General features: G+C 71.6%; 97 protein-coding genes, 3 tRNA genes and 6 pseudogenes (2 of these 106 cut by a window edge). 68 read left to right on the top strand and 38 right to left on the bottom strand.

Going from position 1 to position 115,343, the window contains the following annotated elements:
- On the top strand, nt 1-207 hold the 3' end of the coding sequence (locus tag AB0G52_RS09745; protein WP_361335383.1) for a winged helix-turn-helix transcriptional regulator. It extends 684 nt beyond the left edge of the window; the window shows 207 of its 891 coding nt (coding positions 685-891); its start codon lies off the left edge, out of view; the stop codon is at nt 205-207.
- A 280-nt stretch (nt 208-487) separates the two neighbouring features.
- Here AB0G52_RS09745 and AB0G52_RS09740 read toward each other — a convergent pair.
- A tRNA-Trp gene (locus tag AB0G52_RS09740) sits at nt 488-562 on the bottom strand.
- Nucleotides 563-878: 316 nt separating this feature from the next.
- Here AB0G52_RS09740 and AB0G52_RS09735 point away from each other — a divergent pair.
- The 3 genes from AB0G52_RS09735 (at nt 879) to AB0G52_RS09725 (ending at nt 3,917) form a co-directional block, all read left to right on the top strand.
- Nucleotides 879-1,415, top strand: a complete 537-nt coding sequence (locus AB0G52_RS09735; RefSeq protein ID WP_361335380.1) for a hypothetical protein — start codon at nt 879-881, stop codon at nt 1,413-1,415.
- A 381-nt stretch (nt 1,416-1,796) separates the two neighbouring features.
- A complete protein-coding gene (locus tag AB0G52_RS09730; protein ID WP_132891684.1) occupies nt 1,797-2,006 on the top strand; it encodes a hypothetical protein in 210 nt (69 codons plus the stop codon).
- Between the two features lie 684 nt (nt 2,007-2,690).
- Nucleotides 2,691-3,917 (top strand): helix-turn-helix domain-containing protein, encoded by a 1,227-nt coding sequence (locus AB0G52_RS09725; protein WP_361335377.1) that lies wholly within the window; start codon nt 2,691-2,693, stop codon nt 3,915-3,917.
- Nucleotides 3,918-4,023: 106 nt separating this feature from the next.
- On the opposite strand, the gene AB0G52_RS09720 is transcribed toward AB0G52_RS09725, so the two are convergent.
- Nucleotides 4,024-4,575, bottom strand: a complete 552-nt coding sequence (locus tag AB0G52_RS09720) for a DUF308 domain-containing protein (RefSeq protein WP_132891540.1) — start codon at nt 4,573-4,575, stop codon at nt 4,024-4,026.
- 265 nt (nt 4,576-4,840) lie between these two features.
- Between AB0G52_RS09720 and AB0G52_RS09715 the strand changes: the two genes are divergently transcribed.
- The 5 genes from AB0G52_RS09715 to AB0G52_RS09695 all read left to right on the top strand — a co-directional run bounded on the left by AB0G52_RS09715 (nt 4,841) and on the right by AB0G52_RS09695 (nt 10,698).
- The gene (locus AB0G52_RS09715) at nt 4,841-5,341 is read left to right on the top strand and encodes a hypothetical protein (RefSeq protein ID WP_132891539.1); all 501 of its coding nucleotides are present in this window, start codon (nt 4,841-4,843) and stop codon (nt 5,339-5,341) included.
- Between the two features lie 239 nt (nt 5,342-5,580).
- A complete protein-coding gene (locus AB0G52_RS09710) occupies nt 5,581-6,774 on the top strand; it encodes a helix-turn-helix domain-containing protein (protein ID WP_361335374.1) in 1,194 nt (397 codons plus the stop codon).
- A 190-nt stretch (nt 6,775-6,964) separates the two neighbouring features.
- Nucleotides 6,965-7,810, top strand: coding sequence for an alpha/beta fold hydrolase (locus AB0G52_RS09705; protein WP_361335371.1), 846 nt, complete (start codon nt 6,965-6,967; stop codon nt 7,808-7,810).
- A 90-nt stretch (nt 7,811-7,900) separates the two neighbouring features.
- The gene (locus tag AB0G52_RS09700; protein ID WP_132891536.1) at nt 7,901-9,634 is read left to right on the top strand and encodes a thiamine pyrophosphate-dependent enzyme; all 1,734 of its coding nucleotides are present in this window, start codon (nt 7,901-7,903) and stop codon (nt 9,632-9,634) included.
- Nucleotides 9,635-9,666: 32 nt separating this feature from the next.
- Entirely contained in the window at nt 9,667-10,698 is a 1,032-nt protein-coding gene (locus tag AB0G52_RS09695; protein WP_361335368.1) for a hypothetical protein, read from the top strand.
- A 242-nt stretch (nt 10,699-10,940) separates the two neighbouring features.
- Here the strand turns inward: AB0G52_RS09695 and AB0G52_RS09690 are convergent.
- A pseudogene (locus AB0G52_RS09690) lies at nt 10,941-11,565 on the bottom strand (phosphorothioated DNA-binding restriction endonuclease); the annotation flags it as partial.
- Nucleotides 11,566-11,700: 135 nt separating this feature from the next.
- Nucleotides 11,701-12,585: an SDR family oxidoreductase gene (locus AB0G52_RS09685; protein WP_361335365.1), complete on the bottom strand. Its 885-nt coding sequence runs from the start codon at nt 12,583-12,585 to the stop codon at nt 11,701-11,703.
- A 114-nt stretch (nt 12,586-12,699) separates the two neighbouring features.
- Between AB0G52_RS09685 and AB0G52_RS09680 the strand changes: the two genes are divergently transcribed.
- The 3 genes and pseudogenes from AB0G52_RS09680 to AB0G52_RS09670 all read left to right on the top strand — a co-directional run.
- Nucleotides 12,700-13,293, top strand: coding sequence for a TetR/AcrR family transcriptional regulator (locus AB0G52_RS09680; protein WP_132891533.1), 594 nt, complete (start codon nt 12,700-12,702; stop codon nt 13,291-13,293).
- 119 nt (nt 13,294-13,412) lie between these two features.
- A pseudogene (locus AB0G52_RS09675) lies at nt 13,413-13,609 on the top strand (UTRA domain-containing protein); the annotation flags it as partial.
- 56 nt (nt 13,610-13,665) lie between these two features.
- A pseudogene (locus AB0G52_RS09670) lies at nt 13,666-13,743 on the top strand (hypothetical protein); the annotation flags it as partial.
- Between the two features lie 60 nt (nt 13,744-13,803).
- On the opposite strand, the gene AB0G52_RS09665 reads toward AB0G52_RS09670, so the two are convergent.
- Nucleotides 13,804-14,331 (bottom strand): hypothetical protein, encoded by a 528-nt coding sequence (locus AB0G52_RS09665; protein WP_361335362.1) that lies wholly within the window; start codon nt 14,329-14,331, stop codon nt 13,804-13,806.
- Between the two features lie 14 nt (nt 14,332-14,345).
- Complete coding sequence (locus tag AB0G52_RS09660) at nt 14,346-14,555, bottom strand: NucA/NucB deoxyribonuclease domain-containing protein (RefSeq protein WP_361335359.1); 210 nt, start codon at nt 14,553-14,555, stop codon at nt 14,346-14,348.
- Between the two features lie 4 nt (nt 14,556-14,559).
- Between AB0G52_RS09660 and AB0G52_RS09655 the strand changes: the two genes are divergently transcribed.
- The 4 genes and pseudogenes from AB0G52_RS09655 (at nt 14,560) to AB0G52_RS09640 (ending at nt 16,737) form a co-directional block, all read left to right on the top strand.
- On the top strand, nt 14,560-14,898 hold the full coding sequence (locus AB0G52_RS09655) for a hypothetical protein (RefSeq protein ID WP_361335356.1): 339 nt from the start codon (nt 14,560-14,562) through the stop codon (nt 14,896-14,898).
- Between the two features lie 135 nt (nt 14,899-15,033).
- Nucleotides 15,034-15,617: pseudogene (locus AB0G52_RS09650) on the top strand (DNA/RNA non-specific endonuclease); the annotation flags it as partial.
- A 25-nt stretch (nt 15,618-15,642) separates the two neighbouring features.
- Nucleotides 15,643-16,182, top strand: a complete 540-nt coding sequence (locus AB0G52_RS09645; protein WP_361335353.1) for an SMI1/KNR4 family protein — start codon at nt 15,643-15,645, stop codon at nt 16,180-16,182.
- Between the two features lie 81 nt (nt 16,183-16,263).
- On the top strand, nt 16,264-16,737 hold the full coding sequence (locus AB0G52_RS09640; RefSeq protein ID WP_361335350.1) for a hypothetical protein: 474 nt from the start codon (nt 16,264-16,266) through the stop codon (nt 16,735-16,737).
- A gap of 911 nt (nt 16,738-17,648) precedes the next feature.
- Here AB0G52_RS09640 and AB0G52_RS09635 read toward each other — a convergent pair.
- Nucleotides 17,649-18,113, bottom strand: coding sequence for a hypothetical protein (locus AB0G52_RS09635; protein ID WP_361335348.1), 465 nt, complete (start codon nt 18,111-18,113; stop codon nt 17,649-17,651).
- A 190-nt stretch (nt 18,114-18,303) separates the two neighbouring features.
- On the opposite strand from AB0G52_RS09635, the gene AB0G52_RS09630 reads away from it, so the two are divergent.
- The gene (locus AB0G52_RS09630; protein ID WP_361335345.1) at nt 18,304-18,510 is read left to right on the top strand and encodes a hypothetical protein; all 207 of its coding nucleotides are present in this window, start codon (nt 18,304-18,306) and stop codon (nt 18,508-18,510) included.
- A 115-nt stretch (nt 18,511-18,625) separates the two neighbouring features.
- On the opposite strand, the pseudogene AB0G52_RS09625 reads toward AB0G52_RS09630, so the two are convergent.
- A pseudogene (locus tag AB0G52_RS09625) lies at nt 18,626-19,018 on the bottom strand (ATP-binding protein); the annotation flags it as partial.
- A gap of 406 nt (nt 19,019-19,424) precedes the next feature.
- On the opposite strand from AB0G52_RS09625, the gene AB0G52_RS09620 reads away from it, so the two are divergent.
- Complete coding sequence (locus AB0G52_RS09620) at nt 19,425-19,679, top strand: isochorismatase family protein (RefSeq protein ID WP_361335342.1); 255 nt, start codon at nt 19,425-19,427, stop codon at nt 19,677-19,679.
- Nucleotides 19,680-19,967: 288 nt separating this feature from the next.
- A pseudogene (locus AB0G52_RS09615) lies at nt 19,968-20,576 on the top strand (site-specific integrase); the annotation flags it as partial.
- 534 nt (nt 20,577-21,110) lie between these two features.
- Here AB0G52_RS09615 and AB0G52_RS09610 read toward each other — a convergent pair.
- Nucleotides 21,111-23,558: an N-6 DNA methylase gene (locus tag AB0G52_RS09610; RefSeq protein WP_361335339.1), complete on the bottom strand. Its 2,448-nt coding sequence runs from the start codon at nt 23,556-23,558 to the stop codon at nt 21,111-21,113.
- A gap of 520 nt (nt 23,559-24,078) precedes the next feature.
- Between AB0G52_RS09610 and AB0G52_RS09605 the strand changes: the two genes are divergently transcribed.
- Nucleotides 24,079-24,372 (top strand): AbrB/MazE/SpoVT family DNA-binding domain-containing protein, encoded by a 294-nt coding sequence (locus AB0G52_RS09605; RefSeq protein WP_361335336.1) that lies wholly within the window; start codon nt 24,079-24,081, stop codon nt 24,370-24,372.
- A 703-nt stretch (nt 24,373-25,075) separates the two neighbouring features.
- On the opposite strand, the gene AB0G52_RS09600 is transcribed toward AB0G52_RS09605, so the two are convergent.
- From AB0G52_RS09600 to AB0G52_RS09590, 3 genes are all read right to left on the bottom strand, one after another.
- Nucleotides 25,076-25,148 (bottom strand) — tRNA-Arg (locus AB0G52_RS09600).
- Nucleotides 25,149-25,215: 67 nt separating this feature from the next.
- Nucleotides 25,216-26,865, bottom strand: a complete 1,650-nt coding sequence (locus tag AB0G52_RS09595) for an IclR family transcriptional regulator C-terminal domain-containing protein (RefSeq protein WP_361335333.1) — start codon at nt 26,863-26,865, stop codon at nt 25,216-25,218.
- Nucleotides 26,866-27,009: 144 nt separating this feature from the next.
- Entirely contained in the window at nt 27,010-28,290 is a 1,281-nt protein-coding gene (locus tag AB0G52_RS09590; RefSeq protein WP_132891983.1) for a M6 family metalloprotease domain-containing protein, read from the bottom strand.
- Nucleotides 28,291-28,978: 688 nt separating this feature from the next.
- Here AB0G52_RS09590 and AB0G52_RS09585 point away from each other — a divergent pair.
- Nucleotides 28,979-29,629, top strand: coding sequence for a helix-turn-helix domain-containing protein (locus AB0G52_RS09585; protein WP_361335330.1), 651 nt, complete (start codon nt 28,979-28,981; stop codon nt 29,627-29,629).
- A 272-nt stretch (nt 29,630-29,901) separates the two neighbouring features.
- Nucleotides 29,902-31,440 carry an MFS transporter gene (locus AB0G52_RS09580; protein ID WP_132891967.1) on the top strand — a complete coding sequence of 513 codons (1,539 nt, stop codon included), beginning with the start codon at nt 29,902-29,904 and terminating at the stop codon, nt 31,438-31,440.
- Nucleotides 31,441-31,528: 88 nt separating this feature from the next.
- Here the strand turns inward: AB0G52_RS09580 and AB0G52_RS09575 are convergent, their stop codons facing one another.
- The gene (locus tag AB0G52_RS09575) at nt 31,529-32,044 is read right to left on the bottom strand and encodes a MarR family transcriptional regulator (protein ID WP_132891966.1); all 516 of its coding nucleotides are present in this window, start codon (nt 32,042-32,044) and stop codon (nt 31,529-31,531) included.
- A gap of 118 nt (nt 32,045-32,162) precedes the next feature.
- Here AB0G52_RS09575 and AB0G52_RS09570 point away from each other — a divergent pair, with 118 nt between their 5' ends.
- The gene (locus tag AB0G52_RS09570) at nt 32,163-32,975 is read left to right on the top strand and encodes a class III extradiol ring-cleavage dioxygenase (protein ID WP_361335326.1); all 813 of its coding nucleotides are present in this window, start codon (nt 32,163-32,165) and stop codon (nt 32,973-32,975) included.
- Between the two features lie 91 nt (nt 32,976-33,066).
- Here the strand turns inward: AB0G52_RS09570 and AB0G52_RS09565 are convergent, their stop codons facing one another.
- Nucleotides 33,067-33,585: an N-acetyltransferase family protein gene (locus AB0G52_RS09565; protein WP_361335323.1), complete on the bottom strand. Its 519-nt coding sequence runs from the start codon at nt 33,583-33,585 to the stop codon at nt 33,067-33,069.
- 224 nt (nt 33,586-33,809) lie between these two features.
- Between AB0G52_RS09565 and AB0G52_RS09560 the strand changes: the two genes are divergently transcribed.
- Nucleotides 33,810-34,823: a sigma-70 family RNA polymerase sigma factor gene (locus AB0G52_RS09560; RefSeq protein ID WP_132891964.1), complete on the top strand. Its 1,014-nt coding sequence runs from the start codon at nt 33,810-33,812 to the stop codon at nt 34,821-34,823.
- A 590-nt stretch (nt 34,824-35,413) separates the two neighbouring features.
- Complete coding sequence (locus AB0G52_RS09555) at nt 35,414-36,043, top strand: TetR family transcriptional regulator (RefSeq protein WP_361335791.1); 630 nt, start codon at nt 35,414-35,416, stop codon at nt 36,041-36,043.
- A 76-nt stretch (nt 36,044-36,119) separates the two neighbouring features.
- Here the strand turns inward: AB0G52_RS09555 and AB0G52_RS09550 are convergent, their stop codons facing one another.
- Nucleotides 36,120-37,091 (bottom strand): YafY family protein, encoded by a 972-nt coding sequence (locus AB0G52_RS09550; RefSeq protein WP_207921869.1) that lies wholly within the window; start codon nt 37,089-37,091, stop codon nt 36,120-36,122.
- Nucleotides 37,092-37,321: 230 nt separating this feature from the next.
- On the opposite strand from AB0G52_RS09550, the gene AB0G52_RS09545 reads away from it, so the two are divergent.
- The 5 genes from AB0G52_RS09545 to AB0G52_RS09525 all read left to right on the top strand — a co-directional run bounded on the left by AB0G52_RS09545 (nt 37,322) and on the right by AB0G52_RS09525 (nt 43,514).
- Nucleotides 37,322-38,779 carry an MFS transporter gene (locus AB0G52_RS09545; RefSeq protein ID WP_361335788.1) on the top strand — a complete coding sequence of 486 codons (1,458 nt, stop codon included), beginning with the start codon at nt 37,322-37,324 and terminating at the stop codon, nt 38,777-38,779.
- 180 nt (nt 38,780-38,959) lie between these two features.
- Nucleotides 38,960-39,721, top strand: a complete 762-nt coding sequence (locus AB0G52_RS09540; protein WP_132891962.1) for a DeoR/GlpR family DNA-binding transcription regulator — start codon at nt 38,960-38,962, stop codon at nt 39,719-39,721.
- Between the two features lie 29 nt (nt 39,722-39,750).
- Nucleotides 39,751-40,698: a 1-phosphofructokinase gene (gene pfkB / locus AB0G52_RS09535; protein ID WP_132891979.1), complete on the top strand. Its 948-nt coding sequence runs from the start codon at nt 39,751-39,753 to the stop codon at nt 40,696-40,698.
- A 265-nt stretch (nt 40,699-40,963) separates the two neighbouring features.
- A complete protein-coding gene (locus AB0G52_RS09530; RefSeq protein WP_361335319.1) occupies nt 40,964-43,129 on the top strand; it encodes a fructose-specific PTS transporter subunit EIIC in 2,166 nt (721 codons plus the stop codon).
- A 133-nt stretch (nt 43,130-43,262) separates the two neighbouring features.
- Entirely contained in the window at nt 43,263-43,514 is a 252-nt protein-coding gene (locus AB0G52_RS09525) for a hypothetical protein (protein WP_132891960.1), read from the top strand.
- Nucleotides 43,515-43,761: 247 nt separating this feature from the next.
- Here AB0G52_RS09525 and AB0G52_RS09520 read toward each other — a convergent pair whose 3' ends face one another.
- The 4 genes from AB0G52_RS09520 to AB0G52_RS09505 form a co-directional block, all read right to left on the bottom strand.
- On the bottom strand, nt 43,762-44,508 hold the full coding sequence (locus AB0G52_RS09520) for a DUF6227 family protein (RefSeq protein WP_132891959.1): 747 nt from the start codon (nt 44,506-44,508) through the stop codon (nt 43,762-43,764).
- Between the two features lie 157 nt (nt 44,509-44,665).
- The gene (locus tag AB0G52_RS09515; RefSeq protein ID WP_132891958.1) at nt 44,666-45,892 is read right to left on the bottom strand and encodes an Ig-like domain-containing protein; all 1,227 of its coding nucleotides are present in this window, start codon (nt 45,890-45,892) and stop codon (nt 44,666-44,668) included.
- A gap of 200 nt (nt 45,893-46,092) precedes the next feature.
- Nucleotides 46,093-47,127, bottom strand: coding sequence for a P1 family peptidase (locus tag AB0G52_RS09510; protein ID WP_132891957.1), 1,035 nt, complete (start codon nt 47,125-47,127; stop codon nt 46,093-46,095).
- Between the two features lie 40 nt (nt 47,128-47,167).
- Nucleotides 47,168-48,403 carry a low temperature requirement protein A gene (locus AB0G52_RS09505; protein WP_361335314.1) on the bottom strand — a complete coding sequence of 412 codons (1,236 nt, stop codon included), beginning with the start codon at nt 48,401-48,403 and terminating at the stop codon, nt 47,168-47,170.
- Between the two features lie 110 nt (nt 48,404-48,513).
- Between AB0G52_RS09505 and AB0G52_RS09500 the strand changes: the two genes are divergently transcribed.
- A complete protein-coding gene (locus tag AB0G52_RS09500; protein ID WP_132891955.1) occupies nt 48,514-48,690 on the top strand; it encodes a hypothetical protein in 177 nt (58 codons plus the stop codon).
- A gap of 22 nt (nt 48,691-48,712) precedes the next feature.
- Here the strand turns inward: AB0G52_RS09500 and mscL are convergent, their stop codons facing one another.
- From mscL to AB0G52_RS09470, 6 genes are all read right to left on the bottom strand, one after another.
- Nucleotides 48,713-49,174, bottom strand: coding sequence for a large conductance mechanosensitive channel protein MscL (gene mscL, locus AB0G52_RS09495; protein WP_132891954.1), 462 nt, complete (start codon nt 49,172-49,174; stop codon nt 48,713-48,715).
- A gap of 138 nt (nt 49,175-49,312) precedes the next feature.
- On the bottom strand, nt 49,313-49,909 hold the full coding sequence (locus AB0G52_RS09490; RefSeq protein WP_361335310.1) for a hypothetical protein: 597 nt from the start codon (nt 49,907-49,909) through the stop codon (nt 49,313-49,315).
- A 175-nt stretch (nt 49,910-50,084) separates the two neighbouring features.
- Nucleotides 50,085-50,918: an S-methyl-5'-thioadenosine phosphorylase gene (locus AB0G52_RS09485; protein WP_132891953.1), complete on the bottom strand. Its 834-nt coding sequence runs from the start codon at nt 50,916-50,918 to the stop codon at nt 50,085-50,087.
- A gap of 182 nt (nt 50,919-51,100) precedes the next feature.
- Nucleotides 51,101-51,433, bottom strand: a complete 333-nt coding sequence (locus AB0G52_RS09480) for an FmdB family zinc ribbon protein (RefSeq protein ID WP_132891952.1) — start codon at nt 51,431-51,433, stop codon at nt 51,101-51,103.
- A gap of 67 nt (nt 51,434-51,500) precedes the next feature.
- A complete protein-coding gene (locus tag AB0G52_RS09475; protein ID WP_132891951.1) occupies nt 51,501-52,793 on the bottom strand; it encodes an MFS transporter in 1,293 nt (430 codons plus the stop codon).
- Nucleotides 52,794-53,072: 279 nt separating this feature from the next.
- A complete protein-coding gene (locus AB0G52_RS09470; protein WP_361335785.1) occupies nt 53,073-54,635 on the bottom strand; it encodes a potassium/proton antiporter in 1,563 nt (520 codons plus the stop codon).
- Nucleotides 54,636-54,830: 195 nt separating this feature from the next.
- Between AB0G52_RS09470 and AB0G52_RS09465 the strand changes: the two genes are divergently transcribed.
- Nucleotides 54,831-57,590: a penicillin acylase family protein gene (locus AB0G52_RS09465; RefSeq protein WP_361335305.1), complete on the top strand. Its 2,760-nt coding sequence runs from the start codon at nt 54,831-54,833 to the stop codon at nt 57,588-57,590.
- A gap of 88 nt (nt 57,591-57,678) precedes the next feature.
- Here AB0G52_RS09465 and AB0G52_RS09460 read toward each other — a convergent pair whose 3' ends face one another.
- Nucleotides 57,679-58,299: a 5-formyltetrahydrofolate cyclo-ligase gene (locus AB0G52_RS09460; protein WP_132891948.1), complete on the bottom strand. Its 621-nt coding sequence runs from the start codon at nt 58,297-58,299 to the stop codon at nt 57,679-57,681.
- A 94-nt stretch (nt 58,300-58,393) separates the two neighbouring features.
- On the opposite strand from AB0G52_RS09460, the gene galU reads away from it, so the two are divergent.
- The 9 genes from galU to AB0G52_RS09415 all read left to right on the top strand — a co-directional run bounded on the left by galU (nt 58,394) and on the right by AB0G52_RS09415 (nt 68,700).
- On the top strand, nt 58,394-59,305 hold the full coding sequence (galU, locus tag AB0G52_RS09455; RefSeq protein WP_132891947.1) for a UTP--glucose-1-phosphate uridylyltransferase GalU: 912 nt from the start codon (nt 58,394-58,396) through the stop codon (nt 59,303-59,305).
- On the top strand, nt 59,302-60,630 hold the full coding sequence (gene glp / locus AB0G52_RS09450; protein WP_361335301.1) for a gephyrin-like molybdotransferase Glp: 1,329 nt from the start codon (nt 59,302-59,304) through the stop codon (nt 60,628-60,630). The genes galU and glp overlap by 4 nt, the downstream gene beginning before the upstream one ends.
- Before the next feature lie 130 nt (nt 60,631-60,760).
- Nucleotides 60,761-61,273, top strand: a complete 513-nt coding sequence (gene moaC, locus AB0G52_RS09445; RefSeq protein ID WP_132891945.1) for a cyclic pyranopterin monophosphate synthase MoaC — start codon at nt 60,761-60,763, stop codon at nt 61,271-61,273.
- On the top strand, nt 61,270-61,797 hold the full coding sequence (locus tag AB0G52_RS09440; RefSeq protein WP_361335298.1) for a molybdenum cofactor synthesis domain-containing protein: 528 nt from the start codon (nt 61,270-61,272) through the stop codon (nt 61,795-61,797). The genes moaC and AB0G52_RS09440 overlap by 4 nt, the downstream gene beginning before the upstream one ends.
- A 20-nt stretch (nt 61,798-61,817) precedes the next feature.
- Entirely contained in the window at nt 61,818-62,489 is a 672-nt protein-coding gene (locus AB0G52_RS09435) for a GNAT family protein (protein WP_132891977.1), read from the top strand.
- A 185-nt stretch (nt 62,490-62,674) separates the two neighbouring features.
- Nucleotides 62,675-63,928, top strand: a complete 1,254-nt coding sequence (glpR, locus tag AB0G52_RS09430; RefSeq protein ID WP_361335295.1) for a gephyrin-like molybdotransferase receptor GlpR — start codon at nt 62,675-62,677, stop codon at nt 63,926-63,928.
- A gap of 102 nt (nt 63,929-64,030) precedes the next feature.
- A tRNA-Ala gene (locus AB0G52_RS09425) sits at nt 64,031-64,104 on the top strand.
- A gap of 250 nt (nt 64,105-64,354) precedes the next feature.
- A complete protein-coding gene (locus tag AB0G52_RS09420; protein WP_361335292.1) occupies nt 64,355-66,427 on the top strand; it encodes a hypothetical protein in 2,073 nt (690 codons plus the stop codon).
- A 218-nt stretch (nt 66,428-66,645) separates the two neighbouring features.
- Complete coding sequence (locus AB0G52_RS09415) at nt 66,646-68,700, top strand: PQQ-binding-like beta-propeller repeat protein (protein WP_361335289.1); 2,055 nt, start codon at nt 66,646-66,648, stop codon at nt 68,698-68,700.
- A 13-nt stretch (nt 68,701-68,713) separates the two neighbouring features.
- Here the strand turns inward: AB0G52_RS09415 and AB0G52_RS09410 are convergent, their stop codons facing one another.
- A complete protein-coding gene (locus AB0G52_RS09410) occupies nt 68,714-69,202 on the bottom strand; it encodes a GNAT family N-acetyltransferase (RefSeq protein WP_361335286.1) in 489 nt (162 codons plus the stop codon).
- 87 nt (nt 69,203-69,289) lie between these two features.
- Here AB0G52_RS09410 and AB0G52_RS09405 point away from each other — a divergent pair, with 87 nt between their 5' ends.
- Nucleotides 69,290-70,093: an exodeoxyribonuclease III gene (locus tag AB0G52_RS09405; RefSeq protein WP_165939503.1), complete on the top strand. Its 804-nt coding sequence runs from the start codon at nt 69,290-69,292 to the stop codon at nt 70,091-70,093.
- Here the strand turns inward: AB0G52_RS09405 and AB0G52_RS09400 are convergent, their stop codons facing one another.
- Complete coding sequence (locus AB0G52_RS09400) at nt 70,094-70,723, bottom strand: MerR family transcriptional regulator (RefSeq protein ID WP_132891976.1); 630 nt, start codon at nt 70,721-70,723, stop codon at nt 70,094-70,096.
- Between the two features lie 165 nt (nt 70,724-70,888).
- Between AB0G52_RS09400 and AB0G52_RS09395 the strand changes: the two genes are divergently transcribed.
- The 4 genes from AB0G52_RS09395 to AB0G52_RS09380 all read left to right on the top strand — a co-directional run bounded on the left by AB0G52_RS09395 (nt 70,889) and on the right by AB0G52_RS09380 (nt 74,602).
- Nucleotides 70,889-72,442: an NAD(P)/FAD-dependent oxidoreductase gene (locus AB0G52_RS09395; RefSeq protein WP_361335283.1), complete on the top strand. Its 1,554-nt coding sequence runs from the start codon at nt 70,889-70,891 to the stop codon at nt 72,440-72,442.
- Nucleotides 72,439-73,395, top strand: a complete 957-nt coding sequence (locus AB0G52_RS09390; RefSeq protein WP_132891937.1) for an alpha/beta hydrolase — start codon at nt 72,439-72,441, stop codon at nt 73,393-73,395. Before AB0G52_RS09395 ends, AB0G52_RS09390 begins: the two co-directional genes overlap by 4 nt.
- A complete protein-coding gene (locus AB0G52_RS09385) occupies nt 73,392-74,276 on the top strand; it encodes an SDR family oxidoreductase (protein ID WP_361335280.1) in 885 nt (294 codons plus the stop codon). Before AB0G52_RS09390 ends, AB0G52_RS09385 begins: the two co-directional genes overlap by 4 nt.
- Before the next feature lie 89 nt (nt 74,277-74,365).
- Nucleotides 74,366-74,602, top strand: coding sequence for a hypothetical protein (locus tag AB0G52_RS09380; protein ID WP_361335277.1), 237 nt, complete (start codon nt 74,366-74,368; stop codon nt 74,600-74,602).
- 106 nt (nt 74,603-74,708) lie between these two features.
- On the opposite strand, the gene AB0G52_RS09375 is transcribed toward AB0G52_RS09380, so the two are convergent.
- Nucleotides 74,709-78,011, bottom strand: a complete 3,303-nt coding sequence (locus AB0G52_RS09375; RefSeq protein ID WP_361335274.1) for a S41 family peptidase — start codon at nt 78,009-78,011, stop codon at nt 74,709-74,711.
- 168 nt (nt 78,012-78,179) lie between these two features.
- On the opposite strand from AB0G52_RS09375, the gene AB0G52_RS09370 reads away from it, so the two are divergent.
- The 6 genes from AB0G52_RS09370 (at nt 78,180) to AB0G52_RS09345 (ending at nt 86,280) form a co-directional block, all read left to right on the top strand.
- The gene (locus tag AB0G52_RS09370; protein ID WP_132891933.1) at nt 78,180-78,779 is read left to right on the top strand and encodes a TetR/AcrR family transcriptional regulator; all 600 of its coding nucleotides are present in this window, start codon (nt 78,180-78,182) and stop codon (nt 78,777-78,779) included.
- A 124-nt stretch (nt 78,780-78,903) separates the two neighbouring features.
- The gene (locus tag AB0G52_RS09365; protein WP_361335270.1) at nt 78,904-81,165 is read left to right on the top strand and encodes an MMPL family transporter; all 2,262 of its coding nucleotides are present in this window, start codon (nt 78,904-78,906) and stop codon (nt 81,163-81,165) included.
- Nucleotides 81,166-81,321: 156 nt separating this feature from the next.
- Complete coding sequence (locus tag AB0G52_RS09360; RefSeq protein WP_361335267.1) at nt 81,322-81,843, top strand: YbaK/EbsC family protein; 522 nt, start codon at nt 81,322-81,324, stop codon at nt 81,841-81,843.
- The gene (locus AB0G52_RS09355; RefSeq protein ID WP_361335264.1) at nt 81,840-82,685 is read left to right on the top strand and encodes a DMT family transporter; all 846 of its coding nucleotides are present in this window, start codon (nt 81,840-81,842) and stop codon (nt 82,683-82,685) included. Before AB0G52_RS09360 ends, AB0G52_RS09355 begins: the two co-directional genes overlap by 4 nt.
- A 171-nt stretch (nt 82,686-82,856) precedes the next feature.
- Entirely contained in the window at nt 82,857-85,706 is a 2,850-nt protein-coding gene (locus tag AB0G52_RS09350; RefSeq protein WP_361335262.1) for a PKD domain-containing protein, read from the top strand.
- A gap of 97 nt (nt 85,707-85,803) precedes the next feature.
- Complete coding sequence (locus AB0G52_RS09345; RefSeq protein WP_361335259.1) at nt 85,804-86,280, top strand: hypothetical protein; 477 nt, start codon at nt 85,804-85,806, stop codon at nt 86,278-86,280.
- Nucleotides 86,281-86,365: 85 nt separating this feature from the next.
- On the opposite strand, the gene AB0G52_RS09340 is transcribed toward AB0G52_RS09345, so the two are convergent.
- Nucleotides 86,366-86,644, bottom strand: coding sequence for a hypothetical protein (locus AB0G52_RS09340; protein ID WP_132891928.1), 279 nt, complete (start codon nt 86,642-86,644; stop codon nt 86,366-86,368).
- Between the two features lie 301 nt (nt 86,645-86,945).
- Here AB0G52_RS09340 and AB0G52_RS09335 point away from each other — a divergent pair, with 301 nt between their 5' ends.
- From AB0G52_RS09335 to AB0G52_RS09315, 5 genes are all read left to right on the top strand, one after another.
- Nucleotides 86,946-87,887: an ABC transporter ATP-binding protein gene (locus AB0G52_RS09335; protein WP_361335780.1), complete on the top strand. Its 942-nt coding sequence runs from the start codon at nt 86,946-86,948 to the stop codon at nt 87,885-87,887.
- Entirely contained in the window at nt 87,884-89,257 is a 1,374-nt protein-coding gene (locus tag AB0G52_RS09330; RefSeq protein ID WP_361335256.1) for an ABC transporter permease, read from the top strand. The genes AB0G52_RS09335 and AB0G52_RS09330 overlap by 4 nt, the downstream gene beginning before the upstream one ends.
- 13 nt (nt 89,258-89,270) lie before the next feature.
- Nucleotides 89,271-92,024: a phosphoesterase gene (locus AB0G52_RS09325; RefSeq protein ID WP_361335253.1), complete on the top strand. Its 2,754-nt coding sequence runs from the start codon at nt 89,271-89,273 to the stop codon at nt 92,022-92,024.
- A 139-nt stretch (nt 92,025-92,163) separates the two neighbouring features.
- Nucleotides 92,164-93,069, top strand: a complete 906-nt coding sequence (locus AB0G52_RS09320; RefSeq protein WP_132891925.1) for an NAD(P)-dependent oxidoreductase — start codon at nt 92,164-92,166, stop codon at nt 93,067-93,069.
- Between the two features lie 72 nt (nt 93,070-93,141).
- Nucleotides 93,142-93,417, top strand: a complete 276-nt coding sequence (locus tag AB0G52_RS09315) for a DUF1876 domain-containing protein (protein WP_132891924.1) — start codon at nt 93,142-93,144, stop codon at nt 93,415-93,417.
- Nucleotides 93,418-93,459: 42 nt separating this feature from the next.
- Here the strand turns inward: AB0G52_RS09315 and AB0G52_RS09310 are convergent, their stop codons facing one another.
- From AB0G52_RS09310 to AB0G52_RS09295, 4 genes are all read right to left on the bottom strand, one after another.
- Nucleotides 93,460-94,620, bottom strand: a complete 1,161-nt coding sequence (locus AB0G52_RS09310) for a serine hydrolase domain-containing protein (RefSeq protein WP_361335249.1) — start codon at nt 94,618-94,620, stop codon at nt 93,460-93,462.
- 28 nt (nt 94,621-94,648) lie between these two features.
- Nucleotides 94,649-95,053 (bottom strand): organic hydroperoxide resistance protein, encoded by a 405-nt coding sequence (locus tag AB0G52_RS09305; protein WP_207921871.1) that lies wholly within the window; start codon nt 95,051-95,053, stop codon nt 94,649-94,651.
- Between the two features lie 174 nt (nt 95,054-95,227).
- The gene (locus tag AB0G52_RS09300; protein WP_132891921.1) at nt 95,228-95,689 is read right to left on the bottom strand and encodes a MarR family transcriptional regulator; all 462 of its coding nucleotides are present in this window, start codon (nt 95,687-95,689) and stop codon (nt 95,228-95,230) included.
- Nucleotides 95,690-95,742: 53 nt separating this feature from the next.
- Nucleotides 95,743-96,015, bottom strand: coding sequence for a hypothetical protein (locus tag AB0G52_RS09295; protein ID WP_132891920.1), 273 nt, complete (start codon nt 96,013-96,015; stop codon nt 95,743-95,745).
- Nucleotides 96,016-96,092: 77 nt separating this feature from the next.
- Between AB0G52_RS09295 and AB0G52_RS09290 the strand changes: the two genes are divergently transcribed.
- Nucleotides 96,093-96,440, top strand: coding sequence for an SsgA family sporulation/cell division regulator (locus tag AB0G52_RS09290; RefSeq protein ID WP_132891919.1), 348 nt, complete (start codon nt 96,093-96,095; stop codon nt 96,438-96,440).
- 9 nt (nt 96,441-96,449) lie between these two features.
- Here the strand turns inward: AB0G52_RS09290 and AB0G52_RS09285 are convergent, their stop codons facing one another.
- The 3 genes from AB0G52_RS09285 to AB0G52_RS09275 form a co-directional block, all read right to left on the bottom strand.
- On the bottom strand, nt 96,450-98,120 hold the full coding sequence (locus tag AB0G52_RS09285; protein ID WP_361335246.1) for a penicillin-binding transpeptidase domain-containing protein: 1,671 nt from the start codon (nt 98,118-98,120) through the stop codon (nt 96,450-96,452).
- Between the two features lie 112 nt (nt 98,121-98,232).
- A complete protein-coding gene (locus AB0G52_RS09280) occupies nt 98,233-99,843 on the bottom strand; it encodes a penicillin-binding transpeptidase domain-containing protein (RefSeq protein WP_361335243.1) in 1,611 nt (536 codons plus the stop codon).
- A gap of 143 nt (nt 99,844-99,986) precedes the next feature.
- The gene (locus AB0G52_RS09275; protein ID WP_132891916.1) at nt 99,987-101,765 is read right to left on the bottom strand and encodes a phospholipid carrier-dependent glycosyltransferase; all 1,779 of its coding nucleotides are present in this window, start codon (nt 101,763-101,765) and stop codon (nt 99,987-99,989) included.
- Nucleotides 101,766-101,860: 95 nt separating this feature from the next.
- On the opposite strand from AB0G52_RS09275, the gene rsmI reads away from it, so the two are divergent.
- The 6 genes from rsmI to AB0G52_RS09245 all read left to right on the top strand — a co-directional run bounded on the left by rsmI (nt 101,861) and on the right by AB0G52_RS09245 (nt 108,419).
- A complete protein-coding gene (rsmI, locus tag AB0G52_RS09270) occupies nt 101,861-102,709 on the top strand; it encodes a 16S rRNA (cytidine(1402)-2'-O)-methyltransferase (protein ID WP_360511268.1) in 849 nt (282 codons plus the stop codon).
- A 451-nt stretch (nt 102,710-103,160) separates the two neighbouring features.
- Nucleotides 103,161-103,601: a hypothetical protein gene (locus tag AB0G52_RS09265; RefSeq protein WP_361335239.1), complete on the top strand. Its 441-nt coding sequence runs from the start codon at nt 103,161-103,163 to the stop codon at nt 103,599-103,601.
- A gap of 47 nt (nt 103,602-103,648) precedes the next feature.
- Nucleotides 103,649-104,554 carry a TatD family hydrolase gene (locus AB0G52_RS09260; protein WP_132891913.1) on the top strand — a complete coding sequence of 302 codons (906 nt, stop codon included), beginning with the start codon at nt 103,649-103,651 and terminating at the stop codon, nt 104,552-104,554.
- Nucleotides 104,555-105,000: 446 nt separating this feature from the next.
- A complete protein-coding gene (locus tag AB0G52_RS09255) occupies nt 105,001-106,461 on the top strand; it encodes a ubiquitin-like domain-containing protein (RefSeq protein WP_361335777.1) in 1,461 nt (486 codons plus the stop codon).
- A 66-nt stretch (nt 106,462-106,527) separates the two neighbouring features.
- Complete coding sequence (rsmA, locus tag AB0G52_RS09250) at nt 106,528-107,445, top strand: 16S rRNA (adenine(1518)-N(6)/adenine(1519)-N(6))-dimethyltransferase RsmA (RefSeq protein ID WP_361335235.1); 918 nt, start codon at nt 106,528-106,530, stop codon at nt 107,443-107,445.
- On the top strand, nt 107,442-108,419 hold the full coding sequence (locus tag AB0G52_RS09245; RefSeq protein WP_132891911.1) for a 4-(cytidine 5'-diphospho)-2-C-methyl-D-erythritol kinase: 978 nt from the start codon (nt 107,442-107,444) through the stop codon (nt 108,417-108,419). Before rsmA ends, AB0G52_RS09245 begins: the two co-directional genes overlap by 4 nt.
- A 66-nt stretch (nt 108,420-108,485) precedes the next feature.
- Here AB0G52_RS09245 and AB0G52_RS09240 read toward each other — a convergent pair whose 3' ends face one another.
- Nucleotides 108,486-108,749 (bottom strand): hypothetical protein, encoded by a 264-nt coding sequence (locus AB0G52_RS09240; protein WP_132891910.1) that lies wholly within the window; start codon nt 108,747-108,749, stop codon nt 108,486-108,488.
- Between the two features lie 211 nt (nt 108,750-108,960).
- Here AB0G52_RS09240 and AB0G52_RS09235 point away from each other — a divergent pair, with 211 nt between their 5' ends.
- The 4 genes from AB0G52_RS09235 to AB0G52_RS09220 all read left to right on the top strand — a co-directional run.
- Nucleotides 108,961-109,911 carry an SDR family NAD(P)-dependent oxidoreductase gene (locus AB0G52_RS09235; RefSeq protein WP_361335231.1) on the top strand — a complete coding sequence of 317 codons (951 nt, stop codon included), beginning with the start codon at nt 108,961-108,963 and terminating at the stop codon, nt 109,909-109,911.
- 88 nt (nt 109,912-109,999) lie between these two features.
- A complete protein-coding gene (locus AB0G52_RS09230) occupies nt 110,000-111,802 on the top strand; it encodes an ABC-F family ATP-binding cassette domain-containing protein (protein WP_132891908.1) in 1,803 nt (600 codons plus the stop codon).
- 256 nt (nt 111,803-112,058) lie between these two features.
- Nucleotides 112,059-113,882: a PQQ-binding-like beta-propeller repeat protein gene (locus AB0G52_RS09225; protein WP_361335228.1), complete on the top strand. Its 1,824-nt coding sequence runs from the start codon at nt 112,059-112,061 to the stop codon at nt 113,880-113,882.
- Between the two features lie 82 nt (nt 113,883-113,964).
- Nucleotides 113,965-115,343: the 5' portion of a PQQ-binding-like beta-propeller repeat protein gene (locus AB0G52_RS09220; RefSeq protein ID WP_361335225.1), read on the top strand. The gene runs 412 nt beyond the window's last position; only the first 1,379 of its 1,791 coding nucleotides appear in the window; its start codon is at nt 113,965-113,967; its stop codon lies beyond the right edge, outside the window.

Raw genomic sequence — 115,343 nt, 5'->3', positions numbered from 1 at the left:
ACGGCCGCCCTGCGGTTGCCGGTCTTCCGCGTCGACGGCCGATTCCGGCACAAGCGGCTGATCCTGGTCGTCGACGCCGAACGGACCGTACGGCAGGTGCTCTTCCCCGTCACCGACACCCCGCACGCCGTCACCGAGACCCTGCGCCTGGCAACGGCCTGCGCGCGCCAGGCCGATCTACCCCGATGGGATGAACCCACCAGGTAGGCGGCAACCGCACGCCATCCCCATCAGCAGACGGCACGACCCAGGGGGACCCGTGACGAACCGGCGGCCGCGGCATCCCCGGCTGGGGGATCCTGAATGGGTCGGCCCGCAGCCGCCGAAAAAGGGACCCTGCGCGGGGAAGGTCATCGGTCTCGGCTGTCCGGGCTCCGGCAGCAGCTCCTCCGCGTCCCGGTCCGAGGCCCCCAAGAGCGCGCACGGCCCTGGACGGGACAGACGCCCCAGCTCCCCGACCGCCCCCGGAAGGCCGTGCCGCGAGCGGCGGAACCGGCCGGATTCGAACCGGCGTCCTCGCGATTTTGGAGACCGCGCGCGACGACCTCTGCGCTACGGCTCCGCCCGGCGGGGATCCTAACGCGCGCCGCGCTCCGGCCCGTAGCCGGTTTCGCCCTCCCCGGCACCGGGCTGCGTGGCTTGCGCCCGGCATCACCCGTGCTGTCCCGACGGCCGGAGCCGTCTCGCCTGGAGACCCGCGCGAACGGACGGCCGTGCCAGGTGGCGCCCTCGTTCGTTCGCCCGTCCGGGTTGTGACCGTGACGCCGAAGAACATTTGTCGACCGCTGATCCCCTCGGCCGTTCGTTCTCGCGGCTAGGGTGCGAAGAGTCGCCCGGAAGTGGCCGGGACCGTCGGGGAGCCCGGAACGGAGAGCAACGTGACATCCTCGTCCCTGGTCCGCGGAATCCGGATGGCGTCCCTTGTGCTGGCGACGACGGTCACCGCCGCCTCCGTCGCCGGCTGCACCGTGGAGGCCCGCACGGTGACACGGATCACGTCGACCACTCAAGGCAGCCCGCTTCTCGCCGAGGTCGCCCGGCAGATCGCCCTGCCGGCGAAGACCTGGACGGCGTCGGGCACCCACACGGCCAAGGGGTACACGACCGAGGCGGCCAAGACTGTCAATGTCGAGGGCATGAAGGCCGACTGCGTCAACATCAACATCAATAAGAAGCTGAGCGCCCAATTCCGCAGCGACGTGTTCGGTCCTGGCATGAAGGGGTTCTTCTACAAGTGCCAGAAGGCGGCGCCGGACACCAACCGGTACTGGTTCACCATCAGTTCCGCGGACCGTACGCAGATCGACAGGCTCTGCGACCCGACCACCAGGTACCCGATCGTCCACGACGCGCAACACGACACCTACTGGATCGACGAGCCGTTCACATGCACCACCCGGACCGGCCCCTCGTAGGACATCGGCCAGGACCCGGCGCCCGGATCTGCACAGCAAAGGTGCAACTGCGACACAGGTCAGTTCGGTTGATGCCGAGTTGTCCGACTCGGAGCGGACGTGACAACAGCTGCCGGTTTCCATGTGCAGCACCACATGTAGAGACGCTGCCCTGAATTCGTGTGCGCGCGTGCACGGATGAGTGGCAGACCGTTGCAACTGCGCGGCTGAGAACGGCGACCGACTGGATGCCGGGCATGCTCCGTGATTTGATCCTTCGCGCCGCAGGGATCACGCCAAGTGTCCGGAAAGGATCGGCGCGGGCTGAGGTCGCGGCCGACCGTCCGTCCCCCACTTGGACGCTCCCCCTTGTGGAACATCCATACGAAGGGCAGTTTCATGATGAACTCCGCTCCCCAGGTTCAGACCCTCGAAATCTCCGACACAGAGCTCGACGCCGTCTCCGGTGGCCTGAGCCCGCAGGTCGGTGTCACCGCCGGCCCCACGGCGCTCAGCAGCTCGGACCTCGCGGCTCAGTTGGGCACGGTCAAGGACGAGGTCCTGGACACCGTCGGTCAGTACCACCAGGTGGGACTCACCGTCTCCTTCTGATCGCCAGATCGCCGGACTCCCTCGCCGGGTGATCGCGGTTGTCGCAGCAACAAGCCCCCTGCCCGTGGTTTCCCTCTGGTAGGGGGCTTGGTCGTCAAGGTTGTCCGCGCGGGCGTCTCCAGCTCATGGTCGTCGCCGAGGGACCCTTTCGCGCGGAGCGCCGTTCCGCAGGAGAGCGGGGCGGCGCTTGGATATCCGGAAAAGCGCGCAGCCGCTCGATCTTCCGTCCGGTCGCTTCGTACGCCGCCCGCGCCGCCCGGGAAGCCGCCCATCGCGACGGGGCCCTGCGCACGGCCGCCGCCGACATGTGACGTCTGCCGCTTTCCGACGGCCGGTTCGACGCCGTCGTCTGCGCGGACACGCCCTGCCCGACCTGCTGATGGAGCAGGATGTCCACGTGGGTCCAGCGCCCCGCTGACGGAAGACAACGGACCGTTGTCTTCCAGCTCTGGCACTGGCACGAGGACGGCGAGCACTACGACGTGGAGCACTTCCACCTGCTGCCGACGAGCGGAGAATGGCGGCGTCTGAACCGGGGAAACGCCCCTCCGCGGTTCTCACGTGGCGACAAGTGCTTGGCGGCCAGGTCCTCGGCAGGGTCGAGGGCATCAGGGGCTCGACGAGACCCGGAGTGTTCAGGTACCGAGAGCTCGGACGGGCGCACGGATGTGGAAGGATCGGTCCGTGAATGTGCTTCCCCCGTCCGGTGCGGGTGCGGGTGCGGGTGCGGGTGCGGCAGGCGGCGGTGAACTGCGGCGTGTTCTGGAGCGCTTCGACGTCGGCGTCGTAGTGCGCCGGATGGAGGCCGAGTTCGGCCGATTGCCGGCCTACACCAGGTTCGAGTGGCCGGTGGACCGCACGGCCGTGGTGCGCTGGAACGTCGACCTCGTACTGCGCTGGCTGGTCAACGGGATCCCGCCGGACAGTTACCTCCGGTCCGAACTGCATGAGTTCCTGCGCGCCCGCGCTGTCGCCGGCCAGCCGATCGAGGACAGCATTCTGGTCTACCGCCGTGGTGCGCGGATGCTCTGGGAGGCGCTGCTCGACCTGGCGGGTGACGAGGACCGGGCGGTGCTCGTCGCTGAATGGGACACGGTCTGGGGCTGTCTGGAGGACTACCTCGACCTGGTGGTGGACGTGTTCGCGCGGGCCTACGCCGACCAGCGGGACGCGCCGTCCACGGCCGGAGACCGGCGCGCCCGAGCCCTGTTCGACCGGTTGTGCGCGCGGCTGCCGGTCACGATCGAGGACCGGGACCGGGCCGCCCGGCTCGGGTTCGACCTGGCGGAACCGTACCGCCCCTTCACCGCCCTGCTGGCCGGGGCCACGGTCGCCGGGCATGCCGATCTCGCGTCGCGGCTGCGTACGGCAGGGGTGCTCGCGTTCACCGAGGGGCTCCGGGTGACCGGGCTGACACCACCCGGGTTCGGCTGGGGAGCGTTTCTTGAGGACCCGCGGCTGATCCTGGCCCAGGACCCGCCACTCGCCCGCGACCGGCTCGGCGCGGCGGCCGACGGCCTGCGCGCGTTGCTCGCGATCGCGGCCCGGTCCGGACGCCGGGGCCGGGTACACGCCGACGACTACCTGCCCGAACTACTGCTGGCCGACTCCCCAGAAGCCTCCGACCGGATCGTCCGGCGGGTCTTCGGTCCACTGGAGCGGGCCGATGCCGTGGATCTGGCGGACACGCTGCGGTGCCTCGCCGTCCACGGCTTCGACAGCACCGCGGCAGCGGCCGCCATGCCAGTGCACCGCAACACACTGCTGTACAGGGTGGGCCGGATCGAGAAGGTGACCGGTCTGTCGCTCAAGGACCAGCGGGACCGCACCCTCGTGCTGCTCGCCGTGACCTGGGAGACCGTCGCCCCCGACGTACGGTCGTCCTCCAGGAGGCCGGAAGCCTTCGACTAGGTCCCGACGCGCCACGGGCAACCCGTCCGGGAAGGCCGCGTGACCGCTTCGGGACCGGGACCGAACTCGGAGGCCGAGGAGAAGACCGACCCCGCGGGGGACGGAGTCAGGCCGGTCGGGCGACACCCCGGATCCGACGTGCCAGGCCGAGCTGCATGGCGCCGAGCATGATCAGCCACAGCCCGGCCAGGAAGGACAGCGTCAGCAGGGACAGCCCCGGCCAGACCAGCAGCGTCAGGCCGGCCAGGACACCGAGCAGCCCGATGAAGACGTTCCATGCGCGTCCGGCCAGGCCGGGATGGTCGACCGCCGCGAACACCGCGGTGAAGCCGTCCACGATCCAGTAGACGCCGAGCAGCAGCCCCAGTGCGAGCACCGTGATCAGAATGTGCCGGACCGCGTACAGCCCGAGCAGGAGGCTCACCACGCCGAGGACCGCGGTGAGGGTGCGGGCGGTGCCGGTCTCCCCCAGGCTCGCCGAGCCCACCAGCCGGAAGACCCCGGTGGCGATCAGCTGAGCACCGAGGACCACCGCGAGGACGACGAGAGTCGGACCGGGCCACGCCACGGATATGACGCCGATGACGATCGAGACCAGCCCGTACAGCAGATGCCAGGTCCATGAATCACCCAGGCGGGCGACGGGGCTCTTGTTCATGCCGCGAAGCTATCGGCGCCCCCGTTGGGCGAACTCCCAAAAAGTGGCCGGGCCTTCGTACCCTCGCACAGGACGGAAGGGCGTTGAATGGTGCGGACGGAACGCACATTCGGAGGGGGTCCCGTACCGGTGTCCGCCACGCGCCGGACACCGGCCGCGGTCCCGGGCGGCCCCCGCGGGAAGTGGCCGCCCGGGCAGTGCCCGAGCGTTGCGGAAGCTGTCAGGAAAGACCTGTTCCAGATGCCTAAGCGGGGAGTGCGAGGACATGGCCGGTCCCGTTGACTGGGAAAGCTTCGCCGTGATGACCGGAGGCGCCAGCGGCGCCCTCACCGGCCTGTTGTTCGTCGCGGTGTCCCTCAACGCCAACCGGATCGCCAGACACCCGGTGCTGCGTGCGATCGCGGCGCAGACCCTGGTGCTGTTCGTTGCGCCGCTGGTCATGGCGACGATTCTGCTGGTGCCCCGCCAGGCCGACTGGGCCTTGGGCGCCGAACTCATGGCCGCCGGGCTGGCCGGGGGCCTGAGCCTGCTGGCCATCGGGCGACGCAGGCGCGCTCCGGTCACCGACGACAAGCGACTGACCGGCCTCTTCGACCGCCGTGACACGAGCATCGTCGTCATGCTGCTGTTCGTGGCCGGCGGCGCCGTCCTGGCGTCCGGCAGGCCCGCGGGGCTCTACCTGCTGCTGCCGGCCTCGCTGGTGGCGTTCGTCAGCGGGGTGCTGAGCGCGTGGAACTTCCTGCTCCCCCCGCCGGACATGCTGTAGACGTCTCGCGCCGACGGCCCGTGCCCGACATGTGCCGACAGCACCGAGGCCGACGGTGAGCACGGCAGGGGCCACCCCCGTCCACCGGTGGCCGTCGGCCGCCCCGACACACCAGCCGCACCGGGCGTCCCCGTGGGGCACACCCCTGTGCTTCGGCCGCCACCGGCTGCCATGCGTGGCTGCCTCCCCCGTGTACCGGCGAGAACCGGTCCGCACCGAGCATCTGGAAGGTAACAGCCATGTACGCCACGCCCCGGGCCGGCGTCGGACCCGCGGCGGCCGGGCGTCTGCGCAACGTACTCCACGATCTGGACAGCGAGGCGCTGGCACGGCAGCTGGCCCGCGAGCTGGGCGACACCCCGGCCGGACGAATACCTGGCCATGGCTCCCGGACGGGAGCCATGGAGTACCTCATCCGCCGCAGCCTGGAACTGCTCAGGAACTGGCTGCTCAGCGGACAGGAGCCCGGCGCGCACGTGCTGTCGGACCTGTACGAGGCAGCGCGCGAGGCAGCGCGGAACGGCCTCGCCGCAGAGGACGCGATCCGTGCCTGCTGTGGTGCGGCGCGCACGGTGCGGAGCACCGTGACGGAGGCCGGCCCGCCCGAGGGCGCTGCCTGGCCGCCGCCTCATCTCGAGGTGCCGTGGGCGTTCCTCGACATGGCCCTGACGACCGTCACGCGGGCGTTCGCCGACCAGCGGGACCTGCCGTCCGCCGACGGCGACTCCCGGGCGGCGACGCTGTTCGCCCGGCTCTGCGCCCGCTCGGCGACGACCATAGAGGACCTCGACCGGGCGGAGCGGCTGGGTTTCGAACTCGTCGGCCCCCACTGCCCGTTCGTCGCCGCGATCGACGGTGGCTCGGCCGCCGCGCACGCCGGCCTGGCGGCGCGTCTGCGGTCCGCGGGCGCTCTCGCCTGCACACAGGGGCACCGCGTCGCCGGGCTGACCGGGCCGGGCTTCGACTGGGCGGCCTTCCTCGCCGACAGCGCGCTGATCCTGGCCGCCGAGTCGGCCACCGGCGCCGCCGGGCTCGCGGAAGCGGTGGGCAACCTGCACGACCTGGTCACCCTGGCGGGCCGGGCCGGACGCCGGGGACGGATCCGCCCCGACGACTTCCTGACGGAGCTCATGCTCGCCAACTCCCCCGGGCTGGCCGAGGACATCGTGCGGCGGGTCCTCGGCCGACTGGACGCCGAGGAGCCCTCCGGGACGTTGTCCCAGACACTGCGGTGCCTGGCCGCGCATGGCTTCAACCGGACCGCGGCAGCGGCAGCGCTTCCGGCCCACCGCAACACCCTGCTCTACCGCATCAACCGGATCGAGAAGCTGACCGGCCTCGACCTCGACCGTCACGCACACCGGGAACTGGCCCGGCTGGCCGTCGTCTGGAGGGACACGACAGGCGGCGACACCCTGGGCCGACCCGAATGAGAGTGGGTGGCGGCCGGCACCGCTCGCAGTCGGCGTCTCCAACCCCGTTGCTCTCATGGGTCGTCGCGCACAACAGCGGGACGAATCCTTGGCCCCGTGCACAGTGCGTGTGGTGCCACGCTGACGGCGCAGGACAGAACCGGCCGGGCGTCCGCCCTGACGGCTGCCGTAGCGAGGGAGGCACGCGGGCATGACTTCCGCACCGAACACGATCATCCTGATTCACGGCCTGTGGATGACGCCGCTCGCCTGGGAGCACTGGGTGGCCCGGTACGAGGAGCGCGGATTCACCGTCCTCACGCCCGGATACCCCGGAATCGAGCCGGGGGAGGCCGGGGTGGCGGCGCTTCGCGAGGACGCCTCGGCGATCGCCGGTGTCGGCGTGCGCGAGGTGCTGGATCACCTCACCGCCGTCATAGGCGAACTCGACTCCCCACCGATCATCATGGGGCACTCGTTCGGCGGGACGTTCGCCCAGCTCCTGGTGGGTGCCGGGCTCGGGGCGGCCGGAGTGTCGATCGACGGCGCCGCGGTCAAGGGCGTGAACGCGATGCCGTTCTCGGAGCTCCGCTCGGTCCTGCCGGTCCTGAAGAACCCGGCGAACGCACACCGTGCCGTCCCCCTGACGGCCGAGCAGTTCCACTACGCCTTCACCAACACCCTGGACGAGGACGCCTCCCGACGGGCCTACGACCGTTACGCCGTGCCGACGCCGGCCCGCATCCTCTTCCAGGGCGGCCTCGCGGCCGTCACCCCGCACGCGGCCACCACCTTCGACTTCGCCGACGACGACCGGGCGCCGCTGCTGTTCGTCTCCGGCGGCAGCGACCACATCCTGCCCCCGGTCGTCCAGCGGCAGAACTACGAGAAGAACGCGAAGCACTCGACGGCGGTCACCGCCCACACCGTCTTCGACGGCCGTGACCACTTCACCTGTGGCGAGCCCGGCTGGGAGGCCGTCGCCGACTTCGCCCTCGACTGGGCACTGAGCCCGCGCGCCGGAGTCCTCGACGCCACGCCCGGCGAAACCCGCTGACCGGACAGGTCCGGCGACCAGCCAAGACCAGCCAAGACCAGCCAAGACCAGCCGAGACCGGATAGCACCGGCCGAGAACGGAGACACCCCATGTCGAAAACGGTGGCCGACGGCCTGTGGGAGATGCTGGTCAGCGCGGGCGTACGGCGCTGCTACGGCATCGTCGGCGACGCACTGAACCCGGTGGTCGACGCGATGCGCCGCAACGGCCAGGTCGACTTCGTGCACGTGCGCAACGAGGAGTTCGGCGTCTTCGCCGCGGTCGCGGAGGCGAAACTCACGGGGCATCCGGTAGCCGTGTGCGGGACGGCAGGCCCAGGAGTGGCACACCTGATCAACGGCATGCTGGACGCCCTCAAGGAGAAGGTGCCCGTCGTCGTCCTGGCCGGCGACACCGAAACCGGCCTGATGGACAGCGAGACCGTCGAGGAGCTGAACCCGTACCGGTTCTTCGCCTCGGCGGCGGTCTACGTGGGCCGGCTGGTCAATCCCGGCCAGCTCCGCACCGTCGTGACCTCCGCGGTGACGGCCGCGGTGACCCGGGGCGGCCCCGCGGTCGTCGCACTGCCCGGTGACGTCGCGGCGGCGCACGCGCCGAAGGACCGCTACGAGATCCGGCTGCCCCGACCGGTACGCGCACCGGCCGGAGCGGAGGACCTCGCCGCCATGGCCGAGTTGATCAACGAGGCGGGCACGGTGGCGGTCTTCGGCGGCCAGGGCTGCGCCGGGGCGCACGCGGAGGTGACGGCGCTGGCCGGGAAGCTGGGCGCACCGGTCGGCTACTCCCTCAAAGGCAAGCAGTTCCTCGAACACGACAACGCGAACGCGGTCGGCATGACCGGTCTCCTCGGCTACGGCGGCTGCCATCACGCGCTCCAGCACGCGGACGTGCTGCTGATGCTCGGCACCGACTTCCCGTTCAGCAGCTTCCTGCCGCACGGTGGGACCAGGATCATCCAGGTGGACCACGATCCGGAACGGCTCGGCCGGCGCGTACCGGTGGACGTGGCCGTCACCGGCGACGTACGGACCACCGTGGCCGCGCTGCTGCCCCTGGTCGAGCCGAAATCCGACGGCGGATTCCTCGCCCGCTGTGTGGAGGAGACCGAGCGGTTCCACCGCAGGATGCGGCACTACGCGGAGAGGGGGCCGCGGATCAGGCCGATCAGGCCGGAGTACCTCGCCACGGTCCTCAGCGACCTCGCCGCCGACGACGCGCTGTTCTTCGCCGACACCGGCACCCCCGTCATCTGGGCGGCCCGGCACATCCGGTACGGGCCGAAGCGGCGGCTGCTCGGATCGTTCTCGTGGGCGTCGATGGCCACCGCCTCGCCCGGCGCGTTCGGGGCACAACTGGCCTTCCCCGGACGGCAGACGATCGCCCTGTGCGGCGACGGCGGGTTCACCATGCTCGCACTCGGCGACCTGCTCACGGAGGTACAGCGCCGACTGCCCGTCGTCCACATCGTGCTGAACAACAGCGGCCTGGACTTCGTCAAGATCGAGCAGCAGGAAGCCGGATTCGTCCCGTTCGGGACCGACTTCGCCAACCCGGACTTCGCCGCCGTCGCCGAGGCCATGGGCGCCAAGGGCATCCGCATCGAAGACCCCGGTGACGTGGCGGACGGCCTCGCGGCCGCGCTGGCCCACACCGGCGGCCCGGTCGTCGTCGACGTCCTCGTCGACCCCTACGCCCTCGCCGTCCCCGCCCACGTCCCCGTCGGCACAGCCGCCGGATTCACACTCAGCGCGGCACGGCAGATCCTCGCCGGTCGCCTCGACGACGTCATCGACACCGCCACGCACAACGCCCGGATCGTCTGAACGGCCGCCCAGTCGACGAAGGAAGAGGCACCATGACAGACAGCCACGACTCCGTGCCGGACGTACCGGACGCGACATCCGGCGGCTGGCGCGAGATCTACCACGGCGGATCACAGGAGGCCGAAGAGGCCCATTTCCGTGACCTGGCGGACGTCGTCGTCGGCGTCCAGCGGACGAACAAGCGGAGATCCGGCTCGCAGGTTTCCCGTCGTACGTTCCACGCCAAGATCGTCGTCGGTGTGGACAACGCAGAACTCGCCTTCCGGACCGATCTGCCCTCCGGCCTTCAGGCCGGAGACTTCACCGCCGGAGCCCGGCTGCCGGCCATCGTCCGGCTGTCGAACGCCAGCGGCACTGTCCGGCCGGACGGAAGCCCCGACCTCCGCGGCGCGGCGCTGAAGCTGACCCTCCCCGATGGCGGCGTGCACGACCTCCTCTTGACCAGCTATCCGGTCTCCCACGCCCGCGACGCCACCCAGTTCGTGGAGATCGCCAGGATCGGCGCCGGTCCCAAACTCCTGTTCCTGCCGCGGATGCTGGCGAGGCTCGGCCCTTCGGAGACCGCACGCGTCCTCAGCAATCTCAGACAGGCCAACCGTCCCTCGGCCGGCCTGGCCCTGGAGTCCTATTGGAGCCGCGGGGCCGTCCTGTGGGGCGACACAGGCCCCGTCAGGTTCCGCCTCAGCCCACTCGGCCCGCTCGGCAGCCCCGCCCCGCATCCGGACGGGCCCGACGCTCTGCAGACCGACTTCGCCGCCCGGCTGAGCGACTCGCCGGTCCGGTTCGCCCTGCACATCCAGAAGTACGTCAGCGAGAGGCTGACCCCGATCGAGGACGGGGCGGTCGAATGGAAGGAGAGCGACTCGCCCTGGCTCGCCGTGGCCACCTTGACGATTCCCGCCCAGAACACCCTCGACCCGAACGGACGAACCACCCGAGAGCGCGTCGACACCCTCGCCTTCAACCCCTGGCACGCCCCGGCGGCGTTCCGCCCCCTCGGCAACCTCAACCGTGCCCGCCGCACGGTCTACGCGGCCAGCGCCAGGGAGTGGCACGCCCGGTAGCGGGTGCGCCGCGTCCCGACCCGGCCGGACAGGCGGCTGCGCCCGGCCGCCAGAACGAGGAGAGGGCCGGACTGCGGCCGAAGAACCGGAAGCAGCCCCGCGCCCTCCCGTCCACTGAACAGAAGGCCACTTGACCAGGTAATTCACCCGCTTTGGGAGTTTTCCCCGGATGCGTAGTCTCGCGTGCTCACGGGGATTCCCGGCCTCATGTGGGCTGGATCCGTTCCGGCCGGGGGCAGTGGTCAGGCAGTGGCGGGGCGCGGTTCGCCGTGGAAGACCTGGCGGGTGTGCCAGTCGCGGTGGGTGGCGGCGACAGGGCGCACGCCTGGCTTGGGGGCCGACGAGTGGGCGGCTCGCGAGGGCTATGACATGGTCGCGGGCGGCGGGGCTGTGGCCGACGAAGCGTTGCGAGACCAGGATGCGTTGGCCGTCTCCGACGCCGAGGACGCCCTTGTCGAAGAGCCTGTGGTGCAGGGAGCACAGGCAGAGGCCGTTCTCGATCTCGTCGGGGCCGCCGAACGCCCACCAGCGCACGTGGGCGGCCTCCAGCCCGACCGGTACCGCGCCGATTCTGCCGTCGTACCCGCAGAAGGCGCACCGGTACTCGTAGGCGGTCAGGACCAGCTGCCGCATCTTCCGGTCCCGCTGCCTGCGTACGGATGAAAGCCGTTCGGCCTCCGCCGGTTCCAGGTCCAGGCCGACGGCTTCGCACGGTTCTCCGTGCAGGGAGGGTGGGAAGTGCAGGTCGAGCAGCAGGCGCGCGATCCTGCCGAGCAGATCCGGTTCGCGGCGCAGGGCCGCTCTCAGGGCCGGGGCGAGCCGGCCGGTGGCGCCCGTCTCGCGCAGGTCCCGCACCCCGCTGCCGGGCTGCAGCCCCCTCGGTGTCTCCGGCCGCAGTGCGGGGAACTGTCCGGGTGATCAGGTGGCGGCGGCCGGGGGAGCGCCCGTGCCGGCACAGCCGGTGGACGCACCGCCGGCTGTGCTGAGGGAGCGTGTGGGGCGTCAGCTGGTGGTGAAGTAGTGGCCGGCCTCCAGGTCGGAGATCAGGCCGGGGTGGACCGGCTGCCAGTCCAGCAGCTGCCTGGTGTCCGCGTTGGGCATGGTGATGTCGAGCGTGATGAACGGGAAGCCCTTGAAGTGTTCCGCGGCCTGCTCGGCGGGGATGCTCACGGCCGGGACGTTCAGGTGGCGGCCTATGGTCTCGGCGATCTCGCGCACCGTGATGCCCTCCTCGGTCGCGGCGTACAGCTGGGACCCTGCGGGAGCCCGGTCCAGCGCAAGCCGGAACAGGCGGCCGACGTCCAGGGTGTGCCCGGCGGCCCAGCGGTTGGCGCCGTCACCGACGTAGCCGGACACGCCCGTGTCGCGAGCGATCCGGATCAGCCTGGGGATGAAGCCGTGCCGGTCCCGCGCGCTGTGGGTGACCGGTGGGACCGCGACCAGCATGGACCGCACGCCCTGCTCGGTGAACGCGGCGATCGCGCGCGCGACGGCGGAGCGCGGGTTGGCGTCGATCACCGCGTCGCGCTTCGGGTCGCCGGTGGGGGTCAGACCGACGCCGATGAGGGTCCTGTCCGTGCCGGCCAGCGCGTCGCCGAGGGTACGCACCACGGCGAGGTCGGCGGTGGCCGCAGCGGCGAAGTCGTGGGGGGACAGGGCGTCATGGTTGAACGCGAGGTGGATGACCGCGTCCGCGTCGGACACGGCCTCGCGCAGACCTTCCAGGTCGGCGGTGTCGCCGCGGCGTACCTCGGCACCCATGGCTTTGACGGCGGCGGCCGAGGCGTCGGACCGTGCCAGGCCGACGACCTTGTGTCCGGCCTGGATCAGTTCGGGCACCACGGCCGATCCGATGTGCCCGCCGGCGCCGGTGACGATTACACGCATGAGTAGCCCTCCCAGGAATGTGCCACTCCGCCCGGACGGAGCGAAGTGATGTGACTCGGTACCATCACCCTAGCCCAAGTGATGGTACTAAGTAACGTCACTTATGCTTTCCGCATGGCTCGATGGGAACCGAACGCGCGGGAACGGCTGGTGCATGCCGCACTCGACCTGTTCACCGAACAGGGCTACGAGGCCACCACCGTCAACGAGATCGCCGATCTGGCCGGCCTGACCAAGACCACCTTCTTCCGGCACTTCTCCGACAAGCGGGAAGTACTCTTCGCCGGCCAGGAGATACACGCCCGGCTCCTCGCCGACGCGATCACCGAAGCGCCCGGCCCGGCCACGCCCCTGCAAGCGGTCGGCGCGGCCGTCGACGCCCTCGCGGACACCTTCACCGACGACCGCCGCGAGTTCGCCGCCAGGCTCCGCTCGGTCATCGCCGGTAACAGCGAGCTGCAGGAGCGCGCCGCCTTCAAGCGCGGCAAACTGGCCAAGGCCATGACGGACGCCCTCCACAAGCGAGGCGTACCGGAACCGACCGCGAGTCTCGCCGCCGAACTCGGCATCCGCGCCTTTCACCACGGCTTCGACCAGTGGGCGGATGTGGCCAACCAGCAGACGCTCACCGAACTCGTACGCCACACCCTCGACGAACTCCGAGCCGCGACAGCTGCACTCGTCCAGGAACCGCCCACGATCATCTGACTGGCCCACGTCCATTCCGGGCCGCTGGGGCGAGCTGAGGGATCGGTTGCCGGTCACGGGGTGCCGGTCGGCGGTTCGCTTATCGCCCGTCAACTGTCGGTTCGACACGGAGCGGCCGTCTCGACCACTTCGACGAGGAGGCCCGCGCCCGGATACGCTCCCCGACGAGGTACAGACACTCCGGCCGGCCTCCGGTGTGCCGGTGATTCACCTGATCCGTACCGCCTTCGACACCGAGGGGCGGCCCGTCGAGGTCCCCGACACGGTCATGGCGGCGGACGCCTACGTGTTGTGGCCGGTGTGCTGGATGGGATGAGCAAGGCAGACAGCAATAGCGGGCGGCGCTTGCCGTTCTACTGATGGGAGGCCCCTGCGGGGAGCACTGGAGCAACGTACGCGGTCCGCCGCTCGATTGCGGCGGTGTTCCTGGCCGCTCAACTCGGGCCGTGACAGCGGTCACCGGAACCCTGACCGCCACGAAGAGTTCCGGTGCCCGAGAAGCGCGGGCTGTCAGTCGTCGTCCTCGTCGTCCGGTTCGGACTCCCGGGTGAAGGCCAGGTCGAGGACGTAGCGTTCGTCGGCGGGGCACTGGGACCAGGCGTGCTGGATCTGCTCCAGGGACCAGTCGTCGGTCATGCTTTTCAGGATCTCGTCGTAGTAGGCGGACGCCGCTTCGCGTCCGGACCACCACGCGTAGCCTTCGTACACTCCCGGGCGGGGCAGGGTCATCTGGCCAGCCGGGCCCAGAGTCAGCTGGTTGACGACGAGGATGCCGGTCTCGGACTCGATACTGACCGGAGTGTGGCCTTCGGCGTCGGCGGGGGGCTCGGGGGGCGTGTCCCAGACGCGGACGGTGACCTTTACGTCGATGTCGGGCTGGCGGCTGAGCAGGTACAGGTGGTAGCCGTTGCCGGCTACCACCTGTACCTCCGCGGCTGCCATGGCTGCCTGGTCACCGAGGTAGGCGTCGGCGTCGTAGACCTCGACGACTCGGCGGTCGGGGCTTGCGGTGACGCTGTACTCGGCGAGGAGTGCCATGAAGTGCCTCTCTGTCAGTCAGTGATCTTCAAGTAGAAGGCGTCGCCGTCCAGGACTCGGTTGGCGCTGTACATCGCCAGGATCATGTTGCCGCCGGCGTTGTTGTCCGTCCCCGTGATCAGGAGGACGGAGTACCGGTTGTCGCCGTTGGTCGGTCCTTCTCTCGTACTGGCGAAGGGGTACTCGTCGCACTTCAAGCCCGACCCGGAGTAGTCGTCCCACACCTTGTTGCGTACGACTCCTTCGGGAACTACGACGCCCTCACCATCGGGCCGAACCCTCGCCTTCGGGCACGGCGCGGCGGACCGTGAGACCCAGCGGAGCCTGGGCGACCGCTTCACTCTCTCCATCGCCTGGAACGACCAAGGCCGGTTCACCGGCCAGACACTCACCACCCCCAGCACCGAACACCCGCAGACCCACCGGACCTACGCCTATCGCAGCCATGGACACCTCACCTCCGTCACCGACCAGCACGCCGGCTCCCGCACCTTCACCCTGGACCAGGCGGGCCGCGTCACCACCGTCCAGGCAGCGGACTGGAATTCTCGGCGTCCCATGCTGTAGCGCCAGGTCTCGGGCTTGCGTGACAGCCGCGTCTTGTGCCTCAGGATGGTGCGGCCCGCTGCGCCGTATTCGTAGCGTGTGCCGTCGGCGTGGGTCAGGCGGGTGCCTGCGTATGTGCGCGTGCCACGGGTTTCGGAAACAGCCCGCTATCTCACTCAGGACCCGCTCGGACTCGACCCGGCGCCGAACCCCGTCGCCTACGTCGACAACCCGCACACCCTGTGCGACCCGATGGGACTCACGCCCTGCGACGAGGCCGACGTCACCTGGGGCGGTCGCGTCCGCTACGGCACACCCGGACCCGGCGGCCGAGCCACCGGAATGGAAGCCACCATCGAACCCGACATGACCGGAGGAAAAACCAACCCCCAGGTCAACGTGCCCGGTTACGAGAAATACAAGAAGCTCAACAAAACCCACCTGCTCGGTGCCCAGATAGGCGGCTCGAACAAGGATCCCCGCAATTTCGTCACCATGCACCGATTCGCCAACTCTCCGGTCATGCGAAAGGGCGAGGACCAGATCAGAGGCGCCGTCGACCGAGGCGAGACCATCGAATACACGGTCACACCCGTCTACCGGTCCAACGACCCGAGCGACGTCATACCCGTGGGACTCACCTTGAGCGCCTGGGGCAGCAACGGTTTCAGCTTCACCCCTACGAAGGCGGCAGCGCCGCAAACGCCGTCACTATCCTGAACGTACCCAAACCCAAGTAGGGCGCACAGAAAGGATCCCGCTTTCATGCACCCCGCCGTGGAACGGCTCTCCGAGCTCATCCCCCCAGCCACGCCACATCGCGCCCGCGACTGGGCGGCAGCGGAGCGGCAACTTGGTACGCCGCTGCCCGACGACTACAAGGAACTCGTCGAGACCTACGGAGGCGGCGTCTTCGACGAGGCCATCTGGCTTCTGGACCCCCATTGCCCCGACGAGGACTACAACCTCCGGGACCAGGCCGCGGAGCGCACCGGAATCCTCGCCCACCTGTGGCAGACCGAAGCCAGGCCGGCAGAACTCCAGCACCCCGACACACAAGTCCTGCCATGGGCCTACGTCGAGGAAAGCGGCATGTACCTCTACTGGCTACGGCAACCGGGGCAGAAGCCGAACGACTGGACGGTCATCCTCAACGAAGGCCGAGGCCCGGAATGGGAACACCACACCAGCCAGTGCGCCCCCTTCCTGCTCGCCGTCCTTACCGGGGAAGCCGAGACCGAGTACTTCCCCGACCTGCCCCTGGACAGCCACAGCTTCGACTCCAACGACGACATCCTCGAGTAGCCGCGACAGGCGTTCCCCAAGCCGCACCGCCGCGTTTGACACCCACTGTCAACCAGACGGAGCGCAGGGACCGACGGGCGCGTGACCCGTTGGAAGGAGACCGGAGAGAAGCCCGGCCCCGTCATGGTCTGGACGCCCAAGCAGAACGGCGCCCTCCTCGACGGCGTCGCCGAACACCGGCTCTACCCGATGTTCCACCTCATGGTCTTCCGCGGCACCCGACGCGGTGAGTCCTGCGGCCTGCCCTGGCGCGAGACCGACATGACCGCCGGTGTCGTCCACATCAGCGAGCAGCTCGTGGCGGCCTACTACGATGTCTGGGAGCACACCCCCAGGAGCGACAGCGGCGCCCGCACCATGCGGCTCGACAGCCACACCCACGAGCTCCTGAAGTTCTGGCGGCGGCGCCAGCAGGCCGAGCGTGCGGAGTGGGAGGAGAAGCACCGCAAGGAGCCGAAGAAGTACAGGCGTACGTCGATTCCGGCCGGGTCTTCACGTGGGAGGACGGCCGCCTGGACCACCCGGAGTACCTTTCCCAGGTCTTCAACCGGCTGATCCAGAAGCTTGGCCTGCCTCCGATCCGGCTTCACGACCTCCGCCACTGCGCCGCGACGCTTTCCCTGGCGGTCGGCGTCCACATGAAGGCCATTCAGGTCCTGCTCGGGCACCATGGTCGGCCCAGCAGAGATCGCGCCCGAAGCCGCAGGTGGGGCGTGCGGCCCACACGCAGTGTCCCAGTGTCCCCACCAGGCACGAAACGGGCCCCTCGGAGATCACTCCGAGGGGCCCGTTCGATACTTATGACCTGTTCAGACCTGGTGTCCCGGCAGGATTCGAACCTGCGACACCCGCTTTAGGAGTTCGATCTACACCCGCCCCCGGGGCCGTCGTCGGCTGGTCCGACGGTCGCCCGGGGGTGCTGCTGTATGCCGCCGGCCGGCCTTGTTGATGTCAGCGTTGGATGTCACCGAAACAGCGCCGGAACTGGGCAGACCTCCAACGGATCGTCTGGCCGGTCCGCCCACTGCCACCATGTGTGCCGATCCGCGTATCGCCACAACGCCCGGCAGGTCCGTCGGCCGTCGTCGTCCCGCCCGGCAAGTACCAGGCCGCCAGACTCCATAGGCCGGCGGCACTCTGGACAGGCCGGGACGTCGTTGGTCATGGGGCGCACCCTAACTGAGTGGCCTCTTCGTCCCGAAGCAACTTCGGTGAGGCCAGGGGTGCACCGCTTGTCGATGTCGGGGAACTCCACCGCGCCTATTCTTCTGCCTCACACGCTAAAGACTGTGGTGGTTCGCGATGTTGCCGAGGTTGGCACTCCGCTCAACGGAAACACCCCGTTGATGTCCGCTCGACCGGCGAGAGATCCTTACCCCACGGGTCCCTGCCGTGCCGCACCACGAACCGTGCGTCCATCCTGCCGCTCCGTCGCGTCGCGACCGCAGTTCCCCGCTCTCGCCGCCTCAGGCCTCGTTTGCCTCCTGACTTGGGCGAACGCTGCCGAGGTCCACCATCTCGGCGGCGATCACGGCAAGGGTGTCCTGGAGTCGGCGGACGGCATCCTCCGCCTCCCTGTATTCCTCAGGACTGGGGAGGACAGTGCCGAAGCTGCCGCCATGGTCGGCTGGCAAGGCGCGCCGGCGCAGGACCGGTTCGAGCGCGTTGAGAGCGCCGGAGAGAAACCAGGCCAGACGGCCGTGAGTACGCGCGAGGGAGATGGCCAGGACGGCGAGAGTTTCCCGCAGGTGTTCGAGCCGCTTGATCTGCGGCAAGGCCTCCTGGACGTTCGGCGGGCCGACAGCGTCGCGCAGGCCGGCTTCGGTCTCAAGGGTGAGTGCGCGGTCGCTCGGCTGCAGTTTCCACACCTGGCCTTGGATCTGCTGCTCAGCTTCCTCGGCTAGCACTGCGATGATCCTGCGCATGTCCATGCAGATCATCCTAAGGAACGGGCTTAGGCGTGGTGTTACCTCTCGATGCGAACTATGGGCGGGGCGTTCGCTGAGATCTACCAGGCACCTCAGTTGGGTGCTTAAGCCCGGTGGCGGGCGTCCGGAGACGCGGAGGTTGCTGTACTGGACGGGACAGCATGACGGCTGGCGCTTGCGCGATCATGAGCACATGGACTCGTGGACGATCAAACACTTCTCCCAGGCCAACCCGGCGGGAACCGGGCAGGATGACGTGCCTGCGCTGCTCCGTAGAGTCGCAGACTCCATCGAACGCCGCGGCTCGATTCAAGTTCAGGATCTCGTCATGCATACGGAGATCACTGCGGACGGCCCTTGGCCGAGCCTCACGGTGTACTTCCACGACGCCGCAGACTGATCGGGACTTCCCCCGGAGCGCTTTGCACTTCGTCCCTATCAGGTCGATCACATTACCCCTGGGGCTGGACCGATCCCAGCCTGACGACGGTCTACCGTCCGCTGAGGTCCGCTCCCAGCATGTGGGACTTGCCGGTGCCAAAGTCGCCGATCAGGCAGAGCGGCTGGCGCTTCTTGATCCACTCGCAGCTGGCCGGGGTGTGGATGGTGGCCGGGTCGATGTTCGGGTTGGCGTCGAAGCCGAAGGTCCGCAGCGACTTCTCCCGCGGGAAGCCCGCAGCCTTGATCCGCCTCTCCGACCTGCGGCGGGCCCGGTCGTCGCACTCGGCCATCAGCAGCTCGGCAAGGAAGCCGCGGTAGGTCATCTGGTCCTTCATCGCCCGGTCGGCGATCTCGGGGAACTCGGGGAACTTGTTGCGAATGCTCGGCAGCCGCAGCATGCGGCAGGCGGAGTCGATGGCGGCGTCGGCGGCCTGCTCGGTCAAGCCGCACTGGCGGGGCAGCGTCACTGTGCTTCTCCCTCTCGGTGGTCACCGCCGCTGACGCGACGACGTCGGAGCAACTGGTCATAGGGGACACCGAAGGCAGCGGCCTGGTGTCCGGCGGGAGATGAGACAGCTTCCACTCATGCAGGGACGTCACGTTCGCCGGCGGTTTGCCGAACGACGGCTGGCCTGCCGGGACGGGTTCGGTCTCGGCCTGGGCAGCCTTGCGGGCCTCGAGTGCGACTGCGTCAGCGGTCATCGCCCCGGCCCGCAGGGCTGCGGCCAGGCCAGCGACGATGTGCTCATGCGGGGACCGGGGTGACACGCATCTTGGACTGGACCGGCTGCACGCCTTGCGGTTCCTCCCGCATGCCGACACCGACTGGCGCCGGCCGGGCCCCGCCGAGGTGTGGGCCCCGATGGGCCGCCGATGCTGCGTAACCTCGGCCGCGACACGGTCATCGTCACGGGAACGCTTACCAACTACTGCTGCGGCACCACGGCCCGGCAGGCATACGAACGCGGCTACAAGGTCGTCTTCGGCTCCGACGTCACGGCAACCGACGACGAGTCCCGGCAAGAACCTGAACTCGCAGTCTCGCGCAAGGGGTTCGCCCTCGTGCTGAGCGCAGAAGAGATCACCAACCGGCTGACCTCAGTCACCCCGGCACGAGAGGACCAGTAGCGGGCGAACGTTGCCTGATGCGGCACTAGTGGTCTGCGACTCATCCCCGGTTGACCTGCCCAGCCACCGCCACCCACCACCCTCCCCAGCTCCCATCCCGTCTGCCGTCGACCCACACACCGGGGAGCGGGCGTGGTCCATGGCGTCCAGGTGGAGCGCGCCACTGCACGAAAGGCCTGGACGCCAGGGGCCGCGTCTGCTCGGCTTTGCCTGGGTCGACGGCAGACGGGATGGGAGCTCCCCGCGCACGCCGCACTCGGCCGGCACTCGCGAACGGCGCCCTCTCCGGACGAGACGCTCGACTTCCTCGCTGCCTCCCGCAAGGACTCGTTGTACGCGGCCTTTGTGCTCGCCATTGCCATGGGCCTCCGCCGGGGAGAGGTCGTCGGTCTTCGGTGGTCGGACCTCGACCTCGACAACCGGGTCCTCTACGTCCGCCACCAGGTCCAGCGCCGCCGTGGCGTCCTGTACGACGACGATCCCAAGAGCCGCCGTCGCCGTGCCGTCCCGCTGCCCGCCCTCTGCATCGCGCCCCTTCGCTGGCATCGCATGCGGCAGGCAGCAACTCGGGCCAAGGCGGGGGAGAGGCGGCAGGACTCGGACTACGTCTTCGCCACCCGCACCGGCCGCCCCGTCGAGCCGTGCAACCTCTACCGCTCCTTCACCCGCGTCGCCGAGTCCGCCGGTCTCCGCGTCATCCGGCTGCACGACGCCCAGCACGGCACGGTCACCCTCCTCACGGCGGCGGGGGTCGCGCCCCGCGTCGTGACGGAGACCCTGGGCCACTCTCAGATCAGCATCACCATGGACGTGTACACCCACGTCGTCCAGGACACGCAGCGCGAGGCCATGAGCCACATGGACCGGCTGCTCAGGAGGCGTCGCGGTCGTCAGTGACCGACCACGTTGATGTCAGAAGTAGATGTCAAAGGCCCCGGACCATGATCGGTCCGGGGCCTTTTGCCTGGTGCCCCCGGCAGGATTCGAACCTGCGACACCCGCTTTAGGAGTGAGATCGAATCCTTGCCGGGCGGTGCTCGACGCTGCCGCGGGGTGCTGTTTTGCCTGATCAGCGCCCCGCGTCCTTGTGCTCAATCCCGCTCGTTGACACCTCGTGCCGGACTGTCCGCTCACGCATCGCTCACGCGCCCGGGGATTTACAAGGAGCTGGTTAGCCGCGCTGACGCAACTGTTGGACTACCGGCACCACAGCCAAGCAGAGTAGTGCGGTTCCTCCGAACGCTGCACCTGCCGAGAGCAGAGCCCCGGAAGCTGGGGTGCCGTCGAGGACCTTGAGGAATCCGACGCATACCGCGACAAGGGCAGAGAACAGCACCATGACCAGCAGCCAGGGAATCCAAGCATTGTTCGTGGGCTCGGAGGCCGACGTTGGGGGAGGGATTGTCGGAGCGGACGATTGGTGCCGGACGTTCACAGCGACGCTTCTTTCTCGAATCGGCGGCGAGGGAAGGTGCCAGGGCTGGGTTCGGTAGACGGGCCCAGCAGTGCAGCGGCCAGGACGGTGCGGGTGCGCCGCACTGAGGCAGCGACGGCCAGATGCGCGCGGTCCAGCTCGTCAAGGCCGTTCAGCGCGGCCACGATTTCCTGCTGCTCGGCCAGCTCCGGCAGCGGAATCCGCATCGACCCGAGGGATTCGGACCGGAGCGACGGTGCAGCGGTGGCGGCGGCCCGGTCCCGCATCCAGGCGACGGACTCGTCCAGACACATGTAGTGGAGCAGGTACTCCGGCAGCAGCCGGTCCTCCTGCTCCTCGGGCACACGGAGCCGGATGACATTGGGGCTCATCAGCCAGCCTGCCTGATGCTGTTGCACCAGTGCTGGCGGAACGATCGCACCGGAGCGGACACACACGATGTCCTTGTGCCGTAGCTCGAAGTTCCTCAGCCGGCGGGCCGTCTCCTCTGTCACCCGCTCGTCCGCATCGTCACTGATACGCCGGTCTTTCAGATGCCGTGGGAAGACCACGGGAACCGGGCCGTGGGTGCTGCGCTGCTTCTTGCCGAGCTTGGAATAGGACGGTCCGGCCTGGATCTCGCACAGTGAGTCGAGGCTGGCCATCGAGGCCGGCTGGTCCCTCCGGAGCAGCGGTCCATGGTCCCCGACGTACGGGAGCTGAGCGGCGGCGTCCTGTATGCCCCTCAGGTGCTCTTCGGCGTCGCTCAGCCGCTCCCGGGCGGACACGAGCTCCTGCTCGATGCCGCGCTCCTCATCGCTCCGGCGTTCGACATGGTCAAGAGGGTTGAGCGAGTAGTCGCTGCGCCGCAGTTCTTCCGGGGATACCAGGGCGGCGGGCACGTAAGGCTTCGCGGTCGTCGTCCCCAGGGGAGATGTAGCCCCTACCGCGTTCCTGTGAGCGCGGTAGGCGTCGAGAAGAACTTCGGCGTCCAGGGCGCTGAGGACCCGACGCGATCCGTTCTTCGCTCCCATGCGCCGTGCGTCGAGGAACAATGTGCCATCGCATGGGTTGTCGGGGTGGCGCAGTATCCACACCGAGACCGGTACGGCGGTGCGGGTGAACAACTGGGCCGGCAGGGCGATGACACAGTCGACGACGCCGCTCTCCACCAGATTCCGCCGGATGACTCGCTCGGCCTTGTGACCGGAGTTGCCTGATTTGTTGGGCATGATGATCGCGGCTCGGCCCCGCTTGCGCAGCTTGGCCAGGCAGTGCTGGACCCAGGCAAGGTTGTCGTTGTCGAGCGGCGGAGCCCCGTACGCCCACTGCCCCTCGTGGCGCTCTTCGCGGCCGGGGTCGCTCATGTTGAACGGCGGGTTGGTGAGCACGATGTCGAACGATTCCAGCGGGGCCCGTCCCGGGCCGTCGTGCCAGGGAGCTGCGCGCTTGAGGTCGAGAGCTGGGGGGACACCATGAAGAAGGAGATTCATGGTCGCCAGTCGCCAGGTGTCGGCGCGCCGGGTCTCGCCGTACGTGCGCAGCGTGTCCTTGCGTGGCAGACCGTCCTTGTCCACGGCGCAGGCGGCCATGGCCTCGATGAGGAACCCGCCGTCACGGGCGTAGGGGTCGTAGACGGACTCCGGTTCCCCGGGACCGAACTCTGAGCAGGCCAGCCGCGTCATCAGCCGGACCACAGGGCGAGGAGTGAAGAACTCGCCGCTGCCCAGCGCGGCTCGTTGCTCATACTCGTCGAGGATGAGCCCGAACACGTCCTCGGTGAGGCGGCTCATCGCGTCCACGACGTTGCGAAGGTCACGAGCGGTCCGCGGCTCCAGGCGCTCCAACGCCTCCTGCATGCTCGAATGGACGCCGAGGCCACGCATGTCCTCGTCCGCCGCGCGGCCGACGTCCCGAAGTAACTGAGCTGCATCGTCAAGACTGTTGAGGGCGCGGGCGCGGGCGGCCAATGTCTCGAAGCGGTCCGCGGCGGCGCCGCGCAGGTAGTGGAGGCAGAGCAGCAGGTTCAGATAGTCGAGCACGCTGGCCGCGCCCCGTACCCGGTCGACGAGGCTGCCCATGAGATCGGTTACGATCCGCCGGTTCTCGGGGCGGGGTTCATCGACAGCGCCGGTCGGCATGCGGTATGGCGACCCGGTGCCGAGACGGTGCTTTGTCGCGCCGGCTGGGGGCTCCCCGACTTCTTCCCCCTTCCGGGCACGAGTCCCGTAGGTGGTGCCGACGGGCTCTCCTGAGGTGAGCCGCCCGGACGGCACCGGCCGCCGGTCCAGCCAGTCCATGATTTCCGACCGTCGGAAGTAGTCCTGTCCGTTGGAGCGCCGCGGCGAGGGGAAGTCGGTCTCCTGTCTTTCCCAGGCTGTTACGGTCGGTCGGCTTACGCCTGCGAGCGTGGCAATCTGCGCTCGTCCGAGCAGCGGATCCTCACTGGTTGGCGGATACGACATGAGCGTAGGCCCCCTTCAACTGCGCCATGGGCAGTGGTCGATGAAGAGTGAGCCTAGAGGCGCACGACTCTGCGAGCCAACTGCGCACTTGGAGTGCGCAATCGTCTTGGGTTGTCAGAACCAGGGTTTCGTGAGGTGTCGGCCCTTTGGTTACCGCTACGGTCACCGTCTCGGAGAACGTGACCGCCGCGTAGCTGTCCTGAAGGGGGTGTTGGGGCCATCCTGCTCGCTCGCGCGACGCGTGGCGGGGTCCGTCAGGCCCCTCGCCGGACGAACTGTCCTTCGGTCGGTGCCAGGCCCCTGGGGATCAACTTCGGGGATACTCCACCACTCCTCGATCACCATCATGGCCGACACGCCGCAGCCAGGCTTGTACCGCGCGTCTCTTCTGTGCATCTGGTCTACTGCCGGCGATGGTAGACTGTGAGAAAGTTGGAAAGTTGGAGAGTCGCAATTTAGCTAAATCCTGGGTAGCCTGAGTAGCGAAGGAGACATGGAAGGTGAGAGTGGGAGGTCATCCATGGCTGCGGCTACGTTCCAGGCCAGCGTGCGCGACAAGGGGCAGCTGACGCTGCCTGCGGCCGTACGCGAGGCGCTGGGGGTCTCCCCAGGCGACGAGCTTGAGTTCGAGATCAACGACGCCGGCATCGTCGAGGTTCACGGGCTGAGGAAGATCCGCACCGATCAGGCGTGGTTCTGGGCGGAGCGGTGGCAGGCGGGCGAGCGTGAGGCCAGCGAAGACATCGCGGCTGGGCGTACAACCCGTCACGAGGACGTGGACGGCATGTTCGCGCACCTCGACAAGGAGAGCTGACCCCGACCCACCTGGAGACCCTATTGCCGACTTTCGCGACGACTGCCCGCTTCGACCGCGACTTCAAGAAGCTCCTTCCGCAGGAGCGAGAGCGGTTTGAAGACACCGTCCGGAACAAGTTCGTACCGGATGTTGCGACTGGGCAGTTTCGGCCCGGCCTCCGGGTCAAGCCGGTCCAGGGAGTCAGGCTCCCTGACGGCGAGCGTCCCATCATGGAAATGACCTGGGCGCCTGACGGGCGCGCCACCTGGCAGTACGGAGATGAACTCCGCGAAGGTGAGCCGCACGTTATCTGGCGCCGGGTCGGTGGACACGAGATCTTCGATCCCGGTCCCGCCTGAGGAGCCGAGAGCGGCCCACCTGGTACACGTGGTGGGCCGCCCTCGTGTCGCCCCGCCGGGGTTCGTGTTGCCGAACGTCATGGCGGGGTCTTCAAAAACGAAGCTGCAATCGCGGCGGTAGCCCGCTCGTACCGCGCACCCGTGCCACCTCGGAGAACACCACCGCTTCCGAAGCGGTGTCCGAGTTCCATAGCACGGAGATGCCCGACTCGGAGTTCGAGTCGGATGATGCTGATTCGTTGGAAAATGATTGGGAGATCAACTCCCCGTCCGCTCACGCAAACGGCCCCGGACGAGGCGTCCGGGGCCGGGTAGAAGCCCTCCCTGGGGAAGAAACCCCAGGTCAGAGCCGTAATACGTTGTGCCCCCGGCAGGATTCGAACCTGCGACACCCGCTTTAGGAGAGCGGTGCTCTATCCCCTGAGCTACGAAGGCGGGGTGGTGCGCGGCTGTAAACCGTAGGCGTCAGCGTACCGGATTCCGCTGGTGGGGTGTGGGGGTGTCAGGACAGTGGGATCCGGGTGAAGCGGGTGGCGGTGTGGAGGTCGGTCTGGATGGCGTTCGCCGTGGTGCGCAGGGCGGGGAGGAAGTCCGTCACGCAGTCGTCCAGGGTGCGGCGGGCGGCGTGGGTGGCGACGTTCAGGGCTGCGATCGGGCGGCCTGCCCGGTCTCGTACCGGTACCGCGATCGAGCGCAGGCCCGACTCCAGTTCCTCGTCCGCCAGGGCGTACCCGGGCGGGGCGTCCGGGGTGAGCAGGGCTCGGCCGAGTGCGGTGTGCGTGGCGGGGAGGCGGGTGCCGACCGTGATGTCCACGGTGAGGACCCTGCTGGTGGCCGCCACCGCGATGTACTGGATCTCCTCCGGGGCGCTTCCCGGGACCGAGACCGCCAGTGCCGTCGGCTCGTTCAGGTGGTCCGCGAGGGCGCGCAGGTGCGGGGCCACCAGGCGGGCCAGGGTCGTGCGGGAGAGGGGCGGGTAGCCCAGGGACAGTACCCGGGGGGTGAGGGCGAAGGTGCGGTCCTGTGCCGTCACGAGGCCCAGGTGCTCGTACGTGATCAGGGCGCGGCGGGCCGTCGCCCTCGCCAGGCCCGTCGCCTTGGCCACGTCCGTCAGGGTCAGGACCGAGCGGCCCTCGCCGAAGGCCGTGAGGACCGTCAGGCCCCTGGCGAGGGACTCCACGAAGTCGCGGCCCAGTTCGTGCTTGGACGCGGTGGTCCAGGTCGCCAGGTCGGCGGGGGGCGGGCCGGGCTCCGGGGGGCGCGCCTCGCGCAGTTCCCGTTCCATCGCTGTGACCGCCGTGCGCAGGCGGGGGAGGAGGGTGTCGCGCAGGTCCGCCGCGGTGTGACGGCTCGTATGGCTCACCACGCTGGCCACGCACGCCGGCCGGCCGGAGGCCGGGTCGCGGACGGGCACGGACACCGCCACCAGGCCCGGTTCGATCAGCTGGTCGTCCAGGGCCCAGCCGTCCTGGCGGGCCCGTTCCGCCCGGGACACGAAGTCGTCCTGACCGCCGGGACCCCTGGGCGGTACGGCCGGGAAACCCGCGTCGGTGGGATCCGCCGTGCGCCGGGCGCGCCATGCCGTCCACTCCGGCTCGGTCCACTGAGCCGCGAACAACGGGCCGGGTGCGGTGCGTTCGGCCGGCAGCAGGTCGCCGATGCGGAAGCTGACGGACAGGGCTCGGCGGCGGGTGGCCTGGTGGATGAAACGGATGCCGTCCCCGTCGGCGACCGCCAGGGACACGGACTCGTCCAGTTCGTCCGCCAGCGCGTCGGCGTGTGCGTCGAGCAGGGCGGGGAGGCGGAGGGCGGCCAGGTAGGCGTTGCCCAGTTCCATCACCCGGGGCGTGAGCACCGCGTCCCGGCCGTCCAGACGGACGTACCCCGTGCGCGCCAGGGTCGCCGTGATCCGGTCGACCGTGGAACGGGCCAGGCCGGTGCGCCGTTCCAGCGCGCTCGCGCTCAGCGTCCCGCCCGCCCCGGTCAGCGCCTCCAGCACCGCGACACCCCGGATCAGCGGGGCGACCGCCTCGGCGGGCGGCTGCGCTTCGTTCCCCGCGGAGCAGGAGGACGGAGGAAGAGGGGACGAGGAGTGCGGGGAGGGCGGGGAGGGCGGGGAGGGCGGGGAGGGCAGGGGGGTGGCGGCGGTCATCGGCTCTCCGGTACGGCCGGCCGGCGGGGGGCGGCGCAGGCCTCGTTCAGGGCACGCCTACCGTAAACCGTGGTCCCTTGGGCTGGGACGAGCCAGGAGGTGGCGTGCGGGGTCGGGCCCAGGAGGTGGGGCCCACGATCCTGCCTACCCCCGGATCACCCGCACCCGGTACCCCCCGTCCCCCTCCACCCCCTCCACCCGTACCTCGATCTTGTGTCGTGGGTCCTTGAAGGTTTCGCCCGGGCCGAACGGGGCGTCGGATAGTTCCGCCTGGACGTTGGGGCTGCGGGTGCAGCCGCCGCTGTCGCGGTGGGCGTCATAGACCTTGATGGGCCCGCGGCCGGTGTCGACGTTCGCGTCGACCTTGTAGATCAGGACGCCGGGGCGGCAGACCTCCTCGTCGTTGCCGCCTTTGGCGCGCACTTCCAGGGCGTAGCCGGTGCGGGCGTCGACGGGGACGAAGACGAGTTTGCGGCCGCCGGTGCGGGCCAGCGGGGTGAGGGTGTAGTCGGCGGTGCCCCGGGCCGCCGCACAGCTGACCTGGTCCGCGTCCAGCCAGCCCAGCTTCCACTTGTGCCAGGCGAGCAGGTCGTTGTCGGCGCCCCAGTCCTCGCTCATGATGTCCCAGTGCCCCACCGCTCCTCCGCCCTCCTGGGTGTAGAGGTCGGGCAGGCCGAAGACATGGCCGTTCTCGTGGGGGAGGACCCGGTAGCCGGTGCGGGCGTAGGAGCCGGAGCCGTCGTCCTGGCGGGAGTACACGAAGGACGCGTTGGCGACCGGGACGCCGTCGGCGACGGGGGCGTCGCCGTTGCCCGCGAAGGTCACCGACAGGACGGTGTCCAGGGCGGACGGGCCGGCGTTCGGGGTGACCAGCACGTTCAGGAGGTCGTACGACCGGAAGTCCACGTCCGGGTCGGCGGCGGCCACGATGTCCTGGACCAGCTGCCGGTAGCCGGGGTCGAAGGGGGCGCCCCGCTCTATCCCGTAGGCCTTGAACGGCTTGGGCATCCGCAGCCAGTGGTCTACGGGCGCCTCGGGCCGGTAGTCGAGCTTGCCGTAGGAAGCCGTGCGGAACCATTCCTGGGTCTGCGGGAAGAACTCGGCGTAGCGGTCGAGCGCGCTGCCCTGGCCGGGCGCGTCGGGGAAGTCGACCATCAGGGTCAGGGCGTGCACGGTGCCGGTGGAGCGGGAGTAGCCGCCGGGGGTCGGGATGCCCTCGGTCATCTGGACGTTGTGACCGCCGCTGAGCAGGCAGGGGCTGTAGGCGGCGGAGCGGGCCAGGGCGAACGGGCCGGCCCCGGCCGGTGTGGGGGCCGTCGTCAGGTGCCCGGTGCCCGCCGAGGTGCCGACCACGAGGAGCAGTGCGGTGAGGGCGGCGAGGCAGACCGCACGGCGGTGGCGGCGTATGCGGTCGGCCGCGGGTATTCGGCGGTTCGAAGAGGTCCGGTGGTTCGCGGGTGTTCGGCGGTCCGTGGAGGTCCGGGGGTTCGCGGGTGCTCGGTGGTCCGTGGAGGTCCGCGGGTCCGTGGAGGTCCGGTGGTCCGTGGAGGTCCGGGGGTCCGTCGAGGCCCGGAGATCCGCGGAGGTCTGGCGTTTCGCGGAGGTTCGGGGGTCTCTGGGGGGCCGGGGGTCTCTGGAGGGCCGGTGGTCCGTGGGGGTTCGGCGGTCCCTGGCTGGCTCGCGGTCCGCGGATATCCCGGCGCCCGTGGGCGTCCCGCCGTTGGTGGCCCCCCGGCGGCCCTTGGGAAGCCGCAGGCGGCGGTGGGCGGGTCCTCGGCGGTGCGTGGGGGTGCTGCGGCTCACGGGGTTACGGCGGCCGGGCTGCTGCGGCTGCATGCATGGACCTTTCGCGCCACGGCAGCCGCCGGTGTCAGGCTGCACCCTTTCGATCACCCTGTGACGACGGGGGTGGGGGCGCGCGCTGTAGAGGCCGATCGTGGGATTTCCGCGGGCATGCGGGTGTGACTCAGATCACAGTGATTGTGTCGAGGGTGGGGAAATAACCGGGGACCGTCTCCCCGTTTAGACCTGTGTCCGAGCGAAACGGGGAGCCGGTCCCCGGATCGTTCGACAGTCAGACCCACCGACCGATCGAACTGGACAGGAGTGCGCCGTGCAGACCGCGACCGCCACCCCCGCCGTGCGCAAGGCGCCCCGGCCCCGCGCCGACGCCCTGCGCAACCGGGAGCGGATCGTCACCGCCGCCCGCGAGATGTTCACCGAGCACGGCCATGAGGTGCCCCTCGACGAGATCGCCCGCCGGGCCGGCGTCGGCAACGCCACCCTGTACCGCAACTTCCCCGACCGCGACGCGCTCGTCCGTGAGGTCGTCTGCTCCGTGATGGACCGGACGTCGGAGGCGGCCGAGCTGGCGCTCGCGGAGACCGGCGACGCCTTCGGGGCGCTGGAGCGGTTCGTGCACACGTCCGCCGACGAGCGGGTCAGCGCGCTGTGCCCGATGGTCTCCAGCACCTTCGACAAGAACCACCCCGATCTCGAAGCGGCGCGTGAGCGGTGCGAGCACCTCATCGGGCAGCTCATGGACCGCGCCAAGGCGGCAGGGCAGCTCCGTCCGGACGTGGGTGTCGGCGATGTGATGATCGCCGTGGCCCAGCTCAGCCGGCCGCCGGCCGGTACCGGCTGCCTGATCAACGACCGCTTCGTCCACCGTCATCTTCAGCTGTTCCTGGACGGGCTGCGGGCCCCTGCCCGCTCCGATCTGCCGGGCACGGCCGTGACCATGGAGGACCTGCGCCAGGCCTGACCCAGCCGCGAAAACCGTCCGACAGCCCATCAGTACGAAGCCGATCAGTCCGTCCGTCGATCAGTCCGTCCGCCGATCAGTACGAAGCCGATCAGTCCGACAGCCGATTAGTCCGGGGCCGCCGACAGGTCCCCTCTTTCACGCATCCCTCGTCGACGCGTCCGTATTCCACGCGTCCTCCTTCACGCAGCACGTTTCCACGCAGCACTTCTTCCGTCACGAACTCCCGACTTCCCGTCACGAAGTCACGAAGTCACGAAGTGGGTACCCCCATGTCTCAAACAGCCGCCAAGGCTCCCGGCGCACCGGCCCCGTCCGGTGACGCCAACCGCTGGAAAGCGCTCGTCTTCATCGCGCTCGCCCAGCTGATGGTCGTCCTCGACGCCACCATCGTGAACATCGCACTGCCCTCCGCCCAGACCGACCTGGGCATCTCCGACGGCAACCGGCAGTGGGTCGTCACGGCCTACGCCCTCGCCTTCGGCGGTCTGCTCCTCTTCGGCGGCCGCATCGCCGACCTGTGGGGTCGCAAGCGGGCCTTCGTCATAGGCCTGACCGGCTTCGCCGCGGCCTCCGCGCTGGGCGGCGCCGCGACCTCCGGCGCGATGATGTTCGGCGCCCGTGCCCTCCAGGGCGTCTTCGGCGCCATGCTCGCCCCGGCCGCGCTGTCCCTGCTCGCCGTGATGTTCACGGACGCCAAGGAGCGTGCCAAGGCGTTCGGTATCTACGGTGCGATCGCCGGTGGCGGCGGCGCCGTCGGCTTCATCCTCGGCGGTGTGCTCACCGAGTACCTGGACTGGCGCTGGACGTTCTTCGTGAACATCCCGTTCGCCATCGTGGCCGCGCTCGGCGCGTACTTCGTCATCCGTGAGCCGGAGGGCGGCCGCAACCGCAACCCGCTCGACATCCCCGGCGTGCTGCTGTCCACCCTCGGCCTGGTCTCCCTGGTCTACGGCTTCACCCGCGCCGAGTCCGACGGCTGGGGCGACGCCACCACCATCGGCCTGTTCGTCGCCGCCGCGGTACTGCTGATCGCGTTCGTCGTCACCGAGGCCCGCGTCAAGGCCCCGCTGCTGCCGCTGCGCGTGGTCACCGACCGCAACCGCGGCGGTATCTACCTCTCCCTCGGTATCGCGATCATCGCGATGTTCGGCACCTTCCTCTTCCTGACCTACTACCTCCAGGCCATCAAGGGCTTCTCGCCGATCCAGACCGGCTTCGCCTTCCTGCCGATGGTCGCGGGCATGATGGTCGGCTCCACCCAGATCGGCACCCGGCTGATGACCCGGGTCCCGGCCCGGATGCTGATGGGCCCGGGCTTCCTGGTCGCCTCGCTCGGCATGCTGCTGATGACCCGGCTGGAGATCGGCTCGTCGTACGCCTCGACGGTCCTGCCGGCGGTGCTGCTGCTCGGCCTCGGCATGGGTACGGCGTTCATGCCGGCCATGTCCCTGGCCACGCTCGGCGTCGAGCCGCGGGACGCCGGTGTCGCCTCCGCGATGGTCAACACCTCGCAGCAGGTGGGCGGCGCCATCGGCACCGCCCTGCTGAACACGATCGCCGCGTCCGCGACGACGTCGTACATCAAGGACCACATCGCCACCGCGACCTCCAAGCCGCAGCAGCAGCTGGTCCAGATGCAGGGCGCGGTGCACGGCTACACCAACGCCATCTGGTTCGCCGTCGGCATGCTGGTGCTGGCCGCGGTCATCGTGGTGACCCTGGTCAACGCCGGCAAGCCGGAAGCAACTCCCGTGGCCTCCGGGGACGGCGCGGCTGACGACGTGGCGATCCCGGTGGTCGCCCACTGAGACCACCGTTCGGGGTACCCCCGCGGGCCTGTCCGGCTCCTCGGCGGAGCGGCTCCTCGGCGGAGCGGCTCCGCAGCGGAGCGGCTCCTCAGCGGAGCCAGGGCAGGTCCGCGCCCGCATCGCTGGGCTGCAGGCCCTCGGCGACGATCTGCATGATCTCGCCGAGGGCCTGCTGCTGTTCCGGGGTCAGCCGTTCGAACAGCGCCTGCCGTACGGCGGTCACGTGGCCCGGCGCGGTCCGCCGCAGCACCTCGGCGCCCTCGTCGGTCAGCACGGCGAACTGGCCGCGCTTGTCGGAGGGGCAGTCCTCCCGCCTGACCCAGCCGTTCTTCTCCAGGCGGGCCACGGCGTGCGACAGCCGGGACCGGGTGATCTTCGCGTTCCTCGCCAGCTCGGTCATCCGCAGCCGCCCGTCGGGCGCCTCGGCGAGGCCGACGAGCAGGCCGTAGTAGATGTGCGGCATCCCCGCGTCCCGTTGGAGCTGGCGGTCCAGATGGTCCTCCAGCAGGGTCGAGGCATGCAGGTACGAGCGCCAGACGCGCTGTTCGTCGGCGGTGAGCCAGCGGTCCTGCGTGGCGGCGGAGTCGAAGGATGCCCTATTCATGTATCCCACTCTACGAGGCCTCTCCTTGAAAATTAAACAAGTCCGGCGTAAGGTGTCGGGTGTAAAGCTTGAGAGTTAAAACATCGGGTCCGGCAAAGGCCCGGAGGGAGTCGCCGTCATGTCCGCCGCCGCCCCGGAGCGATCCGCCGCCTCCCAGGAGCGCATGCCCGCGCTCTACCTGAGCCACGGCGCGCCGCCGCTCGCCGACGACCCGGTCTGGCCGGGCGAGCTGGCCGCGTGGAGCGCCGACCTGCCCCGCCCGAAGGCGATCCTGATGGTCTCCGCGCACTGGGAGGAGGCCCCTCTCGCCCTCGGTGCCGTGCGGACCGTCCCGCTCGTCTACGACTTCTGGGGCTTCCCCGAGCACTACTACAAGGTGCAGTACGCCGCCCCCGGCGCACCGGAGCTGGCCGAGAGCGTGCGCAAGCTGCTGCGCGCCCCCGGCATCCCCGTGCAGGACATCCCGGACCGCGGTCTGGACCACGGCGCCTACGTTCCCCTGGTGGAGATGTTCCCGGCCGCCGACATCCCCGTCCTGCAGATCTCCATGCCCACCCTCGACCCGGTCCGGCTGATGGAGATAGGCCGCCGGCTCGCCCCGCTGCGCGACGAGGGCGTGCTGATCGTCGGCTCCGGCTTCTTCACCCACAACCTCGCCGCCCTGCGCCACGCCGGGGGCGGTGTGCCGACCTGGTCCTCCGAGTTCGACGACTGGGGCCGCCGGGCGCTGGAGCACCGCGACTGGGACGCGTTGCTGGACTTCCTGGACAAGGCCCCGGCCGGCCGCTACGCCCATCCGCGCACCGAACACTTCGCCCCGCTCTTCGTCACCATGGGCGCGGCGGACGCCGGCGGCGGTCTCGACGCGCAGAAGTCGGTGATCGACGGGTTCTGGATGGGGATGGCGAAGCGGTCGGTGCAGTTCGGGTGACGCGCGGCGGGGCAGCCGTGACGGGCGCTCGCGCTTAGCGGCGCGGTTGTGGCGGGCGCTCGCGCGTAGGGGGCGCTCGTGCGTGCGGCGGTCAGAGCGGGCGCTCGTACCAGGCGACGTCCCAGTAGCGGCCGAACTTGCGGCCCACCTCGCGGTACGTGCCGACGTACCCGAAGCCGAAGCGCTCGTGCAGCCGGGTGGACGCCTCGTTCGGCTGTGCGATGCCCGCGTAGGCGCGGTGCAGGTCCTGGCCGGCGAGCGCCTCGAAGAGGGCCTCGTAGAGAAGGGTGCCGACACCGCGTCGGCCGGCGTGCGGGGCGACGTAGACGGTGGTCTCCACCGAGGTCGCGTAGGCCGGTTTCGCTCGGTAGGGACTGGATGTGGCGTACCCGAGAATCTCCTGTGAGTCCGCCGCCACGGCAACCATCAGGCGGTACGGGCCGTCTTCCGGGTGGGAGAGCAGCCACGGCCGACGCTCTTCCGGAGTGAAGGCCACCGTGTCGAATGTGATGGGCGTCTCACGGACGTAGTGGTTGTAGATCTCGGTGAGGGCTGCGAGGTCCCCCTCGCTCCCCGGCCTGACCTGCACCTCTGTGCGTTCCGACGGCATCCGGTCTCCTCACGGGGGCGGGCAGGATACTGCATGATCAGAAATTCGGGGTGCGTGGTGGGAATTCTGTCCGGATTCCAGTCGTTGTTTCCATCAGATGCAGGGCACTCGGCGAGAGTCCGAGGAGTTCCAGGAGTGGAGTTCCCCAGGGCGTCGAGTCGAGGACCCGGCAGCTGAAGGACCGACAGGACCACCCGCCCGCCCACCATCGCAAGGGAGCACGCATGGCAACCCGTGCCGTCGCCCGTCGTAAGACCGCCACTGGCGAGGCGGCCGACTCGGCAAGCAGTGTTCGCGCCCGTGCCGTTCGCGGCCACGGCGGCGAGATAGCCGACCGTGACCTGGTCGGCATGTACCTCGACGAGATCGCGCGCACACCGCTGCTCGATGCCGCCAAGGAAGTCGAGCTGTCCCAGGACATAGAGGCGGGTGTGTTCGCGCGGCAGGTCCTCGACGGCGAGGAGGAGTCCGCTTCGGACGCCACCCGTGAGGAGCTGGAGGCGCTCGTCGCCGCCGGCGAGCGGGCGAAGGACATCTTCATCCGCTCCAACCTCCGCCTTGTCGTGGCCGTCGCGCGGCGCTACCCGCGCAGCGGCCTGCCCCTCCTCGACCTGATCCAGGAGGGCAACGCCGGCCTGGTGCGCGCCGTCGAGAAGTTCGACTACCGCAAGGGCTTCAAGTTCTCGACCTACGCTACCTGGTGGATCCGGCAGGCCATCACCCGCTCCATCGCGGACCAGTCCCGGACCATCCGGCTCCCCGTCCACCTGGTGGAGGAGCTGGGCCGGATCCGCCGTGTCCAGCGCGAGTTCAACCGGGAGAACGGTCGCGACCCGGAGCCCGCGGAGATCGCCGCCGAGCTCGGTTCCACGCCGGAGCGCGTCATCGACGTCCTCGACTGGGCCCGCGACCCGGTCTCGCTGAACATGTCGGTGGACGACGAGGGCGACACGCAGTTCGGCGACCTCCTGGAGGACACGTCGGCGGTCAGCCCCGAGCAGTCCGTCCTGACCCTGCTGCGCAGCGAGGAGCTGGACGACCTGATCGGCCGTCTGGACCAGCGCACCGCGTCGATCATCAAGATGCGGTACGGCATCGAGGACGGCCGTGAGCGCACGCTGACCGAGGTGGGCAAGGAGCACGGACTGACCCGTGAGCGGATCCGCCAGATCGAGAAGCACGCCCTCCTCGAACTGAAGAAGCTGGCCCGTTCCACCGGGTTCGAACCGGCGGCGTGAGGGCGTGAGGGGGTTGTGAGAGGAAGGCGTGATGGTGGGGCTCGCGCGCCTGGGGGCGCGCGAGGTGCCCCTTACCCTGGATGCGTGCGCCGGGTGGCGAAAGACGGCGCAAACATGGCGCGCTACCGCCGCTTCAAGAGCCGCGCGCCGGGAACAAGCACTCTGGGTCCGGGTCCGATGGGCCCAGGAGCCGGGAGTTCGAGGGGACGAAACGTTCCAGCGGACCCCGACCGCCCGCGACGACCTCTGACAACCTGCCCCTGAGCCACGTCCCGACGCACCATCCCCCCGGCGCCGGGACTTACCAAGAGCCGGGCTTCGGCGCCCATCCCCCCCCGGGCGCCGGAGCCCGGCTCCATGCTTTCAGGGGGCCGCGCTTCCAGGTTTCCGCGCTCTCACTTGCCGGTCCGCTCCCGCTCCGCTCCCGCACATGGAGACGGTGGTCCACCCCGTACCTGAACCACGGGGTGAACCACCGGATGGCAGATTCTGCCACAGAGGCATAGCCTGCCGAGGTGAGCACCCCCCGCACCACCGGCGACACCCCCGGGCAGAACACGCAGAACACGCAAACCCCCCCGACCGCCTCCCTGACGGAACGGCGCAAGGCGGAGACCCGGATGGAGATCGCCCGTGCGGCCGCGGGCCTTTTCGTACGACAGGGCCTACGGGCCACCCGCGCCGAGGACATCGCGCAGGCCGTGGGTATCGCCCCGCGCACGTTCTACCGCTACTTCGCCACGAAGGAAGAGGCGATCGCCCCCCTCTACGTGACCGGCGCCCAGCGCTGGGCGGAGGCGGTGCGGTCCGCCCCGGCCGCCCTCTCCGTGCCCGCGGCGCTCGAACACGCGGTCCGCCACACCCTCACCCCGGGCGCCGGGGTCTCGGCGGCCTCCTGGGAATGGGTCCGCACCCTGATCCACCTGGCCGACACCAGTCCCGCCCTGCGGAAGGTGTGGGCGGAGGTCTGCCAGTCCGCCGAACACCACCTGGCGTCGATCCTGGCGGAGCGCACCGCGCGGGGCGGCGACAACGTTGCCCCTGCACCCTCACCGCGCCTCCGCTTCACCGCGGCGGTGGCCGGCGCCGCCGTGCGGGTGGCGATGGAGACCTGGGCGGCGGGCACGGCCGCCCCGACGGGGGAGCAGGGACCGATGGCGCTGGCACTGCGGAACCTGGAGGCGCTGCGGGGCTTCGACTGGCAGGCAGAGGGAGCGTGACCAGGACCACCGGCACCGCCCCGCCCGCCCAAGAGCCCGCTCAGGCACCCGCCCAGGCGCCCACCCAGGCGCCCCCTCAGGACCCCCCGCCGGCCCGGCTCAGACGGGCCCCCAACTCCTTCACGCGCTCGACGAGTTCCAAAGGCGCCCGCACCTCGAACTCGTACCCGGTCATCGCCAACCGCACCGCCAGCCACTCCACCTGATCCCCGGTCACCCCCCGGAGGACACACCGGCCACCGTCCCCTTCCGCCACCGGTGTTCCCACCCATGCCGGGACGCGCGCCCCCACCTCCGCCGCCGACGCGGCGAACGCGACCTCGAACTCGTACGTCTGCTGCTGCCGTTGGATGGACCGCCGGAGGAATTCCGCCGCGTTCCCGGTCGGCAACTCGCGTGCGGTGAACCGCGCCCCGGTCGCGAACGGCTCGCTCACCCGGTCCACGCGGAACGTCCGCCAGTCGGCGCGGTCGATGTCGTACGCCACGAGGTACCAGCGTCGGCCGGTCGACACCAGCCGGTACGGCTCGGCCTGCCGCCGGCTCTCGCTCCCGTCGGCCGCCCGGTAGGCGAACCGCAGCCGCTCCCGCCCCGCCACCGCGGAGGCGATCACAGTCAGCGTCTCGGGCGCGATACTCGCCCCGTCCCCGCTGGTCAGCGGAGTGGTCGCGGCCTGGAGCGTGCTCACCCGGTGCCGCAGCCGGGCCGGCAGCACCTGTTCCAGTTTGGCCAGCGCCCGCACCGACGCCTCGTCCACGCCCTCGACGGCGTGCCCGGCCCCGGCCCGCAGCCCGACCGCGATGGCCACCGCCTCCTCGTCGTCGAGCAGCAGCGGCGGCATGGCCTTGCCGGCGACCAGCCGGTACCCGCCGTCGGAACCCTTGCTGGCCTCCACCGGGTAGCCCAGCTCCCGCAGCCGGTCGATGTCCCGCCGCACGGTGCGCCGGGACACCTGGAGCCGCTCGGCGAGTTCGCCCCCTGGCCACTCACGGGGCGTCTGGAGGAGAGACAGAAGCTGAAGCAGCCGGGCCGGGGTGTCCGTCGTCATGCGTCCGAGCATGCCGTATCAAGAGGACAGGATCTGGCCTAATTCCTCTCTAGGTTCGTCCCATGACCTCCAGCGAGATGAACGGCCCCCAGGGCACTCCCCAGCGGCGCGGAGCACTGCACGCCCGGCCGGGACGCAGCGGCACCCGGCCCACCACGCTCACCCCGGCGACACCCGGGACCTCGGCCTCCCCCGGTGCACCGCACCGCTGGCTGGCCCTCGCCATCGTGATGACCGCCGCCTTCATGGACCTCGTCGACGTCACGATCGTCAACATCGCGATCCCCTCCATCCAGCGGGACGCCGGCGCCTCGTTCAGCCAGATCCAGTGGATCACCGCCGGTTACGCCCTCGCCTTCGCGGCCTGTCTGATCACCGGCGGCCGCCTCGGCGACATCCACGGCCGCAAGCGGCTGTTCCTCGTCGGCGTCGCCGGCTTCACCCTCGCCTCGGCCCTGTGCGGCTTCGCCGCCAACCCGGAGACACTGGTCGCCGCCCGGATCCTGCAGGGCGCCATGGCGGCGATGATGGTCCCGCAGGTGCTGTCGATCGTGCACGCCACCTTCCCGGCCCGCGAACGCGGCAAGGTCTTCGGCCTGTTCGGTGCGATCGTCGGCCTCGGCGCGGTCTCCGGTCCGCTGCTCGGCGCCCTCCTCACCGAGTGGAACCTGTTCGGTCTCGCATGGCGTCCGATCTTCCTGATCAACCTCCCGGTCGGCATCGCGGCGCTGCTGCTCGGCCGCCGCTACATCACCGAATCCAAGGCGCCGCGCGCCCTGAAGCTGGACCTGGTCGGCGTCGCCCTGGTCACCCTCGGCCTGCTGATGCTGCTCTACCCCCTGACCCGGGGCCGCGAGCTGGGCTGGCCGCTGTGGGGGTACGCGTCGATGGCCGGCGCGCTCGTCGTCTTCGGCGTCCTCGTCGCCTACGAGCGCCGGAAGGCCGCCGCCGACGGCTCCCCGCTCATCGAGACGTCCCTCTTCAGGGTGAAGAGCTTCGCCGCGGGGATCGCCGTGCAGACCGTCTTCGGCATCGCGCTCGGGGTGTTCTTCCTGGTCTGGACGCTGTACATGCAGATCGGCCTCGGCTGGAGCCCGTTGCACGCCGGCCTCACGGGGGTGCCGTTCTCCCTCGCCGTGTCCGTCGCGGCCGGTCTGTCCGTGCAGAAGCTGGTCCCGCGCTTCGGCCGCGGGGTGCTCCAGGCCGGCGCCCTGCTGATGGCGCTCGGTGTGCTGATCTACGTCTGGGAGTCCCACCGCTACGGCCTCGCCGTCGCCTCCTGGCAGATGGCGCTGCCGCTGGTGGTGATGGGCGCGGGCATGGGGCTGATCGTCGCCCCGCTGACCGACGCGGTGCTGTCGGAGGTGCCGCGCGAGCACGCCGGTTCCGCCTCCGGCCTGATCAACACCGTGCAGCAGATGGGCAACGCGCTCGGCCTCGGCCTGGTCTCGGTCGTCTTCTTCGGCGTCGTCGGCGACCGGCTGGCCCCGGCCGAGGTCGGCCCGGCGTTCGCGCACGCCTTCCGGCACGCGCTGCTGTGGGTGGCCGCCGTCCTGGGCGTGATCTTCCTGCTGATGTTCGCCCTGCCGAAGCGCCCGGCGCGGCACCCGGAGGCGGGCGCGGCGGACGAGCCGCTTCCGGAGAGGGGCGCGGAGGCGCCGGAGCAGGAGGGCGAACTCGTCCACTGACCGCCGTCCGGAAGGGGCCGGAAGTCCGATCATGCCCGTTTGAGGTCCGAACCTGTTTACTTTCCGGAAATCCCGGCGTAGCCTCCGAAGAGAAACCACAAGTTCGGGCATCAGTCGGACACAGTCGGACCCGGCCGGACATCGAGTGGACGTCGTCGGCCGGAACGGAGGCACAGGGGCATGTACGCACCGGAGCGGCAGCAGGAGATCCTCCGGCTCGCCCGTGACGGCGGCCGGGTGGACGTCGTGTCCCTCGCCGAGGAGTTCCAGGTCACCCAGGAGACGATCCGCCGTGACCTGAAGGCCCTCGACCGGGCAGGCCTGGTCCGCCGGGTGCACGGCGGCGCCATTCCGGCCGGACGCCTCGACTTCGAGCCGGACCTCGCCGAACGCGAGTCCACCTCGGCCGACGAGAAGGACCGCATCGCCAAGGCCGCCGTGCCGGAACTGCCCGTCGAGGGCACCCTGATCCTCGACGCCGGCACGACGGTCGCCCGGCTCGCCGCGGCCATCCCGCTGGAGGCGGACCTCACCGTCGTCACCCACAGCCTGCCCATCGCGGCCCGTCTCGCCGACCACCCGGGCATCCAGCTCCACCTGGTCGGAGGGCGGGTACGGCACCGTACGCGCGCCGCCGTGGACGCCTGGGCGCTGCGCGCGTACAGCGAGATCCGCGCGGACGTCCTCTTCGTCGCCGCCAACGGCTTCTCCGCCGAGCAGGGCCTGACCACCCCCGACCTCGCCGAGGCCGCGGTCAAGCGGGCCGCCGTGGCCGCCGCCCGCCGGGTGGTCCTGCTCGCCGACTCCGCCAAGCACGGCCAGGAGCACTTCGCCCGCTTCGGCGCCATGGCCGACGTGGACCTGCTGATCACCGACACCGGACTGACCGCCGAGGACGCCGCCGCCATCGAGCGCGGCGGCACGGAAGTAGTACGAGCATGAGCACCACGAACAGCACGAGCGGTACGGGCATGATCCTCACCGTCACCCCCAACCCCTCCCTCGACCGCACCTACGAGGTCCCCGCCCTGGAGCGCGGCGAGGTCATCCGCGCCACCGGCGAACGCATGGACCCCGGCGGCAAGGGGGTGAACGTCTCCCGTGCCGTCGCCGCGGCCGGCCGGCGCACGGTGGCCGTCCTGCCCCTGGGTGGTGCGCCGGGCGCGCTCGTCGCCGAGCTGCTGGACACGCAGGGCATCGAGGTCGCGCCGGTCCCGGTCGCCGGGGCCACCCGCTCCAACATCGCCCTCGCGGAGTCCGACGGGGTACTCACCAAGATCAACGCGCCGGGCCCCGAGCTCTCGGCCGCCGAGCAGGAACTCCTCCTGGAGACCGTCCGCGAGCAGTCCCGCGACGCCGACTGGATCGCCTGCTGCGGCAGCCTGCCGCGCGGGCTCGCCCCCTCCTGGTACGCCGATGTCGTCGCCCGGGCGCACGCCGGGGGCGCACGTATCGCCCTCGACACCTCCGGGCGCGCGCTGCTGGAAGCGCTGCGTGCACGCCCCGACGTGGTGAAGCCCAACGCCGAGGAACTCGCGGAAGCCGTCGGGCGTCCCCTCTCGACCGTGGGCGACGCCCTGAAGGCGGCCGAGGAGCTGCGCGGCATGGGCGCGGGTGCGGTGCTCGCCAGCCTGGGTGCCGACGGCCAGCTCCTGGTGGCGGACACCGGCGCCTGGTTCGCGAGCGCCCGCGTGGACACCGTCCGCAGCAACGTCGGCGCCGGCGACTCCTCCCTGGCCGGCTTCCTCATCGCCGGCGGCAGCGGTCCGCAGGCCCTCGCCTCCGCCGTCGCCCACGGCGCGGCCGCCGTCCAGCTGCCCGGCAGCGTGATGCCCACCCCGGCCGACCTGGACCCCGCGGCGGTGACCGTCACCGACCTCGTCCCCGTCGACCGCGAACTGACGGAGCCGGTGTCATGACCTCGGACACGACCGCCCGTACCGCCGCGCTCCGCCCCGGCGCCGCCCGCCGACAACCGGCCCGGGAGCGGCGAGGTCCCTCGTTACTCGCCGCGCCGACGGGCCGTCGGGGCACCCTGAGCCGCCCCGCCGTCCCCGGGAGGCGGGGCTTCCCCGGCCCCGTCTCCCACCCCGCCCCCCAGGGCACCCCCGCCCCCCACGGCACCCCCCTCCCCACCCCCGCCCACCCCACACTCCGGGCGATACGCGTGCATAGGAGCCCGCGATGAGCGACATGATCACCGCGGACCTGGTCGATCTCGACCTGTCCGCCGACACCAAGGAAGCGGCGGCGCGCGCCCTCGCCGAGCGCATGGTGGCCCTGGGCCGGGTGACCGACCTGGAGGGCTTCCTCGCCGACGTGGCCGCCCGCGAGGCCCAGATGCCGACCGGACTCGACGGCGGCATCGGCATCCCGCACTGCCGCAGCGCCCATGTCACCGAGCCGACGCTCGGCTTCGGGCGCAGCGCCGCCGGCATCGACTTCGGCGCGCCCGACGGCCCCGCCGACCTGATCTTCCTGATCGCGGCCCCCGCGGGCGCCGACGACGCCCACCTCACGATCCTCTCCTCGCTGGCCCGCCAGCTGATGAACAGCGAGTTCACGGACGCGCTGCGCGCGGCGGCCGACGCGGGGACCGCGGCGGCGCTGATCCGGGGCGACGAGACGCCCACGGCGGCCGACGCGTCCGCGCAGCCCGCGAAGGGCACCGCCGACGCCGGTGCGGACGCCGCCCAGGGCGCCGGTGCGGACGCCGACCAGGGCGCCGGTGCGGACGCCGCCCAGGGCGCCGCGGGCGCCCCCCAGAACACCGCTGCGGCGCCGGTGGCGGCCTCCGCCGGCACCGCAGCGGCCAGTGACGAGGACGCGGGACCGGAAGGCCACGCGCGTCCCTTCCGGATCGTCGCCGTCACCTCCTGCCCCACCGGCATCGCCCACACCTACATGGCCGCCGAGTCCCTGGAGAACGCGGGCCGCGAGGCGGGCGTCGAACTCGTCGTCGAGACGCAGGGCTCGGCCGGCTTCACCCGGCTCGACCCCGCGGTCATCGCGGCGGCGGACGGCGTGATCTTCGCCCACGACGTCCCTGTGCGCGAGAAGGACCGGTTCGCCGGCAAGCCGACCGTCGACGTCGGCGTGAAGGCGGGCATCAACCGCCCCGCCGACCTCATCGGCGAGGTCCGCGCGAAGGCCGCCCGCGGCGAGGTCACCTCCGGTTCCGCACCGGCCACGCCGGTCGAGCGCGCCGGGGAGGCGGGCGAGGGCTACGGCACCAAGCTGCGCAAGTGGCTGATGTCCGGCGTGAGCTACATGGTGCCCTTCGTCGCGGCCGGCGGTCTGCTGATCGCCCTCGGCTTCGCGATCGGCGGCTACGAGATCAAGTCGGCGCCGTCGGTGCTGAACCACTTCGTGTGGACCCAGACCGACAGCTGGGCCGCCCTGATGTTCCAGATCGGCGCCGTCGCCTTCGGCTTCCTCGTGCCGGTCCTGGCGGGCTACATCGCCTACGGCATGGCGGACCGGCCGGGCCTGGTCCCCGGCTTCGTCGGCGGCATGATCGCCTCCACCATCAACGCGGGCTTCCTCGGCGGTCTGGTCGCCGGTCTGCTGGCCGGCGGTGTGGTGATGGCGATCCAGAAGATCAACATCCCGGCGGTGCTGCGCGGCATCATGCCGGTGGTGGTGATCCCGCTGATCTCCACGGCGATCGTCGGCTTCCTGATGTTCGTCGTGGTCGGCAAGCCCATCGCCTCCGCCCAGAAGGGCATGACCGACTGGCTGAACGGCCTCTCCGGCTCCAACGCCGTCCTGCTCGGCGCCCTGCTCGGCCTGATGATGTGCTTCGACCTCGGCGGTCCCGTCAACAAGGTCGCGTACACCTTCGCCACCGCCGGTATCGCGGTCTCCAGCCCGAGCGACTCCGCGATGAAGATCATGGCCGCGGTCATGGCGGCCGGCATGGTCCCGCCGCTGGCGATGGCCCTCGCGACCACCGTGCGCGGCAAGCTCTTCACCGAGACCGAGCGCGAGAACGGCAAGGCCGCCTGGGTCCTGGGCGCCTCCTTCATCTCCGAGGGCGCGATCCCGTTCGCCGCGGCCGACCCGCTGCGCGTGATCCCCTCCTCGATGGTCGGCGGCGCGATCACCGGAGCCCTGTCGATGGTCTTCGGCGCCACCCTGCGCGCCCCGCACGGCGGCATCTTCGTGGTCCCGCTGATCGGCAACCCGTTCCTCTACCTGATCGCCATCGCCGTCGGCGTCTGCGTCACCACCGCCCTGGTCGTCATCCTGAAGGGCATGCGCAAGCCGGCCGGACAGGCCTCGGAGGGCGGCGCCGTCTCCGGCCCGGCCGTCCCCGCGAAGGAGGCCAAGCAGCCGGTCGCGGCCTGAGCGCCCGCGCGGCCCGCCCCGCGGGGTCCGCACCCCTCTTGTCCCTTTGATTCGCTGTGAGTTGTTCACGGCACCTGCGAGATACGTCACGGTCCGGGGCCAAAGTCCCGGACCGTGGTGTGTACTGGGGCGTATGCCTGAGCACGTCTCGACCCTCCAGCTGATCGGCATGGCCGCGCTCACCCTGGCGACCGTGGCCTGGGCGGCCGTCGTGACACGCCTGCTGCGCCGCAACCGCCGCGAGGCCCTCGCCCGGTACACCGCGGACACCCTGCCCGGCTTCCCGCACCCGCTCAGGCCCAGCCCCTCGCGGGAGGTCGTGGAGTTGACCCCGGCCGAACAGGACGCCTTCGCCGGCCTGGTCCGCCGCCTCGGCGGCCGCTGAGCCGCCCGGAAGGCCCGGCGCCAGGCCCTGTCGTCAAATTCCCGTCTGCCCCGCGACGCCATGCACGCTCCCCCAGCCTTCGGCCGGGGGGACCCCCACTCGCCGCACCGGGCCCAGACCCAAGTACATCCAGTACGTGGGCCAGGGCCCGGCACTCCCCCAGCCTTCGGCCGGGGGGACCCCCAGAGCACGCACCTGACGCCGCAGGGCCGCCCTCCGGGCGACGACGGGAATGTGACGACAGGGCCTAGCCCAGCCGCGCCGCCCGCCGCTCCATCGCGTCCCTGGCCGCGTCCTCCGTCGGGTACACCTCGCACATGTGCCGGCCGTCCGGCGTCGCCGTGTGCTCGACCTCCCACAGGGACAGCTCACGGCCGTCACCCAGCAGGAACGCGTGCTCGTAGAGCGAGAAGCTCACGCCCGCCCGTCCCGTCCGCCCCGGCCGCCCGAACGCCTGGGTGATCTGGTGCGCGAACGCCGTCGCCAGCGCCCGCGCGGTCTCCGTGCCGGGCCGGTCCGGGTTCTCCGCACGGCGCAGCAGCCGGCGTGCGTGGTCCGCCGACTCGTCCGGCAGATACACGTGCCGGGGCTCCGGGACCGGCGCCAGCGTCATCAGCACCGGCAGCTCGAAGTCCGGGGCGTCCGGCGGCAACGGCAGCCGCAGGGTCGCCGCCCGCAGCTCCTCCTCGTCGACGTACACCTCGTGCTGCCCTTCGCCGCCCGGCGCGGTGTTGTGCACGAGCTCCCACAGGGTGACCGCCGAGCCGTCGGCGAGCAGCCAGGTGTGCCGGTACGTCTCCCGGTGCAGTCCCGCGCTGTGGTGCGCGGAGTGCAGCGAACTGTCGTGCGCGAGCGCGCAGTCCAGCTGCCTTATGGCCTCGTCCGGCAACTCGAAGGAGTTCAGGGCACGGCCGAGGAGCCGCGCGAGGTGCTCCTCCGGAGACTCGGGCGACTCGGCTGGTTCGGGCGCTGCCGTCTCGTACGGAACGCTCAAGGTCTCTCCCGGCGTTGCTGCATGTCACCTTGTGGGTGCATACCGTAGCCCCTCGGTCGGACATCATGTCCGGGAACCGAGAAAACGTACGCCGGGAAAACGCGCGGGCCGCGCGAACTGTTCCCGCGCGGCCCGACGATCCGTCAAAAACTGCCGTTCAGACGGCACTTCCGGCGGTCCACTCGCTCCACGACAGGTTCCACCCGTTGAGCCCGTTGTCGGGCTGCACGGTCTTGTCGGGGGAGTTCTTCACGATCACGACGTCACCGATCAGCGAGTTGTCGTAGAACCACTTGGCCGTCGTGTCGCCCTGCGCGCCCTGCACGTCCGCCATGCCCACGCAGCCGTGGCTGGTGCCCACGCGTCCGAACGGCGGGTTGCCCTTGCTGTACCAGTAGTTTCCGTGGATGAACGTCCCCGACGTCGTCAGCCGCATCGCGTGCGGCACGTCCGGGATGTCGTACTCCCCGCCGAGGCCGACCGTCTGGCTGTTCATCCGGGTCTGGGTGAACTTCTCGGAGATCACCATCTGCCCGTTGTACGTCGTGTGCTCGGGGCTGCCCGTGGACACCGGTACCGACTTGAGGAGCCTGCCGTCCCGCATCACCGTCATGGTCTGCGTGTTCGCGTCCACCGTGGAGACCTGCGAACGTCCGACGGTGAAGGTCACCGTCTTCTTCTGCACCCCGTAGACGCCGTTCGCGCCCTCGACCCCGTCCAGGTCGATCTTCATGGTGACCTTGGAACCGGCCTTCCAGTAGTCCTGCGGCCGGAAGTCCAGTCGCTGCGCCCCGAACCAGTGCCCCACCACCTGCTGGCCGCTGCTGGAGGTGACCGTGATGTGCGACTGCACGGCCTTCTTGTCGGTGATGACCTTGTCGAAGGTGAACGACACCGGCATCCCCACGCCCACCGTCGTCCCGTTGTCCGGCGTGTAGGTGCCTATGTAGCTGTTCGCAGAGTTGACGGTGGTGAAGATCGAGTTCGCCGCGGCCGTGAGCCCCTTGGAGTCCTTGGCGGTCGCGGATATCTGGTACTTGGTGCCGCGCTCCAGCTGCTCCTTCGGCTTCCAGGTGCTGCCGTCCGCCGAGACGGTGCCGGCCACGGTCTGCCCCGAGCCCGCCACCGTCATCTTCACGACGGTCAGCCTGCCGCCGCTGACCCGCACGCCGGTCGTGTTGATGGACGCGCCGGTCGACCCGTCCTTCGCCGAGATCGCGATCTTCGCGGCCGACGTCCTGGCGGCGCTGTCCTGACCGCCGCCCTTGCCGTCGTCGGTCTTGGCGTCGGCGTTGCCACCGCAGGCGGTGAGCGTGAGGGCGCCGACCATCAGGGCGGCACAGGCCCCCAGTACGCGCCGCGCTGCAATGTCCGGCGTTGTCACGGGCTGCTCCAGGTTCGTGAGGTGGGTGATCCGCTCCAGTGCGTGGGAGAAGAGGCCGCGGGCCCCCGCCGGGGTTCCCGCCGGTCCGCGCTGACGCCATCACGTGACAGAACCAGGACAATCGACAGGAACCCGCAAGATTGCGGCCCCGCACCTCGCCGTTCCGGACCTCGCCGTTCCGGACTTCGCCGTTGCGCACCTCACCGGTCCGCGCGCGCCCCGTACAGCCCCTCGTACGACGGCCACGCCCCGCCCGGTCCGTCGACCGGCTCGGCGGCCCGGACCGCCCGCACGATCGCCCGCGTCACCACGTCCGCGCCGGCCGCCAGGATCTCGTTGAGCGCGAGCGGGCTCGCGCCGAGCGGACGCCCGCCCGTGGCCAGCGCGAACACCGTGTCCCCGTCGTTCAGCAGGTGCACCGGCCGCACCGCCCGCGCGATCCCGTCGTGGGCCGTCCCTGCCAGCTTCTGCGCCTGCGCCTTGGAGAGTTCGGCATCGGTCGCGACCACGGCAAGGGTGGTGTTCAGCGGCGGCAGCCCGTTCGCGGCGGCGCTCTCGGCGAGCCGCAGCCGCGCGGCCTCCCGCACCCGCTCCCCGGGACAGTCCACCCGCCCTTGGAACAACTCCCCGTACAACACCCCCGTCTCCGGGTCGAGGACCCCGCCGGCGGCGTTCGCCACCACCAGCGCGGCCACCGTGATCCCCGAGGCCAGCACGGTGCTCGCGCTGCCCACCCCGCCCTTCAGGGCCCCGGCCACGGCGCCCGTGCCCGCGCCCACGCACCCCTCCCGGACCGGCGCCCCGGGCGCGCTCGCGGCCGCCTCCTCGACCGCCGCCCGCCCGGTCGCCGCGTCCGGCCGGGCCCGGAAGTCGCCGCCGCGCCCCAGGTCGAAGACACAGGCGGCGGGCACCACCGGCACCACGTGCGTGGGATCCGGCCCCACCCGCACCCCGCGCCCCCGCTCCTCCAGCCAGGCCATCACCCCGGACGCCGCGTCGAGCCCGTAGGCGCTGCCGCCCGTGAGCACCACCGCCTCCACCCGCTGCACCACGTTGCGCGGGTCCAGCGCGTCCGTCTCCTTGGTGCCCGGGCCGCCGCCGCGCACGTCCACGGCGGCCACCGCGCCGCCCTCCGGAGCGAGGACGACCGTGGTGCCGGTGAGCCAGCCGTCGCCGCTGCGGGTGGCGTGTCCCACCCGCACCCCGGCCACGTCCGTCAATGCGTCAACTGTCATGGCGGCCAGTCTGGCCCAGCCCGGCTCCCCGGCGCAGAGGTCAGGAGGCAGCGGCGGCGTCCGAGGCGCGTCCGCGGCCGGCCGTGCGCGCCGTCAGGGTCGTGCCCGTGGCCACCGCGGCCGCCGACACGAGGCCCGCCGCCGGTACCGCCCAGTCGCCCACGAAGGTGCAGCAGACCACCAGCAGCGCCGTGACCGGCAGCACCAGCTGCTGGGCCGTGCCGACCTTGAAGTGCCGCGCGTGCAGGACCCACACGGTCAGCAGGTACAGCGCGGTCGGCACGGTCACCGCCGTCGAGGCGGACAGCGTCGAGACGTGCGCCTTGCCGACCGCTTCCTCCACGGCCACCTCCAGGCCCGCGCCGATCGAGGCCGCCGCCGCGAAGATCAGGTAGTGGCCGTAACCCCACAGGAACGACTGCCTGTTGGAGCGCAGGTGGCCGTGGATCGGCACCACGAAGTAGATCCACCACGCCGAGAAGACGATCAGCAGACCGCCCGCCGCGATCGGCAGCAGCTCGGCCAGGGCGTCGTGCTCGGCCACCGCCGACTTCACGGCGACCGTCGCCGCCGAGATCGTCTCGCCGAGCACGATGATCGTGAACAGCCCGAAGCGCTCGGCGATGTGGTGGGGGTGCCAGGAGGTGCTGTAGTCCTTCTCCGCGTAGACGGGCACACACAGCTCGGCGATCGCCATCACCAGGAACACCCAGGGACGCGCGTGCTCCGGCAGCAGCACGAGACCGACCCAGCCGACCTGGCAGAGCAGCACCCCGCCGGCGTACCGGAGCGCCATGGTCCGCTCCGCCCCCGAGGCCCCCCGCGCGGCCCGCAGCCACTGCGAGGCCAGCGCCAGCCGCATGATCACGTAGCCGATCAGGACCACGGCGAAGTCGTGGTCCGCGAAGGCCCGGGAGACACCGGCCGCCAGCACCAGCACGCCGGCGATCTGGACCAGGGTGACGACCCGGTAGAGCACGTCGTCGTTGTCGTACGCCGAGGCGAACCAGGTGAAGTTCATCCAGGCCCACCAGATGGCGAAGAACAGCATCGCGTAGTTCAGGACGCCCTCGCCCGCGTGGCCCGCCGCGACCGCGTGCACCAGCTCCGCGCCCGCCTGGGCGATGGCCACGACGAAACACAGGTCGAAGAAGAGCTCGAGCGGCGAGGAGACCCGGTGGGACTCCCCGCGCCCGCGCGCGGTGAGGCGGCGCAGCGGCCGGATCGGCTGGGGCGTGCCCGGGGAGGCGGGCGCCGGGGTGGGACTCGACGTCATGCCCCCCAGCACAGCAGAAAACCGCGGCGTCATCGCGCCCGGGGTCCGGTGACGGCGTCCGCGGGGGCGGTCCGGCCGGGGCGGCGGCGGGTCCGCCGTACCCTTGAGTGATGAGCACCGTCCCCGAGCCAGAGCCGCGCGACCCCAAGGCCGCGCTGATCTTCGACGACCCGCTGGACCGGCAGTCCTCCGACGACACGGACCGCGGCTGGGGCGACCGCCCGGCGGGCGACTCCGCGGCCGACCTCAAGCGCTTCCTCGACGAGAAGCCGCCCCACCACCTCTGAACCGGCCCCGGCGAGGCCCTGGTCAGCGCTCCTGACGGCCCGCCGTGCCCCGCTGTGCGACCAGCTCGTCGCGGATCTGCTTGAGCACCTCCAGCTCGGTCACCTCGATGACCTCGTGCGTGCCCTCGCGCGCCTTGCGGTGCGCCTGCACCCGGGCCAGGTACTTGGCCATGGGCAGGACCATCAGGAAGTACACGACCGCCGCGGTGATCACGAAGTTCAGCGCGGATCCGAGCACCGAGCCCCACATCAGCTGGATGCCGTGGCCCGCGTGGCACGACGAGCTCAGGCACGAGCTGTAGTTGTCGAGGCTGGTCGTGCCGACCGCGCCGACCAGCGGGTTGATGATCCCCTTCACCACCGAGTTGACGATGTTGGTGAAGGCGGCGCCGATGACCACCGCTACCGCCAGATCGACGACGTTGCCGCGCATCAGGAAGGCCTTGAAGCCCTGCCAGACGCTCGGATCCTTCTTCGCGCTCACCTAGGGGACTCTCCTCGCATGCACAGGGTGTGGAACAAACCGCTCCGCAACCTACGTCAGCATGCGGCCATTGCGCCCTGTCCGGTAGCTCGGACGAGCGACTTGACAGGATTCGGCCCAGAAATCTCCCCAGGTTGTTCAGCACAACGTCACCGCCAGCCGTGCCGTGGCGCTCGCGCCGACCAGGCGGGCCGCGGTGCCGCGGGGAACCGAGAGGACGACCAGCGCCCCGCTCTCCGCGGCCCCCTCGACGGGCTCCGGCAGTCCGGTGACGCGTACGCCGCGCGCGATCACCTCGGCGTCCCCGCCCGCCGCCCGGTCTCCGGCGGCGATGACGTCCACCCGGTCGCCGGGGCGCAGCAGCCGCACGGTGGCCGCGTCGGCGATCCGCACCGGCGCCGTCACCATGTCCACCGGCGGGGCGTGCCGTCGTACGGGCGGGGCGGCCGGATGACCGCGGGTCCGGTCGGCGCGCGGGGCGTCCGGGGCGGCGCGGGGTCCGGCCGCGACGAGCGCCGCCGCGGTGACCGCCAGGCCGGCGGCCGCCAGCACCCCCCTGCGGTGCCGCAGCACCTGCGCCGGCCGGAACCGGCCGCCGCGCACCCGCACCGGTTCGAAGTGGGGGACCACGCAGGTGGCGGGGGCGTCCGTGCCCAGCGGGCGCGGAACACGAAGGGACGGCGGGAGGACGGAGGACGGGGACGGCGGGAGGGGCAGGGACGGGGGAACGGTCATGGGGCACCACCTGCGACGAGGGATCGGCTTGCAAGGCCACGATGAGGCCTCGCGCCGAAACGCGTCGGAGCCGGTGGGCTACCGGCTGCTTGTGGACAACTCGGTCACCCGAACGGGAAGTTCCGCCCCGCCCCGAGCCCCGGCCCCATCACAGCGCCCGGAACCCCGGCTTCCGTCACGGCAGCGGGAATCCCGGATCCATCCCGCCGAGCGCGTTCGTGCACAGGCAGTCCCGGGCCGAGTTCTCCGGCAGGGCCGCCACCGCGTCGAACAGCACGCCCCGCAGCCGGTCCACGTTGGCCGCGAACACCCGGAGCACCTCGTCGTGCGAGACGCCCTCGCCGCTCTCCGCGCCCGCGTCCAGATCCGTGACCAGCGTCAACGACGTGTAGCAGAGCTCCAGTTCCCGGGCGAGCGCCGCCTCGGGGTGACCGGTCATGCCCACCACGGACCAGCCCTGCGCCTGGTGCCAGAGCGATTCCGCACGGGTGGAGAAGCGCGGCCCCTCGACCACGACCAGCGTCCCCCCGTCCACCGGCTCCCAGTCGCGGCCCCGGGCCGCCTTCAGCGCCGCGGTGCGCCCGGTGGGGCAGTACGGGTCGGCCAGGGACACGTGCACCACGTTCGGCACGCTGCCGTCGGGCAGCGGCAGTCCGTCGAAGTACGACTGGGCCCGGGACTTCGTCCGGTCCACCAGCTGGTCCGGCACGAGCAGCGTGCCGGGACCGTACTCGGGGCGCAGGCCGCCCACCGCGCACGGGCCGAGCACCTGGCGCGCCCCGACGGAGCGCAGTGCCCACAGGTTGGCGCGATAGTTGATGCGGTGCGGCGGCAGGTGGTGGCCGCGTCCGTGGCGGGGCAGGAAGGCGACCCGGCGGCCGGCGACCTCGCCGAGGAAGAGGGAGTCGCTGGGCGGCCCGTAGGGGGTGTCGACCTGGACCTCGGTCACGTCGTCGAGGAACGAGTAGAAGCCCGAACCGCCGATCACGCCGATCTCTGCGTTCACCATGCCCAGCACACTAGTCGCCCGCCCGAACGGGCAGGAGCCGGTGTCCGGGAACGCCTCCGCCCTGGCGTCCGGTGACACCCACGTCCTGGTGTCCGGGAACGCCTCGGACCCGGTTCACGGGCACGCCTCGGACCCCGCTGTCGCTCGACGGCGGGGTCCGTAAGGGGTCCGTAAGGAGGTGCTCAGGCCGCGGAGGTGCTCGCGGAGCCCGACGAGGACGACGTCGAGGACGACGCCTTCGACTCGGACGAGCCGGAACCCGAGGACGTCGAGGACGCGGTCTTCGACTCGGACGACGAGCCCGACGTCTTCGACGCGGGGCTGCTGCTCGACGAGGAGCCGCGGCTGTCGTTGCGGTAGAAGCCCGAGCCCTTGAAGACAATGCCCACCGCGGAGAACACCTTCTTCAGGCGGCCACCGCAGTTGGGGCACTCGGTCAGGGCGTCGTCGGTGAACTTCTGCACCGCCTCGAGGCCCTCGCCGCACTCGGTGCACTGGTACTGGTAGGTCGGCACTGTCTTCCTCCTGGCACTCTCACTCGATGAGTGCTAACGACGGTCCATAGTGACGTATTCCTGAGGATCAGTCCACCGTCACCGGCTCGCGGTGACCGACGCCACGTGCCACGGTGCGGTTCCGGGGGCGCACGACCAGTCGTGACCGCAGCGCCAGCAGGGTCACCAGGGCGAGCAGCGTGCCGGCCATCGGCACCAGGAACCCGGCGCCGCCCCACAGCCGGTCCTCCAGCTGACCGGCGACCGTGACGGCGGCCGCCTGGCCGAGCGCCACCGCGCCCGTCAGCCAGGTGAACGCCTCGGTGCGGGCGCCGGCCGGGACCAGGCCCTCGACCAGCGTGTAGCCGGTGATCAGGGCGGGCGCGATGCACATGCCGACCAGCAGGCCGAGACCGGCCAGGACGAGCACCGAGTGGGAGGTCCACAGCGCCGAGGCGGTCAGCGCGAGCGCCGTGTAGCCGAGGACCAGCCGCCGGTGCGGGGCGGCCTTCCAGGCGATGGCGCCGCACACGATGCCCGAGAGCATGTTCCCGGCGGCGAAGGTGCCGTACAGGACGCCGTTCAGGCCGGGCTCGCCGATCGATTCGGTGAACGCCGCGAGGGAGACCTGCATGCCGCCGAAGACGGAGCCGATGCCGAGGAAGGCCACGACGAGCACGCGCACACCGGGGACGCGGAGCGCCGAGGCGTGCCGCACGCGCGCGTGCCCGGCGCCGGTGACCCGGGGCTGGGTGCCCTTCTGGGCGGCGAACAGCAGACCGCCGACCAGCGTCAGCGCGGCCTCGGTGACGAGTCCTGCGGCGGGGGCCACGGTGGTGCACAGGGCGGTCGCGAGGAGGGGGCCGAACACGAAGGTGAGCTCGTCGGTGACGGACTCGAAGGCCGCGGCGGTGGACATCAGGGGCGAGTCCTGGAGCCGCACGCCCCAGCGGGCCCGCACCATGGGGCCGACCTGGGGCACCGAGGCCCCGGTCGGCACGGCCGCGGCGAACAGCGCCCACAGGGGCGCGTGCGCCAGCGCGAGCGCGGTCAGGGCGAGGCCCGACAGGGCGTGCACGAGGACCCCGGGCAGCAGCACCGCGCGCTGCCCGTAGCGGTCGGCCAGCCGGCCGCTGTAGGGGGCGAACAGAGCCATGGAGACACCGGTGACCGCCGCGGCGGCGCCCGCGGCGCCGTAGGAGCCGGTGGTGTGCTGCACGAGCAGCACGATGGAGATGGTGAGCATCGCGAACGGCTGGCGCGCCGCGAAACCGGGAAGCAGGAACGTCCAGGCGCCGCGGGTGCGCAGCAGCTGTCCGTAACCCGGGCGGGACGGCGCCGCCGAGGTGTCCGACGGCTCGTTGGTGACCGTGGCTGCCACGGCCCGTGCCTTTCTGCCGCCTGGTAGCGCGGCCCCTCCGGACGGGAGGGCGGGCGCCGAGAGCTGTCCTCTTGCGCGGAACTGCGGTAGATACCGGCGCGCTGTGCGAGAGCGATCCCGGCCGCCATACGGTCGCGCCAGCTCTGCGTCAGGCAGAGTTGGTTCGATCAGGGTGCTTTCATCGTACAGGGGTAGAGGCCTGGTACGCCTGTGAAAACGCGCACGGAGGGGTTCGTTCACCTGGGATCGAGAGTGGTGTGAACCCCCCGAAACATGCTCTTAACGTGTGCCCAGCCAGCCCGCCAGCTTGCCGCCGTGCCCGACCGCGCGCAGCCGCTGCTCCGCGGCGTCCCGCACCGGGTCGGTGGCGACCACGAGGAGTTCGTCGCCGCGCCGGAGCACCGTCGCGGGCAGGGGGACAAACGATTTTCCTTCGCGGACGACCAGGGTGACGGCGGCCCCGGCGGGCAGCCGCAGCTCGTTGACCTCGACCCCGTGCATCAGGGAGCCCTCGGGGATGGAGACGGACAGCAGATGGCCGCGCAGCCGCTCCAGGGGCGCGGACTCGATGCCGAGGTCGGCGGCCTCCGGGCCCTCGCCGAGCCGCAGCTTGCGCGCCAGCCAGGGCAGGGTCGGCCCCTGGACGAGGGTGTAGACGACGACCAGCACGAAGACGATGTTGAAGATGCGGCGACTGCTGTCGACGCCGTTCACCATGGGGATCGTCGCCAGGATGATGGGGACGGCGCCGCGCAGCCCGGCCCAGGACATCAGGGTCTGCTCCCCCCAGGGCACCCGGAAGGGCGTGAGGCTGGCGATCACGCTCAGCGGCCGCGCCACCATGGTGAGCACCAGCCCGATGACCAGGGCGGGCAGGAAGTCGTCGCCGAGTTCGTGCGGCGTGACCAGCAGGCCCAGCAGGACGAACATGCCGATCTGGGCGATCCAGCCGAGCCCCTCGGCGAACCCCCGGGTGGCGGGCCAGTGCGGCAGCTTGGCGTTGCCGAGCACCATGGAGGCGAGGTAGACGGCGAGGAAGCCGCTGCCGTGCGCCAGCGCGCCGGCCGCGTACGCGGTGACGGCGATGGCCATCACGGCGATCGGGTAGAGGCCGGAGGCGGGCAGGGCGACGTGCCTGAGGCCCCAGGCGCCGAGCCAGCCGACCGCGAGGCCCAGGGCCGCGCCGATGGCCAGCTCCATGGCTATCTCGCCCAGCAGGACGTACCAGTGCTCGACCGGTCCCGCGGTCGAGAAGGCGACGACCAGGATGACCACCGGGGCGTCGTTGAAGCCGGACTCCGCCTCCAGGGTGCCCGTCACGCGCGCGGGCAGCGGGATGCGCCGGAGCACCGAGAACACCGCCGCCGCGTCCGTGGAGGACACCACCGCCCCGATGATGAGCGCGTGTCGCCACTCCAGACCGACCAGGTAGTGCGCGCCCGCGGCGGTGACGCCGACGCTCACCCCGACCCCGACCAGGGCCAGCATGGTGGCGGACGCGAGGACGGGTTCGACCTCCTTCCACTTCGTGCCGAGGCCGCCCTCGGCCAGGATCACGACCAGGGCCGCGTATCCGATGACCTGGGTGAGTTCGGCGTTGCTGAAGTGGATGTTCCCGATGCCGTCCTGGCCCATGAGGACGCCGATGCCCAGGTACACGAGCAGGCTGGGGAGCCCGCTGCGCGAGGAGATCCGGACGGCCGCGACGGCGACCAGCAGGACCAGGGAGCACAGGAGCAGGAGCTGGTTGAGGTGGTGGACAGTCAGCGGCGGTTCCCTTCCTTGGCTCGCGCGCGGGCGGCGCGGAAGCTCACGTGCACAGGACCCGAGGGTGCGGTACACGGCACCCAAGTACTTCGTTACCTTACCTAACTCTTGACGCTTTCTTGACGCTCGCCGAGGCAAGATCGAACGCCCGTGCCCGCCGGTACCCGACTCCGCGTCAAGTGGTGACGGGCCCTGCGCCTATGGTTGCTCCAGCGCTCAGTCAAAAGCACATGCCCGCCTGCCGCTCGCGTTAGGACAGCAAGGACAGCGATGCCCCCCAACACCACCGCCACATCGGGTGACAAGCCCGGCAAGACCGGCAGGAAGAAGGGGCGCAAAGCCCGTCTGATCGTTCTGGTGCTCGTCCTGGCCGTCGTCGGAGGCATCGCCTTTGGGGCCTACTGGTCGATCAGCACCGTCCGTGCGTCCTTCCCGCAGACCAAGGGTTCGATCACGCTCGAAGGCCTCTCCGGGCCCGTCACCGTGAAGCGCGACGGCAACGGCATTCCGCAGATCTACGCCTCGACCGACGCCGACCTGTTCATGGCCCAGGGCTACGTCCAGGCGCAGGACCGGTTCTACGAGATGGACGTGCGCCGCCACATGACGTCCGGGCGCCTGTCGGAGATGTTCGGCAAGGGCCAGGTGAAGAACGACGAGTTCCTGCGCACCCTGGGCTGGGACCGGGTCGCGAAGCAGGAGTACGACACCAAGCTGTCGGCCGCCACGAAGAAATACCTCCAGGCGTACTCCGAGGGGGTCAACGCCTACCTGGCCGGCAAGGACGGCAAGGACATCTCCCTGGAGTACGCGGCCCTCGGCTTCGTCAACGACTACAAGCCCGAGCAGTGGACCCCGGTCGACTCGATCTCCTGGCTGAAGGCGATGGCCTGGGACCTGCGCGGCAACATGCAGGACGAGATCGACCGCGCCCTGATGACCAGCCGCCTCGACCCGCAGCAGATCAAGGACCTCTACCCGGACTACCCGTACAGCCGCAACAAGGCGATCGTCCAGGAGGGCCAGTACGACGACGTCACCCGGACGTTCCAGCAGGGCGGCGCCACGAGCGGCTCCGGGACCCCGACGGGCACCGGCACCGGCACGACCTCGTCGTCCTCCGGTTCGGCGGTCACGAGCCAGCTGGCGGGCCTCTACAACGTCCTGGACGACGTCCCCACGGCCGTCGGTGTGAACGGCCAGGGCATCGGCTCCAACTCCTGGGTAATCGGCGGCCAGTACACCATCAGCGGCAAGCCGCTGCTCGCCAACGACCCGCACCTGTCGGCCTCGCTGCCGTCCGTCTGGTACCAGATGGGCCTGCACTGCACCACGGTCTCCAGCAAGTGCCAGTACGACGTCACGGGCTACACCTTCGCCGGCATGCCCGGAGTGATAATCGGCCACAACGCGGACATCGCCTGGGGCATGACCAACTCCGGTGTCGACGTCACCGACCTCTACCTGGAGAAGCTCTCCGGCGACGGCTACCTCTACAACGGCAGGACCAAGCCCTTCACCACGCGTGAGGAGACCATCAAGGTCGCCGGCGGCGCGTCGAAGACGATCGTCGTACGCCAGACCGCCGACGGCATGCCCCTGCTGTCCGACCGCGACGACGAACTCGTCCAGGTCGGCAAGAGGGCCACCGTCAACACCGCCGCACCCGACCGCGGCGACGGCTACGGCATCGCCCTGCGGTGGACCGCGCTGGACCCCGGCACCACCATGGACGCCGTCTTCGCCCTCGACAAGGCGTCCGACTGGAGCGAGTTCCGGGACGCGGCCGCCCAGTTCGACGTGCCCTCGCAGAACCTGATCTACGCCGACACCAAGAACGACATCGGCTACACGCTGCCGGGCAAGATCCCCACGCGGTCCTCGGTGGACGACGGCTCCGTCCCCGCCCCGGGCTGGGACTCCAAGTACAAGTGGACCGGGTTCATCAAGAAGGACGAACTGCCCTACGAGTACAACCCGAAGCGCGGCTACATCGTCACCGCCAACCAGGCCGTGATCGACAAGGGCAAGTACCCCTACACCCTCACCACGGACTGGGGCTACGGCACCCGCAGCCAGCGCATCACCGACCTGATCGAGTCGAAGATCAAGGACGGCGGCAAGATCTCCACCGACGACATGCGCCAGATGCAGCTGGACAACAGCAGTGAGATCGCCAAGCTGCTGGTGCCCAGGCTGCTGAAGATCAACCTCGACGACAAGAACGTGCGCGAGGCCCAGAAGCTGCTCGAGGGCTGGGACTACACCCAGGACTCCGACTCGGCGGCCGCCGCCTACTTCAACGCGGTCTGGCGCAACGTCCTCAAGCTCGCCTTCGGCAACAAGCTGCCCAAGGAGCTGCGGGTCAAGGGCCAGTGCCTGTGGGTCGACAAGATCGACAGCACCGGCCCGGTCGACGACGACGCCAAGGTGCGCGAGTGCGGCGAGCGCGACGCCGACCAGGCCCAGCCGGACGGCGGCGACCGCTGGTTCGAGGTGGTCCGCAACCTCATGAACCAGCCGAACAGCGCCTGGTGGAAGACGCCGCAGTCGGGCACCCGCCCCAAGGCCGACAACATGAACGAGCTGTTCGCGCGCGCCATGATCGACGCCCGCTGGGAGCTGACCGCCAAGCTCGGCAAGGACATCGACACCTGGAGCTGGGGCCGGCTGCACCGGCTGTTCCTGAAGAACCAGACCCTGGGCACCGACGGCCCGAGCTTCCTGCAGTACGTCCTCAACCGCGGTCCCTGGAAGCTCAGCGGCGGCGAGGCCACGGTCAACGCGACCGGCTGGAACGCGGCCGGCGGCTACGGCGTCGTCTGGGTCCCGTCCATGCGGATGGTCGTCAACCTCGACGACCTCGACAAATCCAAGTGGATCAACCTGACGGGGGCCTCCGGCCACGCCTTCAGCGCCCACTACACCGACCAGACGGGCAAGTGGGCCGCGGGCGAGCTGCTCCCGTGGTCGTTCTCGGACAAGGCGGTCGACAAGAGCACCAGCGACACGCTCGTCCTCAAGCCGTGAGCGACTGACCGCACCCCGGGCACCGCCGAAACGGCCCGCCACGCACGCGTGGCGGGCCGTTTCGCACCAGTGCGGTGCACGGGACCGTTCAAGGGCCGGCGAACCGGCGGGTGCCCGACGGCGTCACCACCGCCTGCACCGGCCGGTCGTGCGCCTCCGCGGGCACGTGCCCGACGATCTCCGTGCCGTAGAGCAGCACCACGAGCGCGGGCCGCGCGCCCGCGCGTTCCAGCCGGGCCAGCACACGGTCGTACGACCCGCCGCCGCGCCCCAGCCGCATCCCGCGCGCGTCCACCGCCAGGCCCGGCAGCAGCACCACGTCCGCGCGGAGCACCGCGTCAGGCCCGAGGCGTTCACCCGAGGGTTCCAACAGGGCCATTTTCCCGCCATGTCGGACGAGGGCCAGGGAGTCCTCCCCGGCATAGGCGCCCCAGTCCAGGTCGTTGTCGGGCAGCAGAACGGGGAGCAGGACCCGCACACCCCGCGCGAGCAGCGCGTCCAGCAGGGGCAGGGTGCCCGGCTCGTTCCCGACGGAGACGTAGGCCGCGACGGTTTGCGCGCCCGCCAGCTCGGGCAGCTCCAGTGCGTGTCCGGCCAGCGCGTCGGCCGCCTCCCTGACGACATCCGTCGTCAACCTGTTCCTCACTCCCAGGAAGTTCCGCCGCAATGTCGGCTTGTCACTCTCGGCCTCGGGTCCACCGTGCTCCACTGGTCGTTCCCGCACCCTTCTTAATCAGGTCATATGCGTGCCAATTGACCGGAGGCTCAGATTCTCCGCAAAGGCACCGGATAAGGTTGCGGACATGACTCAGTCGCACCCCAGGATCAGCAAGGCTGTCATTCCCGCGGCAGGCCTCGGCACCCGGTTCCTGCCGGCCACCAAGGCCACTCCCAAGGAGATGCTGCCGGTCGTCGACAAGCCGGCGATCCAGTACGTGGTCGAGGAGGCCGTGTCCGCGGGGCTCGACGACGTCCTCATGATCACCGGACGCAACAAGCGTCCCCTGGAGGACCACTTCGACCGCAACTACGAGTTGGAGTCGGCCCTCCAGAAGAAGGGCGACGCCCACCGGCTCGCCAAGGTGCAGGAGTCCAGCGACCTGGCCACGATGCACTACGTGCGCCAGGGCGACCCCAGGGGCCTCGGCCACGCCGTGCTGTGCGCGGCCCCGCACGTCGGCCACGAGCCCTTCGCCGTGCTGCTCGGCGACGACCTGATCGACCCCCGCGACCCGCTGCTCCAGCGCATGATCGAGGTCCAGGAGCGGCACGGCGGCAGCGTGATCGCGCTCATGGAGGTCGCCCCCGAGCAGATCCACCTCTACGGCTCGGCGGCCGTCGAGACCACCACCGACGGCGACGTCGTCAAGGTGACGGGACTGGTGGAGAAGCCGGACGCGGCGGACGCCCCGTCCAACTACGCGGTCATCGGCCGGTATGTGCTCGACCCGCACATCTTCGACATACTGCGGCGCACCGAACCGGGCCGCGGCGGCGAGATCCAGCTCACCGACGCCCTCCAGCAGCTCGCCCAGGACGAAAAGGCCGGCGGCCCGGTGCACGGCGTCGTCTTCCAGGGCCGGCGGTACGACACCGGCGACCGCGGCGACTATCTGCGTGCCATTGTCAGACTCGCGTGCGAACGTGAAGACCTGGGACCGGACTTCCGGGCCTGGCTTCGCAGTTACGTAGCCGAGGAGATGCAGCAGAGTTGAGCAGCGCCGCGACCCGCCCCGCCGGCCCGGACCGTCTGTGGTCGGTGGACGAGCACCTGGAGGACATCCTCTCGACCGTCCGCCCCCTGGACCCCATCGAGCTGCAACTCCTCGACGCGCAGGGCTGCGTCCTGGTCGACGACGTCATGGTGCCGGTCTCGCTGCCGCCCTTCGACAACAGCTCCATGGACGGGTACGCGGTACGGGTCACGGACGTGGCGGGTGCGAGCGAGGAGTTCCCGGCCGTCCTGGAGGTCGTCGGGGACGTCGCGGCGGGCGCGGCCGAGCTGACCCCCGTCGGCCCCGGCCAGGCGGCCCGCATCATGACCGGCGCCCCGCTGCCGCCCGGCGCGGAGGCCGTCGTCCCCGTGGAGTGGACCGACGGCGGGCTCGGCGAGGGACCGGTCACCGGGATGCGGGCGCGCAGCCTCACGCCCGAGGGCGCCCGGGGACACGTGCGCGTGCACCGGCCGGCCGAGGCACGCGCGCACGTGCGCGCGAAGGGCAGCGACGTGAAGGCGGGCGACCTCGCCCTGGAGGCCGGCACCGTGCTCGGCGCACCGCAGATCGCCCTGCTCGCCGCGGTCGGCCGCGGCACGGTGCGGGTGCGCCCGCGCCCGCGCGTGGTCGTCGTGTCCACCGGCAGCGAACTCGTCCAGCCCGGCGAGGAACTGGGCAGCGGCCAGATCTACGACTCCAACAGCTTCGCCCTCACCGCCGCCGCCCGGGACGCCGGTGCCATCGCCTACCGGGTGGGCGCCGTCGTGGACGACGCCGAGACGCTGCGCTCCACCATCGAGGACCAGCTCGTCCGCGCCGACCTGATGGTCACCACGGGCGGGGTGAGCGTGGGGGCGTACGACGTCGTCAAGGAGGCGCTGGCGCACGTCGCCGACGAGGACGAGGCGGGCGGCGGCATCGACTTCCGCAAGCTCGCCATGCAGCCGGGCAAGCCCCAGGGCTTCGGCTCCATCGGCCCCGAGCACACCCCGCTGCTGGCCCTGCCGGGCAACCCCGTGTCGTCGTACGTCTCCTTCGAGCTGTTCGTCCGGCCCGTCATCCGCACCCTGATGGGCCTGCCCGACGTCCACCGGCCCCGCACCACGGCGACGCTCAGGGCGGGCAGGGCGCTGAGCTCCCCGAAGGGGCGCCGGCAGTTCCTGCGCGGGGCGTACGCGGACGGCGAGGTCACCGCCGTGGGCGGGGCCGGCTCGCACCTGGTCGCGGCACTGGCGCATGCCGACGCGCTGATCGTCGTACCGGAGGACGTGGAAACCGTCGAGCCGGGCACCGAGGTCGAGGTCGTCCTGCTCGGCCGGCCGTAGGGCCCGGTGGGCGGTGCTGTCCGGCGGACGGTCCTGCCCGGTCGTGTGCGCCTGCTTGGCGGTACCGTGTCGCGCACAGCAGGCCCGAGCGCCGCACCGCGACGGGCCCGGACCGGGAGTGCCACACAGCATGACTGAGCCCTTCCGGGGGGAGACCCCCGGACCCCCAGTGCCCGAGCGTCTGACGCACATCGACGACGCGGGCGCCGCCCGCATGGTCGACGTGTCCGGCAAGGACGTGACCGCGCGCACCGCCCGCGCGAGCGGACGCGTCCTCGTCTCGCCCCGCGTGGTCGAGCTGCTGCGCGGCGAGGGCGTTCCCAAGGGCGACGCCCTCGCCACCGCGCGCATCGCCGGGATCATGGGGGCCAAGCGCACCCCCGATCTGATCCCGCTGTGCCACCCCTTGTCGGTCTCCGGTGTGAGACTGGACCTGACGGTCGCGGACGACGCGGTGGAGATCCTGGCCACCGTGCGGACGACGGACCGCACGGGCGTCGAGATGGAAGCCCTCACGGCGGTCTCCGTCGCGGCCCTCACCGTGATCGACATGGTCAAGGCGGTCGACAAGGGAGCGGTCATCACGGACGTACGCGTGGAGGAGAAGACGGGCGGCAAGTCGGGCGACTGGAGCCGGACGTGACGGGCGGGCCCGCGGGCGGCGGTGCGCCGTACCGGGCGCTCGTGGTGACCGCCTCCAACCGTGCCGCCGCCGGGGTCTACGAGGACCGGGGCGGTCCGCTGGTCGCGGCCGGCCTCAGGGGTTTCGGGTTCACCGTCGACGGGCCACGGGTCGTGCCGGACGGGGAGCCCGTCGCGGCCGAGCTGCGCGCCGGGGTCGAGGCCGGGTACGACGTCGTCGTGACCACCGGCGGCACCGGTGTCTCGCCCACCGACCGCACCCCCGAGGCGACCCGCGCGGTGATCGACTACGAGGTGCCGGGCATCGCGGAGGCCGTCCGGGCGTTCGGACGGGAGAAGGTGCCCACCGCCGCGCTCTCCCGGGGCCTGGCCGGGGTGGCGGGCCGGACACTGATCGTCAACCTTCCGGGGTCCACCGGCGGGGTGCGGGACGGCCTCGCCGTCCTGGAACCGCTGCTGGCACACGCCGTCGACCAGATCCGCGGCGGCGACCACCCCGGAACCGGCAGTGGAGGTGCGAGCTGAACAGCCCTTCCTGGCCCGTGGTGCTGGTGGACGGCGATGTCGTCCTGCGGCCCATAAAGGCGCGCGACCAGCGGGACTGGCGCGAGGTCAACCGGCGCAACCGGGACTGGCTGCGCCCCTGGGAGGCGACCATTCCGCCGCCCACCCCCAGCGGGCCGGTCACGCACCGCCCGACCTACCGGCAGATGGTCCGGCACCTGCGCTCCGAGGCGAACGCGGGACGCATGCTGCCGTTCGTCATCGAGTACCAGGGGCGGCTGGTCGGGCAGCTGACGGTCGCCGGGATCACCTGGGGCTCGATGTGCTCGGGACACGTCGGCTACTGGGTGGACCGGTCGGTGGCGGGCCGCGGGGTGATGCCGACGGCCGTCGCGCTCGTGGTGGACCACTGTTTCCGCACCGTCGGGCTGCATCGCATCGAGGTCTGCATTCGCCCCGAGAACCGGCCCAGCCGCCGGGTGGTGGAGAAACTCGGATTCCGCGAGGAGGGGCTGCGGCCGCGTTATCTGCACATCGACGGAGCCTGGCGCGACCACCTCGTCTTCGCCCTGACGGCGGAAGAGGTGCCCGAGGGGTTGCTCGCGCGCTGGCAGCGGGCACGCTCCGGGAGCGCGTCCGCGAAGGCGCCGGGCACCACGGGCGGCCCGAACGCCCCCTGGAATCAGCAGAACACCTCGGGGAATCCCGGCTAGCCCCGGAAATTGAATACATGTTCGAAATTGATCGGTTGGTGACCGCCTCGGGGCGTTGAATTCGCGACTCCGGCGGCCTGTTGATCGCATCGGTCACAAAAAAAGCTCGAAATATCAGCCGGATCGTGCGACACACCGACGCAATTGGCAGATGGCCCCACGCAAACCCCTCTACCGTGTGAGGCGTGAGCAGCAGCGGCCTCATCTACGCAGTCATTGTCGGGGCCTGGGCCGCCTACTTGGTGCCGATGTGGCTCCGTAGGCAGGACGAGCTGAACGAGGCCCGTCCGACGGAACGCTTCAGCACCGCCATCCGGCTGCTGTCCGGACGGGCGGGGATGGAGCGCCGGTACGCCAGGGACCTAAGGGCGCGCTCCGCCTCGGAGGGGGAGCAGGACGCCGGTGATCCGGACGTCACCGACTCGGTGGACGTCCGGGCCTTCGCCATGCCTCCGACCCGCCGTCAGGTCCGGGCGGAGGCGGAGCCGGAGACACCCGGGTACCGGGAACCGGCCCGCGACCAGCAGGCCGCTGCGGCGGCCAAGTCGCCCTCCGCACCGGCACGTCAGCAAGGCGGCGCGGCCGCCTCCGGGCAGGCCCCGGCATCCACCCCCGCGACCGAACCGGACGCGGCGCGCAAACGGGTCCCGGCGGCCCGGCGCGCGCCCTCCTCGCAGACGGCGGCGGCACGCGCCCAGCGCTCGAAGGTGCTCGCGCGCCGTCGGCGCACCACCGTCCTGCTCTTCGTCGCCTTCACGCTCGGCGCGATCGTCGCGGCCGTCGGCGGGCTGGCGTTCCTGTGGGCGCCCGGCGTGCCCGCCGTGATGCTCAGCACGTACATCGCCTACCTGCGCACGCAGGAACGGCGCCGCTTCGCCTACCAGATGGACCGGCGTCAGGCCGAGGCCGCCGCCCAGCGGTTGCGTGAGCGGCAGCCGCGGCGGCGCGCGCCCCTCGATGCGGGCGCGGTCGCCGACGAACCGGACGAGGGCCCGGCGACCGAGACCGACCCCGGGCTGTCCGCGCTCGCCGCGGACCGGCGTGCCCTGGTCGAGCAGACCGACCACGCCGAGTGGGTCGACCAGCAGCGCGAGCGGCAGCGGCGGCCCGGACAGGGAGACAGCTGGGACCCGGTGCCGGTGCCGCTGCCGACCTACGTGACCGCGCCGGTCGCCCCCCGCGCCACCTCCGACGTGGACCTCGGGGCGCCCGACGCGTGGAGTTCCGCGCGGTCCAGCTCCGTCGCGCCGGAGCTGGAGGCGAGGCCGGCGGCGCCGGAGGCCGAGGCGCAGGAGCCCGCCGCCGACGACGACCGGCCGGACGACGGCCGCACCGACGCCCGCCGGGCGGCCTCCGCGCGCCGGGCACGGGAGCGTGGCCGTACGCCGCTGTTCGACCAGTACGAGGACGGCGAGCGCCCGCGCGCGGCCAACGAGTGATCCGCAGCGGTCCCGAGGCTTCCTCGGGACCCCGGTCCTGACCAGTCAGGGAACGGATTTCCAAGCACCCCGACGGGGATGCTAGAGTTTCACTCGTTGCAAGGGCCTGTGGCGCAGTCCGGTAGCGCACCTCGTTCGCATCGAGGGGGCCAGGGGTTCAAATCCCCTCAGGTCCACTGCACACCTGTTCCCGAGTTCACTCGGGAGCGGTTGACGAGATCCCGTCGATCTTCATGATCGGTCGGGATCTTCGTCGTTTCCGGGGGGCCGTTCCCGATCGCCCACCGCGCGACCCGGGCCCGCACCCTGGCCGCGCTCGCGGAGGCGTCCGAACCGTCCCGTGCCCGTCGGCTCGCCGCGCAGGTCGTCGTTCTCGACGGCTGGGACGCCGCCCTGCCCGACCCCGCTGATCGCGAGGAGCATCCGATGATCCCGAAACTGCCCCTGCACAGCCCCCGTTGGCGTGAACTCGACGGTGTGTCAGCCGACGAGGTGAGAGCGCTTCTGGAGGACATGGCGTCCGGCGGTGCCACCGGAAGCGGCGACGCGTGGCCGGGCGCCTGGAAGGACCTGGCCGACGGCCTCATCGAGGACGGAACCGTCTTCGACGGAGCCTATGCGGCCCTGCCCCACCTCATAGCGGCGGCGGCGGACCTGCCCCCGGACCGGACCGTGGATCTCTGGGTGGACATGGGGCTCATCGTGACCGCGGAGGACAGGCCCCCCGTCCCGGCCGATCTCCAGGAGGGCTTCGGCGCCGCACTCCTGCTGGCCGAACAGGCGGCCGTACGGAGCCTCCTCGCCACCGACGCCCCGGCGGACGCCCGTACCTCCCTCGCGCTGAGCTGCCTCGCCTTCGCCGGTCATCACATGGGCACCGCGCTGTGGTCCCTCGAACCGCAGGAGGGGTACCTCGGGCTGCTGTGCCCCGGGTGCGGGAGCGACACCGAGATCCCCGGCTTCTTCGTGGACCCGGTGCGTCCGCCCCTCGAGGCTCCGCGGCCGCCAGGAGCCGTTCCGGTCCGTCCGGGGGAGCACCCATGGGGCGCGGTCGTCACCGCGTTGCGCGAGGAGTCGCTGGGGGAGGGGTGGGAGCCCTTCCTGCGGGTGGCACGCGACGTCGCGGCGGCCGGCGTACACCCCGCAACGCCGGGTCGTGCCGCCCTGTGTCTGGTGGCCGGCCTGGTCGCGGCCGACGGCGCCCCGGGGCAGGCGGAGCAGGCGGGGCAGGCGCGGGCTCGCGAACTGATGCTGCTCACAGGGTTCTTCCGCTGCTGGGACTGCGAACGGACCTGGGCGATCGCCGACGGCCTGGCGGAGAACCCGGATGGCGCGCACCCTCAGCACCACCCCACGGCGGAGCGGACGGCCGCCGACCGTCCGGCTCCCGCCGCGGGGCCGGCGAAGGACGCCCCCACGCGCGCGGTGCCGCCCCGGCTTCGGCGGGACGGGAAGGCACTGGTCAGCGCCGACGGCACGATCTGGGGCCACCTGACGGAGTTCTCGGACTCCGCACCCGACCTCGCGCCTGTCCCTGCCGGTGGCGTCGACGCGCTCACGGCCGTGTCCCGTCCCGGTCAGCCCGCACTCGTCGCCGGTGCCGGTGCCGGTGCCGGTGCCGGCGGCGGGGACCGGGGCGCGGTGTGCCTGTGGGATCCGGCCGACGGCAGGATGGTCCACGGCCCGCTGCCGGGGTGTCCCGGCCGTGTCCGTTCGCTGGCGGCCCTGCCCCTGCCCGACGGCCGCGCCCTCCTGGCCGCCGGGGGCGGGACAGGGACGGTCGTCCTGTGGGATCCCGGCACCGGGCAGCCGGTCCGCGAACCGGTCGGCAGCACGCCCGGTGAGGTGGTCGGTATGTGTGCCGCGACCGTCCCCGACGGCCGGACCCTGCTCGTCACCGCCACCTCCCGAGGCGCGGTCCGGTCGTGGGACCCGGTCACCGGCGAGGCCGTCGGGAGCCTCAACCCGTACGGCAGCCCGATCCGGTCCATCACCGCCGTCCCGATCTCCGCCGGCCATACGCTGGTCGTCGCCGCGGACACCGGGGGCGGCGTCCACGTGTGGGACCCGGCCGTCGGCGACCCCTGGGAGCGGGGCGCGGCCGTACAGTTGAGCGGACGGGCCCTCGGCGGTGCCGTTCACCGGGTGGCAGCCGTGGCGGCCGTACCCGCACCGGACGGCGCGCTGCTGGCCACCGCGGACGACCGGGGCGTGGTCAGGCTGTGGGACCTCGCCACCGGAGACCCGGCCGGCGACCCCCTGCCCGCCTCGACGGGCACCGCAGGCCTCCCGGTCATGACCGCCGCCACGCTGCCCGACGGGCGCCGCGTCCTGGCCGTCGGCAGCAGCCTCGGGCGCCTGCGGGTGTGGGAACCGGAGACCGGCACGGTGCGGCACATCGCCCTCGACCTGGCGCCCACCTGTCTGGCCGTCGCAGGGCCCGACCTGATCGTCGGACACGCCCGCGGAGCCGTCGGCCTCCCCCTCGCCGACCGGTGAGGGGAACGGCACCCCCTGCCCCGCCCGGCCCCGAGGACATCCGACGGCCAGAGCGGTCGACCGCCGCCAACGGCCCTTGAGATCAGGCCATTTCACATTGCGTTCCTCAAACGCGACATGTCAGGGTTCGACGGTGGCCGCCCCGCCCGGTGCGGCCGGCCGCCCGCGAGGCGCCCGGCGGGCGTGACAGGGCACGCAGGGCGTGGGGAGGGGGCGCGATGGCTGGTCTCGAGGTGCACGACAGAACGCTGTGGAGGGTGCCGGGCGGGGGCTTGCTCTACCGCACCCCGGCGATGGCCGACGGCGCCGTCTACGTGCTCCACGGCTACCACGACCTGGTGGCCGTCGACGCGGCCACAGGGGAGCGGCGGTGGACCCTGCAGAACGGGTCCGGCATCGAATCGTCGCCGGTGGCCGCCGACGGCGCCGTGTACTTCGCCGACATGAACGGCCTTCTGACGGCTGTGGACGCCGCGACGGGCGTCGTGCGGTGGAGGTGGCAGGCGCGCCGGTGGCGCCGGTCGAAGATGTCGATGCCGGCGGTGGCCGACCGCTTCGTGCACGTGGCGCACCACAACAGGATGTGGGCGGTCGACGCGGTCACCGGCCGGCCGGTGTGGGACGTCGGGCTGACGGCCCCCGGCACGGTCCGGAACCCGCCGGCGGTGGCCGACGGAGTCCTGTACGCGGCCGGCGGCGGGCATCTGCTGGCCCTGGACGCGGCCACCGGGAGCAGGCGGTGGGACGTCCGTCCCCACGGCGGCGTTCCGCGGACGCCGACGGTCGCCGGCACCGGCGTGTACCTGGGCAACGGCGAAGGCCTGGTCGCGCTGGACGCGGCGACGGGTGCGGAACGCTGGCGGACGTCCCCCGGCCGGACGGTGTGGGCGAGCCCAGCGGTGGCCGAGGGCATCGTGGTCGCCGGAGTCGACGGCTGGTACCTGGTCGCGGTGGACGCCGAGACCGGCGCGGAGAGGTGGCGGCTGAAGACCCGCGGCGAGATCCACGGGACCCCCGCGGTCGCCGACGGCACGGTGTACGCGGGAAGTGACGACGGGCGTCTGTGGGCGGTGGACGCGGCCACGGGCGAGGCCCGGTGGAAGGTCGGGACCACCGGGCCGGTGCACTCCACGCCCCTGGTGAGCGGGGGCACCGTGTACATCGACAGCCTCGACGAGCACCTCTACGCCGTACGGGCCCACCAGCCGGGCGAAGCACCCGCCGAGGACCACCGCGCCGCCTCCGCCCGCCCCGAGCGGACGGGCGTACGCACGCGATCCGCTCCGGCAGGTCCCGGCACGCTCGGCGGCACCGTGCGCTGGCGGGTCCCGGCCCCGGGCGCGGGCCGCCTCACCCCGGCCGTGGCCGACGGCGTCGTGTACCAGACCACCGACGACGGCCTGCTGGCACTGGACGCCGCCACGGGCCGGGAACGGTGGCGACTGGATTCCCCCCACCTCTGGGACTCGTCACCGGCGGTCGTCGACGGCACCCTGTACATCGTCAAAGGGAAGCGGCTGCTGGCCGTGGACGTGGCCACCGGCCGCGTGCGGTGGGAGCGGGTGACCGACCACGTGGACCGCACCCGGCCCGCGGTGGCCGACGGCACGGTGTACACGGCCGGCGGGAACGGAACCCTCTGGGCCGTGGACGCGGCCACCGGCGCCAAGCGCTGGAAGCGCAGACTCGTACCGCGTCGCCGGCGCGCTTACGAGCACTTCACCACCCCCGCCGTGGCCGACGGCCGGGTCTACGTCTGCTACCCCCGCGACTCCCTCTGGGCGGTGGACGCGGTCACGGGGGCCACGCTCTGGGACGCCGGGACCGACTCCTCCCCCCACACCTCACCGGTGGTGTCCGATGGCACCGTCTACATCGGCGGTCACCACGGCCTGATCGCGCTGGACGCCGTCGACGGCACGAAGCGCTGGGAGCGGCGCTTCGGCGACCCGACGTGGTCCACGCCCGCGGTCGTCGACGGGACCGTGTACATGGGCAGCAACGGCTGGTACCTGTGGGCCGTGGACGCCGCCACCGGGAAGAAACGCTGGAGGCAGGAGACCGGAGCCGCTCACGAGTCCTCGCCGGCGGTGGCGGACGGGGCCGTCTACATCGGCAGCGAGGACAGGTCGCTGTGGGCGCTGGACGCGGCCACCGGCGCGGAACGCTGGCGGCTGGAGACCGGCGGGGAGGTGCGCTCGACGCCGGTGGCCGTCGACGGAACCGTGTACGTGGGCAGCGAGGACGGCTTCCTGTACGCGGTGCACACCTGACGCCCGTACGTCCCTACAGATCCCCGCGCAGGTCCTTCGCGAAGCAGCGGCTCGACTCGTAGTGGCGGTAGTAGCCGAACTTGGTGCACGGGGCGTAGCCGCTGGAGGTGTACAGGGCGATGGCCTCGGGCTGCTTGGTGCCGGTCTCCAGGACCATGCGCAGCCGGCCGGCCGCGCGGGCGTCGTCCTCCAGGGCCTTGAGGATCCGGCGGGCCAGGCCCCGGCCGCGCATCCCCTCGACGACGTACATGCGCTTGAGCTCGGCGTCGCCGTCCTCGTTGCCCTCGCCGTTCGCGTCCTGGCTGCGCCAGCCACCGGTGGCCACCGGGCGGTCGGACTCGTCGTACGCGATCAGGTAGACCCCGTTCGGCGGCCGGAAGTCGGAGGCGTCGAGCTCCGTGGCGTCGCCGCCGTCGCCGTAGCGGACGTGGTACTCGGCCTGGACCTCGTCGTTGAGCTTGACGGCGTCGGGGTGGTCGAAAGCAACACGGCGTATGTTCATGAGGAGCATCGTAGATTCGTACGGGCGCTCGATCGGACGGCGCGGTGGGCGTCGGGACTCCGTCCAGTGTGCCGGTATCGTTCCCGGGTGCTGACTGTGACCTCGGTGAATGTGAACGGGCTGCGTGCCGCCGCGAAGAAGGGCTTCGTGGAGTGGCTCGCGGAGACCTCCGCGGACGTGCTCTGCCTCCAGGAGGTGCGCGCGGAACCGCAGCAGCTCCCGGAGGAGGTGCGCGCGCCCGGCGGCTGGCACGTCGTGCACGCGCCCGCGGTGGCCAAGGGGCGCGCGGGCGTCTCCCTGTACACCCGGCGTGAGCCGGACGCGGTACGGATCGGCTTCGGATCGGACGAGTTCGACACGAGCGGACGGTACGTCGAGGCCGACCTTCCCGGTGTCACCGTCGCCTCCCTCTACCTCCCCTCCGGTGAGGTAGGCACCGAGCGGCAGGACGAGAAGGTGCGCTTCATGGCCGAGTTCCACGCCCACCTGAAGGAGCTGCGCGAACGGGCCGCCGCCGACGGGCGCGAGGTCGTCGTCTGCGGCGACTGGAACATCGCCCACCGGCAGGCCGACCTGAAGAACTGGCGTGCCAACGCGAAGAACTCCGGCTTCCTCCCGGAGGAGCGGGAGTGGCTCGGCACCGTCCTGGACCCGGCCGACGGCGGCTACGTCGACGTCGTACGCGCGCTCCACCCGGACATGGAGGGCCCGTACACCTGGTGGTCCTACCGGGGCCGGGCCTTCGACAACGATTCAGGGTGGCGCATCGATTATCAGATGACCACACCCGGGCTCGCCGGCAAGGCGGTCAAGGCGTTCGTGGAGCGGGCCGCCACGCACGCCGAGCGCTGGTCCGACCACGCGCCGGTCACCGTCGTGTACGACCTCTGATCAGTCCTCCTCGGGTTTCCTCCGCAGCCTGCGGTCCAGGGCCAGGGAGACCTCCGCCTCCACCACGCTGCGGGCCAGCGGGCGCAGGCGGGCCAGGTCCTCCTCGGGGCCGTGGCGCAGGACGAGCCGGGCGAAGAGATCGGCGAGGGCGTCGGCGTGTTCGCGTACGCTGCGCCCCGCCGCCAGCACCTCCGCCAGCGGGAAGCCCTCGCGGACCAGGGCCGAGGAGGCGTCGAGGAGGCGGCGGCTGATGTGGACGATGTCGTCGCCGTCGGTGCCCAGGTAGCCGAGTTCCATGGCGGCGGCGAGGTTCTCCGGGGTGACCTCGCCCTCGAAGCGGGCGGCGAGTTCCTCGGGGGTCAGGCGGACCGGTTCCTCCTCGCTGGGGGTGTCGACGCCCAGCAGGTCGGCCACGTCCCGGCCGTGGTCGAGCGCCTCCGCCAGTTCCGCGATGCCGTTGAGGGTGTGGCCGCGCTCGAGGAGTGCCGAGATGGTGCGCAGCCGGGCCAGGTGGTGGTCGTCGTACCAGGCGATACGGCCCTCACGGCGAGGTGGTGCGAGCAGCTTGCGTTCGCGGTAGAAGCGCAGCGTGCGCACGGTTATGCCGGCCTTTCTCGCCAGCTCCTCCATGCGGTACTCGCGCGGTCCGTCGTCGTCTGCCACGGGCGCAGCCTATGTTGTACCGCCGGTAAGTTTCCCGCGTACGGCCCCTACCCATCAGTACGGAGCTGCCCTAGAGTGCGACTGCGCCAGTGATTACTGGCGCAATCACGGTCGAGGTGTGGAGGCTCCGGGATGGCCCAGCACGAACATGTACGGGTGGCGGTGATCGGGTCCGGTTTCGGCGGACTGGGCGCGGCCGTGCGGTTGCGCCGGGAGGGGGTCACCGACTTCGTCGTCCTGGAACGCGCGGCCGGCGTCGGCGGCACCTGGCGGGACAACAGCTATCCGGGATGCGCCTGTGACGTGCCGTCCCACCTGTACTCCTTCTCCTTCGCCCCGAACCCCGACTGGCCGCGCACCTTCTCCGGGCAGGAGCACATCCGCGCCTACCTGGAGCATGTCGCCGACACCTTCGGGCTCCGGCCCCACCTGCGCTTCGGCGCCGAGGTGCGGCGGATGACCTGGGACGCCCGGCAGCTGCGCTGGGACATCGAGACGGCCGCCGGCGCCTTCTCCGCCGACGTCGTCGTCTCCGCCACCGGCCCGCTGTCCGACCCGAAGATCCCCGCGATCCCGGGCCTGGACTCCTTCGAGGGCGAGGTCTTCCACTCGGCCCGCTGGAACCACGACTACGACCTGCGCGGCAAGCGGGTGGCCATGGTCGGCACCGGTGCCTCCGCGATCCAGATCGTGCCCGCGATCCAGCCCCACGTCGCCCGCCTCACCCTCTTCCAGCGCACCCCGCCCTGGGTGATGCCCCGCGTGGACCGCGCCATCGGCGCCGCCGAACGCGGGCTGCACCGGGCGCTGCCCTTCACCACCCGGGCCCGGCGCGGGCTCCTGTGGGGCATCCGGGAGCTCCAGGTCCAGGCGTTCACCAAGCACCCCGACGAACTCGGCCTGGTCGAGAAGCTCGCCCTGCGCAACATGGCCCGCGCCGTCAAGGACCCGGCGCTGCGGGCGAAGCTCACCCCGGACTACCGCATCGGCTGCAAGCGCATCCTGCTGTCCAGCACCTACTATCCGGCGCTCACCCGGCGGAACGTGGACGTGGTGGCGAGCGGCCTCGCCGAGGTCCGCGGTTCGACGGTGGTCGCCGCCGACGGCAGCACCGCCGAGGTCGACGCGATCGTCTTCGGCACCGGCTTCCACGTCACCGACATGCCGATCGCGGAACGCGTCGTCGGCGTCGACGGCCGCACCCTCGCGGAGACCTGGAAGGACGGCATGCAGGCGCTGCGCGGTGCCTCGGCCGCCGGGTTCCCCAACTGGATGACGATCATCGGACCCAACACCGGCCTCGGGAACTCCTCCATGATCCTCATGATCGAGTCCCAGCTGAACTACCTGGCCGACTACCTGCGCCAGCTCCGGGTCCTCGGCGGGCGCGTCGCCCTCGACGCGCGCCCCGGCGCGGTGGCCGCCTGGAACGACAAGGTCCAGGAACGCATGCGGCGCACCGTCTGGAACACCGGCGGCTGCACCAGCTGGTACCTGGACGCGAACGGCCGCAACACCACCATCTGGCCCGGCACGACGACCGAGTTCCGACGCGCGACCCAGCGCGTGGACCTGGCCGAGTACGACGTGATCCGCCCGCCCCTGGCCGGCGACGGGGCCGGGGACGGGGCTGCGGGGGAGGCCGGCGAGCCGGGGGCCAGGTCCGGCGCGGAGGTGGGCGCGTGAGCCGGCCGGCCCATGTGACCAGCGGGCCCTACGCCCCGCCCGTGCCCGCGCGGGAACTCACCGTCGTCTCCGCCGACGGCGCCCGGCTGCACGTCGAGGTGCACGGCCCCGAGGGCGCGCCCCCCGTCGTCCTCGCCCACGGCTGGACCTGCTCCACCGCCTTCTGGGCGGCGCAGATCCGGGAGCTCGCCGTCGACCACCGGGTCGTCGCCTACGACCAGCGGGGGCACGGACGCAGTCCCGCGAGCCCCGCGTGCACCACCGGCGCGCTGGCGGACGACCTGGAAGCGGTACTGGCCGGGACACTGGCGCGCGGGGAGAAAGCCGTGATCGTCGGCCACTCCATGGGCGGCATGACCGTCATGGCGGCCGCCGCGCGTCCCCGCTTCCGGGAGCACGCGGCCGCCGTCCTGCTGTGCAGCACCGGGAGTTCACGGCTGATCGCGGAGGCGCTCGTCATACCGTTGCGCGCCGGGGCCCTGCGCACCCGGCTCACGACGGGTGTGCTGGCGTCGCGCGCCCCGCTCGGACCGGTCACGCCGGTCGCGAAGCGCATCCTCAAGTACGCGACCATGGGCGCCGGTTCCGCCCCGCACATGGTGGAGGCGTGCGCACGCATCGTGCACGCCTGCCCGCGCGCCGTACGGCATGCCTGGGCGGGTGTCCTCGCGGAACTCGACCTCGACGCCGGCGTACGGGAGTTGCGGGTCCCCACGGCGGTCCTCACCGGTGCGGCCGACCGGCTCACGCCCCCGCTGCACGCCCGCGCGCTGGTCGCCGCGCTGCCGCACTCCCTCGGCCTCACCGAGCTGCCCGGCGTCGGCCACATGACGCCGGTCGAGTCGCCGGAGCCGGTCAACGGAAAGATCCGGGAACTCGTCACCGCGTATGTGACGGTCACCCCGGCGGACACCGGCGCCGAGGCGCCCGAGCGGATCACGGAGGGCTCATGAGCAGGGTCGGTCTCGAAGGACAGGTCGCGGTCGTCACCGGAGCGGCGCGCGGGGTCGGCGAGTTGCTCGCCCGCAAGCTGTCCGCACGCGGGGCGAGGGTGGCGCTCGTGGGCCTGGAGGAGGAGGCGCTGAAGGAGGCCGCCGGGCGGCTGCACACCGAAGGCGCCCACTGGTACGCGGACGTCACCGACCACGAGGCGATGAGCCGGGTCGCGGCCGAGGTCAAGGAGCGGTTCGGCAAGGTCGACATCGTGGTGGCCAACGCCGGTGTGGCCAACGGCGGTCCGTTCGCCGACTCGGACCCCGAGGCCTGGCGGCGGGTGATCGAGGTCAACCTGATCGGCTCGGCGGTGACGGCACGGGCGTTCCTGCCGGCGCTCACGGAGAGCCGCGGCTATCTGCTCCAGGTCGCCTCGCTGGCCGCCATCACACCGGCGCCGATGATGAGCGCGTACTGCGCGTCCAAGTCGGGTGTGGAGGCGTACGCCCACAGTCTGCGCGCCGAGGTCGGCCACCAGGGCGTGCGCGTCGGCGTCGCGTACCTGTCGTGGACGGACACCGACATGGTGCGCGGCGCCGACCAGGACGACGTGATGCGGGAGTTGCGCCGGCGGCTGCCGTGGCCGTCGAACAAGACCTACCCGCTGGGTCCGGCGGTGGACCGGATGGTCGCCGGGATCGAACGGCGCTCGGCGCACGTGTACGGGCAGTGGTGGCTGCGCGGGATGCAGGGCGTGCGCGGCTACCTGCCGGCGCTCATCGGGACGGTCGGGCAGCGCGAGATGAAGCGGTTCGCGCCCCGCCTGCAGGGGGTGCGCACGGGGCTCGTCGGCGCGGGCGGGGCGGCGGACGAGCAGGCCCGCGCTACGCAGCGTCACTGATCGACATGCGTGCGTGGTCGGCCCGTGTGAATCTGGTCGAGGCCCCACCGAGGGCCGATTCCCCTCACTTTCCACGGGAGTGAACCCACATGGGTATGAAGGACAAGGCCGGCAAGACGCAGGGTCAGACCAAGCAGAAGATGCGCGAGGGCCAGCAGCACGGCCGTCAGCAGGGGCAGCAGCACGGCCCGCAGACGCCGCAGCGTGGCCAGCAGCCGCAGCAGGCCCAGCAGCACGGCCAGCAGACGCGTGAGCGCGGTCGTCAGACCATGGACGACACCGAGCAGGAGATGCAGGACCGGTTCAGCCAGGACTACGACGCCTAGCCGTCGTACCCGGCTCGACCGGTAGGCGCGGGGCGCCCTTCTTCACGGAGGGCGCCCCGCGTGCTGCCGCCGCCCTGGCAGCACGCACCGGACCGCACGGGTTGCCCTATGTCGCCGTCGGCCGCGGGGGGAGCTTGGGGCGGGAGCGGTCGGGGGTTTCGGAGTAGTCCGGGGGGATCGCCGCCGGGTGGTCGCGCAGCAGGTCCAGGGCCAGTTGGATCGCTTCGTCCATCTCCACATGGCGGCCCTCCGCCCAGTCCAGCGGGGTGCGCAGGACCTCGCGGTCGGGGGCGACGCCGTGGTTCTCCACGGACCAGCCGTACTCCTCGAACCAGGCCGCGTTCATCGGCACCGTGATCACCGTGCCGTCGCCCAGCCGGTGCCGCCCGGTCATGCCGACCACACCGCCCCAGGTGCGCTGACCGACCACCGGGCCGAGTCTGAGCAGTCTGATCGCGGCCGTGATCATGTCGCCGTCGGAGGAGGTGGCCTCGTCGGTGAGCGCCACGATCGGACCGCGCGGGGCGTTGGAGGCGTACGACACGGGCTGGGCGTTCCTCGTCAGGTCCCAGCCGAGGATGGTCCGGGTGAGTTTCTCCACCACGAGTTCGCTGATGTGCCCGCCCGCGTTGCCGCGCACGTCGACGATGAGCGCCGGCCGCGCGACCTCCCCGCGCAGATCGCGGTTGAACTGGGCCCAGCCCGAACCGCCCATGTCCGGGATGTGCAGGTAGCCGCACCTGCCGCCGCTCATCTCCCGTACCACCTCACGGCGTTTGGCGACCCAGTCCTGGTAACGCAGCGGCCGTTCGTCGATCAGCGGCAGGACGGCGACCCGGCGCGGCGGCCCCGGCTCGCCGCCGCCCGGGACGAACGTCAGCTCCACCGTCGTACCGCCCGCCCCCGCGAGCAGCGGGTAGGGGCCGGTCACCGGATCCACCGGCCTGCCGTCCACGTGGGTGAGCACCGCGCCCTCGCGGATCCCGGTGCCCGCGAGCGGGGAGCGTGCCTTCGAGTCGGAGGAGTCGCCGGGCAGGATCCGCTGGACCGTCCAGCCGCCCTCCCGGCGGGCGAAGTTGGCGCCGAGCAGGCCCTGGAAGCGCTGGTAGTGCGGCGGCCCCTCGTTGCGGCGGGCGGGGGTGACGTAGGCGTGCGAGGTGCCCAGCTCGCCGAGGACCTCGCGCATCAGGTCGGCGAACTCGTCGGGCGAGGCGACGCGTTCGACCAGCGGGCGGTACTGGTCCAGCACCCCGTCCCAGTCGATGCCGCACATGCCGGGGTCCCAGAAGTAGTCGCGGATGAGCCGGCCGGCCTCGGCGTAGGCCTGGCGCCACTCGGCGGGCGGGTCGACCACGTGCAGGATGCGGCGCAGGTCGATCCAGACGGTCGTGTCACCGTCGCCCGACTCGGTCGACGGGACGGCCCGCAGCTCGCCCTCGTCGACCACGACCAGCCGGCTGCCGTCGCCGCTGACGCTGAACCAGTCGAGGTGGTCGACGAGTTCGGCCTTCTTCGCCTTGCTGATGTGGAAGTACTCCAGGGTCGGGCGGCCGCTGGTGTCGGCGGGGTTGGCGAAGGTCTCGCCCAGCGCGCCCGAGATCGGCCAGCGCAGCCAGACCAGACCGCCGCCGGCGACCGGGTACATGGTGGAGTACTTGGAGGCGGCGACCGGGAACGGGGTCACCCGGTTCTCCAGCCCCTCGACCTCGACCGTCACCGCACTGCCGTCGCCGGGCTCCTCGTCCTCCACGGGGTCCAGACCGCCGGCGGCGGGCCGCCCGTCCGGGCTGAGGGCGAAGGGGGAGGGGGTCGCCGAGGAGAGCGGGACCAGGTAGGGGCGGCAGCCCAGCGGGAAGGACAGGTCGCCGGTGTGCACGTCGTACACCGGGTCGAAGCCGCGCCAGGACAGGAACGCGAGGTAGCGGCCGTCGCGCGTGAACACCGGGTTCTCGTCCTCGAAGCGGCCGTTGGTGACGTCGATGACGAGCCGGTCGCTGATCCGGGCCATCTTGATCTGCCGCAGCGTACGGCCGATCCCCGGATGCGACCAGGTCAGCCATGACCCGTCCGGCGAGAAGGCCAGGTCGCGGACGGGACCGTTGAGCGAGTGGATCAACTCGACGGGATCGGCGGAACCGGCGTCAGCGGTGTCGGCAGACGACCCGGCTCCCTCGGCGACCTCGTCCTCCGGCATGTCGAGCAGCAGCAGCCGTCCGTCGTGCGAGGCCACCGCCAGCCGTTCGCCGAGCGGGTCCGAGACCAGTTCGAGCACCCGTCCCAGCCGCCCGGAGGCCAGCCGGCGCGGTGGCCGGTCACCGCTCGCCCGGGGCAGCGAGGCCACCTCGATCGCGTCCTCGCCCCCGGCGTCCGTGACGTAGGCGATCCGCCCGGTGGAACCCAGCATCTCCGGGAGCCGGACCCGTACCCCGGGGGTGTCCGCGATGGTGCGTGCCGGGCCGTCGCGGTGGGTGAGCCAGTACAGGCTGCCGCGTACGACGACGGCGCTGGCCCGTCCCGTCTCGTCGACCGAGACGCCGTCGACGTGCTGGGCGGCCGGCACCTGGTAGGGGCGGCGGCCCGCGCGCGGCCCGGACAGCCGCACGTCCAGCCTGCGCGGCTCCGCGTTCGGGCCGAGGTCCTCGACGAGCCACAGGTCGCCCGCGCACTGGTACACCACCCGGGTGCCGTCGCTGGCGGCGTTCCGGGCGTAGAAGGCGTCGTGGTCGGTGTGCCGGCGCAGGTCGGAGCCGTCGTGGGCGCAGGAGTAGAGGTTGCCGACGCCCTCGTGGTCGGAGAGGAAGACGATGCGGTCGCCGACGAACATCGGGGCGTCCAGATGGCCCCCGATGCCGGCCAGCAGCCGCTGTCCGTGCAGCCACAGCCGGCCCGTGGCGCCGCCCCGGTAGCGCTTCCAGCTCGCGGGTTCGTGCGGCGGGGTGCCGGTGAGCAGCAGGGTCCTGCGCTCGCCCGCCAGGTCGGCGACCTGGATGTCGGCGACCGGGCCCCAGGGCAGCTTGCGCCCGGGGTCGCCGTCGGGGGAGACCTTGTAGGCCCAGGTGAAGTAGGAGAACGGCTGGCCGTGCGAGGCGACCGCGAGGATGTCGGCGCCGCCCTCGCCGTCCGGCGGGGTCCAGCCGCACACCCGGGTGTCCGCGCTGCCCCAGTACGTCAGCTGCCGCCCGGGGCCGCCGTCGACGTCGGTCAGGTGGATCTCGGGCACCAGGCTGCGCCAGCTCGTGTACGCGATCCTGCGGCCGTCGGGGGAGAAGCGCGGATGGCCGACCTTGGTGCGGTCGACGGTGAGCCGCCAGGCGCGGCCCGGGGTGTCGAGGGAGGTCAGCCAGAGGTCGTCCTCGGCCACGAAGCACAACAGGTCGCCGTGGAGATGCGGCAGGCGCAGATAGCTCACCTCCCCATGCTTTTCCGGGCCGGGAGGGGCAGCAACTCGTGAGGACGCGCGACTTGGGCGCCCGGCGTGAGGGAGCACACGTACGAAACGGTTTCGTTTCTATAGATCGCAGGGTATCTTCATGGTGTAGGCGGGAAGACACCGATGGAGCAATGGAGGGTGAGTGGCATGACTGAGGTCGCAACGGCGCGTCGCAGTCGCATCACGCCCGAGCGCGAGGCCGAGCTGTACGAGGCCGTGCTCGACCTGCTCCGGGAGGTCGGCTACGACGCCCTCACCATGGACGCCGTCGCCGCCCGCACCAAGTCCAGTAAGGCCACCCTCTACCGCCAGTGGGGCGGCAAGGCCGAGCTGGTGGCCAAGGCGGTGCGGCACAACAAGCCGGGCGGCTTCGGGACCATCGACACCGGTTCCCTCCGCGGCGACCTGCACGCCCTCACCCTGCGCTCGGACGACTGCCAGATGGAGCAGAGCTCCGCGCTCATGCGCGGTCTCGCCATGGCCGTCCACGGCAGCCCGGAACTCCTGGCGGCGTTCAAGGAGCACCTGATCGAGCCCGAGATGGCCGAGTTCCGCCGGGTGCTGCAACGGGCGATCGACCGGGGCGAGGTCCGTGCGGACAACCCGGCGATCGACTTCGTGATGCACATGATGATCGGGGGGTTCGCCGCCCGTTCGCTGATCGACGAAGAGCCGCCCACCCAGGCCTTCCTGCTGAGGTACATCGACGCCGTGGTGCTCCCCGCCCTCGGCGTCCGCACCCCCTGACCCTTCCCCGCAGCCTGCCCACCTGACGCCTCCGCTCATGTCGTCGGGCCGATCACCCCTGCCACCCACCGGGTTGGTCACCCCTGCCCTGCACACCCCACGACCTGACCAGGAGTACGCCCTCGTGGCTACGTTCCTCTACAAACTGGGCCGGCTCGCCTTCCGGCGACGGCACTTCGTCACCCTCCTGTGGGTGGCGCTGCTGACCCTCGCGGGGGTCGGCGCGGCCAGTGCCCCCGCCGCGGGCTCCACGTCCTTCTCGATCCCCGGTACGGAGGCGCAGAAGGCCTTCGACCTGCTGGACCAGCGGTTCCCCGGAGCGAGCTCCGACGGCGCCACCGCACGGGTCGTCTTCAAGGCACCGGCGGGCGAGAAGATCTCCGACACGCTCAACAAGGCGACCGTCGAGAAGACCGTGCGGAAGCTGGCCGGCGGCTCCGAGGTCACCTCCGTCGACGACCCGTTCAAGACCAGGGCCGTCAGCAAGGACGGCACCGTCGCCTACGCCTCCGTGCGCTACGGCGTCTCCGGCATGGAACTCAAGGACGCCTCCCGCGAGGCGCTGGAGACGGCCGGCCACGACGCGCAGAAGGCCGGACTGACCGTCGAGATCGGAGGTGACGCCCTGCAGGCCGGGGCCGAACCGGGCGCGGCCGGCGAGGTCGTCGGCCTCGCGATCGCCGCCGTGGTCCTGGTCGTCACCCTGGGCTCGCTGGTCGCGGCCGGTCTGCCGCTGCTGACGGCGATCGTCGGCGTCGGCATCGGCGTCTCCACCATCACCGCGCTCGCCAAGACGCTCGACCTCGGCGACACCACGTCCACGCTGGCGCTGATGATCGGCCTGGCGGTCGGCATCGACTACGCGCTGTTCATCGTCTCCCGCTACCGCGGCGAACTGGCCGAGGGCCGCGACCGCGAGGAAGCGGTCGGCCGCGCGGCCGGCACCGCCGGTTCCGCGGTGGTCTTCGCGGGCCTCACGGTCGTGATCGCGCTGGCAGGCCTGTCCGTCGTCGGCGTCCCGATGCTGACCAAGATGGGTCTCGCGGCGGCCGGCACGGTCGTGGTCGCCGTCCTGATCGCACTGACCATGATCCCGGCGCTGCTCGGCTACGCGGGCAGGCGGGTCAAGCCGGCCAGCGAGAAGCGCGGCAGGCGCCGCGGCGCCGGCCCGGCCGCCGCCGCCTCCTCTTCCACGGTCTCCGGCGCCCCCGCCAAGCCCGGTCTCGGGGAGCGCTGGGCGAGCTTCGTCGTGCGCCGTCCGGCCGCCGTGCTGCTGCTCGGCGTCGTCGGCCTCGGCGCGGTCGCCCTGCCGGTCTCCCAGCTGGAGCTGGGCCTGCCCGACGACGGCTCGCAGCCCACCTCCACCACCCAGCGCCGCGCCTACGACCTCCTCTCGGAGGGCTTCGGCCCCGGCTTCAACGGCCCCCTGATGATCGTCGTCGACGCCAAGGCCAGCGCCGACCCGAAGGCCGCGGCCACCACGGTCACGAACGGCATCAAGGACCTCAAGGACGTCGCCTCCGTCAGCCCGGCGATGTTCAACAAGGCCGGCGACACCGCGATGATCACCGTGGTCCCGTCGTCCAAGCCGTCCTCCACCGGGACCGAGGACCTGGTGCACGCCATCCGCGGCGAGGGCACCGAGGTCAGGGCGGACACCGACGCACGGGTCCTGGTCACCGGCACCACCGCGATGAACATCGACTTCTCGCAGAAGCTCAACGACGCGCTGGTCCCGTACCTCGCGCTGGTGGTCGGCCTCGCCTTCCTCCTGCTGATCGCGGTCTTCCGCTCCGTCCTGGTCCCGCTGAAGGCGGCCCTCGGCTTCCTGCTCAGCGTGCTCGCCGCGCTCGGCGCCGTCGTCGCGGTCTTCCAGTGGGGCTGGCTCGGCGGCCTGCTCGGCGTCGAGCAGACCGGCCCGATCATGTCGATGATGCCGATCTTCATGGTGGGCGTGGTCTTCGGACTCGCCATGGACTACGAGGTGTTCCTCGTGACCCGGATGCGGGAGGCGTACGTCCACGGCGAGACGCCCGGCCAGGCCGTGGTGACCGGCTTCCGGCACAGCGCGCGCGTGGTGGGCGCCGCCGCGGTCATCATGATGTCCGTCTTCGGAGGGTTCATCACCTCCAGCGAGTCCATGATCAAGATGATCGGGTTCGGCCTCGCCATCGCCGTCTTCTTCGACGCCTTCGTCGTCCGCATGGCGATCGTCCCGGCGGTGCTCGCGCTGCTCGGCAAGCGCGCCTGGTGGCTGCCGAGGTGGCTGGACCGCGCGCTGCCCAACGTGGACGTCGAGGGCGAGGGACTGCGCACCGCCGCCGACGCGCACGCGGGCGGCGACAGCGGACAGGGCGAGGAGGACCGGGAGCTGGTACGCGCCTGACGCGGGGCGCGTGACCGACCGCCGGTGAGGGCCCGTGGGGACGGGAAGCCCTCACCGGCTTCCGGCTCCTCACCGGCTTCCGGCTCCCTGTTCAGGTTTTCGCAGTCCGGCTTAACCGCTCGCAGCTCACGCGCCCTCTTCGTTAGCGTGCCCTCCATGACGACGACAGCCGCCACTGACGCCGATGCCCGGGAGCCCGGGGCACACCCGCGTTTCGCCGCCGCCCTGGAGGAGCTGGGGCTGGGGGAGCTGACCGCTCGGGTCCGGCGTTTCCCGGACGCGACCCGTACCGCGGCGGAGGCCGCCGCGGCCCTCGGCTGCGAGCTGAGCGAGATCTGCAAGTCGCTGGTCTTCGCGGCCGACGGCGTCCCGGTGCTGGTGCTGATGGACGGCGCCTCCCGGGTCGACGTGGAACGCGTCCGCGAGGAGCTCGGCGCCGAGAAGGTGACGAGGGCCGGGGCCGACGTCGTACGCGAGACGACCGGGTACGCCATCGGCGGTGTCCCGCCGTTCGGGCACCGTACCCGCACGCGCGTGCTCGCCGACCGGGGGCTGCTGCGGCACGACGTGGTGTGGGCCGCCGCGGGCGACCCGCACACGGTCTTCCCGATCGCGCCCGCCGACCTGGTGGCACACGCGGGCGCCACGGTCGTGGACGTACGCGAGCCCACCGCGTGACCCCAGTGGTCACCGCGGCCGTGCTGGTCGCGGCCGTCACACACGCCAGTTGGAACGCGATCGCCCACCGGATCAGCGACAAGCTGGTCGGCTCGTCGCTGATCGCCGCCGGGGGCGTGCTGATCGGGCTGCTGCTGATGCCGCTCTCGGCGACACCGGCGGCCGCCGCCTGGCCGTACCTCCTGACCTCCGCGGTCGTCCATGTCGCGTACTTCGCGCTGCTGATGCTCTCCTTCCGGCTCGGCGACTTCGGGCAGGCGTACCCGCTGGCACGCGGTACCGCGCCGCTGCTGGTCACGCTGTTCGCAGCCGTGTTCGCGCACGAGGTGCCGGACGCCGCGGCGGCCGCGGGGATCGCGGTGTCCTGCGCCGGGCTCACCGGGGTCGCGCTGTGGGGGCTGCGCGGCCGCCGGCCCGACTGGGCGGCGATCGGCGCGGCCCTCGCCACCGGCCTCACGATCGCCGCGTACACGGTCATCGACGGCCTCGGCGTACGGGCCTCGGGTTCCCCCGTCGGCTACATCGCCTGGCTCATGGCCCTCCAGGGCCTGGTGATCCCCGCGTACGCCTTCGCCCGCAGACGCGGTGAACTCCTCACCGCGGCACGTCCGTTCGCGGCCCTGGGGCTGTTCGGCGCACTCCTGTCCGTCTGCGCCTACGGCCTGGTCCTGTGGGCCCAGACCCGCGCCGAACTCGCCCCGATCGCGGCCCTGCGCGAATCCTCCGTGATCGCCGGCGCCGCCATCGGCGCCCTCTTCTTCAAGGAGCGCTTCGGGGCCCCCAGGATCGCGGCGGCCGGCCTTTTGGTCGTGGGCATCGGGCTGATGCTGCATGCCGGTTGAAGGGAGGGCGCTCGGTCGCGGCCGGGCGACGGCAGGTTTGCTGCCAGGGACGGCGAGCGTCGGTCCGCGGTGGGCGGAACGACGTCTTGGTGATCTCCATACTTTCGCAACCTGGTCAATTCCTCGCCGTACAGGAAGGATTGCCGACAACATCAAGTGAAAACTGGGGGAATGGTGCTGCCACGTGCGATCGCAGCTTTCGCGGGCGTGGTCGGCCTTCTCGGCGCGGGCCTGGCGCTGACTCCGTCCGCCGCCCGCGCGGATGGCAGCACGCTGTACGTGAACAACCTGTCGACGTCGAACTGCTCCGACAGCGCAGTCGGCGCGGGCTCGCAGGCCCAGCCCTACTGTTCGCTGCAGACTGCCGTCGACGCCGCACAGCCAGGTGACACGGTCATGGTGGTCAGGGGGACCTTCGGACCGCTCGATGTGAAGACCTCGGGTACCGCGAGTGCTCCCATCACCATCACCACCGGCACGAGCAAGGTGCTCACCCAGATCGTCACGCCCGAGTCGGGCTCCGGCCCTGCGCTCACTCTCGACCACGTGCACGACGTGGCGGTGCACGGTTTCTTCATCGGGACGAACGTCCGGGCCCCGGTCGTGGCGGTCGAGGGATCCAGCGAGGTGACGCTGGACGGCGACCGCGTCGGGGGCGCCTATTCGGGCGCGCTGGTGAGCATCGACGGGCAGAGCAGCGCCCTGACACTGAGCCGGGACGACATCGAAACCCAGCCGGGCGAGGACGGCGTCGACATCGCGTCGGGGGCGAGTGGGACGGTGATCACCGGCAGCGAGTTCTCCTACGGGAAGAACCCGCCCGTGAACGCAGCAGGTGCGCCCGGCACCGTCGTGGTGGGCAACACCTTCACCGACGACGGCGGCTGCAACACCGCGATCGCGCTCACCGGTACCTCCTCCGGTTCGACGATCGAGAACAACGCCTTCTTCCTCGGAACCTCGGGCGGCTGTGCGAGGTACGGCACCAGCACGCCGGTGGTGGTGTCCTCCGGATCGACGAGCGGCACCACCTACGACTACAACGTCTTCGAGTCCGAGTCCGGCGGCGCGCTCTACGGCTGGGGTGGCCAGACCTACGCGACCGCCGCCGATCTGCAGGCCGCGACCGGCCAGGGGAAGCACGAACTGTACGTCGCGGTGGCCGCAGACAGGACCGGCCTGAACCTCACCCCGCTCATCGACTCCGCCGACGCCGACGCACCGAACGAGCTCGGCACTGACTTCAACGGCAAGCCCCGCGTGGACGACCCGCTCGTGGCCGACACCGGCACGGGCGTCGGCTACTACGACCGCGGCGCGACGGAGTACCAGAACCCCTACCAGGTGGCGCCCGCCGTCACCGTCAGCAAGGGTCCGGCCCCGCTGTCCGAGACGATCACGGCGGACGAGACCAACCCCTGGAAGACCCGGATCACGAACTACACCTTCAACTTCGGAGACGGCAGCGACCCGGTGGTCTCCACCACCCCGGGCGTCACCCACACCTACGCCGCGATCGGCTCCTACCCCGTCACGGTCACCGCCACCACGGCGGCCGGGGCCTCTGTCGCCGGCAGCAAGAAGGCCTACGTCAACGTCGCGGCCGAAGCCCCGCTGGCGCCTGCCTTGTCGCTCAGCCAGGCCTACCCGTACAGCAGCCTCACCGTCCAGGCGGACGCCACCAAGACCACCGACGACTGGAGCGTCGCCGACTACAGCGTCCACTACGGGGACGGCACCCCGGCCGCGGATCTCGGCACGAGCGGCGTCGGTGGCCACACCTATCCCCATCCCGGCACCTACACCGCCACCCTGACGGTCAAGGACGATGGCGGGAACACCGCCACGACCACCCAGCGGGTCACCGTCGGCAGCGCATTCGTGCCCTTCGGGCCGACCCGGGTCCTGGACACCCGCAACGGCACCGGCGCCGCCAAGGCGAAGGTCGGCCCGGGCTCAGTGCTGCGGCTGAAGGTCGTGGGCGTCAAGGGCGTCCCCGCCACCGGGGTCACCGCGGTCACACTCAACCTGACCGGCCTCCACGCTTCCGCCAGCACGGTGATCACCGCCTACCCCGACGGCACCGCTCGGCCGACCGCCTCCCACCTGAACCTGGTCCCCGGCCAGGTCACACCGAACCTCGTCACCGTACCGGTCCCCGCCGACGGCTACATCGACCTGTACAACCACTCGGGCAGCGTCGACCTGGTGGGAGACGTCGAGGGGTACTACAGCACCACCGCCGCGGTCACCTTGGGTGGGACGGGCTTCGTCCAGGTGAGCGGCCCGACCCGGGTGCTGGACACCCGCAACGGGACCGGCACCGACACCGTCAAGGGCAAGGTCGGGCCGGGCGGGCTGGTCACGGTCACCCTTCCAGTCGGCAATTACGCCAACGCCTCCGCGGTGCTGCTGAACGTCACCGAGACCAATGCCACCACCTCCAGCTGGGTCGGCCTGGAACCGAGCTCCGGCAATGTCCCCACCAGCTCCGTACTGAACTTCACGGCCGGACAGACCAGCGCCAATCTGGTCGTCGCGCCGGTGAGCAACGGGCAGGTCCAGTTCTACAACGGCTACGGCAGCGTCGACCTGATCGCCGACCTCGAAGGCTATGTGGTGTCGGACGTGTCGAACTCCCCGAGTGCCCTGGGCTCGCCCTACTTCCCGGTCTCGCCGACCCGGGTGCTGGACACCCGCAACGGCACCGGCGCGGCCCGGGGCACACTCGGCGCCAAGTCCAAGCTCAGCGTCAAGGTGGCGGGTGTCGGCGGCGTCCCGGACGGGGTGAAGGCGGTGCTGATGAATCTCACCGGCGTCAAGCCCACCACCAGCACCTGGCTGTCGGCCTACGCCGACGGATCAGCGCTGCCCGGCAGCTCCACCCTGAACCTCGCCGCCGGCGCCACCCGTGCCAATCTGGCCCTGGTCCCGGTCGGTTCCGACGGGTCGATCGACATCTACGACAACAGCGGCAGCGTGAACGTGGTCGCGGATGTCGAGGGCTACTACATCGGCTGATCAGACGGGCCGAAGGCGACCATCGATCTTCCCCGCCATATTCGTACGGCCGGGGAGATCCCGCGCATGCTTCCACCCTTGACGTGAGGACGACCTGATGAAGCGGTCCCTGCTGGCCGTCGGCGTGTCGGCTCTGGTGCTTGTGTCGGCCTGTTCCGGGGGATCCGCGCACCCCCGGCCCACCGTCTCCCATGGCGTGACTGCCACGCCGGCGTCGGTCCCGGCAAATCCGGACCGCCTTCCCGATCCGGTCCAGTCTCCGATTCCGGTGGGATCGCGAACGCTTTACACCGGGTCAGGCCGCGGCGCGGGTGGCCTCACGCTGCCCGCGTCGGCGGGGAAAGCCTCATCCGTCACGGTGATGTGGACGTGCGCCGGTCCCTCGAAGTTCACCATCACTGCCGCCGGAGCGGCCCTCGCCGGGTCCCAATGCGGCGACGGGAGCGGCGTGTTCACCGCCAAGATTCCGCATGCCCATGTGCGCCGGCTCGCATGGAAGTTCTCGGCGGCTGACTCGGTGATGTGGCGGGTCGTCGTCACTCAGCCCCCCGGGAATCAGCCGCACAGTTCATGAGCGGCCGTCAGTTGTCGCGTGCGGCCGGCTCGTCGGCGCCGTCATCGGCCGAGCTGATGCTCCACGCCGGTCGACCGGTGGCCCCTCAGTCGCGGCGGGACGGCAGCAGGCGTGCTGCCAGGGCCAGTGCGACGCCGACGCCCACCAGGTACAGTCCCAGGCGGGTTTCGGGCACTGCGGGTGACCACACCCGCCACGCGGACCGCGTGTAGCTGTCGGCCGCCAGGTAGGACCCGTAGACCCGCGGCGGTGCGGTCTGCCCCCGCACCCACAGCAGCGCGCCCAGAGCGGCGCAGGTCGCGGCGACCGCGTAGAGGGCGGTGGCGTGACGGGGGGCCGGGTGACGGGGGGCCGGTCTGTTCATGACGGCACCTTCGCTCTCGGTCGGGGTGGGGGGGGGAATTCTCGCCGCTCGTGTCCGGCACGTCCGCACCGGGGTGCGACCGCCGGCGTCCGTGCGTGCGGCGCCGCGCCGGACGGCCGCCCCGCGGAGTCCGGCCCGCACCGACTCCGGCCGGTATGCCCCTTGCGCCGACCGCCCGTCCGGCGGACTTGCCGTTGCCTTGACGAACCGTTCGTCGAACGTTCAGACGCCCGCCTGTGCCCGGGTTGTGTGCTCTCCATAAGGTCCCTGCGGATTGCGGAAGAAGGGACGCATGGGACTCATGGACACACTCCACGCAGTCCGGGCCCGCGGGATCACCAAGTGCTTCGGTGAAGTCGTCGCACTCGACGGCGTCGACCTGGATGTGACGCAAGGTCAGATCCACGGCCTGGTCGGCCCCAACGGCGCCGGAAAGACGACGCTGCTGGGGCTGCTGCTGGGCCTGGCGGTCGCCGACGGCGGCCGCCTCGAGATCCTGGGCACGCCGGTCGAACGGGCCCTCACCGCCCCCGACGGCGTCGCCGGCTTCGTGGACGCGCCCGGTCTCTACCCCTCGCTCACCGCCCGCCAGAACCTCGCCGCCCTCGCCGCGCTGCGCGGTCTGGACACCGGGACGGCGCTCATCGACGAGGTGCTCGGCGAGGCCGGGCTCACCGACGTCGCCGACGACAAGGCCCGTGGCTTCTCGCTCGGCATGCGCCAGCGGCTCGGACTCGCCGCCGCCCTGCTCACCGGGCCCCGGCTGCTGGTCCTCGACGAGCCGTCCAACGGCCTGGACCCGGCCGGGAAGAGACACGTGCACGGCGTCCTGAACCGGCTCGCCGCCGACGGCACCGCCGTGGTCCTTTCCAGCCACCGGATGGACGACCTGGAGGCCCTGTGCTCCGAGGTCACCATTCTCGCCACCGGACGCGTCGTGTTCTCCGGTCAGCTCGGCAAACTCGCCGCCGAGAACCGCGAACTCGACTACCGGCTGCGCACCTCCGACCCGGCCGCCGCGCGCCGGATCGCCGGTGACGCGGCCGGGATCCGGATCGTCGACGGCAGCGGCGTACGGCAGGACCCCGACGTGCTCGTGGTCCGCGCCCTGGTGCCCGCCCTCGACCATCTCGTCGCCGAGGTCGTGCGCGCGGACGTCGCGGTCCGTGAACTCGCCCCGGTCGTCTCGCCGCTGGAGGCCGCCTTCCTCGCCCTCACCGAGCAGCAGGAGGCCACCCGATGACCGCCACCGCCGCCACCACCGCCCCCACGGCCGGCACCGGGCCGGCCCCGGTCGCCGCGCGCCGGGTCCCGGTGTCCCGCGGCTACCGCTTCGAACTGGTCAAACTCGTCTCGCAGTGGCGGATCCGGCTGCTGGTCCTCGCCTGCTGGACCGCTCCGGGGCTGTTCGTCGCCGGGGTCGGTGAGCAGAGCACGCTCCCCTCCGACACGCTGTTCGGGCGCTGGATGCACGCGACCGGCTGGGCCGGACCGCTGGTGATCCTCGGCTTCGCGGGCACCTGGGCGCTGCCGCTGCTGACCTCGGTGGTCGCCGGTGACGTGTTCGCCTCCGAGGACCGGCTCGGCACCTGGCGCCACCTGCTGGTCGCGGTCCGCTCGCCCACCCGGATCTTCGTGGCGAAGTCGCTGGCCAGCCTCACCGTCATCGTGCTCCTGGTGGCCGGACTGGCCTGCTCCGGCGCGGTCGGCGGACTGTTGGCGGTCGGCGACCGGCCGCTGGTCGGGCTCGACGGCCATCTGCTCACGCCGGGGGACACGGCCGTCAGGGTCCTGCTCGCCTGGACCGCCGCCCTCGCCCCGACCCTGGCCCTGGCCGCGGTCGGACTGCTCGGCTCGGTGGCGCTGGGCCGCTCCCCGATGGGGCTGCTGCTGCCGCCGGTCGTCGCGCTCGCGATGTCGGTCGCCCAGATGATGCCGCTGCCGGTCGCCGTGCGACTCGCCCTGCCCGGCTACGCCTTCGTCTCCTGGAACGGCCTTTTCACCAGTCCCACCCGGCTCGCCCCGCTGCTGACCGGCGTCGCGGTGAGCCTGGCGTGGGCGGTGCTCGCCACCGTCCTCGCCCATGTGCTGTTCGTACGGCGGGACTTCACCAACCCCGCCGACGACGGTTCCGGACGCCGCGCGCTCACCCTCGGCGTGCTGCCGCTGGCGGCGCTGACCGCCGTCACCGTCGGGGCGGTCGCCGCGGCCACTCCCTCGACGGGCTCCGGCATCCGGCAGGACAAGGTGCAGCAGTCCCTCGCCACGGCCTTCGGGCACCTCTACCGCCTGCAGACGCAGGAACTCCATCGACCCGCCGTCACCGAGAAGCAGTTGGGGGCCACGGCGGCGTGCACCAAGAGCGACGGCCAGGCCGCCCAGGAGGGCGCGGGGAACGACTGGCGTTGCGTCGTGAGCTGGCACCTCCCCGGCGTCCCGGTGACGGGGACGGCGATCTACCAGCTCGACATCACCTCGGACGGGCGGTTCGTGGCCGACGGTGACGGTCCGAAGGAAGTCAACGGTTACTTCCTCGTGCGGACCTCCACCGGCGACGCCCCGAATCCGCTGTGGCAGTTCGACGGCAACGTCGATCTGCTCGACATCCACTGAAGGGAACAGTTCCGTGCAGGTAATCCGCCAGCGCCGGACCAGTGAGACGAGACAGCTCCACCTCTTCGGCCACCGCGTCGGCCGCCGGACCCTGATGGTGACGGCGGGTATCGCCGTCGCCCTCGGCGTCACGGGCACCGCGGTCGCCTCGACGTACCAGTTCGGCACCCAGCAGGTGGGGCAGAACACCGCCAACGGCCAGGTCGTCTCCGCCGACCAGTACATCAACCCCTACGGCACCCGCACCGTCATCAACGACGGCAAGATCATGTCGTCGACGGTCAGCCCCGACGGCACCCGCCTCGCCGCCTCGATCGCCGACGGCGACGCCTCCCTGGTCGTCATGGACCTGAGCACCGGTCAGGTCAAGCAGAAGATCGGCACCAGCACGGCGGACGACCTGCGGATCAGCAGCGGCGCGGTCGGCCAGGAGGGCCCGACCTACTCGCCCGACGGCAAGCAGCTGTGGCTGGGGCAGGCGAACGGCTACACGAAGTTCACCGTCAACGCCGACGGTACCCTCGCCGCGCCGACGGCCGTGAACATCCCGGCCGACGGCACCAAGCAGGCGCTGGTGGGCGCGGCCGTCTTCTCGGCCGACGGCTCCACCGTGTACTCCGCGGTCAACGGCCAGAACAAGGTGGTCGCGATAGACGCGGCGACCGGCACGATCAAGCAGACCTGGGCGGTCGGCAACGCGCCGCGCGGCATCGCCCTGGTCGGCGGCAAGCTCTACGTCAGCAACGAGGGCGGGCGCCCGGCCAAGGCCGGCGACACCACCATCAACTCGTACGGCACGGACGTCGTGGCGAACCCGAGGACCGGGGCCAGCACCACCGGCACGGTCAGCGTCATCGACACCGCGGACCCGTCCGCCGCCGTCGGCACCGTCGCCGTGGGCCTGCACCCGACCACGGTGTACGCGAGCAGGGGCGCGGTGTTCGTCACCAACACCGCCGACAACAGCGTGTCGGTCATCGACAGCCGCAAGGACCGGGTCGTCCAGACCATCGCCACCCAGCCGTGGCCGGAGGCGTCGGTCGGCTACGAGCCCAACGCGGTCACGCTCACCGACGACGGACGCCTGCTGGTCACGCTCGGCCGCGCCAACGCCGTCGCCGTCTACCGGTACACGTCCCCGCAGATGCCGGCCCGTTACGTCGGCCTGCTCCCGACGGACTACTACCCGTCCGGGGTCTTCGCCGACGGGAAGAAGATCGTCGTCGCCAACACCCGCGGTGTCGACGCGCTGCGCCCGGACGCCGCCGGCCACAACACGCACGACACCACGTCGAGCCTCACCCGGTTCACGCTGCCGAGCGACCAGGTCGTCAGGTCCGAGACGGCCAAGGTCTTCCAGCAGAACGGCTGGACCGCCGGCTCGGTGAAGACCGCCAGGGGCTACGGCCACGCCAGGGCCGTCCCGGTCCCGAAGCGGATCGGCGACCCGTCGACGATCAAGCACGTCTTCCTGCTCGTCAAGGAGAACCGCACCTACGACCAGGTCTTCGGCGACCTCCCGCAGGGCAACGGCGACTCCGCGCTCACCCAGTTCGGCGCGAACGTCACGCCGAACCAGCACGCGCTGGCCCAGCAGTTCGGGCTGTACGACAACTTCTACGACATCGGCACCAACTCCGCCGAGGGCCACAACTGGCTGATGCAGTCGGACAACCCGGAGTACACCGAGTCGTCGGCCGGCGAGTACACGCGCAGCTACGACACCGAGGACGACGTCCTCGGCCACCAGAAGACCGGGTTCATCTGGACCGGGGCGCAGGCGGCCGGCAAGTCCGTGAAGGACTTCGGCGAGTTCCAGTCGGTGGAGACCAAGCCGGCCGGTGCGACCTGGCAGAACCTGTACTGCGACAGCAAGAACATGGCCGCGACCGGCACCTCGACCGCCTACCCCATCAAGACGGGCTCGGCGATCCCCTCGCTCAACGACGTGTCGGTGCAGGGCTTCCCGCTCTTCGACCTCAGCGTCCCGGACATCTACAAAGAGCAGATCTGGAAGCAGGACTTCGAGAAGAACGGCCCGGCGAACCTGAACATGTTCTGGTTCTCCAACGACCACACCGGCGGCCCGGCCAACGCCGCCGCCGAGGTCGCCGACAACGACCTCGCGGTCGGCCGGATGGTCGACGAGATCACCCACAGCAGGTACTGGAAGGACTCGGCGATCTTCGTCGTCGAGGACGACTCCCAGGCCGGTCTCGACCACGTCGACGGCCACCGCGCCCCGGTCCAGGTCATCAGCCCGTACGCGCAGCACGGAAAGGTCGACGACCACTACTACTCGCAGATCACGATGGTCCGCACCATCGAGCAGATCCTCGGGATCCACCCGATGAACCAGCTCGACAGCGCGGCCACCCCGATGTACGGGGCGTTCACCGGCAAGGCGGACGACACCCCGTTCACGGCGGTCCCCAACCGGACCTCGCTGACCCTCGGCGTGAACCCGCAGCCGTCCTGCGGCTCGGACACCCCGGCGGCCCAGGACACCAGGGCGGCCGCCGCGCCGACGTCGGTGTCGGTGCCGGCGGCCGAGAAGCAGGTCGCGGCGCAGTGGCAGAGCTGGGCCGCGCACCAGCGGCTGACCGGCAAGAACGCGGTGCCGGACTACGCCAACCCCACCCAGATGAACCGCTGGACCTGGTACCAGACCCACAACTGGACCAAGCCGTACCCGGGTGACAAGAAGATCTACACGCCGGACGAGGTCCCGGGCGCCTACCTGCCCTCCTCGGAGAACGACGGCTGATCCCGCCCGCGCACACCGGAAGGCCCCGGCCGGTGCCGGGGTCTTCCGTGTCTTCCGGTCCGGAACGGGTAGGCGTCGCGCGCAGCCGGCCGCGATGCGGAAAGCTGGCCTGCGGAACGTACGAGGACAGGGAGACGTCATGACCGACAAGCCGACCGTCGCCGTGCTGGGCACCGGGATCATGGGCGCGGCGATGGCCCGCAATCTCCTGAAGGCCGGGCACCCGGTCCGCGCCTGGAACCGCACCCGCGCCAAGGCCGAGCCGCTCGCGGCCGACGGCGCCCGGGTCACCGGCACCCCGGCCGAGGCCGTCGAGGGCGCCGACGTCGTGCTGACCATGCTGTACGACGGTGCCACCGCCCTGGCGGCCCTGCGCGAGGCCGCCCAGGCGCTGCGCCCCGGCCTGCTCTGGGTCCAGTCGACCACCGCGGGACTCGACCAGATCCCCGACCTGGCCGCGTTCGCGAGCGAGCACGGCCTGGTCTTCTACGACGCGCCGGTGCTCGGCACCCGCCAGCCCGCCGAGGCCGGACAGCTGACCGTCCTGGCCGCCGGGCCCGAGCAGGGCCGGGAGACGCTCGCGCCGGTCTTCGACGCCGTCGGCGCCCGCACGCTGTGGACCGGGGACGACGGTTCGTCCGCGGCCGCGACCCGGCTCAAGCTGGTCGCCAACAGCTGGGTGATCGCGGCCACCGCGGCGACCGGCGAGGTGGTGGCGCTGGCGCGGGCCCTCGACGTCGACCCGCAGGACTTCTTCGACATCATCGAGGGCGGCCCGCTCGACATGGGCTATCTGCGGGCCAAGGCCAAGCTGATCCTCGACGGCGGACTGACCCCGCCGTCCTTCGCGGTGGACACCGCCGAGAAGGACGCCCGGCTGATCGTCGCCGCGGGCGCGGGCAACGGCGTGCGCCTCGACGTCGCCGAGGCCGCGGCCGAACGCTTCGCGCGGGCCGCCGCCCAGGGGCACGCCGACGAGGACATGGCCGCCGCGTACTTCGCCAGCTTCGACAAGGAGTCCGGCAACGAGTCCGACCAGGAGTAGGCCCGGGCCGACGTGACGGCCCGGGTCCCTCGGGAGCACCCTGGAAGCAGCGATTCCGGAAAGGTGGTGCTCATGATGCGAACCGCTGTGGGATGGCATGTGGAGCTGGAGTTCCTGGAGGACGAGACGCACACGCGCGCGGTGGCCCTGGTCCGCCTGCCCGACGGCACCGAGGTACGCGCGCACGGCCACGCGAGCCGGCACGACTCCGACAACAACCAGCCGAGGGTCGGCGAGGAGATCGCCGGCGCCCGCGCCCTGAACGAACTGGCCATGCAACTGCTGACCAAGGCGCACGGCGAGATCGACGCGGACTCGGGCCGCCACTCGCACCCGATCAACGTGTGAGCGCAGCCCACGACGGACCCGGCCGTGAGGCCGCCGCGGTCGCTACGACAGCGCCGTGCATACCGCTCGTACCAGGGCCTGGGCCCTGGGGTCCGCCGTCACGCTCTTGCGGAAGCCGTTGGTGACGTAGCCGAAGGCGATGCCCGAGACGGGGTCCGCGAAGGCCAGCGAGCCGCCGCGGCCCGGGTGGCCGAAGGAGGCCGGGGAGAGCATCGGGGAGGCGCTGCCGTGCAGCATGTAGCCGAGTCCGAAGCGGGTGGAGACGACGAGGACGCGGTCGGGCCCCGCGGACTGCTCGGCGCGGGCCAGCTCCACGGTCCCCGGGGCGAACAGCCGGCGGCCGCCGTCGACCTCGCCGATCAGGGCGGCGTAGAAGCGGGCCAGGCCGTCGGCGGTGGCGATGCCGTTGGAGGCGGGGAGGGCGGCCGCGCGGTAGGCGGGGTCGTTCTCGTCCGGGAGCGGGCTGATCGCGCCGAACGCCCGCCGGGTCAGCGAGCCGGGGTCGGCGTACGCCTCGGACACGGCCCGCTTCGGCCGGGTCCGCAGCCCGCCGGCGGCCTCCGGCGCGGCCACCGGCCCGACCCGCCCCACGCGCGCCCGCTCCGCCTCGGGCAGCCCGAGCCACAGGTCGGCGCCGACCGGCCGGGCGATCTCGTCCGCGATCCACGCGCCGACGCCGCGTCCGGTCACCCGCCGTACCAGCTCGCCGGTCAGCCAGCTGAAGGTCTGCGCGTGGTAGCCGTGGTCGGTGCCCGGTTCCCACACCGGCGCCTGCGCGGCCACCGCCGCCGCGCCCACCTCCGGGTCGGCGGCCTCCGCGGGCGTCAGGGGCCGGTCCAGCACCGGCACGCCCGCGCGGTGCGCGAGCAGCTGCCGTACCAGCGTGCGCTCCTTGCCCGCGGCCTTGAACTCCGGCCAGTACTCGCCCACCGGGGCGTCCAGGTCCAGTTCCCCGCGCTGCGCGAGAAGCAGCAGTGCGGCGGCGGCCACGCCCTTGGTGGCCGAGCGCACGATCTGCGCGGTGCCCCGCTCCCAGGGCGCGGTGCCGTCGACGTCCTTCGTGCCCGCCCACAGGTCGACCACCCGGTGGCCGCCCCGGTAGACGGCCACCGCCGCGCCGCGGTCCCCCAGCAGTGCGAAGTTACGGGTGAACGCGTCCCTCACCGGCTCGAAGCCCTCGGCCACAGTGCCGTTCACGTCCACGTCCGTACTCCTCCTGCCGGGTCCTCTCTCAACCAAGCACGATCGTCACGTCGATGTTCCCGCGGGTCGCGTTCGAGTAGGGGCACACCTCGTGGGCGGCGTCCACGAGCTTCGCCGCGACGTCCGCGTCCAGCACCGGGAGCGAGACGCTGAGGGCGACCGCGAGGCCGTAGCCGCGCTGCTTGTTGGGGCCGATGCCGACCTTCGCGGCGACCGTGGAGCCGGTGAGGTCGTAGCCGGAGCGGTTGCCGACGAGGATCAGCGCGTTGTGGAAGCAGGAGCTGTAGCCGGCCGCGAACAACTGCTCCGGGTTGGTGCCGTTCCCGTCGCCGCCCAGCTCCGGCGGCATCGCGACCTTGAGGTCGATATGGCCGTCCTGACTGGTCACGTACCCGTCCCGGCCGCCGTGCGCGGTCGCCTCCGCGACATACATGATCTTCGTCGGACGGGTGTCGACGGTGGCGCCTTCGAGCACGGCGGGACCTCCCCCAGAGCGGAAACAGTGGTGGGCAACACAGAAGTGTGCAAGCACATCGTGCACAAGGTACCGACCGGTAGGAAGGGCTGTGACGAGCAGGGGGTGGAAACCGCGGGTAACGGGCGGTGGCTACACCTGGTGCCAGGCCGACCGGCCCGCCCGGTCCGCGAGTTCGCGCAGCTCCTCGCGCAGCCGCGCCACCTGCGCCCCGCCCAGCCCCGTCGTCGTGAGCAGCGCGCCCGGTATGCGCGCCGCGCGCTCGCGCAGCTCCTCCGCGCGCTCGGTGCACGCGACGAGCACCGAGCGCTCGTCCTGCTCCGAGCGCTCCCTGCGTACCAGGCCGGCCGCTTCCAGCCGCTTCAGCAGGGGTGAGACCGTGCCGTAGTCGAGGCGCAGCGCGCCGGCCAGCTCCTTCACCGTGGTCTCGCCCCGCTCCCACAGGACCAGCAGCACCAGGTACTGCGGGTAGGTGAGCCCCAGTTCGTCGAGGAGCGGGCGGTAGGCGGCGGTCACGGCACGCTGCGCGGCGTACAGCGCGAAGCACAGCTGGTCGTCCAGGCGCGGCACCCTGGCGTCCTCTTCTGTCGTCACGTGCCCATTGTCACGGACGCGGGCATGTGCGGGACGGGCGTCACGGAAACGCGTCACATCTCCTGGCGTCGCGCCGATGCCGCCCGCGGGTCGGAATGGAAGCGGAGTCCCAGCCGGCGGGCCCGCAACAGGGCCGTGCCGGAGCGGAGTTCGCCGGTGGGGCCGTCGGCGGCGATCGTGCCGGCGCCCGGGAGCAGGGCGCGCGGCCCCGGTTCGAGGGCGTAGGGCGGGTCATGCGTGACCATGAGGACCGCCACCTCCAAGGTGCGCAGGAGCTCCGCGAGGGCGGCGCGCACGCGTGCGCCGGGTTCCCTCGGCAAGCGCATTGCGGAAAATGTGCGACATTGGAGAGAAAGCGGATGCACGGTCTTCGCAGGGATCACGGAGCGTAGAGGGCAGTCCGATGTCTGTAGTCGAGCAGTACGCGCGCGCCCACATCGTCACGGACGAGGACGCCCGGGGCGAGCCGCCCGCGGTACCCGTCGTCCTGCGGTACGACCCCGACGCGGACCCGCGGTCGGTACGGGTCGGCCTGCCCGGCACGGACGAGTGGACCTTCTCCCGCTCGCTTCTGGAGCAGGGCCTGAGAACCCCGGCGGAGAGCGGCGACGTCCGGGTGTGGCCGCTCGGGCGGGTACAGGCCGTGGTGGAGTTCCACTCCGACCACGGCACCTCGGTGGTGCAGTTCGAGTCGAAGGCGCTGCTGCGCTTCCTCAGGCGCACCTACATGGCCACCCCCGTGGCCGGCTGAACCCGGGCCTTACAGGGACGACCCCAGCTTCAGCAGCGCCGCCACGATCGGGCCGGCCGTGTCGCCGCCGTGGCCGCCGGCCTGGACCACGCCCGCGGCCGCCAGGTCGCCCTTGTAGGCGGTGAACCAGCCGTTCGGCTTCTTCTGCCCGTCGACCTCGGCCGAACCCGTCTTGGCGCCGTAGTCGGGCCCCAGCCCGGCCATCGCCTTGGCCGCGGTGCCGTACGCCGCCGTGTAGGACATGACCTCCTTCAGCTCGGACTGGGTCTTCGCGGACATCGTGCGCGAGGCCTTCGCGAGCGTCCGGTTGTCCACGCTCGGCGCGACCAGGTACGGCTGGTGGAAGGTGCCGGTCTCGACCGTGGCCGCCACCGACGCCATGTTCAGCGGGTTCATCCGTACCCCGCCCTGCCCGATCAGCGAGGCGCCCATCTGCGCGCCGCTCTGCACCGGGACCGAGCCGTCGAAGGTCGGCACGCCGATGGCCCAGTTGTCCATGCCGAGGCCGTAGACCTGCTGGGCCTCGGTGGTCAGGTCGCTGTCGGAGAGCTTCGGCGCGAAGTCGATGAAGGCGTTGTTGCAGGAGGCGCCGAAGCTCAGCTTGAACGTGCCCTTCTTGATCTCGGAGTCGTCGTCGTTGTGGAAGGTCCACCCGGCGAGCTTGTACGTCTTCGGGCAGGGGTGCGACGCGTCCGGCGTGATCAGGTTCTTCTCGAAGAGCATCGTCGAGGTGATGATCTTCATGGTGGAGCCGGGGGCCAGGGAGCCCTGGAAGGCGACGTTGAAGCCGTGGCTGGAGTTGGCGACCGCGAGGATCTCGCCGGTCGAGGGGCGCACCATGACCACCGAGGCGTTCTTCCGGGTCATGACCTGCTTCTCGGCGGCCGCCTGGAGGGTCGGGCTGAGCGTGGTCCGCACCGTGCCCGGGGTGCCCTTGCTGAGCTCCAGGAGGGTCTTGTCGGAGAGCTTCGCCTTCTCGGACGCCTTGCCGCGCACCACGCGCAGTTCGACGCCCGCCCTGCCGCCGGCCTTCTTGCCGAACTTCTCGCGCAGTCCGTCGAGGACCGAACCGAGCGACGGGTACGCGGCGGTGGTGAGCTTCCCGCCGTCGCGGTCCAGGGCGGTGACGGGCGGGGTGCCGGACTCGCCGGTGACCAGGATGTCGCCGTCCTGGAGGTCGGGGTGGACGACGGAGGCGTGCCAGTCGACCAGCGGCTTGCCGTCGCTCTTGCGCCGGACGACGGTGAAGGAGGAGGAGTACGACAGCGGCTTGCTGACGCCCTTGTAGGACACCGTCGCCTTCACCGAGAACGGCACCTTGGCACCCGTGCGGGTGCCCTCGGTGAGGGTGACGTCCTTGATGTGGGCGTCCTTGCCGTAGCCGGTGAGCAGTCTGACGCAGGCCGCGGGGTCGTCCGTGACGGCGGCGGCCCGGGTGGCGCTGCCCTGCTGCCAGGAGGCCAGGAAGGTGTGGGCCGTCGTCTGCACCTCGGTCGCCGACAGCGGGCCGGTCCTGACGTCCTTGTGGTCGGCCGTGCCGGAGGCCGCGTCCGCGGCGGCCCCGCCGTCGTACAGCGCGTAGCCGCCGAACCCGGCGGCGCCGATGACGACGGCGATCGCCCCGCCGATGACGGCGGGTCTCTTCGTCCGCCGTTCGGCGGCACGCCTTCTCTTGCCCACAGCTCAGTTCCTCCGCGCACTTCCCCAGGGTCCCCGCCGCCCCGTCGCCCTCGTCGCCCTCACGCTCCCCAACGACTGCATCAGCCTAGAGTCCCGCCCCGGGGGGATGACGTCAGCCACCGATCCGTAGCACACTCGCGACAATCGGACCGGCCGCGTCGATGCCGTGCCCGCCGTCCTGGGTCATGGCCGCGGCGGCCACGTCGTTGCGGTAGCCGGCGAACCAGCTGTTCGACCTGGACTGCCCGTCGACCTCCGCCGAGCCCGTCTTGGCGCCGATGCTGCCGCTCAGCCCGCGCATCACACCGGCCGCGGTGCCGCTGGTCGCGGTGCGGTTCATCATGGCGCGCAGCTGCGCGCTCGTACCGGCCGACAGGCCCTTGGCGGTGGCCAGTTCACGCCCGTCCAGCTTCTGGGACACGAGCACCGGCTGCCGGAAGGTGCCCGTCATCGCGGTCGCCGCGACGGAGGCCATGTTCAGCGGGCTCATCTGCACCTGGCCCTGGCCGATCAGGTTGGCCGCGGTGTCCGGGCCGCCGGAGGCGGGCACCCGGCCGTCGAAGCTCGGGATGCCGACCTTCCAGTTGTTCCTCCCGAGTCCGAAGCGGTCCTCGGCCTCCTTGGTGAGCGAGTCCACCTGGACGGAGTCCGCGTACTTCACGAACGCCGTGTTGCAGGAGCGCGCGAAGCTGTCGGAGAGGGTGGCCTTCTCGTCCGGCTGGAGCCCCTTGAGGTTGCTGAAGGTCTGGCTCTGCCAGGTCGCCGTGGGCGGACAGGGCGCCGGTCCGGTCGAGGTGGTCAGACCGGTGTCGATGAGGGTGGCGGCGCTGATGATCTTCATGGTGGAGCCGGGCGCCAGCTCGCCGAGGAAGGCCGCGTTGAAGCCGTCCGCGCGGTTGTTGGCGACCGCGAGCACCTCGCCGGTGCTCGGCTTGACGGCCACCACGGAGGACTCGGCGTACTTCGTCACCGCCGTCTCGGCGGCGGCCTGCACGCGCGCGTCGAGCGTGGTGCGCAGCTTGCCGGCCCGGCCCTCGGCGAGGGTCAGCAGCGTGGTGTCGGCGGCCTCCTGGGAGGCGTGGTGGACGACCAGCTCCACGCCCGGGGTGCCGCCCGCCTTGTCGCCGTACCGGCTGCGCAGCTCGTCCAGGACCGGGCCGAGCGACGGGTACGCGTCCTTGGTGAGGACCTTGCCCTCGCGGTCGACGGCCTCGATCGGCGGGCTCGCGGCCTCGCCGGTGGCCAGGGTGTCGCCGCGCCGCAGCTGCGGATGGACCACGGAGGGCTGCCAGTCGACGAGCGCGCGGTGCGTGGTCTCGCCGCGCACGATCCGCAGGGAGCTCTTGTAGGCGAGGGGCTTCGACTTCCCGCCGTAGGCCACGGTCGCCCTGACGCTGAAGGGCACGGTGGCGCCGTGGGCCTCGCCGGGCGTGATGTGCACGTCCTTGATGTGCGCGGTGGTGCTGAAGGAGGTGAGGACGGGTTCGGCGTCGGCGGAGTTGTTGGTGAACGACGCGGCGTCCACCGACCGGCCCTTCTCCCAGGCCGTGAAGAACTTCTGCGTGGTGTCCTTGATCTCGTCCGCGGTGGGCGGCCCGGTCCGCACGGCCGGTGTGCTGTCGCCCCTGAGCGCCGACAGCACGTTGTAGGCGCCGTAGCCCGCACCGCCCACCACGACGGTGCAGACGCTGCCGACGACGGCCGCCTTGACCCCCTTGCGCATGGCGCGACATCCCTCCCCGTGTGCTTTTGCCGCATTTTGTGAACGCGTTCAAAAGCTGGTCGTGACTCGCACTGTAGGTCGTGGTGGGGTTCCCGTGACAGAGGTTGACCGATTGTTGGCCGAACGGAGATCAGGGATGTGGCTCAGACCCAGGTGTCCAGCCACATCCGTGAACGCCAGGAGTCGATGGGGATCGCCGTGCCCGTGTACAGGGGCCAGAAGTAGATGAAGTTCCAGGCGATCAGCAGGACCAGGACGCCCGCACCGGAGGCGCCGACGAGCCTGCGGGTGTCGCTGGAGCCCGGCGGGCCGATGATCGCGCCGATCATCATCGCCACCGCCAGGCACAGGAACGGCACGAAGACGACGGCGTAGAAGAGGAAGATCGTGCGCTCCTGGTACATGAACCAGGGCAGGTAACCGGCCGCGATGCCGCAGGCGATGGCACCGGCCCGCCAGTCCCGGCGGAAGGCCCAGCGCCACAGGACGTAGGCGATCGCGAAACAGGCCGCCCACCACAGCAGCGGCGTGCCGATCGCGAGGACCTCACGGGCACACTTCTCACCGGCGTCGGCCGGGCAGCCGTCCGCACCGGGGGACGGCGACTCGTAGTAGTACGACACCGGGCGGCCCAGCACGATCCAGGACCACGGGTTCGACATGTACGTGTGCGGCGACGACAGGCCGATGTGGAACAGGTACACCTCGTGCTCGTAGTGCCACAGGCTGCGCAGCCAGTCCGGCAGGAACGTCCAGTCGCCGCCCTTGCCGTCGCCGGCCGCCCAGTTGCGGAAGTAGCCGCCGGTGCCGTCGGTGGGGGAGAGGATCCAGCCGATCCAGGACGTCAGGTAGACGGCGATCGCCACCGGGACCGTCGCCAGGAACGTGATCCCCGTGTCGTGCGTCAGGACCGCCCGGTAGGGGTGCGCGGCACCGGCCACCCGGCGGGCGCCCACGTCCCACAGCAGCGCCATCACGCAGAACGCGGCCAGCACGTACAGCCCGTTCCACTTGGTGCCGATCGCGAGCCCGAGCAGCAGGCCCGCGGCCCACCGCCAGGGGCGCCAGCCGAAGCGGAAACCGTCGGCCACGCGCGCGTCGGGGCGGATCCGGCCGTCCGCGTCCGGCGGCAGCGCGGCGGCGAGCCTCGCCCGCGACCTGTCCCGGTCGACGACCAGGCAGCCGAACGCGGCCAGCACGAAGAACATCAGCACGCCGTCGAGCAGCGAGGTGCGGCTCATCACGAAGTGCAGGCCGTCCACCGCCATGAGCGCGCCCGCGAGACAGCCCAGGAACGTCGAGCGGAAGATCCGGCGCCCGATCCGGCACAGCAGCAGCACGCTCAGCGTGCCCAGCAGCGCCGTCATGAAGCGCCAGCCGAACGGGTCGAAGCCGAACATCAGCTCGCCGAGCCCGATGACGTACTTGCCGACCGGCGGGTGCACGACGTACGCCGCGTCCGCCGGGATCGTCAGGTGGCCGTTCGACTGCAGGATCAGGTCGTTGGCGTTCTTGTCCCAGTTGACCTCGAAACCGCGGTGGACGAGCGCCCACGCGTCCTTCGCGTAGTACGTCTCGTCGAATATCACCGCCTTCGGGCTGCCCAGGTTCCAGAACCGCAGCAGGCCCGCCATCAGCGTCACCAGGAGCGGGCCGCCCCAGGCCGACCACCGCGTGATCCGGTCGGCGAGCACCGGGGGCACGCCCAGCGCGAGCCACAGCCGCGAACCGGGCTCGGCGTACGGCGGCACCAGGCGGTCGACGACACCGGCGCCCTCGGCGCCTCTGCCGCCGGCGGTGGCCGCCGTGCGCGCCGGGCTCTGCGGGTAGCCGAACCGGTGCAGCCGCTGCTGCCACGCCGGCCGCTGGTCGAGCGCCGCCTGGTCCTGCCGGGTGTCCGTGGAGGACGCGGTACTGGTCACCGCGCCATCGTAGGGAACCGTTCTGTGTGAGTCCCGTGCAATGGGTCTTCATGGTGGGTTCCTTTGCGATCGGCCCGGCCTGGGAGGATGGGGGAGTGACTGGAACCCTTGTCCTCGCAGGCACCCCCATCGGCGACGTCGCGGACGCGCCGCCCCGGCTCGCGGCCGAGCTGACCGGCGCCGACGTCATCGCGGCCGAGGACACCCGACGGCTGCGGTGGCTCACCCAGGCGCTCGGTGTGACGCCCAAGGGCCGCGTGGTGTCGTACTTCGAGGGCAACGAGGCCGCCCGCACCCCCGAACTGGTCGAGGAGCTCGTCGGCGGCGCGCGCGTGCTGCTCGTGACCGACGCCGGGATGCCCTCCGTCTCCGACCCCGGCTACCGGCTGGTCGCCGCGGCCGTGGCGAAGGAGATCCGCGTCACCGCCGTCCCGGGGCCGTCCGCGGTGCTCACCGCGCTCGCGCTCTCCGGACTGCCCGTCGACCGGTTCTGCTTCGAGGGCTTCCTGCCCCGCAAGGCGGGCGAGCGCCGCTCGCGGCTCCAGGAGGTCGCCGAGGAGCGCCGCACCCTCGTCTACTTCGAGGCCCCGCACCGCCTCGACGACACCCTCGCCGCCATGGCCGAGGTCTTCGGGGCCGAACGCCGGGCCGCCGTCTGCCGTGAGCTGACCAAGACGTACGAGGAGGTGCGCCGCGGCCCGCTGGCCGAGCTGGCGGTGTGGGCCGCCGAGGGGGTGCGCGGCGAGATCACCGTGGTGGTGGAGGGCGCGCCGGAGCGGGGGCCCGAGGAGCTGGACGCGGCGGAGCTGGTGCGGCGGGTGCGGGTGCGGGAGGAGGCCGGGGAACGGCGCAAGGAGGCGATCGCGGCGGTGGCGGTCGAGGCGGGAATTCCGAAGCGGGTCGTCTTCGACGCCGTGGTCGCGGCGAAGCGTGCGGAGGGGTGAGGTGGGGTTCTGGGGCGCCGTCGTGGTTGCTTTTGTGTAGTCGGGTGCGGGCCGGTGGGGGCTTGTCGCGCAGTTCCCCGCGCCTCTTTCGGGGCGTCTCGGTGAGCGGTGTCGCAAAGGGGGCGCCGTTGATCTCCGAGCGCGCCGCTTCTCCTTTGAGCGTGCGCCCCTGACCTGCGGATATGATTCCTCTGAGCGGGTGGCTTCTCCTCTGAGCGCGCGCCCCACACGACGGTAAAGCAAAGCAGGGAAAGGCAAAGGCGAGCCCCCCTTCGCGAGGCCGATTCGGCAAGCGAAGTCCAAATCGCCTCCAACACTCGACAGCCCTGCTGCATTCGCGCCGGTGAAGGCGTCCACTGGTCAGCAGGGACGCACCCGTCCCTCACCCCCATGGGATTCCGGGGGGAATCCCGCGCCGGGGGTGCTTGTCCAGCGGACAAGAGGAGCTGGCATGAGTGAGATCGCAGGGCAGACCGGCCTCCGCGGTGCGGCCACAGCCGTCGTCCACGAGTCGTATTCCTTCGCCTGCATGCGGTGCGGGCACGGCTGGGAGCAGTCGTACGAGATAGAGCACCACACGGACGCCGACAACCACGAGTTCGTCACGTACGTGGCGAACGGCCGCGTGGTGCCGTCCCCGCTGAGCCGGCCCGCGTGCCAGAACTGCGACGGACAGGTCGTGCGGATCATGCGCGCGGGCCAGGTCTCGTCGGTGCAGAACGCGGCCGGCCGGTCGCAGCAGCACCGGCCGCCGCGGCCCCGGCCGGCCGGTGAGGACGGTACGGAACCCGGACCCGGGGCGGCGGCGACGGAGGCCCCCGCACGGGTCGAGGCGGACCACCACTGGCACCTGTCCGATCTCCTGCACCCGTTCCAGCGCAAGGCGGGCTGACCCGGGCACGGGTCCGGCGGGGCATGCCCCTTCCGTAGGATCGGGGCATGCCTTCGAACGCCGCCGGTACCGGCGCCTCCGGTACGTCCGACAAGAATGCGGCACCGCCGCTGCCGGAACCCCTCCGGGTGCCGGTCGCCGACTCCCACACCCATCTCGACATGCAGTCCGGCACCGTCGAGGAGGCCCTCGCGAAGGCCGCGTCGGTGGGGGTGACGACGGTCGTCCAGGTCGGCTGCGACCTCAAGGGCTCGCGCTGGGCGGCCGACACCGCGGCCGCCCACGAGCACGTCCACGCGACCGTGGCCCTGCACCCCAACGAGGCCCCGCGGATCGTGCACGGGGATCCCGACGGCTGGTCGCGGCAGGGGGCCCGTGCGGCCGGCGGTGACGCCGCGCTGGACGAGGCGCTGGCCGAGATCGACCGGCTGGCCGGGCTGCCCCAGGTGCGGGGCGTCGGCGAGACCGGCCTGGACTGTTTCCGGACCGGACCCGAGGGCAAGGCCGCGCAGGAGCGTTCCTTCCGCGCGCACATCGAGATCGCCAAGCGGCACGGCAAGACCCTCGTCATCCACGACCGCGACGCCCACGCCGACGTCCTGCGGATCCTCAAGGAGGAGGGCGCCCCGGAGCGGACCGTCTTCCACTGCTACTCCGGGGACGCCGAGATGGCCGAGGAGTGCGCCCGCGAGGGCTACTTCATGTCCTTCGCCGGCAATGTCACCTTCAAGAACGCCCAGAACCTGCGGGACGCGGTGGCGGTGGCCCCCCTCGAACTCCTCCTGGTGGAGACCGACGCGCCCTTCCTGACCCCGGCGCCGTACCGCGGACGGCCCAACGCCCCGTATCTCATTCCGATCACGGTGCGCGCGATGGCCGCCGTGCGGGGGATCGGCGAGGACGCGCTGGCGACGGCCCTGGGCGCCAACACCGCCCGCGCTTTTGACTACTGAGGGTATATCGATCATAACTGACGTGTAACGACCGCCGGGTTGCGGCTCCACTCCGGTCGCGACCGTGCGTAGTCGTGCCGCTTTGGAGAGTGACGGGAGCTCCGCTAGGTTCGGGGCCCGATCCGGACCCGTCTGGCCCTCTGGAGCGTGTCGGCGTGAGCGCATCGCAGTACGAGACGCCAAAGGCGTACGACCCCTACGGCATGTCAGGGGCGCACGGCGCCGACGGCACACCCCCGGCGCAGGGGAGCCACTGGGCGCCCGGCGCCTGGGGCGCGCACGGGGAGTACGGGGCCTACGGCATGCCCGGGGCGCACGGCACCGCCGGGACACACGGCGTGCACGGCGTCCGCGGTGCCTACGGGACGTACGGCGGCCACGGAGCACCGGGGGTGGCCGGCGTGCACGGCGCACAGGGCGTGTACCGCGCACAGGGCGCGCAGGGGATGTACGACGCCGAGACGCTCGGCTACGGCATGACCTACGGCGGCGACACCTACCGGCCCGCCTACGAGACGGCGGCCGGGGCGGTGCCGTCGGCGTCGCCGGCGCAGGGGCGGGCGCAGGCACGGGCTCAGGCACGCGCCCATGCTCAGGCGCGGGCTCAGGTGCGGGCCCAGGCCCAGAACCAGGTGCAGGCGGACGGTCGGCAGACGGACCGTCGGCAGGCGGCGGCCGGCGGGTACGCGAGTGAGCCGGCGTTCGCGCGGCAGGGCGGACGCGGGCCGGAGGGCGAGGCGCGGGAGGCGGGTGCGGGCGCCGTGGGAGGCCGGCGTGCCGCACGCCGGCGCAGGGCGCGGTACGGACAGCGGCCGGAGTCCGCCGTCCGCCGTCTGTTGCCCCAGGCGCTGGTCGTCGTGTTCCTCGCCGGCGGCACCACCGCCTTCCTCGCCAAGGACAAGGCGGTCGAACTGACCGTCGACGGCAGGCCGCGCACCCTGCACACGTTCGCCGACGACGTCAGCGGTCTGCTGGCCGAGCAGGGCGTGCCCGTGGGCGCCCACGACGTGGTGGCGCCCGCCCCCGGCACCGCCCTGGCCAGCGGCGACGAGGTCGCGGTGCGCTACGGCCGGCCCGTACGGCTCACCATTGACGGCGAACCGCGCGAGGTGTGGACGACGGCGCGCACCGTCGACGGGGCGCTGAGGCAGCTGGGAGTGCGCGCCGAGGGCGCGTACCTGTCGGCGTCGCGCTCCCAGAGCATCGGACGCGCCGGCCTGGCGCTCGACGTCCGCACCGAGCGCACCGTCACCGTCCTGGCGGACGGCCGGACCCGCACCATCCGCACCAACGCCGCGACCGTCGGCGAGGCCGTCGAGGAGGCCGGCGTCACCCTGCACGGCCAGGACACCACCTCCGTGCCGGGGACCGGCTTCCCGCGCGACGGGCAGACCGTGACGGTGCTGCGGGTCACGGGCAGCAAGGAGGTGCGCGAGGAGGTGATCCCGTTCGAGGTGCGGCGGACCCAGGACCCGAGCCTGTTCAAGGGCACCGAGGTGGTCGAACAGGCCGGGCGGCCGGGGCTGCGGCGGGTCACCTACTACCTGCGGACCGTCAACGGGGTCCGGCAGAAGCCGCACCGCGAGTGGTCCGAGCTGGTGCGCGAACCGACCGCGCAGCTCGTGAAGGTGGGCACCAAGCCGCACCCCGACTCGGTCAAGGGCGCCGAGGGCCTGAACTGGCACGGTCTCGCCGTCTGCGAGTCCGGTGGCCGCCCCCACGCGGTGGACCCCTCGGGGACGTACGGCGGGCTGTACCAGTTCGACACCCACACCTGGCACAGCCTCGGCGGCAGCGGCCGTCCGCAGGACGCCCCGGCCGCCGAGCAGACGTTCCGGGCGAAGAAGCTCTACGTGAGCCGCGGCTCCACTCCCTGGCCGCACTGCGGAGCCCGGCTGCACGGGTGACCGGACTGACCGGGGTGACCGGGGTGACCGGCGGGGGGTGTTCCCGGTGGCCCGTACCCTAGTGCCGTGAGCAGCCCCAGCCCCGACGCCCTCCTCGGCCCCGCCGACATCCGTGAGCTCGCGGCAGCGCTCGGTGTGCGCCCCACCAAGCAGCGCGGCCAGAACTTCGTGATCGACGCCAACACGGTCCGCCGTATCGTCCGCACCGCCGGGGTCCGCCCGGACGACGTCGTCGTCGAGGTCGGGCCGGGGCTCGGGTCCCTCACCCTCGCCCTCCTGGAGGTCGCCGACCGGGTCACCGCCGTCGAGATCGACGACGTCCTGGCGAGCGCCCTGCCCGCGACGATCGCGGCGCGCATGCCGGCGCGCGCGGACCGGTTCGCGCTGGTCCACTCCGACGCGATGCACGTCACCGAGTTGCCGGGGCCCCCGCCGACCGCGCTCGTCGCGAACCTCCCCTACAACGTCGCCGTCCCCGTCCTGCTCCACATGCTGGAGACCTTCCCGAGCATCGAGCGGACGCTGGTGATGGTGCAGTCCGAGGTCGCCGACCGGCTCGCCGCCGCGCCCGGCAACAAGGTGTACGGCGTGCCCTCCGTCAAGGCCAACTGGTACGCCGAGGTGAAGCGCGCCGGTGCCATCGGCCGCAACGTCTTCTGGCCCGCGCCGAACGTCGACAGCGGGCTGGTCTCCCTCGTCCGGCGCGCCGAGCCGCTGAAGACGAAGGCGTCGAGGAAAGCGGTCTTCGCGGTCGTCGACGCGGCGTTCGCGCAGCGCCGCAAGACCCTGCGGGCGGCGCTCGCCGGCTGGGCCGGGTCCGCGGCGAACGCCGAGGCGGCCCTGGTCGCGGCGGGGGTCTCGCCGCAGGCCCGCGGCGAGTCCCTGACGGTGGCGGAATTCGCGCGGATCGCCGAGGCCGCGCCCGCGGCCCCCGAGGCGCCCCCGGCGTCCCCCGAGTCCCAGGCAGAGGAGTCCGGCAAGTGAGCGTCACCGTGCGCGTGCCCGCCAAGGTCAACGTCCAGCTCGCGGTCGGCGCCGCCCGCCCGGACGGCTTCCACGACCTCGCCAACGTCTTCCTCGCCGTAGGCCTGTACGACGAGGTCACGGTCACCCCCGCCGACGAGCTGCGCATCACCTGCGAGGGCCCGGACGCCGACCAGGTCCCCCTGGACCGCACCAACCTCGCCGCGCGCGCCGCGCTCGCGCTCGCCGCGCGCCGGGGCGTCGAACCGGCCGTGCACATCCACATCGTGAAGGACATCCCGGTCGCCGGCGGCATGGCCGGGGGAAGCGCCGACGGGGCGGGCGCGCTCTTCGCGTGCAACGAGCTCTGGGGCGCCGGCGCCTCCCGCGCCGAACTCCTCGCCCTCTGCGCCGAGCTGGGCAGCGACGTGCCGTTCAGCCTGGTCGGCGGCGCCGCACTGGGCACCGGCCGCGGTGAACGCCTCACCGCCCTGGACGTCGGCGGCACCTTCCACTGGGTGTTCGCCATGGCCGGGCGCGGCCTGTCCACCCCGGCCGTCTTCCGCGAGTTCGACCGGCTCGCCGAGGGCCACGACATCCCCGAGCCCGTCGCCTCCGAGGAACTCCTCGCCGCGCTGGCCAAGGGGGACCCGGACGCGCTCGCCGCCGCCGTCTCCAACGACCTCCAGCCCGCCGCGCTCTCCCTCTTCCCGGAGCTCGCGGCCACCCTCGACACCGGCAGGGCGGCCGGCGCCCTCGCCGCCCTGGTCTCCGGCTCCGGGCCCACGACGGCGTTCCTGGTCCGGGACGCCGAGAGGGCGGCAGAGGTCTCCGAGGCCCTGCGCGCCTCCGGCACCTGCCGCGCGGTTCGCACGGCCACGTCCCCCGCGCCCGGTGCGCGGGTGCTCACCCCTGGGCAGGCCCCGGCGCGGACCCCCGCGCAGAACCTGGCGCAGGCCTCGGCGCAGGACCCGGGCGCCCCCGTCGGCGCCTGAGCCCGGGCGCCGCGCACCCCGGCGCGGGCCGGCCGGGGCCGGACCGTACCGGGGTGGGGGTGCCGGTCAGCCGGCCTGGCGTACGGCGTGCAGGGATCCGCTCAGCGTGCCCTCCTGCTGCTCGTAGTGGGACAGGGCGAGACCCAGACCGATGAAGGTGGGGGCCCACTCGCCGACGAAAATGCCCCAGCGGTCGGCGCGTTCGACACCGGCCTGCTCGGCCTGGAGGCTGGCCAGCCAGGAGGCGAAGCTCAGCCCGATCGACGCCAGGCCGGCGATGTAGGCGTGCTCGCTGCGAACGCCCATGTCGTGAAGCTTCTTGATCACCATAGGGCTGTCTCCGTTCTGTACGGGATCACGTCTACGGGATCACGAATCGGAGTGACCCGCAGCTTTTGCCTCATTCGCGACCCTGTCGGCGCCGCCGGGCCGGACTGTAGGTGATCTGTAGGCGGCCTGTCGGCCCCCGCTGGAACCGTGGGGGCCGAGTTGCCCGGCAGTCAGCCGCAGCCGACCTCACCGGCAAGGGAGCCCCGTCGCCATGTCGTCCGCATCCTCCACCCCGCCCTGGAACGTCCACCGCCTGCCACCCGCCGACGGCCGCGTCTTCCTGGTCACCGGCGGCAACGCCGGCATCGGATACTTCGTCGCGGAGCAGCTGGCGGCGACCGGAGCGACCGTCGTACTCGGCAGCCGGAACCCGGCAAAGGCCGAGGACGCCATGGCTTCGATCCGCGCGCGGGTCACCGGCGCGCGGGTGCGGGCCGTACGGATGGACCTCGCCGACCTCCCCTCGCTCCGCGAGGCGGTGGCGTCACTGGAGCCGGGACGGCTCGACGCGGTGGTCCACAACGCCGGGGTCGCGCTCGACGACCCCCCGCGCCAGGAGACCCGCGACGGACACGAACTCATGTTCGGCACGAACCACCTCGGGCACTTCGCCCTGACACGGTGGCTGATGCCGTTGCTGTCGGCCGCGCCCGCGGCCCGCGTCGTGACCATGGGCAGCTTCGCGGCGAAGTCCGAGCGGCTCGACCTGGACGACCTCCAGTCCCGTGCGGACTACCGGCCCAAGCGCACCTACGGGCGCTCCAAACTGGCGCAGATGTACTTCGGCGTCGAACTCGACCACCGCCTGCGCGCCGCCGGCAGCACGGTGTCGAGCGTGGTGGTCCATCCCGGTGGTGCGCTGGACTCCCTCACCCCCGCACGGCCGCCCGTGCACGCGCGGACGGCCGGCGCGCGGCTGGCCGCGGCACCCGCCGCCCTCCTCGTCCAGGGCAAGCACGCGGGCGCCTGGCCGGCGGTCCGCGCGGTGCTCGACCCGGCCGTACGCGGCGGCCGGCTCTGGGCCCCGCGCGCCTTCGGCCTGCGCGGCGAGCCCCGCCCCGAACCCCTGTGGAACCACCTCGCCGACCCCGCGACCGCGGCCCGGCTGTGGGACGCCAGCCGCGACCTGACCGGCACCGATCCCGGTACCGCCATCGGCTAGCCGCGGGCGGGCGGAAGCGCTCACGGCCGGGCGGCCTCCCCGCGCGCATTACGCTGGGAGGCTGACCGTCCCCGTGCGCAGGAGTGAAATGGCCGTCAACCTGGTCAATGTCGAGAACGTCAGCAAGGTCTACGGCACCCGTGCCCTGCTGGACGGCGTCTCGCTCGGCGTCTCGGAGGGCGACCGCATCGGCGTGGTGGGTCGCAACGGCGACGGCAAGACCACCCTCATCCGGATGCTCGCCAAGCTGGAGGAGGCCGACACCGGACGTGTCACGCACTCCGGCGGACTGCGTCTCGGCGTCCTCACCCAGCACGACTCCCTCGACCCGGCCGCCACCGTCCGGCACGAGGTGATCGGCGACATGGCCGACCACGAGTGGGCCGGCAACGCCAAGGTCAGGGACGTCCTCACCGGCCTCTTCGGGGGACTGGACCTGCCGGGCTTCCCCAAGGGCCTGGACACCGTCATCGGCCCGCTGTCCGGCGGTGAGCGGCGGCGCATCGCGCTCGCCAAGCTGCTCATCGAGGAGCAGGACCTGCTCGTCCTGGACGAGCCCACCAACCACCTCGACGTCGAGGGCATCTCCTGGCTGGCCAGGCACCTGCGCGAGCGCCGCTCGGCGCTGGTCTGCGTCACCCACGACCGCTGGTTCCTCGACCAGGTCTGCACCCGCATGTGGGACGTGCAGCGCGGCGCCGTCTACGAGTACGAGGGCGGCTACTCCGACTACGTCTTCGCCCGTGCCGAGCGCGAGCGGATCGCGGCCACCGAGGAGACCAAGCGGCAGAACCTGGTCCGCAAGGAGCTGGCCTGGCTGCGCCGGGGCGCCCCCGCCCGTACCTCCAAGCCGCGTTTCCGCGTGGAGGCGGCCAACGAGCTGATCAAGGACGTGCCGCCGCCGCGCGACAGCTCCGAGCTGATGAAGTTCGCCTCCTCCCGGCTCGGCAAGACCGTCTTCGACCTGGAGGACGTGACCGTCCAGGCCGGCCCCAAGGTGCTGCTCAAGCACGTCACCTGGCAGCTCGGCCCCGGCGACCGCATCGGCCTGGTCGGCGTCAACGGCGCGGGCAAGACCTCGCTGCTGCGCGCCATGGCCGAGGCCGCGCGGACCGACGGCGAGGCACAGCCGGCGGGCGGCCGGGTCGCCGTCGGCAAGACCGTGAAGCTCGCCTACCTCTCCCAGGAGGTCGCCGAGCTCGACCCGAACACCCGCGTGCTGGAGGCGGTCCAGCAGGTCCGCGAGCGCGTCGACCTCGGCAAGGGGCGCGAGATGACCGCCGGGCAGCTGTGCGAGACGTTCGGCTTCAGCAAGGAGAAGCAGTGGACGCCGGTCGGCGACCTGTCCGGTGGTGAACGCCGCCGCCTCCAGCTGCTGCGCCTGCTCATGGACGAGCCGAACGTCCTCTTCCTGGACGAGCCCACCAACGACCTCGACATCGAGACCCTCACCCAGCTGGAGGACCTCCTCGACGGCTGGCCCGGGTCGATGATCGTCATCTCCCACGACCGGTTCTTCGTCGAGCGCACCACCGACCGCGTCTTCGCCCTGCTCGGCGACGCCACCCTGAGGATGCTGCCGCGCGGCATCGACGAGTACCTGGAGCGCAGGCAGCGCATGGAGGAGGCGGTCGCCGCCACCGCCGTCGCCCCGAAGGCGCCCTCGGCCGAGCGCAGCGCCGCCGACCAGCGCGCCGCCAAGAAGGAACTCCAGAAGATCGAGCGCCAGTTGGACCGCATCTCCGAGAAGGAGACCAAGCTCCACGACCAGATCGCCGCGAACGCCACGGACTTCACCAAGGTCGCCGAACTGGACGCCCAGCTGCGCGACCTGGCCGGCGAGCGCGAGGAACTGGAGCTTCGCTGGCTGGAGTTGGCGGAGGACGCGTAGCACTCCCAGCGGCGTGAATCAGCCGCGGACCACCGGGCGCACAACCCCCTTGCGTGCGCCCGGTGAAGGGGGCGTGAAGGCGCGTAACGGTGGCATCACGGGGCGGTTCTGCCTTGGGAACGGCGGGTGGCACGGCTCCGGGGCCTGTCCGTGCCGGGTGATAGAAAGGTCGGTCTGAGAGCAGTCTGAGAGCGTCCTGGGCCCGTCACTGGTCCCGGGACGTGGCTAAAAATCAGTGAACGGGGGAAGAGCGCTGATGACCCAGCCACCGCACCAGCCGCCGCAGGGCGGCTTCGGACCACCACAGGACCAGCCGCCCGCCGGTGGCATCGGCGCTCCGCAACAACCGCCCGCACAGGGGGGTTTCGGTGCCCCCGAGGGCACTCCTGCGCCTCCCGCGCAGCCGCCCCAGCCGGGCTACGGCTACCCGCAGCAGCCCGGCCCGCACGCCGGGCAGCCCGGCCCCTACGGCCAACAGCCCGGCCCCTACGGCCAACAGCCCGGTCCCTACGGCCAGCCGGCCGGCCCGTACGCCGCGCCCGGTCCCTACGGCCACCCGCAGCAGCCCACGGTCCCGCAGCCCGGCTACGGCCACCCCCAGCAGCCGCAGTACCCGGGCGGCCCCGGGGTCGCCCCGCCGCCGGGCGGTGCGGGCGGCGGTCCCTTCAAGGGGAAGCCCGCGCTGGTCGTCGCGGCGGTGGTGGCCGGCCTGTTGGTCGTCGGGGGCACGGTGTACGCCGTGACCGGCGGCGGGCACGACGGCAAGAAGCCGGTCGCCCACCCGTCGGGGGCCCCCGGGACGTCCGCCGACCCGGTGAACCCGGGCGACGGCAGCGGCAACGGCGGCGCCGACCCGGAGAACCTCAACGAGGGCCGCAAGTCCGGCGAGGCCAAGGTGCTCTGGTACAAGTCGGCCCCCGACGCACCGGCGAACGGCGCCGACGCCCCCGGCATGTGGATCACCGGGAAGACGGCGGTCAAGGCGGCGTACAAGCAGGTCTTCGCCTACAAGGTGGGCAACGGCGATCCGGCGTGGGGCCCGATCGCGTTCCCGCAGAAGATCTGCGCGGTCACCTCCGCCAAGTCCGCGGACGACAAGGTCGTCGTCGCCTACATGAGCGGCACCAGCGACCGGGCCAAGTGCAACCAGCTCCAGGAGATCGACCTGGACACGGGCCGCAAGGGCTGGACCGCGACCGTCGCCGACGGCGGGCTGTTCGACAGCGCCATCAGCATCGAGCTGACGATCAGCGGGAAGACGCTGATGGTGGGCCGTTCCCAGTCGGGCACGGCGTACGACCTCGGCAGCGGCAAGAAGCTGTACGACAAGGAGAAGTACGGCGCGGCCTGCTTCCCGTCGGGTTTCGCGGGCGGTACGGACCGGCTGGTCGAGGTGGCGTCCTGCGCCGCGGGCGGCAGCAACGAGCACGACGAGATCTCGGAACTCGAACCGGCCACCGGCAAGGTGAAGTGGACGCGGCCGGTCAAGAAGGGCTGGAAGGTCGGGCGGACCTACTCCGTCGACCCGCTCGTGGTCTACATGACCAACGAGGAGAAGAACGCCTGGAACATCTCGACGCTGGACGGCAGGGGCACGTTCCGCTCGGAGGTCAAGGTCGACGAGAAGTTCGCCCCCCAGTGCGGCTGGGCGCTCCTCAACAGCGACCTCCAGGGCTGCCAGGGCGTCGCCGCCGACGCGAACACCCTCTACCTGCCGACGGACGTGAGCGGCGGCGCCAACGAGATCGTCGCGATCAGTCTCACCGACGGCAAGGCGAAGTGGCGGGTGAAGTCGCCGACGGACGAGCCGATGTCCCCCGTCAGGGTCGAGGGCGGGAAACTCGTCGCCTACGTACGGCCGTCGTACGACGCGGGCGGCCGGGTCGTGTCGATCCCGACCACCGGCGCCGGCCACACCCCGGCCAGGCTGCTGCAGAACCCGCAGCACACCGCCGACATCGAGGACGGCTTCTACAACGGCGCGGTGGACTGGGTCGACGGCCGCTTCTACCTCTCCGCCACCCGGCTGACCGGCAGTGACCAGGCGAAGGAGAAGCTGATGATGGCCTTCGGCAACTGAGCGGGGCCCGCCCCCTCCCGTCCAGCCCCGGGCGCCGTCCCCGGCCGCCGCCTCACCCGCCGTCCCCAGAGGTACACCCACCATGACCCAGCCACCCCCGCCGCCACCCCCCAACGAGCCCCCGCGGCAGCCCGGTTACGGCTACCCGGCCCAGCCCCCGACCCCGCAGCCGGGCTACGGCCACCCGCAGCAGCCCCCTGCCCCGCAGCCGGGCTACGGCTACCCGCAGCAGCCTCCCGCCCCGCAGCCCGGTTACGGCTACCCGGCCCAGCCCCCGGCTCCGCAGCCGGGCTATGGCTACCCGCAGCAGCCTCCGGCTCCGCAGCCGGGCTACGGCTACCCTGCCCAGCACCCGGCAGGCGCCAACCCCTATGCCCAGCAGCCCGGTCCCGGCCACCCCGGCGGCCCCGGCGCCGGCCCCGCCGGTCCCGGCCGCAACAACGCCGTGCTGCTCATCGTCACCGCCGCGGTCGTCGCCATCGCGCTGATCGTCGGCGGGGGCATCTGGTACGCCAGGTCCTCCGGCGGCGACGGCAAGAAGGACGACTCCGCGAACTCCGCGGGCGGCGGCACCGGCGGCCGGACGACCGGCGGCGGCAAGAGCGGCAAGGGCACCGAGAAGGTGCCCGCCGACCCCACCTCCAAGGTCCTCTTCCAGGTCCCGATGCCCACGGCGAACGACACCACGGTCACCGCGGGCTCCTGGCTCACCGACCGGGTGTACGCGAAGACCGGCGTCGCCGGGATCAGCGGCTACGACCCCGAGTCGGGCGCCAGGCTGTGGACGGTCCCGCTGCCCGGCCCGGTCTGCTACGCCACCGGCCACGTCAGCACCGACGGCAGGACCGCGGTCGTCTTCCAGCCGAAGACGCCCCCCAAGGGCTCCAGCACGGGCTGCTCCCAGGTCGCCGCGATCGATCTGAAAGCCGGCAAGAAGCTGTGGACCAGGTCCGTCAAGTCCGGTGACGTCCCGGTCAACTTCAACAACGTGACGGTCGCCCAGCACACCGTCGCGGTCGGCGGCACCAGCGGCGGCGCCGCCTTCGACCTGGCCACCGGCGCGGTGCGCTGGCAGCCGAAGCCGGCCGACACCTGCTACGACGCCGGTTACGGCGGCGGCACCAGACTGGTCGCGATCCGCAGGTGCGGCAGCGGCGACTCCGCCCAGCTGCACATCCAGACCATCGACCCGGTCTCCGGCAAGGTGGTGTCCGAGTACAGGATGGCCTCGGGCATCGAATACGCCAGCGTCGTGTCGACCGACCCGCTCGTGGTGGCCGCCGACGTCAACGACAGCGCGGGCGACGGCAGCGGTTTCTCCGACGTCTTCTCCCTCGACAACGCCACCGGGAAGCTGCGCACCCGGATCTCCACCCCGGGCAGCTCGTACGCGGCCCGCTGCGACGGCATCTACGAGGTGGAGAAGTGCAAGGGCGTGGTCGTCGGCAACGACCGGCTGTA

The sequence above is a fragment of the Streptomyces sp. NPDC021562 genome (genome assembly GCF_040640875.1).
Lineage (GTDB): Bacteria > Actinomycetota > Actinomycetes > Streptomycetales > Streptomycetaceae > Streptomyces.
Note: the sequence above shows the minus strand (reverse complement) of the source record. Positions and strands in the feature narration are given on the sequence as shown.

Coding starts and splice junctions, on each gene's coding strand:
- AB0G52_RS09545 (WP_361335788.1), top strand. CDS start 37,322: ATGACCGCCGCCTTCATGGACCTCGTCGACGTCACGATCGTCAACATC.
- AB0G52_RS09575 (WP_132891966.1), bottom strand. CDS start 32,044: ATGAATAGGGCATCCTTCGACTCCGCCGCCACGCAGGACCGCTGGCTC.
- AB0G52_RS09645 (WP_361335353.1), top strand. CDS start 15,643: ATGCACCCCGCCGTGGAACGGCTCTCCGAGCTCATCCCCCCAGCCACG.
- AB0G52_RS09235 (WP_361335231.1), top strand. CDS start 108,961: ATGTCGTCCGCATCCTCCACCCCGCCCTGGAACGTCCACCGCCTGCCA.
- AB0G52_RS09595 (WP_361335333.1), bottom strand. CDS start 26,865: ATGACCGCCGCCACCCCCCTGCCCTCCCCGCCCTCCCCGCCCTCCCCG.
- AB0G52_RS09560 (WP_132891964.1), top strand. CDS start 33,810: ATGGCAACCCGTGCCGTCGCCCGTCGTAAGACCGCCACTGGCGAGGCG.
- AB0G52_RS09255 (WP_361335777.1), top strand. CDS start 105,001: ATGTACGACGCCGAGACGCTCGGCTACGGCATGACCTACGGCGGCGAC.
- AB0G52_RS09350 (WP_361335262.1), top strand. CDS start 82,857: ATGGTGCTGCCACGTGCGATCGCAGCTTTCGCGGGCGTGGTCGGCCTT.
- AB0G52_RS09395 (WP_361335283.1), top strand. CDS start 70,889: ATGGCCCAGCACGAACATGTACGGGTGGCGGTGATCGGGTCCGGTTTC.
- AB0G52_RS09580 (WP_132891967.1), top strand. CDS start 29,902: ATGTCTCAAACAGCCGCCAAGGCTCCCGGCGCACCGGCCCCGTCCGGT.
- AB0G52_RS09305 (WP_207921871.1), bottom strand. CDS start 95,053: ATGTATGTCGCGGAGGCGACCGCGCACGGCGGCCGGGACGGGTACGTG.
- AB0G52_RS09320 (WP_132891925.1), top strand. CDS start 92,164: ATGACCGACAAGCCGACCGTCGCCGTGCTGGGCACCGGGATCATGGGC.
- AB0G52_RS09415 (WP_361335289.1), top strand. CDS start 66,646: ATGGCTGGTCTCGAGGTGCACGACAGAACGCTGTGGAGGGTGCCGGGC.
- AB0G52_RS09230 (WP_132891908.1), top strand. CDS start 110,000: ATGGCCGTCAACCTGGTCAATGTCGAGAACGTCAGCAAGGTCTACGGC.
- AB0G52_RS09465 (WP_361335305.1), top strand. CDS start 54,831: ATGCCCCCCAACACCACCGCCACATCGGGTGACAAGCCCGGCAAGACC.
- AB0G52_RS09530 (WP_361335319.1), top strand. CDS start 40,964: ATGAGCGACATGATCACCGCGGACCTGGTCGATCTCGACCTGTCCGCC.
- AB0G52_RS09730 (WP_132891684.1), top strand. CDS start 1,797: ATGAACTCCGCTCCCCAGGTTCAGACCCTCGAAATCTCCGACACAGAG.
- AB0G52_RS09330 (WP_361335256.1), top strand. CDS start 87,884: ATGACCGCCACCGCCGCCACCACCGCCCCCACGGCCGGCACCGGGCCG.
- AB0G52_RS09260 (WP_132891913.1), top strand. CDS start 103,649: ATGCCTTCGAACGCCGCCGGTACCGGCGCCTCCGGTACGTCCGACAAG.
- AB0G52_RS09490 (WP_361335310.1), bottom strand. CDS start 49,909: ATGACCGTTCCCCCGTCCCTGCCCCTCCCGCCGTCCCCGTCCTCCGTC.
- AB0G52_RS09225 (WP_361335228.1), top strand. CDS start 112,059: ATGACCCAGCCACCGCACCAGCCGCCGCAGGGCGGCTTCGGACCACCA.
- galU (WP_132891947.1), top strand. CDS start 58,394: ATGACTCAGTCGCACCCCAGGATCAGCAAGGCTGTCATTCCCGCGGCA.
- AB0G52_RS09335 (WP_361335780.1), top strand. CDS start 86,946: ATGGACACACTCCACGCAGTCCGGGCCCGCGGGATCACCAAGTGCTTC.
- AB0G52_RS09380 (WP_361335277.1), top strand. CDS start 74,366: ATGGGTATGAAGGACAAGGCCGGCAAGACGCAGGGTCAGACCAAGCAG.
- AB0G52_RS09540 (WP_132891962.1), top strand. CDS start 38,960: ATGTACGCACCGGAGCGGCAGCAGGAGATCCTCCGGCTCGCCCGTGAC.
- AB0G52_RS09315 (WP_132891924.1), top strand. CDS start 93,142: ATGATGCGAACCGCTGTGGGATGGCATGTGGAGCTGGAGTTCCTGGAG.
- AB0G52_RS09550 (WP_207921869.1), bottom strand. CDS start 37,091: ATGACGACGGACACCCCGGCCCGGCTGCTTCAGCTTCTGTCTCTCCTC.
- AB0G52_RS09605 (WP_361335336.1), top strand. CDS start 24,079: ATGGCTGCGGCTACGTTCCAGGCCAGCGTGCGCGACAAGGGGCAGCTG.
- AB0G52_RS09485 (WP_132891953.1), bottom strand. CDS start 50,918: ATGGTGAACGCAGAGATCGGCGTGATCGGCGGTTCGGGCTTCTACTCG.
- pfkB (WP_132891979.1), top strand. CDS start 39,751: ATGATCCTCACCGTCACCCCCAACCCCTCCCTCGACCGCACCTACGAG.
- AB0G52_RS09635 (WP_361335348.1), bottom strand. CDS start 18,113: ATGGACATGCGCAGGATCATCGCAGTGCTAGCCGAGGAAGCTGAGCAG.
- AB0G52_RS09685 (WP_361335365.1), bottom strand. CDS start 12,585: ATGCGTGTAATCGTCACCGGCGCCGGCGGGCACATCGGATCGGCCGTG.
- AB0G52_RS09240 (WP_132891910.1), bottom strand. CDS start 108,749: ATGGTGATCAAGAAGCTTCACGACATGGGCGTTCGCAGCGAGCACGCC.
- AB0G52_RS09565 (WP_361335323.1), bottom strand. CDS start 33,585: ATGCCGTCGGAACGCACAGAGGTGCAGGTCAGGCCGGGGAGCGAGGGG.
- AB0G52_RS09665 (WP_361335362.1), bottom strand. CDS start 14,331: ATGGCACTCCTCGCCGAGTACAGCGTCACCGCAAGCCCCGACCGCCGA.
- AB0G52_RS09710 (WP_361335374.1), top strand. CDS start 5,581: ATGTACGCCACGCCCCGGGCCGGCGTCGGACCCGCGGCGGCCGGGCGT.
- AB0G52_RS09705 (WP_361335371.1), top strand. CDS start 6,965: ATGACTTCCGCACCGAACACGATCATCCTGATTCACGGCCTGTGGATG.
- AB0G52_RS09290 (WP_132891919.1), top strand. CDS start 96,093: ATGTCTGTAGTCGAGCAGTACGCGCGCGCCCACATCGTCACGGACGAG.
- AB0G52_RS09525 (WP_132891960.1), top strand. CDS start 43,263: ATGCCTGAGCACGTCTCGACCCTCCAGCTGATCGGCATGGCCGCGCTC.
- AB0G52_RS09630 (WP_361335345.1), top strand. CDS start 18,304: ATGGACTCGTGGACGATCAAACACTTCTCCCAGGCCAACCCGGCGGGA.
- AB0G52_RS09370 (WP_132891933.1), top strand. CDS start 78,180: ATGACTGAGGTCGCAACGGCGCGTCGCAGTCGCATCACGCCCGAGCGC.
- AB0G52_RS09400 (WP_132891976.1), bottom strand. CDS start 70,723: ATGGAGGAGCTGGCGAGAAAGGCCGGCATAACCGTGCGCACGCTGCGC.
- AB0G52_RS09420 (WP_361335292.1), top strand. CDS start 64,355: ATGATCCCGAAACTGCCCCTGCACAGCCCCCGTTGGCGTGAACTCGAC.
- AB0G52_RS09570 (WP_361335326.1), top strand. CDS start 32,163: ATGTCCGCCGCCGCCCCGGAGCGATCCGCCGCCTCCCAGGAGCGCATG.
- AB0G52_RS09345 (WP_361335259.1), top strand. CDS start 85,804: ATGAAGCGGTCCCTGCTGGCCGTCGGCGTGTCGGCTCTGGTGCTTGTG.
- AB0G52_RS09510 (WP_132891957.1), bottom strand. CDS start 47,127: ATGACAGTTGACGCATTGACGGACGTGGCCGGGGTGCGGGTGGGACAC.
- AB0G52_RS09410 (WP_361335286.1), bottom strand. CDS start 69,202: ATGAACATACGCCGTGTTGCTTTCGACCACCCCGACGCCGTCAAGCTC.
- AB0G52_RS09385 (WP_361335280.1), top strand. CDS start 73,392: ATGAGCAGGGTCGGTCTCGAAGGACAGGTCGCGGTCGTCACCGGAGCG.
- AB0G52_RS09720 (WP_132891540.1), bottom strand. CDS start 4,575: ATGAACAAGAGCCCCGTCGCCCGCCTGGGTGATTCATGGACCTGGCAT.
- AB0G52_RS09680 (WP_132891533.1), top strand. CDS start 12,700: ATGGCTCGATGGGAACCGAACGCGCGGGAACGGCTGGTGCATGCCGCA.
- AB0G52_RS09505 (WP_361335314.1), bottom strand. CDS start 48,403: ATGACGTCGAGTCCCACCCCGGCGCCCGCCTCCCCGGGCACGCCCCAG.
- AB0G52_RS09715 (WP_132891539.1), top strand. CDS start 4,841: ATGGCCGGTCCCGTTGACTGGGAAAGCTTCGCCGTGATGACCGGAGGC.
- AB0G52_RS09280 (WP_361335243.1), bottom strand. CDS start 99,843: ATGCGCAAGGGGGTCAAGGCGGCCGTCGTCGGCAGCGTCTGCACCGTC.
- AB0G52_RS09500 (WP_132891955.1), top strand. CDS start 48,514: ATGAGCACCGTCCCCGAGCCAGAGCCGCGCGACCCCAAGGCCGCGCTG.
- AB0G52_RS09265 (WP_361335239.1), top strand. CDS start 103,161: ATGAGTGAGATCGCAGGGCAGACCGGCCTCCGCGGTGCGGCCACAGCC.
- AB0G52_RS09295 (WP_132891920.1), bottom strand. CDS start 96,015: ATGCGCTTGCCGAGGGAACCCGGCGCACGCGTGCGCGCCGCCCTCGCG.
- AB0G52_RS09340 (WP_132891928.1), bottom strand. CDS start 86,644: ATGAACAGACCGGCCCCCCGTCACCCGGCCCCCCGTCACGCCACCGCC.
- AB0G52_RS09700 (WP_132891536.1), top strand. CDS start 7,901: ATGTCGAAAACGGTGGCCGACGGCCTGTGGGAGATGCTGGTCAGCGCG.
- AB0G52_RS09360 (WP_361335267.1), top strand. CDS start 81,322: ATGACGACGACAGCCGCCACTGACGCCGATGCCCGGGAGCCCGGGGCA.
- moaC (WP_132891945.1), top strand. CDS start 60,761: ATGACTGAGCCCTTCCGGGGGGAGACCCCCGGACCCCCAGTGCCCGAG.
- AB0G52_RS09695 (WP_361335368.1), top strand. CDS start 9,667: ATGACAGACAGCCACGACTCCGTGCCGGACGTACCGGACGCGACATCC.
- AB0G52_RS09620 (WP_361335342.1), top strand. CDS start 19,425: ATGCTGCGTAACCTCGGCCGCGACACGGTCATCGTCACGGGAACGCTT.
- AB0G52_RS09610 (WP_361335339.1), bottom strand. CDS start 23,558: ATGTCGTATCCGCCAACCAGTGAGGATCCGCTGCTCGGACGAGCGCAG.